Origin of the sequence: Halobium salinum (assembly GCF_026586625.1) — an archaeon.
Classification (GTDB): domain Archaea; phylum Halobacteriota; class Halobacteria; order Halobacteriales; family Haloferacaceae; genus Halobium; species Halobium salinum.
This window is the reverse complement of sequence record NZ_JAODIW010000006.1, coordinates 374,996-487,481: the sequence shown is the minus strand read 5'-3', so window position 1 is coordinate 487,481 and position 112,486 is coordinate 374,996. Positions and strand designations below refer to the sequence as shown.

The following is a 112,486-nucleotide window of genomic DNA, read 5'->3' as shown; positions in this document are numbered from 1 at the left end:
ACCGGCGAGGGACGGTCCGACCTCCGGCTCCGACCGAACCTCCGCGGAAACCTCCGGACGTACGCGCTGGCGTGGTGGGGGCCCGCCGTCCTGACCGTCGTCGGCGCCGGTGTCTACTTCCTCCTCTTCCCCGGTCGCTTCGACCCGACGCTGTCGACGCTCGCAGCCGCGCTGGAGACGGCGGCCGGCGTCGCGGTCGACCCGTGGCTCGTCGTCGCGGTGCAGGTGGGTCTCGCGCTCACCCTCGCACCGCTGCTCAACGCACTCTTCGCCTTCGGTGAGGAGTTCGGCTGGCGAGCGTACCTCCTACCGAAGCTTCGGCCCCTCGGGACGATTCGCGCGACGCTGCTCGTCGGCGTCGTCTGGGGGGTCTGGCACTGGCCGCTGATCGCCATGGGGTACAACTACGGGTTCGACTACCCCGGCGCGCCGGCCGTCGGGATGCTCGCCATGTGTTGGTTCACCGTCACGGCCGGCACCTTCCTCGCGTGGGTGACGCTCCGCGCCGACAGCGTCTGGCCCGCCGCGCTGGGTCACGGGGCCATCAACGCCGTCGCCGCCGTCGGCCTCCTGTTCGTCGCCGGCCCGCCGGACCTCCTCCTCGGACCGACCGCGCTCGGCCTCGTCGGGAGCCTCCCGTGGGCCGTCCTCGCCGGGTGGCTGCTGGTTCGGACGTCGGTGTTCGGCGAGTGAAGCGTCGACCCCGGCCCCCGGCGAGGAACGCCCGCTCGTCGCACACCGACTTCGACGACTCGGCTCTTGGACCCGCGCCGCGTGTCCAGCGGTAGGTCTCCGGCGCCCGGGGTCGACGTTTCCACACGCGCGAAGGATTGAAACGAGCCGGAACGGAATAGTAGTACCATCATGGTCCGTATCGGCGACCTAACAATCCTCGTGCCGGTCGACGTCTCGGAGGCGGAGCCGCCCGTCCTCGACGTTCTCGACCACCTCGGCGCCGTCGAGGTGGTCCTCCTCGGGTACTTTCCGGTCCCGGACCAGGCCGAGCCGGCACTGCTCAGGGACCAGTACGGCCCCGGGGCCGCGGACCGGCTGGACGCGGTCGCCGACGAACACGGCGGGCCCGTCGAGGTGTTGGTGTTCACGCACGACCGCGAGTCGACCATCGACCGCATCGCGGACGAGTACGACTGCGACGCGGTGCTGACGGCCGGCCGTTCGACGGTCGTCGACCGCGTCCTCGTCCCGCTTCGCGGGGACCTGAACCTCGACCGGATACTCGCGGTCGTCGCCGACCTGCTGCTGGCCGGCGACGAGACTGCCACCCTGTTCCACTCGGTCGCGGAGGACGCCGACCCGAGCCAGGGGGAACTCCTCCTCATGGGCGCCGTGGACCGCCTGGTCGAGCACGGCGTCGACCGGGAACGGGTCGACTGGCGGCTTTCGGAGAGCGGTGACCCGCGGACCGACATCGTCGAACTCGGAGCGGAGTACGACCTCGTCGTCCTCGGCGAGACCGAACCCTCCCTCCGCGAGCGCATCATGGGGGACGTCCTCTCGGATATCGTCGACGCCCTCGAAGTTCCGGCACTCGTCGTGAGGGACGTCGAGTGACCCCACGCGCGACGGGAACGGGGAGGGTGCGATGAGCGCCGAAGGCGGCGAACTCGAGCGGACGCTCGGCTTTCTCGAGGCGATGACGCTCGGCGGGGGGACGATGATAGGGGCGGGAATATTCATCCTTCCGGGCATCGCCGCCCAGACCGCCGGTCCCGCGAGTTCCATCGCCTACGCCATCGCCGGCTTCGTCGCGCTGCTCGCGGCGCTCTCGCTCTCCGAGTTGGCGACCGGGATGCCAATCGCGGGCGGAAGCTACCACTACGTCAATCGCGCGCTCGGCGGGCTGTTCGGGGCCGTCGTCGGCTGGGGCATGTGGACGGGGCTGATGTTCGCGAGCGCGTTCTACATGATCGGCTTCGGGCAGTACCTCGTCGAGCCGATTCCGTTCCTGGACGGGCGGGTCTTCATCGTCGGCCTCGGGCTCCTCGGACTGGTCCTGCTCCTCGGGGTCAACTACTACGGCACCGAGGAGTCGAGCGCCTTCCAGAACGTCACCATCGGGGTCGAGACCGCCATCGTCCTCGTCTTCGTCGCCGTCGGGGTGTTCTTCATCGACCCGGAGAACCTCGAACCGTTCGCTCCCTTCGGCCCCGGCGGCGTCGTCGCCACGACCGGCATCGTCTTCATCTCCTTTCTCGGATTCGAGATTATCGCCACCGTCGCAGGGGAAATCAAGAACCCCGGCCGAATCATCCCGCTGTCGATGATTCTCTCGGTGGTGCTGGTGACGATTCTCTACGTCCTCGTCATGCTCGTCAGCACCGGCGTGATTCCGTTCGAGTCGCTCGGTGACTCGCCGATTCCGGTCTCGGACGTGGCGGTCACCTACCTGGGTCCGGCGGGGGTGGTCGCCATCGTCTTCGCCGCCATCATCGCGGCGATATCGAGCTCGAACTCCTCGATACTCGCCGCCTCGCGGGTCATCTACGCCATGGGGAGGGACGGGGTCGTGACCGACTGGTTCAACGTGAGCCACCCTCGGTTCTACACGCCCCACCGGGCCATCGCGGCCACCGGGGGCGTGACGGCGCTGCTGATTCTCGTCGGCCTCGAAGTGGAGGCCATCATCGCACTACTCGCGGAGGCGGCGAGCTTCAGCTTCCTCGTCGCGTACTCGCTCGTCCACGTCTCGCTCGTCGTCTTCCGGCGGACCGACCCGGACGGGTACGACCCCTCCTTCGCACTCCCGCGGCCCGTCTACCCGGCCGTCCCGATACTGGGGGTGGGGCTGTCGCTCGTCGTCGTCTCGCAGATGGCGACGGTCGTCGTCGTCATCGGGACGGGCATCGTCGCCTTCGGGGTCGTCTGGTACGCGGTCTACGCCCGAGGGCGCGTCGTGAGCGAGGGGCTCCTCGCCGAAGCGATTCGTGGGACGCCAGCCGAGCCGTATCGCGTCGTCGTTCCGGTGGCGAACCCGGAGACACAGCGCGGGCTGCTCCGCCTGGCGGCGGCCAGCGCGCACGCCAACGAGGACCGGGGGACCCCCGAACTCGTCGCCGTCAACGTCACGCCGGTCGCACACCCCTCGCCGCTCCAGAACGTCGAGGCCGACCGCGCCGACCACCAGCGCGACCTCCTCGAGAACGCCCGAGACGTGGCGACCGAGATGGACGTCACCCTGCGGACCAGGGCGGTGGTCGCCCGCGACGTCGGCGAGGGGATTCTCGACGTACTCGAAGAGGAGGCGGCCGACGAGGTCATCCTCGGCTGGGACGGGACGCTCGGCCGCGACGACCACGTCTTCGGTGCGACGGTCGACCCGGTCGTCCGGCACGCTCACTGTGACATCTCGCTCGTGGACCTCAGAGACGAGGCCGTCGGGACGCCCGTGGCACTCGTCGCCCCCGGTCCCAACGCGCCGGTCGTCGCACACCAGGCGGTCGAGTTCGCGACCGTCGACGAGGCCGTTCCGACCTTGCTCAACGTCCAGCCTCCCCGTGGGGCGGGCGATTCGGACGCCGAGAATCGAGGACGAGCGGTCGTCGCCGACGTCGCCGAAGCGGCGGGACTCGACCCCGACGAGTACGAGGTCCAGGTCGTCGTCGCCGACGACGTCGGACAGGCGGTCGTCGAGGCCACCAGTCGGTACGACACCGTCTGCGTCGGTCTCTCGGGGCGGGTCGAGGGGCCCCGAATCCCCTTCGGGGACGTCACCGAACGGGTCGTACAGGACGTCCCGAGCAACGTCGCCCTGATACGCGGCTCGTGAGGGGACCCGGCGCTCCCGGTCGCGTCGGATAGGCGGTCAGCCCCCGGTAGCTGACGCAGTTCGGTCACCGGGACGACGCGTGTTCGGTCGAGGGAAGAACACGTCCGGCCCCGACGGTCACCGCGTGGCCCTATCGGTGGCGAGCCGTATCGGCAACGAGCCGTATCGGCGGCGAATCCGTGACGGAGGACCGGAAGAAACCGACCGACACGACCGACACGACCGACTCGGCGTCGGGGTCGGTCGAGCGTGTCCGCTCAGGCGCGCCGTTCGCGAATCTTCTCGCGGCCGGGCGCGACGAGTTCGTCGAGGTACTCCGCCAGCGCGTGCTTGGCGTCCTGCGGGTGGAGTTCGCCCGATTCGAGGTCGTCGGCGAGGGCGTCGTACTCGTCGTACTCCAGGTTGCCGCCGTACTTTTCGGGGCGCTCGACCACGACCTGTTCGAAGCGCGGGAACACGTGGTACTCGAAGATTTGGAGTACCGGGTTCTCGCGGTCGTTGCCCTCGTCGTCCGGTTCGGGGTCGCGGGTCGGCGGGCAGTACGCCGAGTTCACCTTCTCCTCGATATCTTCCGTCGAGTCCTCCATCGAGATGGTGACGCCCGCCGAGGAGGACATCTTCCCGACGCCGGAGCCGAGGTCGGCGATGAGCGGCGTGTGGAGGCAGGTCGGGGCGTCCTCGTCGATGCTCGGGAGGGTGTCCCGGGCGAGCATGTGTACCTTGCGCTGTTCCATCCCGCCCAGCGCGAGGTCCACGTCGAGGTAGACGATGTCGAGTGCCTGCATCAGGGGGTAGACGGCCTGTGAGACCCGCACCGTGTCGCCGCTCTTGATATCGGACATGGCGCGCTCGGCCCGCGAGAGCGAGGTGTTGAGTTCGAGGGCGTGCAGGTCGAGAATGTACTGCCGGTCGAACTCGAACTCCGAGCCGAGGACGAACTCGGTCCGCTCCTCGTCCAGCCCGTAGGCGACGAACTGCTCCTTCATGCGCTCGGCGGTGTCGGCTATCTCCTCGAACGTGCCTTTGTCGTTGAGGTAGGCGTGCACGTCCGCGAGGAGGACGGTCACCTCGAAGCCGGCCTCCTGGAGGTCGATGAGTTTCGTCGCCGTCAGCATGTGGCCGATGTGGAGGACGCCGGAGGGCTCGTAGCCGCAGTACACGCGCTTCCCCTCGGGGTCGTCGGCTAGCTCGCGTACTTCCTCCTCGGTGACCACCTCGGAGACGTTCCGGGTGATGCGGTCGTAGGCGTCCATGGGTTCTATCTCGCCGGTGGCGGCGATGCGGCATAGGGCTTCTGGATGTGTGGTGGTGGGTGTGGTGGTGTGCCCCGGCTCCTCGCACGGGACCTTGCGAGACACAGCACGACTTAATTTCACTACCGTTCGCTATGACACAGCTTCTAGAGACGTGCCGCGTATCTAGCAGAGCTTCCGAATGAGTCGCTAACAGTTATATGACATCTGACTAGATAGCATATGACCAAAAACAACAAATATGGAACTAATCAAGAGATGGGTCTCCGCATCAATCGCTGGAACTCTATCGATGCTAGTCGGGGGAGTCATCACCGTAGTTGGACTCTGGTACGTTGTAGTTCCCATTCTCATCGACATTTTCACACCCCCATCGCCGGGGCCGACGCCTGCTGGTGGCCATTCCGTATGGGCATTCGGATTGTTGATTATAGTGGTCGGAGCGGTGTTCTTGGTAATCGGGCTTCAACTAATCTACTACCGGGAATGAGAGACACGCTCTGTCTCTAGGAGCTGAGTCACCACATATTGGGATGAAAGAAAGGAGATCCTCACCACCGGTGAGAACCGGTCGCCTTCCGCCATCCCCTAACCGAGGACGGCGACCGCGGTCGGACGAACCGCCCGAGACGGCCCCACCGACGACCGGAACTAACCCGAGAACAACGAGTTGTGAACGGGTGCGTACTCCGACCCGCCCACGTCTTCGTCGTCCTCGGCCGTATCCGACACCGCCTTCCCCTCGACACCCTCGCTCAAGAAGTCCCGGAGCGGCGGCCCCACTCGCTCGGGCTCCACGAGGAACGCGTCGTGGCCGTGGTCCGAGTCGACGACGTGGTGCGCGACGGGCACCTCCGACTCCCGGAACGCCTCCGCGAGCGCCTCGGACTGCTCGGTCGTGAAGTGCCAGTCGCCGGTGAAGGAGAGCAACAGCGCCTCGCCCTCGAACGCCCCCAGCGCGGCGGCGTCGGACTCGTACCCCTCGGCGAGGTCGTAGTCGTCCATCGCCCGCGTCAGGTACAGATACGAGTTCGCGTCGAAGCGGTCGACGAACGACTCGGCCTGGTAGTCCAGATACGACTCCACGTCGCGGTACGGGAAGAACGCCGCCCCGGGGTCCGCGGGGAACAGCTCTCCGCCCGCCGACCCGCCCCGAACCGCCGAGCGCCGGCCGAACTTGTCCGCCATGGAGGCTTTCGAGAGGTACATCACGTGGCCCAGCTGGCGAGCCAGCCCGAGCCCCTGGTCCGGCCGGTCCTGCTCGTCGCCGTAGTAGTCGCCGCCGTTCCAGTTCGGGTCCGACGTGATGGCCCGACGCGCCACGGCGTCGATGCCGAGACACTGCGGGTCGAGGCGGGCGGCGGCGGCGACGGGCACGACCCGGCGCACGTCGTCGGGGTAGCGCTGGGCCCAGTCGAGGGCGTTCATCCCGCCGACGCTGCCGCCGACGACGGCGTGGAGTCGCCCGACCCCGAGGTCGTCGAGCAGGCGACGCTGGGCGCGCGTCCAGTCGCCGACGGTCACGGGCGGGAAGTCCGTGCCCCACGGCTCGCCGTCCGGCGCCTCGCTCGCGGGGCCGGACGTGCCGTAGCAGGAGCCGGGAACGTTCGCGCAGACGACGTAGTACTCGGTGGTGTCGACGGCCTTCCCCGGGCCGACGATGTCGTTCCACCACGCGCCGGCCTGCCCGGCGGGGTCGTGTGGGGCGTCGATGGTGTCGGCGTCGTCGGCGGCGCCACGGCCGCTCCGGTGGGTCGCGACGTTCTGGCTCCCGGTGAGCGCGTGACACACCAGAATCGCGTTGTCGCCGTCGAACTCGCCGTAGGCCTCGTAGGCGACCGCCAAGCTCGGCACGGACTCCCCGCAGTCGAAGCGGAACTCGCCGAGGTCGCGGACGTCGCGGTCGACCGCTACGCTCATTGGGTCACCTCCATCGGTCGCTCACCGTCCATCCGTCGCCCGTTCGATGCCCTGCTCCAAGTCGGCGACGATGTCCGCGGCGTCCTCGATGCCCACCGAGAGCCGGAGCATCGAGGGGTCGACGCCGGCGGCGCGCTGTTCCGCCTCGCTCAACTGGGCGTGGGTCGTCGACGCCGGGTGGATGACGAGGGTCTTCGCGTCCCCGATGTTCGCGAGGAAGGAGGCGAGTTCGACCGCCTCGCAGAGGCGCTTGGCGGCCTCGAACCCGTCTTCGAGTCCGAAGGTGACCATCCCGCCGAACCCGCCGTCGAGGTAGCGCGCGGCGTTGTCGTGGGTCGGGTGGTCCTCGAACCCCGGGTACGTCACCCACGCCACGTCGGGGTGTGCACGCAGGGCCTCGGCGACCTCGCGGGCGTTCTCGCAGTGTTTCTCCATCCGGATGGGGAGCGTCTCCAACCCCTGGAGGGTCTGCCAGGCGTCGAAGGGTGACTGCTGGTTGCCGAGCGACCGCACGGCACGGTGGCGGGCGGCCATGGTGAACGCCCGCTCCCCGAAGCGTTCGGCGAAGTCGACGCCGAAGGCGGGGTTCTCGCCCGACAGTTCGGGGTAGTCGGCGTCGGGGTGGTCCCACGGGAACGTCCCGCCGTCGACCAGAATGCCGCCGATGGTGGTGCCCGAGCCGTGAATCCACTTCGTCGTCGACTCCCAGACGATGTCGGCGCCGTGTTCGAGCGGTCGACAGAGTGCGGGCGTGCCGAACGTGTTGTCGACGACCAGCGGGACGGCGTGGTCGTGTGCGACTTCGGCGAGGCGTTCGAAGTCCGGCGTCTTCAGCGACGGGTTGGCGACCGTCTCGACGTGGACGAACGCCGTGTCGTCGTCGATGGCGTCGGCGTAGGCGTCGTAGTCGAGCGTCTCGACGACGCGCGTCTCGACGCCGCGCCGGGAGGCGGTCTTCGTGAAGTACGAGGAGGTGCCGCCGTACATGTCGGCGCTGGCGACGACGTTGTCGCCGGTCTCGGCCAGCAGGGTAGTCGCCGAGTCGATGGCGGCCATCCCCGAGGCGGTGGCGACGGCGCCGACCGCTCCTTCGAGGTCCGCGAGGCGGTCCTCCAGCACTCCGACCGTCGGATTGGAGATACGCGAGTACACGTCCCCCTCGGCGTCGAGGGCGTAGAGGTCGGCCGCGTGGTCGGCGTCCTCGAACACGTACGACGTGGTCTGATAGATGGGCGGGGCCAGCGCTCCCGTCTCGGGGTCCGGCCGCTGCCCGGTGTGGAGACTACGGGTCCGGAAACCGTCGTCGCTCATGTGTGAGGTGCATATAGCTGGAGATGCTTATAACCCGCAGTTACGGAAATCGTTGCGAGCGTCGCCGGACCCTCAACCCCTTCGTTTCGAGTGGAAATTCGCGTTTTCTTGAATGACTTGGTGTCGGCACCGGCTGCTCGGTCCGAGGCTCACTCACCGTCCCGACCGTCGGCGGGACCCACCCGCTGACCGCTCAGCGGTCGGGAGTCGGTGTCCATCGACTGCGGACTGATGCGTCCGGCCGGCACCTCGGGGCGCTCCGTCGGCCCGTCGGCCGCGACGACGCGGCGGGCCTGGCGGTGAACGCCCGCGAGGGCGGCGCTTACGACGAACGCCACCGCGGCGAGCACCGGGACGACGACCGGGAGGGGCCCGCCGAAGGCGCGGACGACGCCGAGGCCGAGCGCCACCGTCGCGCCGGCGACCAGTAGCGACGCGACCGTGACCGCGAACCCCGCCCGGCGGTTCGCGGCCGCGTTGTAGCGTATCCACTCCGCGTAGCCGCGGACGAGCGCCTCGGTCCGCTCCGCTCCCGAGAGGGCGAGCGCGCGCTCCAGCCCGTCGGCGTCGAGGCCGACGACCCGCGGGGTGGCCGCGTAGGCGGTCGTCGCCGTCAGCGCCGCGAGGAGGAGGGCGCCGACGCCGGTGGCGACGTAGGCGTTCGCCGCCCGCACGGTGGCCGGCCCCGACGCCAGCGAGAGCACGGCGGCGACGGCGCTCACGACCGCCGCCGTGAACTGGAGCAGGCGGAGCGCCTTCCGGTCGAGCGCCGCCAACGCGTCGAGCTGGGCGTCGAGCGTCGCCCGCGCCTCCCGGCGAAGCGAGGGCCCCTCGACCGACCCGTCCCCGACTCGTCCGCCGTCCGGCTCGCCGTCCGTGTCCATCGTCATCGAACGGTCCTCACGTCCCTCCCACGGGGCGCCTTCGGCTTAGTTCCCCCTCCGGTCGCGGGCTAATTCCACCTCCGCACCGCGGAAAACAGTTAACCCCCGCCGACCCGACCGTGCTACCATGGACCACATCCCCGACGAAGTGCGGGACGAACTGGAGGCGTACGACAACGTCGTCGGGACGGCACGGGGTCGAAAACAGGTGAACGGGCGGGACACCGGCGAGGAGGCGATAATCGTGCTCGTGAGCCGGAAGCTCCCCGACACCCAGCTGGACGAGACCCAGCGCCTGCCCCGGACCGTCGAGGTCGACGGCGAGACCGTGAAGATAGACGTGGAGGAGGTCGGCGACCCGCGGCCGCACGCGTCGGTCCGCCCGGCGGAGCCGGCGAAGCCCGACCGCAAGCGCGAGTGGCGCCCCGCCCCCGCCGGCGTCTCCTTCGGCCACCCCGAAATTACGGCCGGCACGCTCGGGAGCCCGCCGCTACGCGCCGACGAGGCCGGCGAGCCGGTCGTCCTGACGAACGCCCACGTCGCCGCCCCCATCGACGCCGCGAGCGAGGGCGACCCGATTCTCCAGCCGGGGCCGGCCGACGGAGGCACCGAGGAGGACCAGTTGGGGACGCTCGCCGACTACAGCCAGCCGACGGCGGGCGAACCCAACGAGACCGACAGCGCGCTCGTCGCGGTCGACCCCGAGCGGTACCGCGGCGACGTGCTCGGCGTCGGCACCCTCCAGGGGTGGACCGAGGGGACGATGGACGACGAGTACACGAAGAGCGGTCGGACGACCGGCGTCACGACCGGGAAGCTGAGAGGCACCGACGCCCGCGTGAAGGTGAACGGCTACCACGACGAGCCGACCCAGTTCGTCGGCCTCGACGTGTTCGGACCCATGAGCGCCGGCGGCGACAGCGGGAGCATAATCGGCGTCGAACGCGAGGACGGGCTGTACGGCACGGACCTGCTGTTCGCCGGCAGCGACCGGACGACGCTCGGTATCCCGATGGAGACGGTCCAAGAAGTCCACGGCGGACTGACGCCGCTCGACCCCGGCGAGACGGGCGGCGGAAGCGGGGGCGGCGGAGGGGGCAGTGGGGGTGGCGGCGACGACGGCAGTGGCGGTGACGGCGGTGACGGCGGTGACGGCGGCGAACCCGACCCCGACCGCTTCTTCCGCGCCCGCGTCGGCAACGCGCTCCGTCGGCGCTACGGCGAAGTCGTGCGCGCGGACGCCGCCGGCGTCGACTTCCGGGTCGAGACGTACCTCGCGACGCTGGTCGTCGCGACGGGGACGACCGGGGACGCCGCCCTCGACGCGGTCGGCCCGGTCGCCGCGGCCGCGGACCCCGAGGAGGTGCCGGTCGTCGTCTTCCCGACCGGGGAGGGGACCGACCGCCTGTCGTCGCTCGACGGGCGGGTACTCGCGGTCGACGTCGACGTCTGACGCGGACGGACGGCCGCGGTCCGGGGACTTTACACCCGACTCCGCCCAAGAGTCGCCAATGAGCGAGCAGGCCCCCGACACCGGGGCGGACGCGGAGCCGTCGTCGGACGACGACCCGGAGAACCCCTACCTGCGGGACCCGTCGACGGAGTTCGACCCTGCGGAGACGCTGTCGCGAGAGGACGCCGAGGCACAGGCCGAACTGCTCCGCGAGGCGGTCCGCGAACACGACCGGCGCTACTACGTCGAGAACGACCCGGTCGTCGCCGACCGGACTTACGACACGCTGTTCGCGCGCCTCGAGGAACTCGAATCGACGTTCGACCTCGACCGGACGGACTCCCCGACGGGGCGCGTCGGCGGCGAACCGCTGGACGAACTGGAGACCGTCGACCACGTCGCGCCGATGCTCTCCATCGACCAGAGCGGCGAGGTCGCGGACGTTCGGGCGTTCGACGAGCGCGTCCGCCGCGAGGTCGGCGACGAGTACGAGGTCGACTACGTCTGCGAGCCGAAGTTCGACGGGCTCTCGGTCGAGGTGGTCTACGAGGACGGGCGCTACACCCGCGCCGCGACCCGTGGGGACGGCGAGCGGGGCGACGACGTGACTCGGCAGGTGCGGACCATCGAGTCGATTCCGGAGCGGCTTCGCGGCGACCACCCCGACTTTCTCGCGGTCCGCGGCGAGGTGTTCATGCCCCGGGACGCCTTCCGCGAGCACAACCGCGAGCGCGTCGAGCGCGACGAGGAGCCGTTCGCCAACCCGCGAAACGCCGCCGCCGGGAGCCTCCGCCAACTGGACCCGGCGGTCGTCGCCGAGCGTCCGCTCGACTGTTTCTTCTACGACGTGCTCGGCGTCGGCGACGACTGGGACGACGCCGTCGACGCCACCGCCGACGCGGCGGAGACGAGCGAGTGGTTCGAGACCAATCTCGAGGAATACGAACGCCTGCGGGAGTGGGGACTCCAGACCGTCGACCTCGACGAGGTCGAACGCGTCGACGACGTCGACGGCGCCATCGCCTACCGCGACGACCTCATGGAACGTCGCGAGGGGTTGAACTTCGAAATCGACGGGACTGTCATCAAGGTGAACGACCGGGCGGCCTGCGCCGCGCTGGGGGTAACCTCTCGGCACGTCCGCTGGGCGTTCGCCTACAAGTTCCCCGCCCGGAGCGAGGTGACCCGCGTCACCGACATCGTCGTGCAGGTGGGTCGGACCGGTCGACTGACTCCAGTCGCCCTGCTCGACCCCGTCGATGTCGGGGGCGTGACCGTCTCCCGCGCGACGCTTCACAACCCGGAGGAGATAGCCAGACTGGGCGTCGCCGTCGGCGACACGGTCCGGGTGAAGCGCGCCGGCGACGTGATTCCGCAGGTCGCCGAGGTCGTCGAGAAGGGCGAGAGCCACGACCGCGAGGACGGCGAGGGCAGCGAGGACGGCCCGGACGGCCCCGAGAACGACCACTACGCGTTCCCCGAGCACTGCCCCGTCTGTGACAGTCCCGTCGAGCGCGACGGGCCGGTCGCGTTCTGTACCGGCGGACTCGCCTGCGACGCGCAACTGGAGCGGGCCATCGGCCACTACGCCACGCGTCGTGGCCTCGACATCGAGGGCCTCGGCGAGGAGCGCATCGAGCAACTCAGGGACGCGGGCCTGCTCGACTCCCTGCCCGCCCTCTACCGCCTCGGCCGCGAGGAACTCGCCGACCTCGAGGGGTGGGGCGAGACGAGCGCCGACAACCTCCTGCGGGAGGTCGAGGACGCCCGCGAACCGCCGCTCGGGGACTTCCTCTCCGCGCTGTCGATTCCCTCCGTGGGCTACTCCACCGCGAACAACCTCGCCCGCGAGTTCGAGCGAATCGAGGCGTTCCCCCTCGACGCCGACGCCGACTTCGACGCCTTCGAGGGGCGCCTGCAGACCGTACCCGACGTGGGGCCGACGGTCGCCCGAACGGTTCGGGAGTTCTTCGAGAGCGAGGAGAACCGCGCCGTGTTGAACGACCTCCTCGGCGAAGTCGACCCCCAGCCGGTCGACGTCGACGAAGGGACCGCCGACGCGCTCGACGGACTCACGTTCGTCTTCACCGGGTCGCTGTCGATGAGCCGAAGCGACGCCCAGGAGCTGGTTCGGAGCTACGGCGCCAACGCCACGGGGAGCGTCTCCGGCAACACGGACTACCTCGTCGTCGGCGAGAACCCCGGCCAGACGAAGCGCGACGACGCCGAGGCGAACGACGTGCCGGTAATCGACGAAGACGAGTTCAGGGAGCTACTGGAGGAGCGCGGCGTCGAGTACCCGGCGTAGCGGAGGTTGGACGGTGGCGGTAGTTTAGAGTCGCGGGTGCGGTGGCGGTGGCGGTCGTCGTCCAGCGTCGTCGACCGCGAGTGAGGGTCGGAGGCCCGAACGAGCGGCTCTTCTTTGGTCCAGCTTTCTTGTCGGGGGTCGAGCGCGCCGGAGGCGCGCGACGCCCCCGGCGAAGAAAGGTGGGTCTTAGAGGTCGGCCTGCTCGAACAGGAGCGCCCCGACGCCGACGGGGACGACCAGCCAGAACAGCAGGTAGACGACGACGAACGGGTCCGAGAAGTAAAGCGGGAGCGAGTCGCCGAACGCCTCGCCGATGCCCGGCGGACGGAAGATGAAGAAGCTGAACAGGTCGACCCGGGCGTCGACCGGGGTCACACCGGGAATCAGCGATGTGACGAGCGTCTTGTAGGAGGCGACGGGGTTGAGCAGCTTCAGGAACAGCTGGACGCGAATCTTCCCGGCCGGGTCGAGACCGAAGAGGTCCTTGATTCCGCCGGCGAGCTGGCCGGTGACCGGGCCCCAGAGGGTCGTCGACATGACGAAGACGGAGACGGCGGCGACGACCGCCTGACGGCTGGTGTTGGCGGCCGCCGAGATGCCGACCGCGATGCCGACGAAGACGACCGCGAGCAGCACCGTCAGGAGTGCGAAGCCGACGAACGTCCCGAGGGCGAACCCGTTCGCGGCGGGCAGGAGCACGACGCCGGCGATGAGGAAGCCGAGAAGCACGGGCAGCGCCATCACGCCGCTCCGGCCGAGCACCTTCCCGGCGACCACGTCGACGCGCGAGTGTGGCAACGAGAGCAGCAGTTTGAGCGTCCCCGACTCGCGCTCGCCGACGATGGCCGCGTACCCGACGACGATGGCGATGAGGGGGACGAGCAGGGCGGCGCCGTCCGACATGAACTGGACGAAGAGGACGACGATGCCGGCGTTCTGCTGGGCGGAGGCGTTCCCGCTCCCGAGGACGAATCGGAGCGCCGCGGAGCCGGCGAACATCGCGACGAACAGCGCCGAGAGTACCCAAATCCACCGGGAGCGGACGGCGTCCTGGAAGTCCTTCCGAGCGACGGCCCCCCAGCTCATGCCTCCACCTCCGACTCGTTCTCGGCGTCCCGCTCGTGGTCGGAGGCGTCCGTACTCTCGGACCGGCGGGGGCTCTCGACCCCGTTCTCCGTGTACGCGATGAAGAGGTCCTCGAGGGAGGCTTCGCGGGTCTCGAAGTCCGAGACCGAGGCGCCGTTGTCTTCGAGCGTCGAGATGACGCCCGTCTTCGCGTCGTCGTCGCAGGCGACGGTGACGGTGTTACCGTCGGCGCGTGCGGTGGAGACGCCCGGGAGCGCGCGGACGGCCTTGATGGCGTCCGCCGGGACGCCGTCTGTGGAGACGACGAGTGTCGCCTCGCCGCCGGCGGCCTCGCGGAGCCCCTCGACGGTGTCGGTGGCGACCATCTCGCCGTCGCGCATGATGCCGACGCGGTCGCAGATGGCCTCGACCTGCCCCAGCACGTGTGACGAGAAGAACACCGTCGCGCCGCGGTCGGCCTCGGTGCGGACGATTTCGCGCATCTCCTTCGCGCCCGCGGGGTCCAGCCCCGAGGAGGGTTCGTCGAGGATGAGCAGGTCGGGTTCGCCGACGAGGGCCATCCCGAGGGCGAGACGCTGGCGCATCCCCTTCGAGTAGCCCCCGGCCTTGCGGTCGGCGGCGTCGGCGATGCCGACCCGTTCGAGCATCGCGTCCGGGTCGAGGTCGACGCCCTTCGACTCGGCCGCGAACGCGACGTGCTGGCGGCCGGTGAGCCGCTCGTACACGTCGAACCCCTCCGGGAGGACGCCGGTGCGCTCGCGCACGGCGACGCTCTCGGCCTGCGCGTCGCGTCCGAGCACGCGCACCTCGCCCGACGTCGGCCGGACGAAGTCGAGGACCATGTTTATCGTCGTCGACTTCCCGGCGCCGTTGGGGCCGAGGAAGCCGAACACCTCGCCCTCCGACACCGTGAGGTCGAGCCCGTCGACGGCCGTGACGTCGCCGAACCGTTTGGTCACGCCCGACAGTTCGATGGCGGTCATGGGGTCCGGTAGCCCGGTCATGGAATAAAGGTGTTCGGACTCCGTCCGACGGGCGCGTGACGGCGGAGGCGACGGCGGCCGACGAGGCGCTCCGGCCGACGCCCGACGGAGCTTTTTCACCGCGGCGCTCGCACTCGGAGCGATGGACCAGCAGGGACTCGACTGCGCGCTCGTCCGCGGCGGTACCAGCAAGGGCGTCTTCGTGCGGCGGGACGCGCTCCCCGAGGACCCGAGGAGACGGGACGAGGCCCTCCTCGCCGTGTTCGGAAGTCCGGGGGCGAGACAGGTCGACGGCGTCGGCGGCGCCACGCCGACCACCTCCAAACTAGTGGTCGTCGGGCCGCCGGAACGCCCGGACGCGGACCTCTCGTACACGTTCGGGCAGGTCGGCATCGAGAAGGGGGAGATAGATTACGACGGCAACTGCGGAAACATGACCTCGGGCGTCGGCGCGTTCGCCGTCGACGACGGGCTGGTCGAGGTGGGTGAGAGCGCCGACCACGTCACCCTCCGCCTCCACAACACCAACACCGACGCCCTGCTCGACCAGCGCGTCCCCCTCGCGGGTGGCCGGGCGGCGACCCGCGGCGACTACGTCGTCCACGGCGTCCCCGGCACCGGCGCCCGCGTCGATACGAGCTTTCTCGACCCGGCGGGCGCAATGACCGGCGCGCTGTTTCCGCTCGGCGGGCCGACGACCGATGTCGGCGTCGGCGACGGTTCGGGCGTCGTCGCGGTCGACGCCGGCGGTCCCGACGACCCCGACGACCGGCACCCCGTCGAGGTCAGCGTCGTCGACGTGACCACGCCGGTCGTCTTCGTCCGAGCGCCCGCGCTGGGCGTGACGGCGACCGAGCACCCCGGGACGCTCGACGACGACGCCGAGTTCATGAAGCGGCTCCACCGCCTCCGCGGGCGGGTCGCGGCCGACCTCGGCTTCGTCGACGACCCCGCCGACGCCCTCGCCGAGTCGCCGAACTACCCCAAGCTGGCGGTCGTCGCGCCGCCGACGGGGTACGAGACGACCGACGGCGACCGGGTCCCGGGCGACGAGGTCGACCTCGTCGCCCGCGTCACCAGCCTCCCGACGATGCACCCGGTGTACGCGGTGACGAGCGCCGCCTGTACCGCCGCGGCGGCGCGGCTTCCGGGGACGGTGGTCCACGAGGTAGTCGAGGCGGGGAGCGCGGGTCGGGACGGAGACGGAAGGGGTGTCGACGGCGACGGCGTGACTATCGGCCACCCGCGGGGGACGATGACCGTCGGCGTCGACGTGGGTCGTGCCGGCGCACCAGAGCCGACAGTCCGCTCGGTGACGGTCGGGCGGACCCAGCGCCGGCTGATGGACGGCACCGCGTACTACCGTCTCTGAGTCGGTCGGTCACCGCCGGCCGACTCAAATCTCGTCGTCCGGGTCGTGCTCGCTCGCGACGCGCTCGACCTCCTCGGCGTATCGCTCCCGTTCCTCGGGGTCGTCGATGACTTCGAGGTTGTCGGGGTCGACGTCTTCCGCCGCGGTGACGGTCATCTTGTCGATGACCTGTGAGGCGAGCTCCTTGCGGAAGACGCCGTCGCCCTCGGGCGTGGCGTAGGTGAGGATGATGAGGTCGCGGTCGTTGTAGTCGCGCCCGACGAACCAGGTGCGGACGGTGTCGGTCTCGGCGTCGACGGCTTCGTCGCTCATGGACGTCGCTTCGGCGGCGATGGGTTAGAAAGCGACGGCTCGACGGGACGCGTCTGGGGTGTCCTACCGCGTTCGCTCGCCGCGCAGCGCGGCGACGTTCTCGGCGAGGGCGTCGACGGCGTCGCTCCCCTCGTCGGTGGCGTCGACGATTTCGCGGGTCGCCGCCTCGGTGCCGGCGGCGTGGTCGCGGACGGTCTCCAGCGTGGCGGTGAGTTCCTCGACGGTCGCGGCCTGGTCGTCGGTCGCGCGGGACACCTCGGCGACGCCGTCCGCGGCCTCGTCGATGGCGTCGGCGATCTCCTCGAAGGAGGTGAGCATCTCGCCGATCTGCTCGCCCGCGAGGTCGATGCGCTCGTGGGACTCGTCGGCGGCCGTGACCGTCTGTTGGGTCTGTGACTGCAGTTCCTCTATCTCCTGCGTGATCTGCTCGGTGTGGGCGCGCGTCTCGTCGGCGAGGTTCTTCACCTCGTCGGCGACGACCGCGAAGCCGCTCCCGGCCTCGCCGGCGCGGGCGGCCTCGATGTTCGCGTTCAGCGCGAGCAGGTTCGTCTGTTCTGCCACGTCGGAGATGACCTCCACGACGTCCTCAATGTCGTCCATGCGCTCGCCGAGGTCGGCGACGCTCCCCGCGAGGTCCTCGCCGATGTCGACGACGGCGTCGGTCGCCTCGCGGGCGTCGGCGCTCGCTTCGAGGCCCTCGGTAGTCGCGTCGCGGGCCTGCTCGGCCGCGGCGTCGACCTGGTCGGCCGTCGCGGCGACCTCCTCCATGTTCGCGCTGAACGTCTGCATCTCGTCGGTGCTCTCGTCGAGCAGAGCGTTCTGCTCGTCGACGTTGCGGGCGATGTCGTCGGCGGCCTCCGCGGTGCGGTCGACGGCCGCCGCGATGGTCCGGGTCTCGTCGTCCACGTCCGCGGCGAGGTCCTCGAACGCCGCGGCCATCTCGTTGAGTTCGTCGACGACGAGCAGGAGTCGGTCGTCGAGCGCCCGGTCGGAGGCGTCGAACGACGCTCGCGCTTCGAGGTGGCCGTCGGTGAGCGACTGGAGCGTCCGCTGGACCTCGGCCACGAGGTCCTCCACGTCGTCCGTGCGACAGACCTCCTCCGTGCGGTCCTGAATCGTCTGGATGACGGCGACGAACTCGTCGCCCTCGTACAGCGGCATGGCGGTGTGTGAGAGGTGGCGCTCGTCGCCGTGGCGGTCGACGTACACCTCCTTGTCGGCGTACAGGAGGAGTTCGGGGTCCTCGACGTCGAGACCGTACGCCTCGTCGGCGCGCTGCGGCGCGTCGAGCACCTTCTCGGCGAGCATCGGCGTGTCGCGGCCGTCGGGGTAGAACACCGTGCTGACCCGGTCACACCCGATTGCGGCGTCGTCGCCGGTGCCCGTGAGCTGTCCCAGGCTGTGGTTCCACGCGACGACGCTTCCCGACGTGTCGACGACGAAGACGGGCGACCCCATCCCGTCGATGAGCACGTCGTCGTCGATGTTGAGTTCGTCTTCGTCCGCGTCGCCCGCGACGTCCGCACCGGTCGCCGCGCCTTCGGACGCAGGGAAGTCGAACTCGCCGGTCCCGGCCCCGTCGCCGTCGACGGTGACCACGCCTCCGTCCGTCATCGACGGCGTCGATTCCGCGTCAGTTCCTCGCGCCGCACGTCCCGAGAGACGGTCGCGGACCCACCGGAGCGGCTCGAAACTCATTGTGCACGCTGCTTCCCGACCCTGCCTTAACCTTTCGCAGCAGGAATCAAATATGATAATCGAAGGCGCTCGGCACGGGGGACGACGCCGTCCCGCGGGGACGACACGTCAGTCTCAAGCCCGTCCGGCGGATAGGGCGGTCGATGGACGCGAGCGAGGTCCGCGAGCGCGCCGGGGAGTTGCCGCGGGAGCCGGGCGTCTACCAGTTTCTCGACGCCCGGCCCGGGACCGAGGACGCGACCGTGCTGTACGTCGGGAAGGCGGTCGACCTCCGCGACCGGGTGCGGTCGTACGCCGACCCGCGCGGCCAGCGCATCCGCCGGATGGTGGAGCGGGCGGTCGCCGTCGACTTCGCCGTCACCGACACCGAGACGCAGGCGCTGTTGCTGGAGGCGAACCTCATCAAGCGCCACCAGCCCCGCTACAACGTCCGCCTGAAGGACGACAAGTCCTACCCGCTCGTCCAACTCACGAACCACCCGGTTCCCCGCATCGAGGTGACGCGCGACCCGGAGGAGGCCGCGACGGTGTTCGGCCCCTACACGAGCAAGCGGGAGGTCGAGACCGTGGTGAAGGCCCTCCGCGAGACCTACGGCGTGCGGGGCTGTTCGGACCACAAGTACAGCGGCCGCGACCGGCCCTGTCTGGACTACGAGATGGGCCTCTGTACGGCGCCGTGCACCGGCGAAATCTCCGAGGAAGCCTACGCCGACGACGTGGCGTCCGTCGTTCGCTTCTTCGAGGGCGAGACGGGCGTGCTCGCCGACCCGCTGCGCCGGGGGATGGAGCAGGCCGCACAGGCCGAGGAGTTCGAGCGCGCCGCCAACCTCCGCGACCGACTGGAGACGGTCGAATCCTTCCACGGCGAGGGCGGGGAGGCCGTCTCCTCGCAGACCGACGAGCGCGCCGTCGACGTGCTCGGGGTCAGCGTCGAGGGCGACCGCGCCACCGTCGCCCGGCTCCACAGCGAGCGTGGCCAGCTCGTCGACCGCTCCCGCCACCGACTCGACGCGCCGGGGGAGGCCGAAGGTGCGACCGGCTCGGGCGAGGAGGCCGGAGGGGAGGTGCTCGCGGCGTTCGTCGCCCAGTACTACGCCGAGCGCGACCTCCCCGACGCCCTCCTCCTCTCGGAGCGCCCGGACGACCCCGAACTGGCGGCGTGGCTCGACGCCGAGGGCGTCTCCGTGCGCGTCCCGGGTGCCGGCCGCGAGGCGAAGCTCGTCGAACTCGCGCTGAAGAACGCCCGGCGTCGCGGCGGCGGCGACGACGAACTCGGTGCGCTCGCGCAGGCGCTGGGGCTCTCGCGCGTCGAGCGCATCGAGGGGTTCGACGTGAGCCACGCCCAGGGGAAGGCCGTGGTCGGCTCGGACGTGTGTTTCGTCGACGGCTCGGCGCGGAAGGCCGACTATCGAAGAAAGAAGCTGACCGAGCGCAACGACGACTACGCGAACATGCGCGAACTGATTCGGTGGCGGGCCGAGCGCGCGGTGGAGGGCCGCGACGACCGACCCGACCCGGACCTCCTGCTCATCGACGGCGGCGAGGGGCAACTCGGCGCGGCCCTCGACGCGCTCGACGAGACCGGCTGGGACGTGCCTGCGGTGGGCCTCGCGAAGGCGGAGGAACTCGTGATTACCGAGGACGGCGTGCGGAACTGGCCGAGCGACGCCCCGCATCTCCACGTGCTCCAGCGCGTGCGCGACGAGGCGCACCGGTTCGCGGTACAGTACCACCAGACGGTTCGCGACGAGGTGCGGACCGTCCTGGACGACGTGCCCGGCGTTGGCCCCGAGACGAGAAAGCGACTCCTGCGGCGGTTCGGGAGCGTCGAGAACGTCCGGACGGCGTCGGTGTCGGACCTGACGGACGTGGAGGGAATCGGCGAGAAGACGGCGGAGGCGCTCCTGGCGCGGCTCTGAACGAGGGACGATGTCGACGACTCGGCGTCGACGCCGCGCGTCGGAAAAGCGCCCGATGGGAACGGTCCCACCAGATGCCGGCCCATCGGGACTGGCATTCCGGTGCGGCCTGTTCCCAACGGCCGCAGGCGGAGTATGCCACCGAGAATGATAAACTACTCGTTCGCCGACAGACGCGTTACGCGAAGCCGAACGCCGACATGACGTTCGAGATGAGTCCCTTCGCGACGAGGGCGACGCCGACGAACGCGAGCGCGATGCCGAGCGCGACGATGGGCTGTTGCCAGGCGACGAGGCCGACGCCGAGGAGCACCAACACGAGCCCGCCGATTCCGGTCGCACCGAGCTTCTTGAGCATGTGCGACGCCACACGGAAGCGTCGGGTAAACCTGCCGCTTCCCGGCGAGGGCCGGTAGGTGGGGCGTCGCGGCGTCGGGGACTGCCGGCGCGCGCCCTCGGAGACCTGGTTTCCGTCCGCCAGAATCCGCTGTCGATAAAATCTTAAGCGCCGGGGCGGCCAACGTCTCCCCATGACGGAGAACGAGGGGCGACGTGACCTGCGCATGCCCGAGGACGGCGAGCTGTTCGCGGAGGTACTGGACATGCTCGGCGCCAACCGGGTGAAGGTGCGCTGTGCCGACGGGCAGGAGCGGACGGTCCGCATCCCCGGACGGATGCAGAAGCGCGTCTGGATTCGCGAGGGTGACCTCGTGCTCGTCGAGCCGTGGGACTGGCAGGACGAGAAGGGCGACATCACGTGGCGCTACGAGAAGTCCGAGGCCGACCAGCTCCGCGAGGAAGGCCACCTGCAGTAACGCCGGCGGTTCGATCGGCCGACCCGTTCCTGTCGTCGAGAGCGACACTCCGGTTCCGACGGCGAACGGGCGACGCTTTTCACGACCGAGTCCGTAGACGGTGACGAATGAGCGGCGAGCGCGGCGAGTACGAACTAGTGGACCCGGAGGAAGCGGAGAGCTTCGGCGACGAGTGGGAGGAGATCGACGTCACCGACACCGAGGCCGACCGCATCGCGCGCAAGCGCGACCGGGAGTTCACGGAGTTCAGAAAGCGCATCAAGGACGCCGACCAGTTCAAGGTCGAGCAGTCGGTGTTCGACGACGCCACCCTCGCCGCCCTCTACAAGCTGGTGCAGGACGGCCACGTCGAGGCGTTCGGCGGCCCCATCTCCACGGGGAAGGAGGCGAACGTCTACGAGGCGCTGGGCGCGGACGACCGCGACGTAGCCGTCAAAATCTACCGCATCAACTCCTCGAACTTCCGGCAGATGCGCGACTACCTCGAAGGCGACCCTCGGTTCGAGGGCATCGCCTCCGACAAGAAGGCGGTCGTGCTCGCGTGGACGAGAAAGGAGTACGCGAACCTCAAACGCGCCCGGAAAGCCGGCGTGCGCGTCCCGGAGCCAATCGCCGTCGAGCGCAACGTGCTCGTGATGGAGCTCGTCGGGCTGGTCGAGGACCGCGCCCGCCGCCTCGCGGAGGTGCAGGTGAACAACCCCGAGACGGCCTACGGGGTCGTCCGCGAGTACATGCGCCGGCTCTACGCGGCGGGGCTCATCCACGGCGACCTCTCGGAGTACAACCTCATCATCCACGACGGCGAACTCGTGGTTATCGACCTCGGTCAGGCCGTCACCGTCCACCACCCGAACGCCGGCGAGTTCCTCGACCGCGACTGCCGGAACGTCGCGAACTTCTTCTCTCGACAGGGGGTCGACACCGACGGCGACCGGCTCCGGGAGTACGTCACCGCCGTCGAGCCGGAGCCACAGGGCGAGCCACCCGAGCCCGACGGCGCCGACCCGGTGGACCGCGAGGAGTGACGACGCGGCGACAGGCAGATACGTCCGGCCGTCGAGAGGTCCCGCATGACCGAGGGGAGCAACGGGCCAGCGACGGGGCAGGGAGACGACGTCGAGACTGGAGCCGTCACCGTCGAGCGTCGCGAACCGGAGGAGACGTTCGCGCTGCTCGGCGACGAGACGCGCGTCGCCATCCTCCGGGCGCTCGACGAGGCCGACGAGGACGCGCTGACGTTCTCGCAGCTCCGCGAGCGGGTCGGCACCGCGGACTCGGGCCGGTTCAACTACCACCTGAAGAAGCTCGTCGGCTCGTTCGTCCGTCGGGGTGACGACGGGGACGGGTACACGCTCACCCTCGCCGGCCGGCGGGTCGTCGGGGCGCTCGTCGCGGGCACGTACACCGCCACCGTCTCCATCGACCCTATCCCGGTCGACGCTCCCTGTCCGAACTGCGACGGTCGACTCGTCCTCGACTACGCCGACGAACGCGTGCGAGTCCACTGCGCCGACTGCGGGGTGTTCAGAAACGAGTTCGCCTTCCCGCCAGGGACGCTCGGGCAGTTCGACCGCGAGGAACTGCCCGAGGCGGCCGACCGCTGGCTCCAGTCGACCTTCCAGCGCGTCATCGCCGGGTTCTGTACGAACTGTGGCGGGCGGGTGGACAGTCGGCTGGTCGCGGACTACCGCGGTGGCGACGGCGGCGAAGGGGGAGGGTCCGACGAGGGCACGGGCCACGACCGGGAGCCCGACACCCGTATCGTCTACGAGTGCCGGCAGTGCGACAGCGAGTCGAACGCCTCGCCGTTCATCGTCTCCCTCCGTCACCCGACGGGGGTCGCCTTCTTCCACGACCACGGCGTCGACGTGACGACGGCCCCGACGTGGGAGGCCTTCGGGCGCTTCGACGACTACGACGTCGATGTCGTGGCGACCGACCCGACGCGGGCGCGGGTCAGCGTCGACCTCGACGGCGAGCGCCTGACGGTCGACATCGACCCGGACGGGCGGGTCGAATCCAGCGAGCGCACCCACCTGTAACCGGCCGAACAGAACCGCCGTTCTGCCCGTCGTCGGACAGAACTGTCGTTCTGCAGACGCTTATCCCCGAAGCCGGCGGAGAGCGGGTATGTTCGCGCTCCTCCGCAATCGGGAGTTCGCCCGCCTGCTCGCCGGTAGGCTGGTGACCAACGCCGGGGACAGCCTCTACTACGTCGCCGCGATGTGGCTCGTCTACGACCTCAGCGGCTCGCCGTTCTACACCGGCGTCGCCGGCTTCCTCGTGCTCGCACCGCAGGCGCTCCAGTTTCTGACGGGGCCGCTGGTCGACCGTTGGCCGCTCCGGCGGACGCTGGTGTGGACGCAGGTCGCACAGGGCCTGCTCGTGCTCCTCATCCCGCTTGCGGCGTGGGTCGGCGCTCTGAGCCACTGGGTCGTCCTCGCGGTGATGCCGGTGGTGTCGATGCTGAACCAGTTCGTCTACCCGGCGCAGTCGGCGGCGCTCCCCCGCATCGTCGACGACGACGAACTCGTCGCCGCGAACTCGGCGTTCTCCTTCGCCTACCAGGGGGTCGACATGGCGTTCACCGCGGCCGGCGGCCTGCTGCTCGTCGCCGTCGGCGGCGTCGCGCTGTACTTGGTCGACTCGGTCACCTTCGCCGCGGCGGCGCTCCTGTTCGCGACGCTCCGGGTGCCGGGCAGGCGGGACGGGGACGCGGCCGGTTCCGGGATGGACGCCGGTGCAGCGACCGTGGACCCCGACGCGAGGACCGTGACTGCCGGCGCGACGGCCGTGGACGACGACGCGACGGCCGTGGCCGCCGACGGCGGCGAGAGCGTCGTCGTCGCCGACTCCGCGTTCCGGGCTTACCGTCGGGAACTCCGCGAAGGCGTCGACTACCTCCGCGGGACGGTCCTCCTGCCGATGATGGTGACGGGGCTCGTCGCCAACGGGACGCTCGGCGGCGTCACCGCCGCCCTCCCGGCGTACGCCGACTTGCTGGGCGGAGCCGAGACCTACGGCGTCCTGCTCGCGGCCATCTCCGCCGGCGTGCTGGTCGGGGCACTGCTCGCGACCCGGTTCGAGGGGTGGCCGCTGGGCCGGCTCTCCGTCGTCGGCTACGCGGCCGGCGCGACCTGCTGGCTCGGCGCGCTCGCCTCTCCGTGGTTTCCGGGGACGGTCGCGCTGCTCTTTCTCGCGTTCGTCCCCGTCGGCGTCACCAACGTCGTCTTCGGCGCGATGGTCCAGCGCCTCGTCCCCGACGACCTGCTCGGCCGCGTCAGCTCCGTCGGTGCGAGCGGCGGCACGCTGATGATGCCGGTCGGCGCGCTGACCGGCGGCTGGCTCGCCGCGACCGCCGGGGCGCTCCCGGTGATGGTCGTCGGCGCCGCCGGGATGGCGTTCATCGCGGTCTACGTCGTCGCCGTCCCGTCCCTCCGACGACTCCCCCGGGTGGCCGAGATGGAGACGCTGGAACGGGACGCTCCCTCGCCCGGCCGGTGACGGCGCCGAACCGGTCCGAGAGCGGACCAGTCGGATACACTCGAAAAAGAGCCATCAGCTTCGACGGCGACCGTTCGTGCATGGCAGACGTGACGGTCGCCGACTTCGAGACGAACCAGGCCGACGACGAATCCCTCCGCGTGACCGCGACGGTGAAAAACGACGGCGAGGCGGACGCGAGCGTCACCGTTCGCGCGCGGGTGACAGCCGGCAAGGGGAAGAACGAGGTGAAGGCCAAGCCCGAACAGCAGGTCGACATCGCCGCCGGCGGCACCGAGACGCTCACGTTCGAGTTCCCGGACGTGCCCTACGCGCGCTTCGAGCGCAACGGGAGCCTGAAGTTCAAGGTGCTGTGAGAGCGGTTCCGGGCCTCAGGACGCGACGAGGTACACTCCCGCCATCGTCAGCACGATACCGACACCCTTCGCGAGCGAGAACGGCTCGTCGAGGAACACGATTCCCAGGACGGAGGCACCGACGAGGAAGGAGCCGTAGATGGGCGTGACGACGCTCACCGGACCCTGAGACAGCGCGCGGTAGTACGCGAGGATGCCGACCGAGAGGAAGACCCCGGCCGCGACGGTGTAGACGAGCGGTCGCCCGGAGAGGTACTCGACGGCGTCGTCGCCGCGGACGACGGTGAGGGCGAGCGCGGAGCACGCGAGCATCGTGTTCGTGACGAGCGCGGTGACGTGACTCGGCATCTGTTTCGTCGCGAGGCTCGCGAGCGGGACGAACGCGGAGTAGCCGACGAGGGCGACGACCGCCCAGACGAGGTAGTTCATCGTGCACGGGTACGCCCCACGATGGGAAGGTCGGTTGTGCTACCTGCAGGAACCGCCGATTTCGCTTCTCGCGGGTCACGTACGCCCGGTCAGAGCGCGACGAGCGTCACGCCCGCCACCGCTAGCCCGGCGGCGGCGAGGCGGACGCCGAGGGCCTCCTCGCCCAGCAGGACGCCGCCGAGCAGCACCGCGACGACGGCCTGCGTGTTGATGATGGGCGAGGCGACGCTGGCCGGGACGGTACTGAACGCGAGCGAGGTGACGTGCTCGCCGGTCGCGACGAGCGCGCCCGCGACGAGGAACCTGGGGAGGTCCCGGCGGACGGGCCAGTCGGGCCACTCGCGGGCCGCGAGCGGCGCGAGGAGGAGGGCCACCGCGAGCAGGAGAAACGGGACCCAGACGCCAGTCGGGATGCCCAAGTCACCCAACGCGACGCGTTTGCCCACGTCGGAGACGGCGTAGGCGACCGCCGACAGGAGGGCGAGTTGTGCCGGGCGCGACGTGGCGGCCCGACGAATCGGGTCGAGTAGGTGGCCGGGTTCGTAGTTGGCGACGTAGACGGCGAGGGTGGCGACGACGACCCCCAGGACCTGTATCGGACGGAGGTGCGCGCCGAGCAGGGCGACCTCGATGGGGAGGACGAACACCGGGACGACCTTGTTTATCGGCGTGACGTACGACACCGCGCCGGCGTCGATGGCGCGGAGGAAGAGGACGAACGCGGCGCCGACGCCGACGACGGTGAGGAGAACCGCGCCGACGTCGGTCGCGGCGAAGGTCGTCGGGTCCGGCACCTCGGCCGGGTCGACGGTGGTGAGTGCGACCGGGAGGTACACCACGACCGCGGCGCAGTTGACGAGGACGGTGAACGGCGTCGCCGGGTAGTCGTCGAAGTAGCGTTTGAGCGCGAAAATGTAGACGCCCCAGACGAGGGCGGCGAGGAGGGCGTAGCCGATACCGGGGTCGAGGGGCACGGGTTCGAGTGGAGTCGGCGGGGAGAAGAACGGTTCGGAAACGGCGTGTTCGGGTCGGGGCCGGACCGCGGGAGCGGGCGTCGGTACTCGGGTCGTCGACAGTCGAGCGACCACCGGAGTCACTCGGACACCGCAGCGCCGCTACTTCAAGCCGCGAACGTACGTCTGGGTGTGGTCCGGAAAGACCTCCTCGACGGCGCGCTCCCCGTGACGCTCCGCGAGCACCGCACGGAGTTCCCCCTCGTAGTCGGCTTTCGGCACCGACTCGCTCGGGCCCGACTCCAGTTCGAACGACGCCTCCACGAGGCGGTCGACGGCGCCCCGACCGAACCCCGACAGCGGCGAGAGGTAGTCCACGCCGTGGCGGTCCTCGAGGCTCTGGGCCTGCGCCCGCGAGACGGAGGGGACCCGGTCGTCGCGGCGGGTGCCGTCGGCGACCGCCGTCACGTCGGCGTCCGCCGCGACGACCTCCAGGGCGTGTTCGTGGACCCGCTGGATGCCGTTACGGGGGTAGCCGTCCGAGCGCATCCGGTCTGCGGCCTCGGTGGCGACGTCGAGGTCGAGGTCGACGGTCTCGAAGGGGTAGCCCAGCGCGTCGGCAGCGTGTTCCGCGTGCTGCCAGTCGTCGGTGACGCCGAAGTGGGCGGTGACCAGCCGCACGTCGTAGAAGGAGTCGAGCAGCAGGGCGGCGAGGGAAGAGTCCTTCCCGCCGCTGTAGAGGAGGGCCAGCTCCATCTACCGGCGACGGATGTCGAAGCTCTTCGATTCGGGCTTCAGCTCCTGTAGCAGGCTCTTCATCTGCTCTTCGTCGATCTGTTCCTGGATGCGCCCGGACTGCGCGAGCGCGACGAGCTGGCGCTCGACTTGGTCGGCGAAGTCGGGTTTCGACATCTGGATGGCGTTGAGCCGCTGGCGGGCGTCGTCGGTGAGGTACTGCCGGAGCAGCGCCTCCTTCTGGGCCTCCTGCTGCTGGCGCGCCTGCTCCTGGGCCTCCTCGTTGCCCTGCCCTTCGGCCTGCTCCTGCAGTTCCTGCATCTTCTCCTCGCGGAGCTTCTCCAGTCGGTCGTCGTCGGGGTTGCCGCTCATAGTCGCTAGTTCCCGTTTCTGGAGGAAAACCGTTACGGACGCCGGAGTCCCGCGGCCGCGTCCTCGACGGGTCCGGCGGCCGACGCTCTCGCGACGCCTTACACCTGCTCGTGAACGGGGAACGCGAGCTCGACGGTCGCCTTGTACTCCGTGATTTCGCCGTCCTCGACCGTCGCAGTCCAGTCTTCGACCTCGATGCCGTGGATGTCGTCGACGCTCTCGGCCGCCTGCCGGACCGCCTCACGGGCCGCTTCCTCCCACGACTCGGTCGACGTGCCGAGCACTTTGATGATTTTGACTGCCGTCATGCGACCCCCGGGTACGTCGTGTAGGGAGATATACAGCACAGTCCGCCGACGGGACCGTCAGGCCGGCTGATGGCTCGGCCGGACGACGGCGGTCCGGTCCGTGGTCCGTCGTACCCGTCGCTCTCCCGTCGGCGTCCCGAAGAAGAACTCGGCCGCAGGTGGCTTTCAGGAACCGATTCAGGCGTAGCGCTCGAGCTCGGGGTTCTCCTCCGCGAGCTCGTCGAGCACGTCGCCGGCAAGTTCGTCGAGGAACTGCTGGCCCTCGCCGGTGATGCGGCGACCCTCACCCTTGGCGGTCTCGACGAACCCCTCCTCTTCGAGGTCCTGCAGGACGGTGCGGATGATCTTCTTCGCGCCCGTCTCGTTGCGCGACTTGGCGACGCGGTAGCGGTTGGTGCCGCGCTTCTTCCCGCCGTAGGCGACGGCGAGGCGCTCGACGCCGATGGGGCCCTTCGTGGCGACCTTCCGGAGGACGCTCGCCGCGCGGACGTAGTAGAAGTCGTCGTTCTGGGGCGGCAGCTCCTTGTTGGCGCCGGTCTTCGAGTACTGCACCCACTCCGGCTCCTCGATTCGACCCTCGAGCTCCGCGGCGGCGGCCTCGATGAGGTCCTCCGCCGGGACGTCGTAGAGAGTTACCATTGACGTTCGATTCCTCCGGCCGGACTTTAAGGCCATCGGATTACGCTCGGCTGCGGACGGTGAGAACGCTCATCACGGCGCCGCCGACCAGCACGGGCACCCAGTAGACGGCGCCGCGGTAGATGACCACCGCGGCGGTGGCGACCTCCAGTCCGATGACCGGCCCGGTCGCCAGCGCGAGCAACGTGACGAGCACCGTCTCGATGCCGCCCGCCCCACCCGGTAGCGGTGTGACACCCGCGATGGCGCCGATGGGCACGACGAACAGCGCGATGGAGAGGGGGATGGAGTGACCGATGGCGCGGAAGGCGAGCCACAGACCGACCATCTGGAGCCCCCAGCCGAGCGCCGAGAAGCCGAGCGACAGCGCCAGCCCGCGGCGGTTGGTGGCGACGCGCTCGATGGAACGGAAGAAGCCGGTGATGCGCTCCTCGACGACCGCCTCGCTGGGCGGGGTGGTCCGTGGGAGCTTGTCCGCGACCCAGCGGATGGCTGGAGTGAAACGCGCCACCGCCCGCTCTTCGAGGCCGTAGCGGTTCCGCCAGCCGTAGTAGACCAGCCCGGGGACGAGCAGCGCGAGCACGACGACGGCCGCGGCGGCGACCTCCAGCCGTCGGCCCAGCGTGGTCTCCGTGGCGAAGTAGCCGACGCCGACCAGCGCCAGCGAGATGGAGGGGACGAAGTTGAGCGTGTCCACGCTGGCGATGGCGGCGAGACCGGTCTCGTACTCCGCGTCGGCGACCCGGGAGATGAGCAGCGCAGTCACCGGCTCGCCGCCGGCCTGCCCGAAGGGGGTGACGTTGTTCGAGAACATCGCGCCCGCGAAGATGAGGAAGGCGCGGTGGGGCGGCACGTCGACGCCGAGGACGCCGAGGACGACTTTGAGCGCCATCGACCACGCCGCGAGCCAACAGACGGTGACGAAGACGACGAGGGCGACGACGCCGGTGTCGGCGCTCGACAGCGTCGCGACGAGGTCGTCGACGCCGACGAACGTAAAGAGGGCGCCGAAGACGAGGAAGGTCGCGAGGAAGCCCAGAACCGTGGTTCGGAGGCGACGCCCTGCCATGTCGACGCCGTCGGGCAGTGCGGGCTTGAAGGCACCGGAGTCGGTTTTGTGATATCGTATCCCTGGTGTGGACAGTTCCGGTCGAGTCGGGCACAGCCTCGGGTCGGCAACGGTCACCCAGCAAAGGGAGAACGCTCTCGGGTCGCAGGGTTCGCCGTGTGCGATTCCTTCGGTCGCGTGCTTGCGTCCCCGGCTTCCCCGAGACCGCTCGCCCTTTGCAAGTCGCTCACTGAGCGTAGCTCGGTGGCATCTCGCGGAGCGAAGCTCCGCGACGAGTCGTCGAAAACGCGCAGTGTTTTCGAGATCGCAGAAAACAAAGCTTTCTGCAGACCGCCAGGACAGCACCGCACAGCCCTCACACCGCTCCGACCTCGGAGTGCTCGTCACGAGGCCGAGAACGGTCCCTCACGCGAATCCGACGCGATGCGAGAGCGAAGCTCTCGCCCAGCAGTCGGCGGTTTCGCCGACGTAAGCACTGCAGGCGAGCGGAGCGAGCCGAGGAGCACAACGAGGCAGAACCGCCGAGTGTGCGGGAGCTTTCGAGAGTCACCAAAGTCACCGGAGTCATCGCGGCAACGACGAAGGCAGACGCCTCGTCCCCACAAACGAACCACACCGAAACCCGCGAACACACGACCTAAATACCGACCCGACCCAACGACACGCCAACCCATGACACTCGCGGACCGCATCGAGCGCTACCGAGCGATACTCGACGAGTGGCTCCGGGGGCTCTACCACGGGCTGTTCACCCACCCGGCGTACGAGAAGATAGAGAAGGAAGCGGAGGACCTCGAAGACGCCTTCATGCTCGCCTGTTTCCCCGACGCCTTCGGTATCCCCTCGCCGGTGTCGTACTACACCGCCGAACTCCTGCCGTACCTCGAAGACGAGTTCGAGGCGTGGGAGCGCCGGATGTGGGACCGCGGGACGCTCCTCGAACGCAAGGGCCAGCAGTACCACTTCTGACCGTGGCCGACACCTCACCAGAGACGGCCGAACGCGACCCGGACGCCGACACCGTTCCCAAGTTCGTCTTCTTCGGCGGGAAGGGCGGCGTCGGCAAGACCACCGTCTCCAGCGCCTACGCGCTGAAGTGCGCCCGCGCGGGTCTCAGGACCCTCGTCGTCTCCACGGACCCGGCCCACTCCACCTCCGACGTGTTCGACCAGGGGTTCTCCGATGAGCCCGCGCCGGTCGAGGGTATCGACGGCGTCGACAACCTCCACGCGATGGAGATAGACCCCGACGACGAGGTCGAGAACCACCTGATGGAGATAAAGCGCGCGATGGGCGACCAGGTGAGCGCCGCGATGGTGAACGAGATAGACCGACAGGTGGAGATGGCCCACCAGACCCCCGGCGCCTACGAGGCGGCGCTGTTCGACCGGTTCATCGAGGTGATGCGCGACTCGGAGGCGTACGACCGCGTCGTCTTCGACACCTCGCCGACTGGGGGAACCCTGCGGCTCCTGGCACTCCCCGAGTTCCTGGAGGGGTGGATAGACCGCCTCGTCCGCAAGCGCGAGCAGAGCGTGAAGCTGTTCGAACGCGCCGCCATCGGCAACAACGAGCCCCGGCGGATGCTGGAGGGCGACCCCATCCTCGCTCGCCTGCGAGGGCGGAAGGAGCGCTTCGAGTTCGCGGGCGAGACGTTGCGGGAGGAGGCCGCCTTCTTCCTCGTGGTCAACCCGGACGAGCTCTCGATTCGCGAGACGGGCCGAGCGGTCGAACGCTTGGACGAATACGGCCTCGACGTTCGTGGACTGGCCGTGAACAAGCTCACACCCGAACCGGACCCCGACGAGAACGGGCGCGGGGCGCGCTTCCTCCGGGACCGCGTCGCGACCGAGCGCGAGCGCCTAGCGACCCTCAGAGCGGATTTCGACTGTCCGGTCGTCGCCGAAATCGGCATCCGCGTCGAGGAGGTCAAGGGGAGCCTGCTCGACGACGTGGCGGACGAACTCGCGGTCGCCGTCGCCGCGGAGCCGCCCGAGACCTGAGCGGAAGGCGGCGAACGAGCGCGACCGGTTCGCGCGACAGTCGTGCGGGAGTCGTCCAACGTCCGGTGTGAAACCGTACTCGGGTCGCGGTAAGTTTATCCGCGGAACGGCCGCCACTCCCGCTCAGGGGTTCGTTTTCCGGCAAGTCGTGCGAACGCATACCGAACGTTTATTGTCGTTATTTTCGTGGTCGATAACGAGGTTTGGACACATGGTACAAGTCATCTGGCTGGTTATCGCGGTGCTGGCGCTGTTCAGCGTGGGGTACTTCGGCTACTCGCGCTATCTCTCCCGGTTCGTCGAACTCGACGAGTCGCGGACGACGCCGGCACACAAGTACGAGGACGGACAGGAGTACGTCCCGGCGAAGAAGCCGGTCCTGTTGGGGCATCACTACTCGAGCATCGCGGGCGGGGCACCCATCGTGGGGCCCATCACCGCGGCCGTGGTCTGGGGGTGGGTGCCGGCCGTCCTGTGGATAGCCATCGGCAACCCGCTGCTGGGCGCGGTCCACGACTTCGTCTCCCTCTCCGCGAGTCTCCGCCACGAGGGGAAGTCCATCGGCTACATCATCGGCCAGTACGTCGGGAAACGCGGCAAGAACATGCTGCTGTGGTTCGCGTTCCTGACCATCATCCTCGTCGTCGCGGTGTTTGCACTCGTCGTCGCCATCGTCTTCAACGCCTTCCCGCAGGCGGCGACAGCGTCGTTCATCTACATCGCGCTCGCGCTGGTGTTCGGGGTATACCTCTACCAGATGAACCTCCCGTTCATCCCGGGGACGGTGGCGTTCGTCGCCGCCGTCTTCGTCGGTGTCTACCTCGGCATCCAGTTCCCCTTCGCGCTGTTCCCGGCGGCGGAGGCCGGCACCTACCCGGCCGGTACGTTCGTGCTCTTCTCCGGGAGCGGGTCGTGGATTCCGGCGGCCGGGAGTCTCGGCGCCAACACGGCGGCGTGGGTCCCGGTCATCATGGTGTACGGCGCCGTCGCGAGCGCCCTCCCCGTCTGGATGTTGCTCCAGCCGCGTGACTACCTCTCGTCGTTCCTGCTGTACACCGGCGTCGGCGGCGCGCTGGTCGCCATCATCGTCGGCACGCTGCTCGGCACGGCGAGCCAGCCGCTCGTCGTCGCCGACAACATCCCGGCGTTCGCCGGTTTCTGGGGGACGACCGGCATCTCGCCGCTGTTCCCGCTTCTCTTCATCACTATCGCCTGCGGGACCATCAGCGGGTTCCACTCGCTGGTCTCCTCCGGGACGACGGCCAAACAGCTGAACAACGAGAGCGACGCCCGCCTCATCGGCTACGGCGGGATGCTCGGCGAGGGGCTGCTCGCCGTCGTCGCGCTGTCGACGGTCGCCATCGCCGGCGTCACCGTACAGGGCGGCGGCATCGGACAGGCGCTCCCGAACTTCGCCACCGGCGGCGGCATCATCCTCACGAGCCTCGGCGTCCCGACCGCGTTCGGCGCGCCGTTCATGGCGCTCGTACTCGTGAGCTTCCTGCTCACCTCGACGGACACCGCCGTCCGACTGGGTCGGTACATGCTGGAGGAGGTCGTCGGCACGCCCGAGAACGGCGTCGAGTCGTTCGCGGCGAGCCGCTGGGGGAACCCGCTCATCCAGACCATCCCCGCGTACGTGCTGGTCACCTCCGGCTCGTGGCTCACCCTGTGGCAGCTGTTCGGCGGCGCGAACCAGCTGCTCGCGGCGCTCGCGCTCCTGACGGCGACGGTGTGGCTCGCCAACTGGGACCGCAGCAAGCAGCTCATGAGCACCGGCGCGCCGATGGCCCTGATGGTCACCATCACCGTGCTCGGACTGCTGTGGCTCGCGGTCTACGACAACATCTACACGAAGTTCGTGCTGGGCGAGTGGGGCGAGGCCGGGGCGACGGTCGCCGCCCAACTATCGGCGGTCGTCCAAATCGTGCTCGCGCTGACGCTCATCGGCATCGCGCTGTCGCTCGTCTACATGGGCGTCACCAACATCACCGAGGTCCGCCGGGCGGGCGGGCAGGCGGTGGCCGACGGCGGCACGGCGTCGGACGAATCCGGCGACTGAACGCCGACACGACCACCCGCGGTTCTTTTCCGCGCCCGTACTGTGCCGAGTCGCCCCCCGGCGACGACAGCGGCGCGACGAGCGAGGGGGCGGGGAGCGCGTCGTCGCCGGCGCGGTCACTCCCAGAGGCGGCGGACGAACCGCTGGAAGAGACCCGGCGTGCCGCGGTCGACCGGCACCTCCCGCCACAGCGTGAACGCGTCGACCACGTCGGCCTCGGCGCTGGCGACGGCGTCGCCCGACCCGGTGCCGACCCCCTCGGGCGCGACGACCGCGAGGTTCACCCGGTAGTGGCCGTAGTAGCCGAACCGAAGGAGGGTGCGCTCGTCGAAGCCGGCGACGTACTCCCGCACGTCGTCGGGAATCCCGTCGGCGACGAGCACGAAGGTGAAGTCGGTGCCGAAGTGCTCCTCGGTGCGTTCGATCCACTCGCCCGCGAGGTCGTGAGCGAGGGAGACGAGCCGGTCGAGTTCGGCGACCGTGGCGGTGCCGACACGGCGGGCGAACAGATGCTCCCGGGACTCGTGGTTGGCGTAGTTGAGCGAGGGGTGCCAGAGCTGTTTCTGGCTCTCGACGAGCAGGCGCCCGTAGAGGTCGAAGCCCTCCCCTCGGACGCGGTAGTCCCGCTCGAGGTCGTAGCTGAACATCAGCCGGTCGCTCACGCGGTCGAGATACTCGTCGTCCCAGTCGGGGACTTCGGGGTACTCGACGTCGGTCGCGTCGGCGTCGGCGGCGGGAGCGGTGGCAGGCGGGTCGACGTCGGCCCCTCCGTCCGGACCGTCGTCCTCGACGATACGGTCGGCGACCGGGTCCTCGACGTCGGAGTCGCGTCCGCTCATCCCTGTGCCGGGTCGCCGCCGGTGGCCGCGTTCCCCTCCTCCCCCTCGCCGTCGGGCTCGTAGGGGTGGGCGTCGTCCGCGGCCGGCGGGGCACCGAGCGCGAGCAGGTCGACCGGCCCGTCGGCGTCCTCCGGGCAGTAGGCCCGCTGGGGGCTCCCGGGCTCGACCGCGAACAAGTCGTTCGCTCCGAGTTCGTACTCCTCGTCGGGAGTCTCGACGGTTAGGCGACCGGAGAGGACGTAGAACGCCTCCTCCTGTTCGTCGTGGTAGTGGTACGCGAGGGGAATCTGCTGGCCCGGCTTCGCGCCGAAGCGGTTGAGCGCGACGTTCGAGAGTCCCGCCGCGTCCGACAGCCGGCGCAGGTCACAGGGCCGGTCGTCGGTCGTCTCCACCCGGTCCGTGTCCACGAGACGGTATCCCATAGGGAAGGGAGAACGGCCCGCACGCAAAAACCCCTCGGGGTCGGGGCGGGCGCGACGGGCGGGCGCGCGAGCACCGACACGCCCTCCCGCGACCCAACGTTTAATCCGCACACTCCCCAACAGGGGTGTGAGAACAGCCCATGGGCGGAAAGACCACGGAACGATGCGGCCGGTGTGCGATGTCGACCGTCGTCGACGCGACGGCGAGCGAGGACGAGTCGGAGCGCGCCTCGCGCGACCCGTACGGCGGCGACCGCATCGAAATCGACGAGAGCGAGTTGCGTGCCGTCTCGCCGGCGGCGTGGTTCGAGGGTCTCGTCGGGAAACTGGACGACCTCGCGACCCGCCTCACCTACGGGAAGTAGCGGGCCGACGTCACGGAGGTCGTGACGGGAGCCGGACCTCCGGCCGGAGAAGCTTTTATCACCGACTCCCCTAAGCCACTCTGAACGCGATGGAAGAGAGCATCTCGGGGTTCAAGAAACGCGGCTCGTGGGGGGACGTCGTCGAACACGGCGAGCGCATCACCCGCGCACTGCACGAGGCCGGCGTGGAGGGGGAGGCGTTCGAGGACTGGGACGAGTGGCGCCCGAAAGCCCACGAGCGTCTCTCAGACGACGTGAACGAGAAGACGGCGAAGCAGGCGAGCGTGGGCGAGGGCGAGGGCGAGAAGGCGGGGAAGGGGCCCGACGAGGACCTCCAGACCGCCGGCGAGAAGCTCTCCGAGTCCTACGAGCGCGTCGAGGAGGGGGACAGCGAGGGCGCCATCGAGCGCTGGCAGGACTCCATAGACTACGTCGCCCGCGCGGCCGACTCGGCGGGTCGGAAAGCCCTCCGGAAGGTCGAAGACACCGTCTACCGGAAGGTGATGACCCAGCTCGCGCCGTACTACTTCGACAACGAACTCGTCTCCGCCAACATCCAGAAGACCGCCCGCGGCGAGGGCGAGCAGACGTTCATCTTCGAGGTGAACGTCAACGACGACGGGCTCAAAGACGAGGTGTCGCGCCGGCTCGGCGAGTACGAGGACGCCGTCGACCGCTGGCACGTCGACACCGAGAAGGAGACGGGGACGGCCGAGGCCGTCGAGGGCGTCGAACCCCCTGAACCGCCCGAGTCACCCGGCGAGTCCGGCCCGACCACGAACTGAGGCCGCGACTACCGCCAGCCGACCCGCCCCGACGGCTCTGTCCGAGTGAACAGGAATCCGACGCCACCGAGTGCCACGAGCGCCCACCCCACGACGAAGCCGGCGTCGTGGGCGGTCACGAGCGGGCTCGTGTACGACTCCGTCCCGTCCACGTCGAGGTAGTAGAGCGTCCCGCCACTGTCGAACAGGGACCGGCGAACCGGTTCGTGCGTCGTCAACGCCCCTTCACGGACCAGTCGCCGGATACGGGGGTCGGCGTCGTCGACGGACAGCGCGAGGTGGTCGTAGAAGACCCGACGCGGGACCTCCGTCGCCGTCAGCCGAATCGACCCGTCGCGGCGCTCGGTCGTGACCCGGTAAGTCCGGTAGCGGTCCGCTCCAATCTCGTCTTCGGCGGTCGCAGCGGCGACGAACTCGTGGTCGACGAGGTCGTCGAGCCGGCGTTCCTGCGACGACGATACCGTGTACGACCCGTTCAGCGCGGCTTCGAGCGCCTCGGTCTCGTCCGTCTCGTCCCCGGTGACGAGACCGGCGGTGGGGCCGTCGTCGCCTGACCGGTGTGTCAGATGGACCACGATAGCGGGGGTCGTTGGCGAGCCCTCGTCGAGCGGGTGTGCCTCGTAGGTGTACGTGTAGTCCGGTGTCGTCCGGTCGAGCGCCCACGAGCCGACGACGAGGGAGCTCCCGAGGAGGAGGACGAGAAGGGCCGTTCTCGCGTCGGACACGGGACTCAGTCGTTCCGGGACCGCTCGTACTCGACGACTTCCAGGCCCTCGGCGAGCGCCTCCCGACCGACTTCCGTCCACTCCGCCGTGTCCCACTCGGGGAACCGCGTGTCCCCGTCGGGCGACTTCGGCACCCGGGTGAGGAGCATCCCGTCGGCGCGGGGGAGGAACGCCTCGTACACCGTCGCGCCGCCGACGACGTAGACGGTGCCGCCGACGGGGTCGCCGCCGACGAGCCCCGCGGCGGCCTCGACCGCCGCCTCGACGCCATCGGCGACGACGACCCCGTCGGGCACGTCGCCGTCCGGTCCCGTCACTGACTCCGGGTTCCGAGTGAGCACGACCGAGGTGCGCTCGGGCAGCGGCCCGCCGATGTCGGCGACGATGGAGTCGTAGGTGCGCCGGCCCATCACGACCGGGTGGCCGGTCGTCGTCTCCTTGAAGTGCTGCAGGTCGGCGGGGTAGTGCCACGGCATCCCGCCGTCGTCGCCGATGACGCCGTTCTCGGCGACGGCGGCGACGAGGACGAACTCGACGCCCGGGGCGTCGCGGCCCGCGTCGTCCCGGCTCATTCCGCGACCTCGAAGGAGAGGCCGTCGTGGGACTCGTACCCCTTCAACTGGATGTCGTCGTACGTCAGCTCGTCGAGGGGGACGTCGGCGACGTCGACCTCGGGTCGGGGGAGCGGGTCGCGTCCGAGCTGGCGCACGAGGTTCGGCACGTGGTCGTACTCGGCGCCGTCGCCGCCGGGGGCCGCCTCCTCGACCCACCCGGCGACGGCCTCGTACTCCTCGCCCGTCTCGGCGTCGGCGATGCGCTGGCTCACGGCCGGGAGTTCGTCCGCGTACCACGCGCCGCGGTCGCCGGCGCCGCAGTAGACGTGGGCGTCGACGACGGTGTGGGCGAAGCGGCCGAGGTCGAAACCCGTACGCTGGGCGACGACTTTCGCGAGGAGCGCGTAGGCGGCGATGTTGAACGGGATACCGAGCGCCACGTCGCCGGAGCGCTGGGTGAGGTGAACGTTGAGGGTGCCGTCGCCCTGCACGTTGAAGACGAACGTGTAGTGACAGGGCGGGAGCGTCGACACCGCGGCGTTGGCGGGGTGCCAGGCGTTCACCACCATCCGCCGGGAGCGGGGGTTCTCGCGGAGCGTGTCCATGACGTAGGCAATCTGGTCGAAGGTGCGCTCGCCTTCGTTCATCCAGCGGTGGGTGTCGTCGGGCCAGGACTCCCCCTCCAGTCCCGAATCGGGGACGGGGAATCGCCGCCAGAAGCGGCCGTAGGCGGTGTCGAGGCGCCCCTCCTCGTCGGCCCACTCGTCCCAGATACCGGTCCGCTCGCGGAGGCTCCGGACGTGCTCCTCCCCGGAGAGATACCAGAGCAGTTCGTGAATCATCGAGTCCCAGCGGAACCCGTCCATCTGCTTGGTCGTCAACAGCGGGAACCCCTCGGCGAGGTCCACGTCGTAGAACTGGCCGAACGTGGCGACGGTGTCGACGCCGGTCCGGTTCGACTTGTGATGCCCCCTCGTCAGGGTGTCCGAGACGAGGTCGAGGTAGGCGTCCATGTCGGTCGATACTGGTAGCCGACTTATGGATTTGCCGAACCACGCCGCCGACGGAGGTACTTGGTCGCGCGACTCAACCCATCACCGCGTAACTGACACGGCCTCGCCGACTCGGCAAGGACTTAACACCCGGCGGTCGAACCGAACGGACGATGGCAGAACCGCTTCGGGCGAAGTCGGGGGAGCTGACGGCCGAGGAGATTCTCGACGCGCTCCGAGAGGGTCGACGGGTCGTCGTCCAGACGGAGATGCTCGGGTCCGTCCACGAAATCACCCTCCGCCACGACGGGACGACGTTCTACTGTGACACGCCCACGACGCTGCACAAGCACACGACCGAAGACGAGATGCGCACCTGTATCGTGAACATGGGGTACGGACGCGAGGAGTAGAGACGCGGTACCGACAGGCCGAGTAGGTGCGCCGGTCTTCGACGGTTCGACGGCCGTAGAAGGGGCCTGAGTGCCGAATTCGACAGGGAGAGGTGACGTCCCAATTTCTTTGGGCGTCGTGCCTATGCACGTTCCGTCCAAGACGACATACATGAGCACTGAGGAATACACGCTCACGCAGACCGCGCAGCCGACGACCGACGACCGCACGCTCGACTCGGAGACGCTCAGCGAAATCTTCGCTCGCGACCGCGCGCGCACCCTCGCGCACTCCCTGAAGGCCTGCGACAGACCCGTCGAGCTCGACGAGTTGGCGAGGGAGGTCGCGGCCGCCGAGACCGACACCGACGCCGCAGTGGTCGGCGCAGACCGTCACGAACGCACCCTCGTCTCCCTGTACGAGACCGAACTGCCGCCGATGGAGGAGGCCGGACTGGTCGACGTCACGCGCGAAGACGGCGTGGTCGTCGAGGCCGGCGACGCACTCGTGGAGCTCGACTGACGACCCCGTTCTTCCTCCCGTCGGATTCTCGACCCACCGAACTCGCCTCTCGAGCGACGGCTCCCCGGAGAGGTGGTTTTTAATCTCCACCGTCCCGAACGAAGCCCATGAGCGATTCCCCGGATATCGAGGAGCTCGTCGGTAACGAGGACCCGAGCTTCCAGCACGTCCTCGCCTGCGTGTTCGGCGTACAGGACCACGAGAGCCGTACTTACCTCGTCCTCCTCGACAACCCGGGGAGCACCGTCGCGGAGCTCGCCGAGACCCTCGACCGCGACCGCAGCAACGTGAATCGCTCGCTGTCGACGCTGCTCGACAAGGGGCTCGCGGAGCGTCGACGCCGGCTGCTCGACCCCGGCGGGTACGTCTATCAGTACACCGCGACGCCGCTCCCGGAGGCCAAGGAGATGCTCCACGCCGCCCTCGAGGAGTGGGTGGAGAACGTCCACGAAGCCATCGACGGGTTCGGCGACGGCGGGGACGGGGACTGACCGCGGGAGTCCCAGTCAGCGGAGGGCGAGCAGCCGCGCGTCGCCGTCGACGACGTAGACGGTGCCGTTCGCGAGCGCCGGCGAGGGTTGAAGTGTGAGACCGAGACCACGCCAGCCTGTGACCTGAGTGTCGCGCGTTCCGATCGAGGCGGCTGTGTGGTCCGCCGGGACGTGTCGCCGCCGAAGCTACGCGACGGACCACCTATTCGCCTCACCGACGGCCTGCTGGTCCAGTTGGGACCCACCCTACGGCTCGCCGCGGCAGTTCAACAGGTTCGGGTAGTCGACGACGAGCCCGTCGACGCCGGCGGCGGCCAGCCGCTGGGCTTCGTACCACGTCCTGACCGTGTAGACGTTGACCGCTCGACCCTCCTCGTGAGCGACGGCGAGGAGGTCCACCTCCCCCGACGGACCCTCGGTGGAGTACGAGTCGTCGAAGAAGGGCGTCCCCTCGACCATGTTGTACGGCGGGTGGACGGCCTCGGCGTCGTACTCGCGGGCGATGGCGAGTCCGTCCGCAATCGAGTCCCGGAGCAGCGGCGCGACCGGAATCGACGGGTCGGCTTCGCGAACGGTGGCCAACGCCGCCTCGTAGAACGAGGAGACGAGCACGTCGTGGTCGTAGCCGTCGAGGACGGAGAGTACCCGGTGGGTGAACGGCCGCCAGACCGCCGTCTGTGCCGACAGCGCGTCGTCCGAGAGCTTCTCGGCAAACCGGAGGTCGAGCGACCCGGGGTTCTTGAACTCGACGTTCACCGCCACCGCCTCGGGAAGCGCGTCCAGTACCTCGGTCAGTAGCGGGACGGTCTCACCACTCCGAAGCACCGTCGCCGAGGTGACGGCGTCGGTCGACCGCTCCCAGACGAGTCCGTCCGCGTCGGTGACTTCCCGCTCGCCGCCGTCGCGGCTCGACAGCCGGTTGTCGTGGAAGACGACCACGTCGCCGTCTGCGGTCGGCACCACGTCGACCTCGACCATGTCGGCGCCGGCGTCCGCCGCTCCCTCGACGGCCGCGACCGTGTTCTCCGGGTAGAGCCCGGCATATCCACGGTGAGCGACGGAGAGCGGTGCCTCACCTTCGTCACGGCGCCACGCGTCGGGGTGCGTCACGTCCGTCCCGTCGTCGTCGTCGCCCTTCGCTCTGTCGTCGCCCGCGCTCCCGACTCCCGCGAGAGGGGCCGTCGAGGCCACCGCTCCCGCGTCGGTTCCGAACTCCGCCGGTCGGTGTCGGACTGGGGCACGGCGAGCGAGAAGAATCACCCGCGGGTGGGGCGCGTTTGCACTTCGACACCCGAACCGAGCGGTAGTATCCGGGGCGGTCCCTCCCCGTCGGGACGGTCCACGAGAGGTGGGCCGACGGCATCGTCACCCCGAGCGGCCGAAGATACCGCCGCTGCTCCCGGCTCGTCACGCTCGCCGGAATCGACCGCCTTTTTCCCGCCCCAGCGCAACCCCCGCGCATGAGCATGGAACTCTCGACGGCCGCACCCGACGCGCCGGCGGTCGCCGACGACGGCGTCTGGCTGGCCTGCGTCGCCTGCGGCGAGACGTTCGCCCCCTTCGAGACGGTCCGGTACACCTGCGACGACTGCGACGGGCTCCTCGAGGCCCGATACGCCGAACCGCCGACGTGGGCGGAGTTCGAGGCGAGCGAGGTCGACCGCGGCGTCTGGCGCTACGCCGCCGCCCTCCCGTTCGAGATGGGTGTTTCACTCCCCGAAGGCGATACGCCGCTCCACGAGGTGCCGCGACTCGAATCCGAAATCGGCGTCTCCCGGCTCCGAATCAAGCACGAAGGGATGAACCCGACGGGGAGCTTCAAGGACCGCGGGATGACCGTCGGCGTCCGCGTCGCGAAGGAACTGGGGGTCGACCGCCTCGCCTGTGCCTCGACGGGGAACACGAGCGCGGCGCTCGCGGCCTACGGCGGGCGCGGCGGGATGGAGACGCTCGTCCTGCTCCCCGCGGGGAAGGTCGCCGCCGGGAAGGTCGCACAGGCGGCGCTCCACGGTGCGCGAATCCTCGAAGTCGACGGCAACTTCGACGCCTGCCTCGACATCGTGCAGGACCTGGCCGAGCGCGGCGAGGCGTACCTCCTCAACTCTCTCAACCCGTTCCGGCTGGAGGGCCAGAAGACCATCGGCTTCGAGATTCTGGAGCAGTTCCGCGACGAGGAGGGGCGATTCCCGGACCGCATCGTCCTCCCCGTCGGCAACGCGGGCAACACGGCGGCACTGTACAAGTGTTTCCGCGAACTCGTCCAGTCGGGGGCGCTCGACGAGGCGGACGTCCCGAAGCTCACGGGAGTACAGGCCGAGGGCGCCGCACCGATGGTCGAAGCCATCGAAAACGACGCCGACGAGGTGCGCCGCTGGGACGAGGTCGAGACCCGCGCGACGGCCATCCGCATCGGCAACCCCGTCAACGCGCCGAAAGCGCTACCCGGCATCCGTAACACCGGCGGCACCGCCGTCGCCGTCTCGGACGAGGAGATAACCGGCGCACAACGCGCCCTCGCCGCCGAGGGTGTCGGCGTCGAGCCCGCCTCCGCGGCGTCGGTGGCGGGGCTCCGGAAACTCCGGGACGAGGGCGTCGTCGACGACGACGAGGCTGTCGTCTGTCTGACCACGGGCCATCTCCTGAAGGACCCCGACGCGGCCGCGGCCGCCGGAAACGACCCCGAGTCCGTGCCGAACGACACCGACGCCGTGCTGGCGCACCTCGCCGGCGAGCGGTAACGCGGGGAGAGGGTGGGACGGCGGGCGTGTGCCGCCCGTCTGACTGATGCTTATGGGTATGGTAGTCGTTCGCACGAACGTGTCCTTGAACAGCCTGCCCACCGGTACCGTGAGCGAGTCCGGCGCCGACCGAACCCGACCGGTCGGTCGCCCGGGAGAGCGAGACCCGAATCCACGGACGGGGACCCCCGGTCCACCTTCGGCCGGGCGGCCACCGACCGAGGCGGTCGCGGAGCTTCGGGACACCGTCGACGCGCTTGAGCGTGAACTCGACAGACGGGAGGCCGAGAGGCAGGAGCTCGTCGACCGGTACGAGCGGCTACTCGCGATGCAGAAGCGGGACCGGTCTCAGGCTCGGGCGGGTAGCGAGGTGAAGCAGGCGCTCGGCGCTCGCGTGGTGGAACGCGTGAGAACGCTACTCGGTCGCTGAACGGCGACGTCGGGGCTACTCGACCGTGCCGTTCAGCGTGATGTACTTCGCCTCGATGAGACGGTCGTCCTCGAGGAGCTTCTGGAGGGTGTCCTCGGGCACCTCGTCGTCGAGGTTGTAGACGGTCAGGGCTTCACCGCCCGGGGCGGCCCGGCGGGCGTTGAACATCCCCGCGATGTTCACGTCGACCTCGCCGAGTACGGTGCCGATGAAGCCGATGACGCCCGGCTTGTCGTAGTTGCGGGCAACGAGCATGTGGCCGTGCGGGATGGCGTCGACGCGGTAGCCGTCGATGCGGACGATACGCGGGTCCTCGCCGGCGAACAGCGTCCCGCAGACGGCGAGGGAGTCCTCGCCGTCGCCGACGCGGACGGTGACGAGGCTCTGGAAGTCCTCGGCCTGCATCGTCTTGGTCTCGCTCACGTCGATGCCGCGCTCTTCCGCCATCCGCGGGGCGTTGACGGCGTTGACTTGCCACTCGAGCGGCGTGAACACGCCCTTCAGCGCGGAGGCGGTTATCAGGTCGACCCCCTCCTCGGCGATGTCACCTTCGTAGACGACCTCGATTTCGGAGACGCGACCGTCGAACAGCTGCGTGGCGATGCGACCCGCGGTCTCCGCGAGGCCGATGTACGGCTCGATGCGGGGGAACGCGCTCTCGTCCACGGAGGGCGCGTTGAGCGCGTTCATCACCGGCTCGCCGGCGAGCGCGGCGACGACCTGGTCGGCCGTGCTGGTGGCGACGTTCTCCTGTGCCGCCGAGGTGGAGGCGCCGAGGTGTGGCGTCACGACGACGTTCTCGACCGAGAGCAGCGGGTTGTCCGGCGACACGGGCTCCTCGGCGAACACGTCGACGGCGGCGCCGTCGAGGACGCCCTCTTCGACGGCCGTCGCGAGCGCCGCCTCGTCGACGACGCCCCCGCGGGCGCAGTTGACGAGGTAGCCGCCGCCCATCAGTTCGAGTTCGTCGGTCGATATCATCCCCTCCGTCTCCGGCGTCAGAGGCGTGTGGACAGTGAGGAAGTCCGCCTGCTCCATGCACTCGTCGAACTCGACGAGTTCGGCGCCGAGCTGGGTCGCGCGCTCCTCGCCGATGTACGGGTCGAAGGCGACGATGTCCATCCCCAACGAGTCGAACTTCTTCGCGACCTCCTGACCGACGCGGCCGAGGCCGACGACGCCGAGGGTCTTCCCGTTCACTTCGGTGCCGAGGTAGTCACCCTTCGCCCACTCGCCGTCCTTCAGGCGGACGTGGGCCTGCGGGATGGAGCGGGCGGCGGCGAACGCCATCGCGACGGTGTGCTCTGCGGCCGCGCGGACGTTCCCTTCGGGCGCGTTAGCGACGATGACGCCGTGGTCGGTGGCGGCCTCGATGTCGATGTTGTCGACGCCGATGCCGGCGCGCCCGACGATGACGAGCTCCTCGGCGGCCTCGAACAGCTCGGCCGACACGTCGGTGCCGGAGCGGACGATGAGCCCGTGAGCGTCGGAGACGGCGTCGAAGAGGTCGTCCCCCTCGACGTCGTAGGCGGTCACCACCTCGTGGCCGGCCTCCCGCAGTCGGTCGAGACCGGCGTCCGCGATGGGGTCCGTGACGAGTACCTTCATCTATCGGGTTACGTCCCACGCCCGGCCGTTAAGCGTTTCCTCGTCGGCGGAATTGGCACGTCACACCCCAACACACCGGCGGTACGGCGTCGAGCGTCCGTCCGCGAAGCGAACCCCTTTCACCCCGTGTGGCGACTCTCCGATTCGGATGTCAGACTCCCGGCGCGTCGTGCTCGCCGTCATCGTGAGCACGTTCTTCGTCGGCTTCGGCGGCGGCGTCGTCTTCCCCATCCTCCCGAACCTGGAGGCCGTCCTCGGCATCTCGCCGTTCGTCGTCGGCCTCATCCTGAGTGCGAACCGCTTCACCCGGCTGGTCGCCAACGCGCCCGCGGGGTCGCTCGTCGACCGGGTCGGGACGCGACGCCCCTTCGTCGCCGGCCTGGCTATCGAAGGCGTCGCGACGTTCGGGTACGTGTTCGCGCTCGGCGCCGCGGCGCCGGCGGTCTGGTTCCTCGCCGCACGGGTGGCGTGGGGCATCGGGAGCGCGCTCGTGTTCGCCACGGCGTACACCATCACCGCGGACGTCAGCACCGGCCCGGACCGCGGCACGAGCATGGGGCTCGTCAGGGCCGGCATCACGTTCGGCTTCCCCGCCGGCCTCTTCCTCGGCGGCGTCGTGAGCGACGCCTACAGCGTCGAGGCCGCGTTCACCGTGGCCGCCGCGTTCGCGCTCCTCGCGAGCGGCGTCGCGTATCTCACCGTCCCCGAGACGCACGTGGGCGTCGGCACCGACGGGAGCGGGGACCGAACGAACGAGACCGCCTCGCGGTCGGCGTTCGAGGTCGACCGGAGCGTTCCGGCGGTGACGGCCGGACTCGTCAACTTCGGACTGTACTTCTCCTACGTGGGCGTGCTGTTCGCGACGCTCGTGCTCCTGCTCGGCGACCGGGGGTTCTCGGTGCTCGGCTACGCCGCGCAGGGGACCTCCGGCGTACTGATGGCCGCGACCGTGCTGTCGGGGTCGGTGTTCATGCTCGTCGGCGGGAGCCTCAGCGACCGACTCGGGGCGCGGGTGCCGGTGCTGCTCGCCTTCCTCGGCGTCGCCTGTGTCGGCTTCCTGTTACTCGTCGTCGCCGAGACGCTGCCGACGTTCCTGTTGGGGTGTCTCTGCGTCGGCGGCGGACAGGGCGGCGTCGGCGGTCCGTTGATGGCGCTGCTGGCCGACCTCACCCCCGGCGACCGAATGGGTCGGGCGACGGGGACGACGAACCTCCTCGGCGACGTGGGCGGAGGGCTCGGGCCGCTCGTTTCCCTCCCGCTGGTCCAAGCCGTCGGGTTCGCCCCCGTGTACGCCGCCTGTGCCCTGATTCCGCTGCTCGCCGGCGGCGTGCTCGTCGCCGGCGTCTACCGTCACACCGGGTCGATGAGCCCGCGAACGGGGGCCGTCCGGGACGGCGGGCGCTGACGGTCGGTGTCGGCGGTGGCCGAGGGGGCCTACGCCACCCGGTCGCGGGTCCACGCGAACTGCTCGTCGAGGCGCTCCCGGCCGGCCGGCGTGAGCGCGTACCGCTCGTGGATGCCGTCGGGTTCCCGGTCGAGGAAGCCGTCGTCGACGAGCGCGTTCATCGCCCCGACGAACGTCTTCGGACGAACCGTCTCCTCGTACTTCTTCTCGACCTCGCGTTTCACCGCCCGACCGGTCGGGTCGTCGAGCCCCGCCACCGCGATACAGATGTCCCGCCGGAGGCCCGACTGGAGCCACTTCGTCATGTCCGGGGCGAGGGCCGGACGGCCTCTAACGGTGTCGTCTCGCGCCGGCGGACCGACCGAGGGGCGACCGGACGGCGACCGGCGAAGCGCAGGTGTTCGCGGGACCACCGGCTTCAAATCGCCGGCGCGCGAGCGGTCGGGTATGCGACTCGTCGCCTTCGACTTCGACGGCACGCTTTCGGACTCAGAGATGACGGTGCTCCTCGGGGAGCGCGAGGGCGTCGCCGACGAGATGGCCGACATCACCGAGCGCGCGATGAACGACGAGATCGGCTACGCCCAGAGCCTCCGCGAGCGGGCGTCGCTGCTCCGCAGTCTCGAGGAGGAAGAGGCCGAGGCCGCCTACGGCGCGGTCGAACTCCGCCCCGGCGCCGCCGACGTCATCCGCCGGCTTCGGGAGGCGGGCGTCCACGTCGCGGTCCTCACCGGAGGGTTCGAGCGGGGCGTCGAGCGCGCGCTCGAGAAGGAGGGCATCGAGGTCGACACGGTCGTCGCAAACCGGCTCCCGATTCGGGGCGGCCGGCTCACCGGCGACGTGGAGGGGCCGCTCGTCGAGGGGACGAAGGACACAGCACTGGAGGACCTCGCCGGCGACCTCGACGTTCGGATGGAGCGGACGGTCGCCGTCGGCGACGGCGCGAACGACCTCCCGATGCTGGAGGTCGCCGGGCTGGCGGTCGGCTTCGCCCCGAAACCGGCGGTCGAACCGGCCTGTGACACCGTCGTCGAGTCGATGGACGAACTCGCCGGCGTGTTCGAGGAGCGCGGAATCCTCTCCCGAAGCCGGTAGACGACCCGCGCCTACTTACAGCCGGTAGACGACCGCCTCGTAGGGGCGGAACTCGGCGCCGTCGGGGTCCGCGGGGGCGTCCTCGTAGTTGCCGACGACGACCTCGGCGCCCGTCGTGTCGACGGCCTCCGTCTCGAACGTCGCCGGCTCGTCGGACCAGTCGAGCACGACCAGTCGCCGCTCGTCGCCGAGCGTCCGCGTGTAGGCGAACAGCCGTTCGTGCTCGGGGAGGAGCAGTTCGTACTCGCCGTAGACGTACACCTCCTCCTCGTGTCGAAGCTCGATGAGCCGCCGGTAGTGGTGCCAAATCGAGTCCTCGTCGGCACGGGCGGCCGCGACGTTGATTTCCTCGGAATTGTCGGTGAGCGCGAGCCACGGCTCGCCGTCGGTGAACCCGGCGCCGTCGCTCCCCGTCCACTGCATCGGCGTGCGGGCGTGGTCCCGGCTCATGTAGTCGACGACGCCGCGTGCCTCCTCGTAGGAGTCGACGACTCCCGCCGCGAGCATCCCCTCGACGGCGCCGACCGTCATCGGGTCGTCCACGTCGTCGAGCGTCTCGAAGGCGGTGTTGGTCATACCGATTTCCTCGCCCTGGTAGACGAACGGCGTGCCGCGAGAGGTGAGCAGGAAGGTGGCGAGGAGCTTCGCGCTCTCCTCCCTGTAGGCCTCGTCGTCACCGAATCTCGAGACGATGCGGGGCTGGTCGTGGTTGCCGAGGTACAGCGCGTTCCACCCGTCCGCGCCGAGGCGGCCCTGCCAGCGGCTCGTGATGCGCTTCAGCTCCGGAAGGCTCCACTCCCCGAACCCCTCGGGGTCCCAGCGGCCGCGCGGGCCGGCGTCGAGTTCCATGTGTTGGAAGTGGAAAATCATGTCCAGCCCGTCGCCGTCCTCGCCGAGGTAGTCGCCGGCCATCTCGACCGTGGTGCCCGACATCTCGGCGACGGTCATGGCGTCGTAGTTCGCGAAGGTGCGGTCGTACAGCTCCCGCAGGAACTCGTGGATGCGCGGACCGTGGTCGAACCCTTCGAGGCCCACCGGCGGCCCCCCGTCGGGGTCGCCGTCGGGGAGGTCGGGAACCTTCGAGAGGTAGTTGATGGCGTCGAGGCGGAACCCGTCGATGCCCTTCTCCAGCCACCAGTTCACCATCTCGGCCACCTCCTCGCGGACGGTCGGGTTCTCCCAGTTGAGGTCGGGCTGTTTCTCGTCGAAGATGTGGAGGTACCACGCCTCCCGGACGTCGTCGTAGCTCCACGCGGACCCGCCCATGAAGGACTCCCAGTTGTTCGGCGGCGCCTCGCCGTCGGGTCCCTCAGTGCCGTCCCCGGTCGTCTCGCCCACCTCGGCCGGGCGCCCCTCGCGCCAGATATAGTAGTCCTCGTACCCCTCCTCTTTCCGGCGGGACTTCTCGAACCACTCGTGTTCGTCGCTGGTGTGGTTGACGACGAGGTCCATCACGAGCCGGATGTCGCGGGCGTGGAGCGCGTCGAGGAGTTCCTCCCAGTCGGCCATCGTGCCGAACTCCGAGGCGATGGAGCGGTAGTCGGCGATGTCGTACCCGTTGTCGGCGTTCGGCGACTCGTAGACCGGACAGAGCCACACGACGTCGACGCCGAGCGCGTCGAGGTAGTCCGCCTTCTCGGTGATTCCCGGGATGTCACCCACCCCGTCACCGTCGCTGTCGTTGAAACTTCGTGGGTAAATCTGGTAGACGACCGCCTCCTTCCACCACTCGCGGTCGGGGACGGTGTCGGTGGGTTCGGGTGGTGCCATGGTGCCTAAACAATTACTACGATAGTAGTACTTTCGACCGTCGGGGGTTCTTACCGAGTTCGGCGCGTCGGCGACGGTGGAGCAAAAGCGGCGTCGGTCCCGACCGGCGACCGGTTCGTTCGAGGGGTTCGAGGCGTTCGGACCGTCCGAGGCGCCGACCGGCCTACTGCCGGTACTCGGCGCCGACGACGCCCGGTTCCTCGCTGGTCTCGTCGAGTTTCTCGCGGGCGGCCTCGAAGTCCTCGGCGCGCACCTCGGTTCGCTCGTCGCGGATGGCGAACATCCCCGCCTCGGTGGTGAGCGAGTTGATGTCCGCGCCGGAGTACCCCTCCAGGTCGTCGGCGAGCGCGTCGAAGTCCACGTCGTCGGCGAGGTTCATCCCCTGCGTGTGGATTTCGAGGATGCGCCGGCGCCCCTCGACCTCGGGCTTGGGCACCTCGATGAGACGGTCGAAGCGGCCGGGCCGGAGGATGGCCTCGTCGAGCATGTCGAAGCGGTTGGTCGCGGCGATGATGCGGACGTCCTCACGGTCGTCGAAGCCGTCCATCTCCGAGAGCAGCTGCATCATCGTGCGCTGGACCTCGGCGTCGCCGGAGGTCTTCGAGTCGGTGCGCTTGGAGGCGACGGCGTCGATTTCGTCGATGAAGATGACCGCCGGAGCGCGCTCCTTCGCGAGGTCGAAGAGGTCGCGCACGAGCCGGGAGCCCTCGCCGATGAACTTCTGGACGAGTTCGGAGCCGGCCATCTTGATGAAGGTGGCGTCGGTCTCGTTGGCGACGGCCTTCGCGAGCATCGTCTTCCCGGTTCCGGGCGGCCCGTAGAGGAGCACGCCGGAGGGCGGCTCGACGCCGACTTCCTGGAAAATTTCGGGGTTGGCGAGCGGGTCCTCGACGGCCTCGCGCACCTCGCGCACCTGCTGGTCGATGCCCCCGATGTCGGCGTAGCCGACCTCCGGGGAGGCGTCGACCTCCATCGCCTGCGCCCGGGCGTCGGTCTCGTCGTCGAGCAGGGTCTGCACGGCGAAGGAGTCGTTGATGGCGACGCGGTCGCCCGCCTCGAGGTCCTCCTCCAGTCCGGGGGAGACCTCGGTGAGCACTTCCTGGTTGTTGCCGTGCTGCTTGACGACCACGCCGTCGTCGGTAAGCTCCTCGACGGTGGCGATGTACAGCGAGGAGGTTTTCAGCACTTCGTTGCGGCGCTTCAGGTGGTCGACCTCCTCGCGGAGGTCCTCCTGGCGGTCGGTGGCCTCGTTCAGCCGTTCGTCGAGCTCCTCGTTCACCGTGAGGATGCGCTCGAAGTGACGGCGCATGGCGTCGAGGCGCTCGGCGTCCGACATCTCGGGGTCGAGGTCGAGCCGCGGCCTGTCGGGAAGGGACGGGCTACGTGACATTCGCTGGTTCCCGATTTGGGATGCGAGTAAATGGGCCTTTGGGTAGGGAGAGGTCAGTGCGACGAACCGAGCGGTCGTTCGCAGTGAGTTCCTACGAGAGCAACGCCATCGGATTCTCGTAGGTCACCCGTCGAATCGTCTCCGGGTCGAGCCCGTGGCGGTAGAGGGCGAACAGCCACCGCTTCAGGTCGAACACGTCCCCGTCGAGCACGCCGGCCGCGTCGGTCTCCAGCAGGATACGGTCGGGACCGTACTCGGACACCGCGGCAGCCACGTCCGCGGGCGACACGTCGTGCAGCCACGGGTAGCTCACGGTGAACGAGAGGTTGCAATCGGTCTCCTCCATCACGTAGGGGACGACGCTCGCGTTGGCGTGAGACAGCACCACCTGCTCCTCCGGAAGCCCCGCCTCGTTCGCGAGTTCCACGTCGATTTCGACCGCGTCGCGCTTGACCGTCTCGCCGTCCAGCACCGGGTCGGACCCCAGACTCGTGTCCAGTTCGTACCGCGGTATCTGCCCCCGCTCGTACGCGGTGATGTCGAAGTCGCCGGGGTTCGAGGGCGTGTGGAGAATCGCCGGCAGGTCGTGCTCGGCCGCGATTTCGAGTTGGCGGCCGACCACGTGTCGCTGGTCGTCGAGGGACCATTGCTCGACGTGCTGGCCGGCGGTGATGCCGGTCTCGCCGACCGCCGCAACCTCGTCGAGTTCGCAGTACGCGGGCATCGCCTCCAGCGCCTCGTCGACGTCCGCGACGGGCGTTCCGGTGTGAACCCCCACGGCGAGCTTCGGGTCGAAGGCGTGTGAGCGCCCGATGGCGCCGACCCGGTTGAGCGCGTCGTCCCAGAGGTAGCGCACGTCCTCGGGCGCGACGGGCTTGTACGGCGTCCAGTAGTACCCCGCGGCGACCATCACCATCGCGTGACAGCCGGCGAGCGCGAACCGCTCCCGGTCGGTCCACGACAGCGTCTGGGCGTGGTTGTGGATATCGACCCACGGGAGCGTCGCCAACTCGGGTGGGAGCGCGTCGGAGTCGCCACCGTCGCCTGCCTCGCGGAACTCCGGGTCGATGGGGCGTCTCGTCGGGTAGCTGCGGTCCATGTCAGTCGGTCGCAGTCCGGAGGGAAGAAACCGCTTCCCGCGGAACCCCCGGCCGGTATCGTCGGGGGCACCGGAACGCGTCGGCTTCGGGCGCCGGTGTCGCCCCGAACGCGGACGCCGCGTCAAGTTTGAAGGCGCGTGCGACCGCATCACGAGGGGAGGATGTTGTCACACACCGTTCGGGGCGGCGGCGTCGAACTCCACGTGGCGGAGACTGGGAACCCCGACGGTCGGCCGGTCCTCTTCCTCCACGGCTACTCACAGAGCCACCGGTCGTGGACCCCGCAGTTCGACTCGGGCCTCGCCGACGAGTTCCGGCTCGTCGCGCCCGACCACCGCGGACACGGCCGCTCCGAGAAGCCCCGTGAAGGGTACGACCGTTCGGACCTGTGGGCCGCCGACGTGCGGGCGATTCTGGACGCGCTCGACCTCGACGACGTCGTCCTCGTCGGCTGGTCGTACGCCGGTCTCGTGGCTCTCGACTACCTCGACGCCCACGGCACTGACCGAGTCGCCGGCGTGAACCTCGTGGGCGCTATCTCGAAGATGGGCACCGAGGCGGCGACGGCGCTGCTGGGTTCGGCGTACGTCGACCTCCTCCCCCGACTCGGCTCCGACGACGCCGAGGAAAGCGTCGCCGCCCTCGTCGACTTCCTCCGATTGTGCGTCCACGGGGACCTGTCCGACGAGGACCGGTACGCGATGCTCGGCTACAACGTCGTCGTCCCGCCGCACGTCCGCCGGTCGCTTCGGAACCGGACCGTCGACCACGACGACACCCTCGCCGACCTCGACGTGCCGGTCCTGTTCACTCACGGCGAGCACGACGCGGTGGTCGACGTCGAGGCCGCCGAGGGCAACGCCGAACGGACGCCGGACGCCCGGCTGTCGACCTTCCCCGACGCGGGCCACACGCCGTTCTGGGATAATCCGGGGCGGTACAATCGGGAGCTTCGGGCGTTCGTCGAGTCGTTGTCGGGGTAGGGTGTCGCGTCCGACCGCCGCCGTCGGGACGAGTGTCACGAAACCCGCCGTCGCCCGAACAGTTACCGTCCAAACACCCGAATCCGACCTATGAGCGACAGCGAGCACGCCTTCGAGTTCGAGTTCTCGCCGGGGAAGATACGCTGCGAGCGGGGCGGAGTCGCCGGCGTCGGCGACGAACTCGCCCGCCGGGGGCTGGAGCGGGCGCTGGTCGTCTGCGGGTCGACGGTGGGGTCGACTCCCGAAGTCGTCGACCCGGTACGCGAGGGAGTCGGCGACCGACTGGTCGGCGTCTTCCCGGAGACGACGCCCGAGAAGTACCTCGGGACGGCGGTCGAGGGGGCGGAGCGGGCCGACGAGGAGAACGCGGACGCCCTCGTCGCGCTCGGCGGCGGGAGCAGTCTCGACACCGCGAAGGTCGTGAGCGCCCTGCGCTCACACGACGGTCCACCCGAGGCGGTCGCGTCCGACGCCATCGAGAACGGGTCGCTGTCGGTCGCTGAGGACGGGGAGCCGACGCCCATCGTGGCGGTGCCGACGACGCTCGCCGGGGCCGACCTCTCGACGGTCGCGGGCGTGACGCTGGCGATGGGACCCGAGGACGACCGCGACGGCGAGGCACCCGGCGGCGGCATCGCGGACCCGCGGCTGATGCCGACGGCGCTGTGCTACGACGCCGACCTGTTCGCGACCACCCCCGAGTCGGTGCTCACGGCGTCGGCGATGAACGGGTTCGACAAGGGGCTCGAAGCGCTCTACACCCGGAACGCGACGCCCATCACGGACGGCACGGCGACCCGCGGGCTTCGGCTCCTCCGGCACAGCCTCCCGGCGCTCGCCGATGGCCGGGGACGGGGTGCAGATGCGGATGGAGATGGGGCCGGCGCCGCGAACCCCGACGACCCGCTCGCGCAGGCGGTGACGGGCACGATTCTCGTCCAGTACGGTGTCTCCACGCCCGGCCAGTACAAGCTCTCCATCGTCCACGCCTTCGGCCACGGGCTCACCGAACACGCCGACGTACACCAGGGCCGCGCTCACGCCGCGGTCGTCCCGCACGTCCTCCGGTACCTCTTCGAGGGCGTCGACGCCCGCCGGGAACTGCTCGCGGAGGCGCTCGCGGTTCCGGCCGGCGGGAGCGAGGGGCGGGGAGCCTCCGACGAGGAACTCGCCGACGGCGTCGTCGACGCCGTCGTCGAGGTCCGGGACGGACTGGGCCTCCCCTCGCGGCTCCGTGACCTCGACGGCATCGAGAGAGACGACCTGCCGGAGGTCGCCGAGACGACCGCCGCGGACGGACTGATGGACACCGTTCCGGACGGGCTCGACCCGACGACCGACGACCTGCTCGCGGTGCTCGAGGCGGCGTGGTAGGGCGAAAGAAACGGGTGGGAGTCGGTGGGGGACCTCAGCGCGTGTTCAGGTCGGGGAGCATCGCGTCGATCTGTTCGACGTCCACGTCGAGCCAAGCGGGGACCTTCAGCTCCTCGCCGAACTCCTCGGGGCTCTGGTCGAGTTCGAACCCCGGCCCCATCGTCGCGTACTCGAAGACGGCACCGCCGGGCTCGGTGATGTATCGCGACTGGAAGTAGTCGCGGTCCTTCTTCGACGTGGTGATGTACCCGCTGTCGCGCAGGGTGTCGCTGAGTTCCTTCTGCTCCCACTCGTTCTCGACTTGGAACGCGACGTGCAGGTACGTCCCGACCCCCATCACGCCCTGCGGCGCGTTCGGTCGGATGAGCACGTCGACGACGCTGGCCTGCGGCGTCGACGACGGCGACTCGTAGCGGACGCGGTCGCCCGCCTGCGGGTGGTCGGCGCGGCCGACGCGCTCCCAGCCCATCGTCTCCAGCACGTCGAACGTGCCGGCGGGGTCGTTCGAGTGAATCGTCACGCCGTGCATCCCGCGGACCCCGTGCTCGGTCGGTACGTCGCCGCCGTCCCACGGCTCGATGTCGGACTCGCCGGTGACGAGTTCGTACGGCACGCCGTCGGGGTCGGTGAAGGAGACGGCCGTCTCGCCGAAGCGCTCCTCGGTCTCGTACTCGACGCCGTGGTCCTCGAACCGGGAGGTCCAGTAGTCGACCGACCCCTCGGGGATGACGAGCCCCGTCGAACTCATCTGGCCCTTCCCGACCAACCCCTCCTCCATCTCCATGTTGGTCATCGGGAAGTACGTGATGACGGTTCCCGGGGTCCCCATCTCGTCGCCGTAGTAGAGGTGGTAAATCTTCTCCGGAACGTCGAACCGGACGGTTCGCTTCACGAACCGAAGGCCGAGCACGTCCGTGAAGAAGTCGTAGTTCTCCTGTGGGTCGTCGGCGAACGCGGTTACGTGGTGAATACCGTTGACTGCTACCATGTGGATGCCTTACGGGGAACTAGCACACGATTATCATATACTTTCGTGTGGCGGCGACCTACCCGCCGCCGGGTGGCGAAAAGAACGGACCCGTGTCCACCGGTCGACGGTCGACGTGTCCGCCGGTCGACGGGCAAAGTGTGTCTACCGGTCAGCGGTCGAGGCGTGACTGGCAGTCGGCGGTCGGAGTCGACGCCGCGTCGACCCACCGTGGGGATCAGTTCAGTCCTTCGAGCTCGGCCATCTCGTCGACGTACTCGTCGTAGACGGAGAGGGCGTCCTGGATGGGTTCCGGCGAGGTCATGTCGACGCCGGCGGTCTCGAGCACCTCGATGGGGTAGGCGCGACCGCCCATGCGGAGCGCTTCGCGGTAGTCGGCCGCGGCCTCCTCACCCTCCTCGCGGATGCGTTCGACGATGGACGCCGCCGCGCTGATGCCCGTCGAGTACTGGTAGACGTAGTAGCTATAGTAGAAGTGCGGGATGCGCATCCACTCGCGGGCGATGTGGTCGTCGACCTCGGCGTTCGCGTAGAACTCCGCCTTGAGGTCGCCGTATATCTCGTCGAACGCGTCCGGCGTCAGGGCGCCGCCTTCCTCGGCCACCTGGTGAATCTGCAGTTCGAAGTCCGCGAACATCGTCTGGCGGTAGAGCGTGGAACGGACGCGCTCGAGGTACTGGTCGAGCACGTGCCGTTTGAGTTCGTCGTCGTCGACGTTCTCCAGCAGGTAGTGGGTGAGGAGGGTCTCGTTGACCGTCGAGGCCACCTCGGCGGTGAAGATGTCGTAGGAGGAGTACTGCCACGGCTGTTCCTCCTTCGACAGTTCGGAGTGCATCGAGTGGCCCAGTTCGTGGGCCAACGTGAACATCGACTCGATGTTGTCCTGGTAGTTCATCATGATGAACGGCTGAGTGTCGTAGGTGCCCGCCGAGAAGGCGCCCGAGCGCTTCCCCCGGTTCTCGTACACGTCGACCCAGCGACTCTCCAGGCCCTCGGCCATCCGCTGCTGGTACTCCTCGCCGAGCGGCGCGACGGCTTCCGTGACCCACTCGACGGCCTGCTCCCACTCGACCTCGGGCCCTTCGTCGCCCGTGACGGACATGTAGAGGTCCCACATCCGGAGTTCGTCGACGTCGAGCGCCTTGCGCTTCAGTTCTGCGTGCTTCTGGAGGCTGTCGAGGTTGTCGCGGACGGTTTCGAGGAGGTTGTCGTACACCTCGACGGGGACGTTCGGGCCGTCGAGTGCGGCCTCGCGGGCGGTGTCGTAGTTGCGGGCGCGTGCCAGCTTCACGTCCTTCTTCGTGCTGTTCTTCAGGGCGGCGCCGACCGAGTTGCGCACGTCGGCCCACTCGCCGTAGAACTGCTCGTACACCTCGCGGCGGAACTCCCGGTCCGTGTGCTTCTGGAGCTTCGTGAAGTTCCCCTGGGTTATCTCGACGGCGTCGCCGTCGGGTTTCTCGACCGTCGGGAACGTCATGTCCGCGTTCGCGAGCATGGAGTACACGTCGCTCGCGGCGCCGGTCACGTCCGAGAGGTCCGCGAGGAGCTCCTCGACCTCGGCGGAGCGGGTGTGAGGCTTCGACCGGAGCACGTCGTCGAAGTAGTGTTCGTACTCCGCGAGCGCGGGCTCCTCGTCGACGAACTCGTCGAGCTCCGCCTCGTCGAGCTCCTGCAGTTCGGGTTCGACGAAGCTCACCGCGCTGGAGGCCTGCGAGGAGAGGTTCTCGGCCTTCGCCGACAGCGCCTGGTACTCCTGGTCGCGGGTGTCCTCGGCGCTGCGCAGGCGGGCGTAGGAGACGACTTTCGACACCTCGCGCATCAGCTCCTCTTCGAGTTCGAGCAGTTCGAGCAGGGTCTCGGGGCTCTCGGTTACGCGGCCCTCGTACTGCTCGACCTCGCCCAGCCGGGATTCGACGGAGTCGAAGGCGGCCTCCCAGTCCTCGTCGCTCGCGTAGATGGACTCGAGGTCCCACTTGTACTCCTCCTCGATATCGCTTCGCTCGGGAACCGTACTCATACCGAAGCGCAGGCAGACCGTGCTGGTAAGTCTTGCCAAACCGGTCGACGGGAGCAGGATGTGAACCACGTCGGGACGACTGTCGCCGGCTCTCAGGACACCCTCGCGACCAACACGGTCGCACCTGGCGAGCGCCGCAGCGTCGTCCGCTCGACCGAGGCGAAGCCGGCGCCGCGGAGCCACCGCTCGACGGCGTCGACGGCGTGAACCCGCGCGCCGAGCGTGACGAGGTACGTCAGGTCGACGAAGGCGACGCCGGCGGCGGCGACGTTCGACAGCGGGAGGTCTTCGCCGGTGAGCGGGTTCCGCAGTTCGGGAACGCCGCCTTCGAACTGGTCGAGGACGACGAGCACGCCGCCGGGGGCGAGTACGGCCCGTGCGCGTTCGAACAGGTCGCGGGTCTCGGCGGCGTCGTGGGCGTGGACGACGTTGAACAGGAAGACGGCGTCGTAGCGGTCGTCGTCGGGGACGAGGTCGCCGAGGTCGTCCCGGCGGTAGTCGCCGCCGACGAGGTCCATCCGGCCGGCGAACCCGCCGGCGTCGACGGTCTCACGCGCTACGTCCAGGGCCGCCGGGAGGTCGAACACCGTCGCCCGGAGGTCGGGGTCGCGGCGTGCCAGTTCGAGCGCGTAGTGACCGTGGCCGCCGCCGAGGTCGAGGACGCGGGCACCCCGCGGGACCGGGACGGCGTCGAGGACCTCCGGTGCGGCGACGACGGCGGTCGCGCGAAAGCCCGACTGGACGAGTCGCCACGCGGCCTCGTCGTCCCCCAGGTAGTCGTACAGTGTCTCGGGCGGGTGCCCCTCGCCGACCGCGGCGGCGAAGACGGCGTCCCAGTACGGGAAGACGACGGCGTCCCACATCGTGAACCACGGACCGAGGTTCGACCCCTCGGCGTCGGTGAGCCAGCGCGTCGTCGCCGCCGCGTTCGCGTACCGCCCGTCGCGTTCGCGGAGGTAGCCCAGCGCGACGAGCAGGCCCGCCACTGCCTCGATGCCGCGCTCTCCGGTGGCGGTCTCGCGGGCGAGCCACGCGGCGCTCCGGGGGCCGCCGCGGAGCAGGTCGAAGAGACCGAGGTCGAGGGCGTACGCGACGGTTCGGAACCCGGCGGCCGCGAAGAGGTCGACGGCGACGCCCGGGCCCCGATTGAGGCGGAACAGCAGGAGGCGTTCGAGGGCGTTGGGGACGAGTGGCATCCCATTAGTGGAGGTGCGCTGACGCGATAAGGCCGCGCTCGGCGTGGCTGTGGTAGCGGGGCGACCCACCGGGCGCGAAGGTGGCGGCGACCGGCCGAACAGCCGGCAGGGTGTGACTTCGGAAGGGGCCGGGCGGTCACGGGCGCGAAGCGCCCGTGAGCTCGGGAGAGCTCCGCTCTCCCGGTGCTGGACGAAGCACGGCGAAGCAAGCACCGAATCGAGGGAGCGTCGCGACCGAGTGAGGCGCACAGCGAGCCGCGCGAGTCCAGAGTTCGGGGGCTTCCGTGGGCCCTCGAACTGTTCGTGCGAGTCGTATCCTCCCGATAGCCCCTCCGACTATGTCCTCAGGGTGCAACTCCGAATCCGTGAACTACGAGACGTTCGGCCGGGCGTGGACCGACGACCGACCCTGGAAACTCCTCACTGGACTCACCGCCCTCGAACACCGGATGGCGGGGAGCGAGGGCGAGGCCGCGGCGGCGGACCTCGTCGCCGACGCGCTCCGGGGTGCCGGCGTCGACGACGTGGAGCAGGCGCCCTTCGAGATGAACCGCTGGCGACGGGAGGAGACCGAGTTCGCGGTCGTCGAGCCCGACGAACGACCGTTCGACGCCATCGCGCTCCCGTACTCTCCCGCCGGAGCGGTGGAGGCGCCGCTCGTCGACGTCGGTCACGGGACGCCCGCGGAGGTCGACGAGGTGGACGTGGCGGGTCGCATCGCCGTGGCGAGCACGACGACTCCCGAGGGCGGACGGTTCGTCCACCGGATGGAGAAGTTCGGCCACGCCGTCGACGCCGGCGCGGTCGGGTTCGTCTTCGCGAACCACGTGGCCGGGCAGTTGCCGCCGACGGGCTCCCTGCGATTCAACGAGGAGGCGGCGGCGGTCGCCGTCGGCGTCAGCGAGGAGACCGGCGAGTGGCTCCGCGAGTACGCCGACCGCGGCGGCGCGGCGCGCATCGACGTGGACGCCGACACCCGGCCCGGGGAGAGCCAGAACGTGTACGGCCGGGTGGGGCCGGACACCGACGAGGAGGTGCTCCTGCTCGCCCACTACGACGCCCACGACATCGCCGAGGGAGCACTCGACAACGGCTGTGGCGTCGCCGTCGTCGTCGCCGCCGCTCGAATTCTGGCCGACTGCGACCTGCCGCTCGGCGTCCGAATCGGCCTCGTCGGCTGCGAGGAGGTCGGTCTCTTAGGGTCGGAGCAGATGGCCGATTCGACCGACCTCGACTCGGTTCGAGCCGTCGTCAACGTCGACGGCGCCGGCCGCTTCCGGAACCTCGTCGCGATGACCCACGCTTCCGAGGCGACCGCGGACACCGCCGAGTCGGTGTCGGCGGCGACGGGCCACCCGATAGAGGTACAGGAGAACCCACACCCCTTCAGCGACCAGTGGCCGTTCGTCAAGCGCGGCGTGCCGGCCCTGCAACTCCACTCCGACAGCGGCGAGCGCGGCCGCGGTTGGGGCCACACCGAGGCCGACACGCGGGACAAGGTCGACGTGCGGAACGTCCGCGAACACGCCATGCTGACCGCGCTGCTCGTAGCGGAGTTGGCCGGTGGGGAGGCGCCGCCGCGACTCGACGGCGAGGCGCTGGCGGAGCGATTCAGGGACCTCGACTTCGAGCGGGGGATGCGGGCGGCGGACCTGTGGCCCGAGGCGTGGGTGTAGTCCCTCAGTTCGCGCCGTTCGCGGCGTGGACCGCTCCCTCGGCGACGACCCAGAAGGCGCTGGCGAGACGCTCCGCGGCGACGTAGAGGACGGGCGCGACGGCGAGGAGGTACGCGAGCAGTCCGAGGACGGCGCCGGTGGAGTCGCCGACGCTGACCGCGACGTAACTTCCGAGCGCGCCGGCGAGCACGTTGCCGACGACGAGGAGGAGCAGGCCGACGAACAGCCGACTGCCGGCCTGCGAGACGAGGGCGTCTCTGTTCATAGGACCGACGAGAATCGATGAGGAATAAACCCGTCGGTCGGTGAGCACCCCGTCGTCGAACGGCACCGCCTCGTAGCTCGTACGCGCGTCTCACGCTTTGGCTACGACGTTCTTGCTACGAGCCGACTCCACCGCTCCCGACCGCTAGTGGGTCTCGGTATCCCCCTCGGCGGCGGGGGCTCCGTCTCGAATTCCCATCCGAATCGCGCCGGCGACGCGGCCGGCGACACGCCCCTCCACGTGGCGCTCGCCGAACGCCTCGCGGGCGCTCTCGGCCGCGTCCTCGTCGGCGGTGAAGTCGAGGTCGGGGTACGACACGTCGGTCAGGACGAGGGGTGTGGCTGGGGCGGCGGCGACGCCCTCCCGGCCGCGAATCGGTCCGTCCCCGAGCAGCGACTCGACGCGCGCGAGGTCGGCGTCGCCGGTGCCGACCGCCCGCGCGAGCGTGACGAGTCGGCGGACCAGCCCCCGAGGGAAGCCGTCGGCGGCGACGCGGACGGCGAGGAAGTCGCCCTCGCGGGTCGCCGACGCCTCGATTCGACGCTCCGTGAGGCGGTCGTCGGGGGTGAGACGGTCGAAGTCGTGCTCGCCGGAGAGGGCGTCGAGGGCGGCCCGGACGCGGTCGTCGTCGACGCCGCCCCCGACGCTGCCTCCGAGTTCGGGGTCGGCGCCGGCATCGTCGCTCGCGGGCGCGTAGAGATGGTAGACGTACTCGCGGCGGGTGGCGTCGTGGGTCGCGTGGAACTCCGCGGGTGCCTCGGCGCTCGCCCACGCCCGAATCTCGCCGGGAAGCCCGGAGTTGAACGCCCGCGGCGTCAGCCACTCCGGGGCGTCGAGCGCGACGGTCTGGGCGAGCGCGGAGACGCCGGCGTCGGTGCGTCCGGCGGCGGCGTAGCCGCTCGGGCGGTGGTCGTCGGGGTCGTGGACGCCCAGTCGGTCGAGGGTGTCGAAGAGGACGCCTTCGACGGTGGGCACGTCGGGCTGGCGCTGGAAGCCGTAGTACGGGCGGCCGTCGTAGGCGATACGGAAGGCCCGGCGCGACATCGACCGAGTGTCGGCCGGGAAGGGGCCTGAAAGCTCCGCTTTCGGCGCCGCCACTGGTTGCCCCTGGCTACCGGCCGTCTCGGACTACTGCTCGTCCTCGTCCTCGGCGTCGCGCGAACCCGGCCGCGTCCCCTGAACGACCATCACCGGGGCCGGCGAGGAGCGGAGGACGCGCTCGGTGACACTGCCGAGGACGAGTCGGTCGAGGCCGCGCCGGCCGTGGGTGCCCATCACCACGAGGTCGATTCCTTCCTGCTCGACGTAGCCGAGGATAGCCTTCGCGGGGGAGCCTCGGACCACGTCCTCGACGACCGGGACGCCGGCGGTCTCCCCCCGGTCGCGAACTGCGTCGACGGCGTGTTCTCCCTGTTCGCTGAGGGCGTCGATGACGAGGTCCGTGCGGGCGTCGAGTGAACTGTACATCGCGGTGTCGACGACGTACAGCGCGTGGACCGTCGCGTCGTACCGGCTCGCGAGGTCGAAGGCGTGGGCGAAGGCGGCCTCGGCCGCCTCGCTTCCGTCGGTGGGGACGAGAATCTGGTCGTACACGGCTCACTCCGGGGACCGGATGTTCGATTCCGGATGTCGGACGGTGACGACCGGGACGGGCGAGCGCCGGACGACGCGTTCGGTGGTGCTCCCGAGGACCATCCGGCCCAGCCCCGTCCGACCGTGGGTGCCCATCACCACGAGGTCGATTCCTTCCGCCTCGACGTAGTCGACGATCTCGTCCCGCGGCAAGCCGTGGACGAGGTCGGTCTCGACCGGGACGCCGGTCTCGCGGGCGCGGTCGGCGACGCGTTCGACCGCCGCACGACCCACCTCCTCGAACCCCTCGAGGACGACGCTCGTGTCGTGGGGGAGGTCGCCGAACGCGGCGGTGTCGACGACGTAGAGGACGTGCAGCGTCGCGTCGTAGCGTACGGCGAGGTCGATAGCGTGGTCGATGGCGGCCTCGGCGGACTCGCTCCCGTCGGTGGGGAGGAGGATATGCTCGTACATGTCCGAAGGCGGTACGCTCCGGACGACCATAGCGGTGGGGGTCGGTCAGGGGCGCGAGTGGAAACCGGGTCGGTTACGCCGGGGGTTCGTCGGTCGGTTCGGTGGCCTCCGTCGCCGCCGCCTCCGCTCCCTCGTCCGTCGACTCGGCGACGCGGACGACGAGGACCGGCACCGGTGCGGTTCGGAGGACGCGCTCGGTGACGCTCCCGAGGAGGAACCGGTCGAGTCCACGACGCCCGTGGGTGCCCATCACCACGAGGTCGGCTCCTTCGGCCGCGACGTAGTCGACGATGGCCTCGGCGGGGGAGCCGTCGACGATGGCCTTCCGGACGCGGACGCCGGCGGCCTCGGCGGCGTCGACGACCCGGTCGGTCACGGCGTCGCCCTCCGCCTCCAGCCCGCCGACGATGCGACTCGCGTCGAAGTCGACGGGGCCGAGGGCGTCCACGTCGACCACGTACAGCGCGTGGAGCCGGGCGTCGTAGCGCGTCGCCAGGTCGATGGCGTGCGCGACGGCGCGCTCGGACGGGCCGCTCCCGTCGGTGGGGACGACGATATCCTGGTACATGATAACACAGACGGGCGCTGGAGGAATAAGCGAGCCCCCCGGGACGTGGCGCTACGGGCGAGTTCCGTTACGCGTAGTCGTCGTACGTCGGCGCGTCACGGTCGCCCGGGAAGTCGTCCACGGGTGCGGTCGTCTGTTCGCCGGAGGCCATCTCCTTGACCGTCACCTCGTCGTTCTCCAAGTCCTGCTCGCCGACGATGACGACCGTCTCGGCGCCCACCGAGTCGGCGTACGACATCTGCGCGCCGAAGGAGCGCCCGGCTACGTCGGTCTCGACGACGTTCCCCGTCGCCCGGAGGTCGCGAGCGACGCGGGCGGCGACGGGGCGCGTATCGCCGACCTGGAGGACGTAGTAGTCGGTGACGAGTTCCTCCTCGGGCCAGACGCCGGCGCGCTGGAGCAGGAGCTGGAGCGGGGCGTGGCCCGGTGCGACGCCGACCGCGGGGGTCGGCTGGCCGCCGAAGGATTCGATGAGGTCGTCGTAGCGCCCGCCGCCGAAGACGGCCCGGGAGACCTCGCCGGTGGAGTCGAAGCACTCGAAGACCACGCCGGTGTAGTAGTCGAGGCCGCGGGCCGTCGTCAGGGAGAGCGAGCAGAACTCGCCCGCGCCGAAGTCCTCCGCCGCGTCGAGGACGTTCCGGAGGTTCTCCACGGCGGCGGCGAGGTCCTCGTCGCCGAACTCGGCGATGGCGTCGAGGTCGCCGGCGGCGATGAGGTCGTCGAACTGCTGGGCCTGCGAGTCGGTGAGCCCCGCCGATTCGAGCAGGCGCATGTACTCCGTCTCGTCGACCTTCGCGCGCTTGTCGACCGCGCGGATGGCGTTCCGGGCGTCCACGTCCGAATCGAACGCCGAGAGGAGGCCGCCGAGAATGTCGCGGTGGGAGACGCGGAACTCGAAGTCGTCGCCCGTGAGGCCGAGTTCGGTGAGCGCGTCGGCGGCGAAGGCGAGAATCTCGGCGTCGGCGGCGGGGTCCGAGGAGCCGAAGATGTCGACGTTGGTCTGGTAGAACTCGCGGAAGCGCCCCTGCTGGACCTGCTCGTAGCGCCAGAACGGGCGCGTCGACACCCACTTGATGGGCTTCGAGAGCTCCTGTTGCTTCGCGACGACCATCCGGGCGACGGTCGGCGTGAGTTCGGGGGTGAGCGCGACCTCGCGGCCGCCCTTGTCGGTGAAGGTGTACAGCTCGTCGACGATCTCCTCGCCGGATTTGTCGACGTACATCTGGGTGCGTTCGAGCGCCGGGGTGCCGACCTCGCGGAAGCCGTAGCGCGCGGCGACGCCCTCCATGGTGTCGATGACCTCGCGACGCGACCCCATCTCCTCGGGGTAGAAGTCGCGGAAGCCCTTGAGGCGGTCGTACATGGGTTTAGTTGAGTGAGTAGTTGTGTGGTGGGTCGCTTGAAGGCTGTCCTTTTCGTGCGTATCGCTTCGGTTGGAGGCGAGTTGGGGGACCGACAAGCCGATACCGGGACAGCGGCCCAGCAAAGCTCTCGCGCTCTCCCCGGTTCTGACTCGCTGTGCTCCTCACTCGCTTCGCTCGCTGCGGTGCTTGCTTCGCCAGCAACCGCGCGAGAGCGTTCGCCCTCTCCAAGTCCACCAGGCCAGCCCAGTACCGCCCGGCCTCACACCTCCCCAGCCTCCGGTGGCTGACACGGAGGTCAGTCGCGGTCCCTCGCGCGAACCGACAGTCCATGGAGGGGCTGTCGGCGCGCGCCGCCGCGGCTGCGTCCGCGGCGCATCCGTGCGAGGGATGAACGAGGAGCGTAGCGACCGAGTGAATCGGCTGGGGAGGGTGTGGCGGTGCTGTGGGTGGGGCTCCGAAAGGGGCCGCTCGCTCAGCGACGGCAGGCGTTCACGAGAGCAAAGCTCTCGTGAGCCCACGAGAAGCCGGAGGCTTCTCGGGACGACGTAAGCACCGCAACCCGAGCGAAGCGAGGGTGAGGAGCGCAACGAGCCTCCCGAGTTGAGCGAGCGGGGGCTTTCGAGAGCGTTGTACCCCGTATGTTTTCAGCTGCTTGCCGAGTGAATCAGCTTCCAGAGACGTGCCGCGAGTCTACGGTATATTCTAGTTGACACGAGTGTCACCCGGATCCTCAAACAAAGATATATTTTTGGGCAACATAGGCTCGTAAGCCCGCATTGGAACGCGGGCAGACGCCGGAATGCTACTGTCAGAGGCACAGAGGGCGTTCCCTCCCCCTCCTCTCTCTCGTTGGTTCGCCGAATACACGCTCTGAGTCTTGGAACTGAGTCAGTCTGACCAACGCTCGAAGAAAAGTACTTTGTTTCGACCGGACTCAACGTGACTCGGCTCCTGGACTCGTGCCGCGAGTTCAGCAAACAACACTATTTTGCTATCATTGCCCACTAAGCGGGTCTTCTGGGTCACGACCCAGTTTCGTTCAATACGCGTAGCTCTCGTCGGCAAGAGCGAGTTTCCCGTCGCCGGTTCGCGCGAGCGGTGCGTAGCGATCGGTTTCGATTCCGTCGAGATACGTCTCGAATTGTCCACGGAACTCGACCGGTGGCTCGTCCCACAAATCGACTGCAGCGTCAGCAAGCATCCTGTCGGTGACGGTTCCCCGGTTGGCACCGTGTGTGAGGCCATAGAACGCTGAAGCAGTCATCTCTCGCATGAGAATCCGGGAGTCGGCACAGTACATACACTCCTCAAAGGCGGACTGAAACTGGACGCCGCGTTCCCGGTGGCGATCACACTCGAATCGGTTGAGGTTGCCGATGCATCGCATCTCAACGTCGAACGGCGGCGTCTCCGTAATCTCGACGACGAAGTAGCCCCCGAACGTTTGCTCACCCGTTTCTCGGTGTGTGTACTGGAGGAATCCGGAGTTGAGGCGTCGACCTTTGTATCGGCCGAGATGGGTATTACCGCAGAGATGCGCCCGCCCATTGAAGTGGTCGAGCAACCGCCACGTCTCCATATGCGTGACGAGAATGACGTCGGACTCGACAGCCGCTGGTGAGTTCGTGAACCGCTGCCCGCCGACCCTGACGCAGCCTTCCTTGGGAATCCGCGTTCCGACCTGGAGATCGTACTCGAAATCGCCGAAGTAGTCTCGGTTGCCGTACACCCACACGAGGTCGTGCCGCGTCCGGTCGGCAATCCTCTCGAGATACGGCTCGACCTCCCGGAGTTGCCGTACGGCCGCCTGTCGGCCTTGGCGCACCGCATTGGTGAAATCACCGACGTGAACGGCGAAGTCGAATGTCTCCCCGTTTACGTCGTCGAGTAATCGCCGTAGTGATTCCGTGTCACCGTGGTGGTCCCCCATGACGAGTACTCGCTGAGACATGTCTAGAGAGCTCATGAATTCGGGACAAGGTCTTTTCGCTCGGTCTCGCACCGAACTGCGGCGAGGCACAACGCGGATGTCACGTCTCTCCGCCCCCTTTGACGCGAAACGCCTCCGGGATTTCCTACTCGTCCGAGTCACAACGAACACATCTGGAACGAACCATACACTGACACCGACCCACCGAGTACGAACCACACCGAAAATGCCCGACAACCCCCACTTCTACACCGTCCACGACGAGCACCCGGACCACGGCGGCTTCGAGGCCGTGTTCCGCGTCCACTCCGACGGGACGCGCTTCACCCTCGAACCCGGCCGGAGCACGTTCCCGACGACGAACAGCGGCCGCAGAGCCGAGTGCGTCGAACGGGCCGTAGAGGCCGTCCACGACGAGTTCGGCGAGGCCGTCACGGTCACGTACGACGAGGAGGACCTGTAACCGCGAGCGACCCGACCGAACCCGCGCCCGGTACACTTTCGACGCCCCACCGAGACCCCCAAAGCAAGAATGACCAGTATCGACGAGAAGCGCGTCTACGACGACAAGGGAACGAAGACCCAGGCAGTGGTCGCCACCGAGACCGGCGTCGTCGTCGTCGACGTCTCCGACGACCTCGTCGGCGGGTTCACCCTCGCGCACCGCTGCACCGCGCGGGACGTCGCGACCCACGAGGGCCACATCGCGGTCGCGACCGACGTGGACGTCCTCGAAGCGAGGCCGGGGGGTGACGTGGAGGCGGGCATCGAGTTCGAGAGCGCGGGGTACGGCCCGGCGGTCGACGTGGCCTACGACGCCGACGGGCGGCTGCTCGTCGCGGAGAAGGACGGGACGGTCGTGGCACGAAACGAATCCGACGCCGACGACGGCGACGCCGAGTGGGCCGAACTCGGCGACGCGGGCACCGTCCGGGAAATCGACGGACCGCTCGCCGCGACCGCCGACGGCGTCTACCGCGTCGGCGACGACGACCTCGAACACGTCGGGCTGGACGACGCCCGGGACGTGGCCGGCGCGGGCGGCGTGATTCCGCTGGCGGCGACGAGCGAAGGGCTGTTCAAACTCGGCAACGGCTGGATGGACCTGCTCGACGGGGAGTGCTACGCCGTCGCCGCCGCCGGCGACCGCGGGCTCGCGGCGGGGATGGAGATGCTGTACGCCGACGACGGCGACGGCGAGTGGACCGAACTCGACGACCTTCCCGTCGACGAACCGGTCGCCGACGTGGCCCTGTCGACCGAGGCGCGCTACGCGGTCACCGAGGCCGGAACCGTCCTCGTCGACGCCGGCGACGGCTGGCGCTCGCAGGCGCTGGGTCTGGAGGGCGTCGCGCGGTTGGCGGTGCGCTGAGTCGTCCGGAGACCGACGCCGGGACCGTCCCGTTCGGAAACCGGCGTCGGGACCGCCCCGAACTGCGCTACCGACCTCCGCGGGCGACCCGGACGGTAACTCGTTTAACCCGCGACGTAGTGCACTCGGGCATGATACTTCCGGGCTCCACGTCCCAGGCGCTCACGGCCGAGTTGGCCCGCGAGACCGGGGAACGACTCCTGCAACCGACCTTCCGGCGGTTCCCCGACGGCGAACTCATGGCCGCGGTCGACGAGGACGACGCGACCGCAGTCGAGGGCGAACGGGTCGTCGTCGTCGCCGCGACCCAGACGAGCGACGCGCACCTCGAACTGCTCCAGCTACAGGACGCCGCCCGCGAAGCCGGCGCGAGCGAAGTCGTCACCGTGATTCCGTACATGGGGTACGCCCGACAGGACCGGGCGTTCAAGCCCGGCCAGCCGGTGTCCGCCCGGGCGGTCGCTCGCGCGGTGTCGACCGGCACCGACCGTGCCGTCCTCGTCTCGCCGCACGAACCCGACGTCGGCGAGGCGTTCGACGTCCCCTGCGAGACGGTCGACGCCGCCGGCCGCCTCGCGGCGCCGCTCCCGGACCTGGGCGACCCGCTCTTTCTCTCGCCCGACGAGGGAGCCATCGAACTGGCGGCGACCGTCCGCGACACCTACGGCGCGGGCGAGACGGACTACTTCGTGAAGGAGCGCGACTACGACACCGGCGCGGTCTCCGTGGAACCGAACGACGCCCCCGTCGCGGACCGGGACGTGGTGCTCGTCGACGACATCGTCGCCACCGGGTCGACGATGAGCGAGTCCATCGCCGTCCTCCGCGAGCGCGGCGCGGACCGCGTCTTCGTCACCTGCGTCCACCCCCTACTCGCGGCGAGCGCCCGCACGAAACTGGAGGGCGCCGGCGTCGAGGCGATTTACGGTACCGACACCCTCGAGCGCGACGTGAGCGTGGTGAGCGCCGCACCCGTCGTCGCCGAGGCGCTCCGGGGCTCGGACTGAGTCGTGGCCGAGAACGCAGAGTCGGACGCCCCTCGCTTTCCCGACCCGGACGAGCGGCTCACCCTCGAACCGGACTGCACGCGCTGTCCGGCGCTCGTCGACTGCCGGAACCGGGTCTCGTGGGGGAACGGTCCGGCCTCGGGCGACCCGAGCGACGCCGACGTGCTCGTCGTCGGCGAGGCCCCCGGCGCCGGGAACCCCGAGGCCGACCGCTGGCAGGGCGGCAACTGGACCGGGATGGCCTACACCAGCCGACACTCGGGTCGGCGGATTCGTCGGACGATGGCCGAACTCGGCTACGAGAGTCGGACGTTCTACACGAACGCGGTGAAGTGTTTCCCCGCGGACGGGGAGGGCTCCAACCGGGAACCGACGGCCGAGGAGCGTGCGAACTGTCGGGGCCATCTCGAAGCCGAAATCGACGCCGTCGACCCCGAGGTCGTCGTCGCCACCGGGAAGCACGCGACTACGAGCCTCCTGTCCTTCGAGGACCGGACGCTCGACGGGTTCGTCGACTCCGTACTGGAGCCCATCGACCTGCCGTCGCTCGGAACGACGCTGTTGCCCGTCCTCCACCCCTCCTACCGGGACATCTGGGTGTCGCGGCTGGGGTACACGACCGAGGAGTACCTGGAGGCGATGGCCGCGGAGCTGCCCTGAAACCCCCGCCGACGGGACGAAGACGGCTCCACTCCGGACGACGAAACCGACCCTTTTTCGCCGGTCGGCCCGTCGGTCGAGTCGTGTTCGACCGATTCCGCGGGCGACCGGGCTCCGTTCGACTGGTCGGGACCGCACACGTCTCCCCTCGGAGCCGCGAGCGCGTCGTCGACGTCATCAGGGCCGAACAGCCGGACACCGTGGCCATCGAACTCGACGCCGACCGGTTCACCCGCCTCTGGCGCGACGACGGCTCCCGGCTCCGCGACCTGCTCGGGAGCGACCTCTCCCCGGCGGCCACGCTGTTGGCGCTGGTGTTCTCGGTCCGTCAGCGACGGCTGGCCCGGGAGATGGGGGTCGAACCGGGTGAGGCGGACATGCTCCCGGCGGCCCGCACCGGCCGCGAGGTCGGGGCGACCGTCACCCTCGTCGACTCGTCGTCGACGGACGCCTTCGACGAACTGACCGCACGGTGTCTCTCGACCGACGCGGTTCGGTCGCTGGTTCGCCGAGTCGGCGACGGCGAGACGCGAGCCGAGATGCGAGCGGCGATGGAGGAGATGGAAGAGCTCGACCGCACGTACGACCTCAGTTCCGGCTCCGTGGAAGCGCAGGTGGAGGCGTTGGAGACGATGCCGCTCGCGGACCTCGACCGTCTCGTCGACGCGACGGGGACGCTCCTGCCGACGGTCGCGAACGTGTTGCTCACCGAGCGAAACAGGTACATGGCGGGGCGACTCCACTGGCTCCGCGAGGAGGGCGAGGAGACGGTCGCCGTCGTCGGCCGGGCGCACGTCCCGGGCCTGCAGGCGCTCCTCGACGACCCCGACTCGATTCCGACCGAGCACGTCACCGAACCCCGTTCGGTTCGGTTCGTCGGCGGCTGACGCCCCACGTCTCACCGGGCACTGCCCGCTCTCCTCCCGATGCGGTCCCGTCTTCACTCCCCACCCGATTCCCGAGTCGTGACAATCGTCCCGGGGCTGACGGGTGTCGACCGCCTACGACTACTCGGAACATGTACGACCGAATCATGGTTGCGACCGATGGGAGCGAGGTCGCCGACGCGGCCGTCGACGCCGCCGTCGCGCTCGCGAAGCGGGTCGACGCCGACCTCCACGCGGTGCACGTCCTCGAACTGGGGGACCTGCCGCCGAGCGCCGAAGAGGGGGAGGTCGAGGAGCGAAGGCGACGGGGCGAGGAGGCGGTCGCGGCGGTCGGGGAGCGCGCGGAGGCGGCCGGGCTCGAACCGACCACCGCGCTGCTCGACGGGGGTGACCCGGTGCCGGTCCACCGGTCGCTGCTCGACTACGCCGACGAACACGGGGTGGACTGCATCGTGATGGGAACCCAGGGACACACCGGCTGGGAGCGCTTCGTGCTCGGGAGCGTGGCCGAGCGGACGCTCCGCGAATCGCCGGTTCCGGTGCTGACCGTACACGAGGATACGCCGTTCGGTCCCGCTCCGGCGGCGGGGTCGACCTGGGAGGGGTACCCCGGTGCGACGCTCGACCGCCTGCTGGTCCCGGTGGACGGGAGCGACGGGTCGGCGGCGGCCGTCGACCACGCCATCGACGTGGCGAACGCGACCGGCGCCGACCTCCACCTGCTGCACGTCGTCGACGTGAGCGTCGCGGCCACGGGGAACGCGGGCCTCGTCCTGAAACGCCTGGAGGAGGCCGGCGAGCGCGTCCTGGGCGAGGCCGTCGCCAAGGCGAAGGACGCCGGCCTCTCCGAGGACCGCGTCGGAACGAGCATCGTCCGAGGGGCGCCGTACCAGTCCATCGTCGACTACGCGAGCGACCACGAGGTCGACTGCATCGTGATGGGGACACACGGCCGGACCGGCCTCAAGCGGTACCTACTGGGGAGCGTGACGGAGCGCACCGTTCGCCTCGCCGACCGGCCTGTGCTCTCGGTGGGCGCCCCCCTCGACGGCGAGTAGTCGGGCGATGCCGGCTCTCGCCGGCGCACGCGCTCTCTGAGGTCTACGACCCCCGAGGCGCCCATACCTTCTTGCCGTCCGCACCCACACAGTCGAGCATGTCCGAGGACTGCATCTTCTGTCGAATCGTCGACGGTGACATTCCCGCCAGGGTCGTCCGCGAGACCGACACTACGCTCGCCTTCCTCGACGCGAACCCGCTCGCGCGCGGACACACGCTGGTCATCCCGAAGGCCCACCACGCCCGCCTCTCGGACCTCACGGAGGACGTGGCGGCCGACCTGTTCCGCGAGGTCCACGACCTCGTCCCCCGCATCGAGTCGGTCGTCGACGCGGACGCGACGACGGTCGGCATCAACGACGGCGAAGCCGCCGGACAGGAGGTTCCGCACGTCCACGCCCACGTCGTCCCCCGGTTCGACCGCGACGGCGGCGGCCCCATCCACGCCGTCGCCGGCGACCGACCGGAACTCACGGACGAGGAACTCGACGACCTGGCCGACGCGATATCGGACGTCGAGTAGCCGATTGCCCGCCCGACTCGACCCGCCCGACCTGGCCCGAACCGACCCGCCCGACCTGGCCCGAACCGACCCGCCCGACTCGACCCACGACTCGCCCGCAATTTCTATCCACGTTCGTCAAAGAATTTTAATCAGATGAGCGGCGCAACTCGGGTCGTGACCGAGTCGACGCCCACCAAGACCGACGAACCCGACGCCGACCAGTCGCGGCCGGCCGAACAGACGACTACCCAGACCGCCACGGCCACCGCCCTCGTCGGCACCGTCGGCGGCGCCGGGACGACGCGGACCGCCGTCGAACTCGCCGCGACCCTCGCCCGCGACGGCCACGAGGTCGCGGTCGTCGACGCCGCCTTCGCCACGCAGGGGCTCGCCGACTACGTGTCCGGTCGCATCGACCCCGACGCGACGACGCTGGTGACCGACCGAGCCGAAGCGCCGCTGTCGGCCGGGCTGGTCGACCTCGACCTCGACCTCGGCGAGACCGTCGCGGGCCGAGTCGCCTGCCTCCCGGCTCGCGCACCGTTCGAACGGCTCGCCCGGGCGAAGACGGAGTCGGCCGCTCGCGCCCTCGGCGACCGCATCGAGGCGGCGAGCGAGCGCTTCGACCACGTGCTCGTCGACACGCCGCCGGTGGCGTCGAACCAGGCGCTCGCGGCCGTGACGACCGCGGACCGCGTCGTCGCCGTGACGCCGGCGACCGGGCGGGGAGCCGACGGACGCGAGCGGACCCGTGACCGACTCGCCGACCTCGGCGTCGACCTCGACGCGACGGTCGCGGTCCAAGGGGTCGACGGCGCTCCGGAGGCCGACCCGGCGGACGCGGACGCGGTCGTCCCCGAGTCGACGGCCGCGGCGAACGGGGCGCCGAGGGCCGTCGACGACGACGCGTTCGCCGGGACGATGGCCGAGGTCGCCGCCGCGGCGCTCGGCGTCGAAGTCGGTCTCGACGTGGCGGAGGGGTCGCTCGTCGACGACGTGGGCGAGCGGGTCGGTGCGGTGCTGAACCGGTAGCGAAGGCGTCGGCGTCGACATCGAGGTTCACGACCAGGGTGTCGGCGCCCGAACTCGCCGATGCGGCGGACCGTCCAAATTATAACGATTGTTAGTTATAGTGAAGACGTTGCGGTGCGAACGTGGAGTCGGCTCCGACGCGTCACGCTCGGCCGGGCCTACCGACCGGTAGTTCGGGTCGACCCACTCGACTGTCGGGGTCACTGGAGGGAGCGACAATGGCAACCACATCCGTCGGAGGAGACGTCGAGGCGACCCGAGCGGACATCGAGGAGACGCTCGGGTTCGTCCCGGGGTTCTGGGAACTGAACGACGAGGACCTGGTCAACGAGTGGCCGAACTTCAAACGTCACGCGTTCGAGGAGACCGCCATCCCGCCGAAGTACAAGGAGCTCATCGGGCTGGCAATCGCGGCGAACATCAAGTGTCCCTACTGCCAGCACTTCCACAAGGAGGCCGCGAAGATGCACGGGGCGACCGACGAGGAGCTCAAGGAGGTCGCGTTCCTGGCGAGTTGGACGGCCCGGTACAGCGCCGTCATCCACGGGATGGACTACGACCTCGATACGTTCGAGGACGAGTTCGGCCGGATGGCCGAGCATCTCGAATCGCAGATGGGCGGCGACGACTGACCCTGCGTCTGTCGGCGGGCAGACGGAGGCCGTTTTTGTCGAGGTCGCCGCCGAGAGACGAAGACCGTTACCGAAGACTGCCGGGCGAGCTCATCGTCTCCCCGAGCGCGTCGCGCTTCGTCACCGACGCGTTGTGTTCGGGCGCGAGCGCCCCCTCGACCGCCTCCTCCAGTTCGGGGACCGACTCGTGGCTCTCGACGTAGGTGGCCAGCGCGAACTCGGCGGCGTCGGCGCCGGCGAGCGCGACCGCCTCGCTCCGGGGAAGCTCGCCGTCGAGCCAGTCACGGACGATTCTCCTGCCGGTGGGGCCGAGCGGCGACACGCCCGAGACGCCACAGCGGTGCAACACCTTCGAGGCGGTCATCGGGACGACCCCCGCCTCGCGTGCGGTCTCGCCCACGCTCGTCCCTGCCGTGTAGGTCTCGACGACGGTCGCCGCGGCCTCGGGCGTACAGGGGAGTGCCTCGGCGTGCGGGCGAACCCGCTCGACGAGCGCCTCCCCCGTGTCGTCGACGGTCGGGACGCCGCGGTCGACCTGTTCGGCCGTCACCTCGATTCCGGCGGCGATGTCGGACAGTCCCATCGAGGAAAGCTGACTCGTCACAGTACAAAAATGTAGGCGTCAGTTATCGAAATCGATACTATCCTCGGGGTGGAGCGTACCGGTCACCGGTACGTTCACGGCGCCAAAATCGGCTTCGTTGCGGCGTCGTGACCTCGTTTTAAATATGCGATCGGGCCGAAGTATCAGATGTGATGAGTCAGGCACGACCCGCCGCCGGCCGACCCGACAGCACCGACCGCCACAACTCCGACAACTCGAGCGGTTCCGACGACGCCGACAACGCCGCCCGTCCCGACGCCAACCGCCCCGACTGTCCCGAGTGTGGTGGGTCTTTCGCCGCCGACGGCGACGAGACGGTCTGTGTCGAGTGCGGGCTCGTCGTGGCCGAGGACCGCATCGACCACGGCCCCGAGTGGCGCTCCTTCGCCGACGACGACCGGAACCCCAAGCGCACCGGCGCGCCGCTGACCCGTTCCCGACACGACCGCGGCCTCTCCACCGAAATCGGCCGCTCGACGCGCCTGAAGGGTCGAAAACGACGACAGTTCGCGCGACTGCGCCGCCAGCACAACCGCGCCCGCATCTCCTCGAAGCGCGAGCGCAACCAGGTGTACGCCTTCACCGAGATTCGTCGGCTCGTCGGCGCGCTCTCCCTGCCCGAGCGCATCCGCGACCACGCCTGCTCGCTGTTCGAGTCCGCCCAGAACGAGGACCTCGTCCGCGGGCGCTCGCTGGAAGGGTTCGCCGCGGCCAGCGTCTACGCCGCTTGCCGGGTCGCCTCCGTCTCCCGGACGGTCGACGAGGTCGTCGACGCCGCCCGCGCCACCGAGGCCGAACAGTCCGCCGCCTACGACGCGCTCAATCGCGAGCTCGGACTCCCCGTCGGTCCCATCGACCCCGTCGAGTACGTTCCCCGATTCGCCACCGAACTGGACCTCGACAGCGGGGTCGAACGACGCGCCCGCGAACTCGTCGCCGAGGCGGAGGACCGAGGCATCGTCGCTGGCCGGAACCCGAGCGGCGTCGCCGCCGGCTGTCTGTACACCGCGGCCCGGGCGACGGGAGCCGACTGTACGCAGCGCGAGGCCGCCGACGTCGCCGGCGTCACGCCCGTCACGCTCCGGACGACGTACCAGAAGCTCCACGACTGAACGGCGGAGCCGCCGCGTTCTCGTCCCTTCCTTCCCGTCTTCGGACGCCGACGACACCGCCGGTCAGCGACAGCATTCGACCCGCGCGGCGAGCGACGCCAGCGCGTCGCCGGCCCGGCTCTCCGGAGCGACGTCGAGGACCGGCGCTCCCTCCGTGACGGACCGCCCGACCCGAGGGTCCGCGGGGACCACCTCGACCGGCGCGCCGAGCGCCTCGGCGACCGCCTCGGTCGGCGGCGACTCGACCGTCCGATTGAGCGCGACGGCGACGAGTCCGGCGTCGAGTTCGCAGGCCAGCGCCCGGGTGTGGAGCGCGTCCGCGAGCGCGAACGTCCTGGGCGCCGCGACGAGGACGCAGGCGTCGGCGACGGCCAGCGGGACGCCGGCGTCGGCGCGCATCCCCGCCGGACAGTCGAGCACGACGTCGCCGTACCGGCGGTCGACGGCCCGGACGACCCGCGCGAGCCCCGTCACGTCCGCCGCGCGGGCGCCGGCGAGCGACCGACCACAGGGGAGCAGTCGGACCGGGCCACCCTCACGGACGGCCTCCAGCGGGTCGGCTCGCCCGGCGAGCACGTCGTGAAGGTCCGGGCCGCGCCCGTCGCCGGCGGGCAGGTCCGCCATCCCGAGGTCGGCGTCGACGACGACCGCGTCGAGCGCCGCCGCGAGGTTGTACGCGACGGTCGACTTCCCCACGCCGCCCTTGCCGCCGGCGACCGCGAGTATCACGCCAGCCTCCGGAGCGCGTCGATGGGTACGTCGGTGGCGTCGGCTCTCGCCGCCAGCGCCTCGGCGCGCGTCGCGACCGCCCGGAGCGTCGCCGCGTCAGCCTCGGCGGCCCCGACAGCCGAGGCCGCCGCGTCCAACCCACCTGCCTCTTCGAGCGCCGCCGTGGCCGCCGGGACGCTCGGGTCGGTCAGCCGCTCGGCGAGGTCGACGCGCGCCTCGACCGCCCGGAGCCACGCGTCGACGGCGACGGGTGTAGCGTCGTCAGTGTCGGCGGCGCCATCTCCGCCTGCGGCGGGTTCTGTGTCGGCGTCGTCCCGAGTGCGAGAGTCGGTCAGCGGTGACGGCGTGGCCGCCGGAAGCACCGGAGGGGAGTCCGGGCTAGGCTCGTCGGCCCCCGGACCGGAGTCTCCTCTCCCGTCCGTACCGCCCGGGTTCTCGCCCTCGGCTCCGTTCTCGTTTTCGCTCCCGCTCCCGTCACTCCCTCTCTCGGTCGGGATGGCGTCGCGCGGCGGCCGTCCGGACCCGACCCGGCGGAGGGCGGCCGTCGCCGCGGCGTCGAGGTCGTCGAGACCGTGGCGGTCGGCGCTCGACGCGGTCCCGGCGCGTGCGTCGCCCGCAGGAGGGCTCGCCCCCGAACCGCGGTCTACCGGCCCGACGGCGCCGAGTTCGACCGGCGTCGACCCCTCGATTGGTGCGGGGCAGGCGTACCCGAGCGCGAGACGACCGTCGGCCGGGACGACCCCCTCGTACCCTTCGCGGGACCATCCCGGTTCGGGGACGCCCGCGGACCGCGGCGGCGACACCGGCCCGTCGAGTCGGTTCGAGACCTGGACGCGCTGCGGGACGGGCGTGTCGTTGTCTAACACGAGTGTGACGAGCGTGACACCGTCGCGGGCGTCGGTCTCCCAGTCGACGGTCACGGGGACGTCGGTCATGCGGGTGGTGGTCCCGTCCTCGGTGAAAAAGGACAGTACGCTACCGCGAGCTACAGCCAGACGACGGGAGTGTCGAGCCGGGTCGCCGCCTCGGCGGCGCTCCCGAAGCGCCGGTCGGGGCCGGCCACGACGACCGGTGCCCGGAGGTCGGCGACGCGAACCGCCGCGTACCAGCGGGTTCGTGCGTCGCCGACCGTTCCGGAGCCGTCGTCGCTACTGCTATCGTCGCAAGCGTCGTGTCCGGCTCCCTCGTCGCCCCCGTCGTGCCCGGTTCCCCCGTCGCCTCCGTCGTGTCCGGCTCCTCGTGGAACTCGTTCGAGCGCCCGCTCGAAGGGCTCACGCACGCGCTCCGCGAGCGACGCCCGGGCGGCACGTTCGAGGTTCGCCACCCGGTCTTCCAGTTCGAGACGGCGGTCGCGAGTCGCCCGGCGTTCCCGGACCACCTCCCGTGCCCGGTCGAGGGCCTGTTCGGCGGCGACGCGCTCGGTCTCGACTTCGGAGAGCCGCGCGGCGGCCTCGCGGCGGTCCGCCTCGACCGAAGCGAGGACGGCCTCGTCGGCGTCGCGTTCCCTGAGCGCGTTCAGTCGCCCGCGGAGCGCCGCCACCCGCTCGCGGAGCGCCGTCTCGCGGCTCCCGGCGTCGGCGACGCGACGACGGGCGGCGGGCAGGTCCGCGGACGGGGCGTCCTCGGCGTCGAGGTCGGCGGCGAGACCGCGGAGCGAGCGTCGGACCGCGGCCAGTTCCTCACGCTCGGGAGCGACCAGCCCCCGGGAGCGCGCCGCGGCCGCGAGCGATGCCCGGAGAGAGACGACGCCGTCCCCGACTCCGGGCGGGGACGCGAGCGTCGAGTGGCCCGGCCCGGGGTCGGGACAGTCGACGCTGATACCGGACGACTCCGCTCCCCGGACCGCGGCGACGACGGTCTTCGGGTCCACCGGCTGGTCGCGGAAGTCGACCGCGCGGCGACGCCCGATTCGGACGAGGATGTCTTCGTCGGCGGCGACGTCGTTGACTTCGGCGTCGTGGTTGAGTCCGGCGTCGTTACTCTCGGCGGCCACCGGCGGCGGACCGTCGGTATCCGGCGCAGTCACAGCTCCCGGTCGCGTAGGGTCTCCGGGGCGGGGTGGTCGGAGCCGGCGGCGAACTTCGCGTAGGGAGTGCTCGGGGAGTCCCGGGACTCGTACGCCGTCGCGGCTTCCCGCACCGAAGCGGGGACGCGTTCGAACTCGTTGAGCGGCTCGGTGCGTTCGAGTTGCACGTCGGCTCCGTGTTTCTCCCGGAGCCGGAGCGCGAGGAGGGCGCCGAACTCCGTCGACTCTACGAGGGCGGCACGACCGAACCGGCGGACGACGCTTCCCTCGTGGGTGCGACAGACGTTCCGGAGCGTCGTTCGGGCGGCGCGGGAGTAGGTGACGACCAGCAGCACGGGTTCCGCGTGAAACCGTTTCGAAAATAAATCTGTCGCCGAAGCGGCGTCCCCGCTCGGCCGCCGGCGGCGCCGACGCCCGCGTCGGTCAGCGGCTCCGGACGGACACGACGCCGTCCTCGTCGAGTTCGACGACCGCGTCGACGAGCGACGCGACGCTCTCGACGGTCCGCTCGTCGTGTGCGAGCGGGTTCATGTGGAAGTGTGCGAGCCCGCCGGCGGCGTACACGCGCCCGGTGACGACGTGGAGGAACTCGAAGGTCGTCTCGAGGTCGACGTACTGAACCAGCGCCGTCACGGAGTCGAAACAGACGACCGTGCGTCCCTCGGTGCTTCGCCAGCGGTGGAGGTACTCGTTGATGGCGATGCCCAACCCGGTGAGGTCGGTCGGGGTGGAGACCGCTCGGACCGGTGACGCGTGTCCGGTGGTCGACGCCCCTCCCCCGTTCGGTATCGAGCCCGTTCCGGCGTCGGCACCGCGCCCACCGCCGACCCCGGCCGCCGTCCCCGCCGACCGCGACGATTCGCCGACGCTGATGACGCCGACCTCGCCGTCGCGACCGCCCGCCTCCCGCCAGCGCCGGAACTGGGTGTCCGGGGAGTTGGTGTAGCTGACCCACAGGACGTTCTCCGCCGACCCGGTGCCGAGACCGAGGAGGCCACAGCAGGTCGACTCCTCGGCGTCGAGGAAGGACGGAGCGAGGAGGAGGACACTCGCGGCGTCCGCCGGTATATTCTCCGAGAGCGGTAGGTCGTGGACGTCTGACACACCAATCACCTGATACGTACTATCGGATGTACGCGGAGCCACGACTAAAGCGTTTGCACCGTCCCCACTCCGTGCAGACGGTCACCCGAGTCGTTCGACCTCGAACGCCACGCCGTCGGGCCGGGTGGGGGTCTCGTCGACCGCGTCCCCCTGTCTCTCGCTCTCGGCGAGTAACTCGAGAACACGGTCGTGTGCCGCCGGCGCCGACTCGGCGACGACGACGACGCCGGCGACGCGGTCGTCGCCGGCGGCGCGGTAGGCCGCGAGGTCGCCGTCCTCGCCCTCGAACTCCGTGGCGTAGGTGCGGAGGACGGCGAGCACCCGCCGTTCGGCGGTCGCGAGGTCGACCTCCCCTGACTCGAACTCTCGGAGCGCGTCCTCGACGTTGCGGAGGGCGGAGATACGGTCCATCGCCTACACCACTTTGTACTGGTCGGTCGCGGGGCTGTACACGTCGCCCTTGCGCCGGAGGTTGTCGAGTTCCTTGCTCACGCTGTCCTCGTCGATGCCCGACTCGGCGGCGAGGTCGACGATGGCGTCGATGGGGGCGCCGGGCTCCTCCTCGTACTCCCTGTCGACCTCCTTGATGATCTCCTTGATACCCTTGATGCGGTCGCGCTGGGACTTCGAGGTGCCCGTCTCGACCACGTCGGCGTCGAACTCGCCGGTCTCGGGGTCGACGCCGATGGCTTCGAGACAGGACCGGGTAATCTCGGTGGCGCGTTCCGCGTCCTGGCGTTCGACGGTGTCCGAGAGCCGAACCCGAGCGCTCGCCTCCGAGAGGCGCACGAGTGCCTCCAGCTGACGAGCCGTCACGGGAACGGGCGCGTCCTCGTCGAGCCCTTTCGAGCGCAGGTCGACGTAGAAGTCCCGAATCTGCTCCTTCGCCTCGTCGGTCATCGTCGGGAAGCAGTTGCGCTTCGAGTAGGCGATGTACTTCCGCAGGAGGTCCTTGTCGATGACGGGGGCGACCTCCTCGGTCACCTCGTCGACCTCCTCGGCGCTGAAGTTCGAGGTCGGGAGCTGGGTGCGCTGGGTGTTCAGCTCCCCGGCGTAGTTCGTCTTCAGGATGTGCTCGGCGAGCATGCTGTCGTGGTCCGGGTCCGGCTTGTCCGTCACCGTGAAGATGAGGTCGAACCGGGAGATGAGCGCCGGTTCGAGGTCTATCTGCTCGCCGATGGGTTCGTACTGGTCGAACCGTCCATACTTCGGGTTCGCCGCCCCGAGCAGCGAACAGCGGGACTTGAGTGTGGCGTTGATGCCGGCCTTGGAGACCGAAATCTTCTGCTGTTCGAGCGCCTCGTGCATCGCGGAGCGGTCCTCGGGACGCATCTTGTCCAACTCGTCGACCGCGGCGATACCCTTGTCGGCGAGGACGAGCGCGCCGGCTTCGAGCGACCACTGCTGGCCGTCGCCGAAGTCGTCGCGGACGGCGGCAGCGGTGAGACCCGCGGAGGAGGACCCTTTCCCGGAGGTGTACACCGACCTCGGGGCGACATTCTGTATGTATGAGATCATCTGGGAGTTGTGGGAGATGACGCCGCTCGAAACGTAGTTGTGCGTCCCCTCGACCTCGAGGTCGTACACCCAGTCGTACTCCGGCTCGACGGTCTCGATGGACTCGATTCGCTCCCACCCGACCGGGCCGTCGGCCAACGAACGAAGCGACGACACGTCTCGTGCAACCGCCGACTCGACGCCCCCGTCGGCGATGGCTGCCGAATCGTCGTCGAGTGCCGCTTCGAATGCAGTTACGACCGCCTCAAGGCTCTCTCGACTTGGGTTCCTGTCACCGCGCTCGTAGTGTTGATACGTCGACCGCGGGAGTCCGCACTCCGCCTGCGTGAGTCCGACTTCGTTTCGGATTCGACGGAGGTCGTTCCCGATGTTCGGGACGACATCGAGGTTCGTGTTCGACCGCACACCCTCGTACTGTGCTGCCGTGCGCCGCTTGCGCTCCGTGACGAAGCCGACACGGTCGACGTACGTTGCGAACTGCTCGCCGCCAATACGGAGACGGTAGCTGTCGTTCTGTCGTGGGTGGAGTTGTGTCGTGATACCGAGCGCGAGGAGCAGGCGCCGAACGTCCTCCAGCAGGTCGCGACTCATCGACGCGACCGAAATCTCACGCTGGGTTTCGGAGACGTGAGCTTCCCCTTCGATGTACGCTCGGAGGAAGGAGACCGTTGTTTCCTCGGTGGAGCGCATAATCGCTTCGGGCACTCGCTGTTCGGCCGAAGTCTCCAACATGGCTGGTTCGAGGGTCGTCAAGAAACTGACGAACTCACCCGAACCACAGACGATTTCACGAGCGTCCTTTCCGTCGTGGGGAGCGCGCTCGAAGTAGTTCAGCCCGAGTCGCTCGAAACCGCGAGCGACTTCGTCCAGAATCTCTCGGTCGTTGTTCGTCACCGAGACGAAGCCGGTGTTGTCGGAGCGCTGCTCGACGTACCCTTCGGCGACAATGTACCCGACGAGGCGGGCGAGCCACGGTGTCCACTCGTCCGGAAGGTCGAGTCGGACTGCGTTCGCCGACTTCGACCGCCGGTAGTTCACCTCGAGGCGGTCGTCGCCAGCGACGGGGAGACGTCGGGGCGTCGCGACGAAATCACCCTCTCTCAGGTCGTCGGCGATGACCGGGGAGAACCGACCACCGGACTGGACGAACAGTGGGTGCGACGGCGTAACCTCCAGTTCGTGACCGGTCGACGTTCGAATGCGGTACATCGTCTCGGGGGCCTCGCGCTTCCAGACTTTGGTCGCACGCTGAGGGGCGAGTGAGCCGTCAGTCTGAAGCGATGGCACGTCGAAGTCGACGTCGTCCCAGACGCCGTCGTCGATGGGTTTCGGGTCGTTCAAGTTCGACTCGACAAGGTCTCGAATCCGGGGTTCGCTCCCGTCTGCGAGCGTGATACGCGTGTCGCCTCTGACGCATTTCCCGGTACCAGGATCCCCTATCAGCAGCATGTGGAGGTCGCCCCGAATCCGCGAGCCGTCCGGGAGGTGTTTCGTCACGCCCGAGAACAGCTGGAGGAGCATCGCGAGCTTCTCCTCCTCGTAGCCGTAGATGGCGGGTGCGATGGAACCGACCATCTCCTCGTAGATGCTCTCGTGGTTCGAGAGCTCGATGATCTCCTTTTTGTCCTCGTCGGTGATGTCCATGTCCTCGAACTCCTCGTCCTCGATGGCGATGGACACCCCGTCCATGTAGAGGTCGAAGATGGCGGACTTCTCCTGGCCGTTCGTCACCTGCTCGATGTGAAGGACGCCGACGACGGTGACGTGGTCCCCCGCCGTGACCTTCCCGGTGATGTCGTCCTCAACGTTGATGTCGATGGACTGTGGCGTCTCGCCGCCGCGGAGCCCCTCGGGGGACTCCTGTACCCGGAGCTTCTGGGAGTCGATGAACTCGGACTGGTCGAAGTTCACCCGGAAGGGACCCTGGCGCTCACAGCCCTGGCACTCGTGGGGCTCCTGGAACGCGCCGTCGGACTGGGGGATGTACGTCATCGTGCCGCAGCGCTGGCACTCGAAGGCGGCCTCGGTCACCTTGGGGCGCACGTCGGTCGCCTTGCGGACGATGCCCTGCACGCTGACGAGCGTGCCGACGTGGTTGTCGTGGACCCGGATACCGCGGATGTCGATGTGCTCCGGGAGGTTGCGCAGGCGGACGTGGGCCTGACCGAGGCTCACGTCGGCCGGGAGGTCGTAGAGCCGGAGGGCCTCCTCGGCGTACTCCTGGAGCTGTTCGGGCTGCGAGCGGTAGTCCTCCGCGAGGTCGGGGTCGAACGTGTAGAGGTCGTTGTAGTCGACGTAGAGCGAACGTTGTTCGTTGGGGTAGTTTTGGGCGAGCGTCCCGATTCGGTCCCGGTAGTAGTTCCGATAGAACTGGATGAACCGGTCGGTGAGCTCCTGATTCCCGGCCTGAGCCATTGCGATGAGCTTAGTGCCTCCTCGTGTAAGAACTGTCGCCTCGGACCGAAAGTGAACGCGAGGGGGAGAGAGGGCAGAGAACGAAACAGGCGGGCCAGACGGGTCAGAACCGCTGGCTGGCGGTGACTTCTCGCGGACTCGGCGGGCGGAACGCCGCCGAGGGGCCGGCGTCGAGACCGGACTCGGCACCCGCCTCGATAGCCGCCACGCGGTCGCGGTCGAATCGGACCACGTCACGCCCCGAGTCGTGGGTCAGGACACCGCGCGAGTCGAACCGCGGGAGGATTTCGAAGTGCAGGGCGTTCGCCACCGCGCGACGGTGGTCCGCCGGGTCGCGGTCGCCACGGTACTCGCGGCGCAGGACCTCGTTGACGAGCGCGTCGAACGCGACCGTCGACCCGTCGGCGTCGGCCAGCACCGCGACGACGTGCCGCGGGCGCTCGTCGGTCGGGGCGGTCACGGGGGCTTCGGTGGTGCTCATATCAGTTCTCATGAATGGAAGGTACATAGCCTGGGGAGGCCGTTGGGAACTGTTGCAGACTGTTTCACGCCGATAATGGTCTGAATTACGGAGTTTTCGTTCTGAGCAGAGAGACAGAATGCCCGGTCGAGTCGGCGTCGACCGAAGCGCAAGGCAGCGACACGGCTCGACAGTACCCGAGCGACCATCCGAAACGCGCTCACGGACCGCCCTGAGCTCTACGGGTTGGCTCGGCAGGGGGACTCAACGAGGGGCGGCAACGACGGCGAGAACCGAGCCGATATTGACACCGAACCACCCGTTGGAGCGGGATGTCGGTATTCTTAGACACAGAGTGTGGGTGTGTCAGTACCCGACTGTCGATCGACCCGGGTACCCCTTCGAGGTAAGATCCCACGTATTGATCAGTCTATTCCGGATTAGTAGTGTCACTGCTCAATTTCTTCGCTACTGCATTAATAAGATAGATTGCTGAGACGAGTCCTAAGGATGGAGGATACGCACGTTCGTTGAGATGCTCAATCAATTTCTGAGACATATTGAGTGGTCTATCCCCTGTAAACACGTCATCGATGGATTCGAAATGGGCACCCTCAGATATGATTGGAACTGCATCTATACTGATGAATTGATCGGTAGCTGGCCCCCAATCAACGTCTTCATCGACAAGAACAATTGTAACCAGATCGGGTTTCCCCAGCCGTTCGATCCTGCGTGTGACACCAAGCACACAGATTTCAATGATATTATCAGCTCCGATACCGGTTTCATCTTCAACGATATCTTCGATTTCAGTCCGGAGTCCCTCGGTACGAACGGTCTCGTAATCAAATGATCCACTGAATGACAAATGCTTACTATTACCTTCAACTGCGACCGTCTTACCACGGACTGAAAGTAAGATCTTGCCGTCAGTAGTGACAACGAGGCCTCCGCCGCCGAAGTGGTTTGAGAATGGGGATTCTGACAGAGGGATCGTTTCTCCATCCGTATCGAAAAGGAGTGGAGCCGTTAGCTTTCGGATAGGTGCGGGACTTTGGGGAGGATAGTCAGGACAAAAATTCGTCAAGAAGCTCCGATAGTACGTCGTCTTGGAATATACGAACCCCTTGTCGTCAAACCCATCGAGACGCATTTTTTCTTCATTTTTGCGTCCCTCTTGGAGGAACATCTCACGGATATCCTCCTCATACGGTTCAAGCAGCGATTGCAATCGGGTTGGGACCTCATAGAGACCACCGTTATCTGCTTCAGGCTGGTCCGAGTCAACGACCTGTGTACAAGAATATCCACTTACTGAACGCAGTTTTTCAGGTACGTATTCAACCGCGAGTGGGACTTCGGGTCGTATCCCCGGTCTGAAAACGCGCCCAATCGGGTCTGGAAGCGTGGCAATAATCGTTTCTGTGAGCGGATGGGTTGATCTACCTTTCCACGCGGCGATCTCGTCCAAACGGATGAAGTCGGGATGAACAGATCGATTGTTGTCGTAGATATTTTCGTATGACTCGAGAATGCGCGGGGTGGACTCGATTCGTCTACGTTCGACCGTTCGAACATAAGGCCGAATCACGTCGAGCGAAAAATAAACACCTACAACACCACCGATAACTCCTGCAAGGAGATTAATCGAAAGTGGAGTGAGGATACTGGGCACGAACCACCAGATGAGGCCGTATACAGCGGTTAGTAACACCGCGAGCAGCATCCACACACGAAAGGTCGGTTCTTCGCGTATTGCGAATACCTGTTTCGTGCTATTTGCAAATCGGCGAAGGACTGCCTGAATAACAGATATAATCGGAACCATTAATACCCAGAATTGTGCCATAGATGATAAGACAGCCAAGCCGGCATAAAAAGGCATCTATGATTGTGATCACAAGCGTAGGTACTACGAATCGATGATGCACAGCGTAGAGATTGATTGCGAACACTCCACAGCAGTAAGCGATGATGGATGGGGCGCCAACGAGGATATCGTGACGATACAGTCAGAGAGCGCGTGGGTATTGGATGGAGCTACAGGACTTGGTGATATTAACTGTACTCCCTGTGAGAGTGATGGACAATGGTACGTTACACAGTTCAATGAATACCTCAAGAATCACATTAGGGACACGGATTCCTCGCTTGAGGGTATCGTCAATGACGGTATCCGTGACACCGCTCAGCGATTCGCTCGCTTCAAACAGGCTCGTGAGCTTGACGATGCCCATCTACCGTCCGCAACATGTGCCATCTGTCGGATCGAGAATGGCGTACTGGATGTGTTCGTGTTAGGTGATTGCTCAATTCTTATCGGCCGCAATAACGAGCTGTTCGGTCGCGTTTATGACTCCCGGATTGATCCGCTTGATGCGGACGTCGCACACCAGATGCAAACCCTCGTCCAGGAGGAGGGGCTCTCTGTCTCCGAAGCGAGAATGGAGTGTCTCCCTCTTCTTCGAGCAAACCGGCGGAAAAAGAACAAACCAGGTGGATACTGGGCCCTTGGGATGGAGCCGGCAGCGAGCGCTCAAGGATTAACTCGTCGGTATACTCTTGAAGAGAGAGACGTCATTTATGGAATGACGGACGGGTTCAGCGCGCTTGTCGACACCTATGACCAGTTCATGTCTTGGGAGGCTGCTCTCGGATTTTTAGAACAATCAGGGCTTGAGGAGGGAGTAGAGAAAATACGACAAGCCGAGAAGGATGATCCAAAATGCCTCATGTATCCCCGAACGAAACCAGCAGATGACTCAACCGCGTTCCGGGCACCACTGATGCCGGGTGTGGAGTAACTTAGGATGACTGACAGCGAGCACAGTGAGTATTCTGTTACCGCATTTGGTGCGTCATCCGGTACCAACACAGAAGATACATCAGCGATTCAGGCAGCAATCGATCAGTGTGGAGATCTCGGCGGCGGAACAGTAGTTTTTCCGCCTGGCGAGTATGTTACCGCACCGGTGTTTCTAAGGGACAATATTACCGTTAGAATCGAAGCGGGAGCTACGGTCCTCGGGTCGCTTGATATTGCTGATTACCCCGCCACCGATGGACGGTGGGAAGGGTATGAAAGAGAAGTGTATGCTTCCCTATTCACTGGCCATGATCTATCGAATGTCGCAATCACCGGCCGTGGAACGATTGACGCACGTGGCCAACCATGGTGGAAAGCGTACGAAGATGCTTCCGCGTCACATACACTCGGTCGAGACAATCCCTATCCGGCCGGACTTCAGTTAGAGTACCCACGCCCCCGTATTGTTAACCTCTATTCGTGCGAAAATGTGCTTATAGAGGGAGTAACAATCAGAAATTCGCCTGCCTGGACACTCCATTTCGTCTACTGTGAGGGGGTCACGGTTCGAGATGCTACGATAATCAACCCGTTTGACACGCCGAATACGGATGGCATCAACCCAGACTCATCTCGCAACATCTCGATTTATGATTGTGACATTTCGGTCGGAGACGACTGCATCGCGCTTAAGTCTGGCTGTGATGAGCAAGGGCGAAAGATCGGTGAGCCATGTGAAAACGTCACTATCTCCAACTGCAGGATGACTGGTGGTTACTGTGGCCTCGCTATCGGAAGCGAGACGGCAGGTGATATTCGAAACGTTACACTCTCAAATTGTATTTTTAACCGACTCCTTTCTGGTGTTCGAATTAAAAGCAAACAGGGTCGAGGCGGAATCGTCGAAAACATCAATGTGGCCTCAACGATATTCAGCCAGATATCTCAGAACGCAGTTGAGCTAACTATGTTCTTTGGGGGAGATGACCCCGCCAAGCCCGTTGACTCAGATGGGACCCCCACGTTCGATAATTTTAGCTTTTCCGACCTCATCGTTGACACAGTTGAGCATCTTATCAAAGTTGACGGCTTACCTGACAGCCCGATTCGTCGGATCTCGTTCTCGGGGATTAGAGGCAAAGATATTGGATCACCTGGGACCATCGAACGAGCCATAGACGTCCGCATAATGGCGGAACTGGATAATATTGAGGATTTGGCCGTCTCCGAAAGTGAGAACGTGCGGGTCGTTTGATCGAACTGTAATAAACCGGCGGGAGAGTTCCACTTCGAATCAATGTCGGCCGTCCGCCGGTGTCGGTCTGACTCTGAGGTGAATAATCGCCTGAGGTTCCCTTGATAGCGTCTCCGCAGCCTTGATTCGACACTTTTCATACGTTAATAGAGGCTGGGGCGTCACCTACGGATCAGACGATCTGGGAAAACTGTATAACGCATCACAGTCGATCGTGTTCTGGAGTGGCTCAGTAGTTAGAGTTATACCGCATGTGAAACGCTGCGATGCTTAACAGTCGGCTACAATTATTCAGTACTATACTAAGCGTAGCTTTCCAACTGTTTCTAATTGTGACGGAAGTAATAGAAAATGGCTGCTGTGTGCTAAAACGATATTCATGCATCAGGGAATGACCTCACCATCGGTTGTTGCGCCTGATCTGACAACTGAACCGCCCGAGCAATGTAGAGTGCCACCGTCGAATGCTATTAGGGGACACCCGCACCGATCGCTGTAGCTACCGCTGTTTGAACCGCGGCGTCTCGGTCCGCAAGGGGGGTCAGTCGGTCGCCCCGTCCCCCTCACGACCTCCATCTGGGGCAGCGACACCCCCGTTCGAAACGGTCGTGGATGGCCTCCCAGCCGGTCGGGCGTACGAGTCGTCGCGACTACCGAAGTCCCACGTATAATACGTCTCCATACGGGCGAGTTCGGCAACCTCGTCGTCGGTGAGGTCGTCGAGGCTGACGGTCGCTAACTCGACGTCGCCGTGCTCGCTCACTCGGTGGAGCCCGTCAGCATGCCAGACGAACGCGCGGCCGTCGTCAGGCGCCCGCTGACGCGTCAGGATCCCGCGGTCGACGAACGATGCGAGGACGTGTTGAACCTGCCGTGTCCCGACGTCGACCGCCTCGTGAGCGACGATGTCAGCCGTTCGCGGCGCGTCCAACTCTTTGAGCGCGGCGAGGACTTGTTGCTCCCCCTCGCTGCGTGTCGAGAGGGCCCGGCCCTCGCCCGCAATGGGGGCCCAGTCGGGGAGCGTGTTCGTGTGGACGTAGACGACCGCACCGTCACCGTCACGACCGAAGCGCATCGCTGCCTGAAACGTCTCGTGTTCGCGCATGTGGGTCAGGATCTCGTCACTGACGTCGCCGTAGCTGAGGCCTGTTCCCCGTTGCGTGGGGTCGGATCGATCGACCGCGTCGACGGTGACGTGGTCGTACGCTGCCCAGCGCTGGACGAAGCGGTCGCCGTAGTGCTGTGACCCAACGACCACCCCGACGCGCGCATCGGCGAACTGGTTCGAGCCGAGAACGTTGCCGTAGTGGGCTCGTGCGCCGACTTGATCGGTAAGCCCTGCGGCAGCGTACTCCTGTTCGGCGGTTGCGGTCGTGATGAGCGCTGGTTCCTGGCCGTGTTCTGCGGCGACGGCGTCGAGGAGGGCGTCGTCGCGCTCGACGTTGACGTACTCGGCGGTGTTGTACGTCTTGACGTAGTCAGTCGTTCGGACGACCTGCAGGCCGAGCGCGTCCCGAATGTACGCCTGCCGCTCGTCGTCGCCCGACAAGACGGGTCGGTGGGTCGGTTTACGCCCCAGCGCTCGGTCCCACATCCGTTGGGTTGGCGTTCCATCGAGCGCGACGACACTCCGTGCGTATCGAAGATTGGGTGGGCACAGCACCCGAACCTCGCCCGCCTCGCGATCGTGGAGGCCCACCCGTCGCTCGCCTAGCGCCGCGCGTTCGAGGCCGTTGCCGAGGTCGTCACTACGCAGCAGCGTCAAAACGGCCAGCGGCGCGGCCGCGTGCCCGCCGTCGTAGAACGCCTGCTCGCCGTCCTGCTCCACGTCGCTGGGCGCAGGTAGGGCTGCCAGCGCCTCCGTCCGTCGTGCCTCGTCGCTCCGGCCCTCCAGCAGGTCGGTAAAGCTCTCGAACGGCACCTCTGGGCGAGACTGCAGGTAGGTCGTCACAACCCATTCACGGTCCGACAGCACCGTCTCGTAGGCGCCGGGGAACTCGTCGACGACGACAGCTCGACCCTGGACGACCGACCCGACGTGCGCGTGGCTGTAGTGGCCGATGAGTACGTCGTACTCGTCGGGATCAATCGCCCGCCAACGCGCCGAGTACGGACAGGACTGGCCCTCGTATTGCTGGCAGCCGAGGGGCTCACCGGTCTCGAGTTCGGCGTAGGCGTGGATGTCGCGCGGCGACGCACTCCGCTCGTACCACGTCCACACCTGGTCGGCAGCCGCCTCACCGTACTCCCCGGCAGCTGTGAGACACTCGCTGAACGCCGGGAGGGTCGTATGCGACAACCCGTGATCCTCACACCATGCCCCCAGTTGCTCGTACTGCTCCTTGCGTCCGCGGCCGGTCAGGAACGTAATGGGCACGTCCGACTCCGCCGTACCCCACGCCGGGACAAACGCGCGGTAGTCACCTGATGTGCTCGCCGAGTCGTTCCATCGGTGGACGACGGTGTCCTCCGCGACGCACCGGGCGTCGATGCGGTCGAGCGCGGCGAACACGTTGCGAATATCGTCGGTGGTCTCGTCAGCGGCGGTCACAGACGGTTCGTACTCGGTGGCGTCGAATGCGTCGAACTCGTGCGCGGCGTTCTCGCCGGGCATCGGGAGCTGATCGTGCTCGTCGAGGAGCGCGCGAAGCTCGTCGTCGTCCCACTCGGCAATGTCGGTCGGCGTTCCAGGAACGTGCTCGCCGGTGAGCACGCACACGTGTTTGCCGGTGTAGATCTCGATCTCGGGAATCTCGTCGTTCGCTCCCCACGGCTCGCTATCGATCGCGAACGTCGCTTGCGTGAGCCCCGCTGGGAGTGTCCCGCGGTAGTTCGCGTGACTGCCGCTCCCGGATGTCGAGATGTCGGTGTACGTCGCGCCGAGTCGCTGGAGGATGTCGATAAACGCCGGATGAACAGCGCCCGTCTCTGGGCAGCGGACATCGTCGCCATCGACGAATCCGTACGGGTCCTCGGCCTGCTGGAGGAAGACACGCCCCTCGAGATGCGGGTCGTCCTCGGCGATGGCGATAGTATCGCCATCGACGCAGTTCTCCGTAAGCCCCCACTTCCAGCGCGCGTCCTCGTCCGGATCCGCCTCTGGGTGATCTCGATCGGCCCACGGAGCGAACAGCTGCTTGCTGCTCTGCCCGGCGCGCCCCACCCATTGCTCTCGTTCGTGGAGTTCGGCGGCCAGACACCGCATTCGGGACTTGTGAAGTCAGCAGTCGCGTACGGCTCGGTCGACGTGTCTATTGGTGCGTCCGCTGTAGTCGTCTCCTCCCTACCTGGCGCGGTGTGTGTATGTTCGTGTGTGACGGTCTGGAGATGCTGCGTGCAGAGAGTCCCGTCTCTTGCGGGTTCAACTGCTTCTCGCTCACACGACGGGAGCGTACACTGTCGAGCAGGCGGGACGCCCCCCGTCACGGGTAGCACCTCCGGTCGTCTGCCCGGGCTGGACACGCCTAGTCCTCATCGAGAATGAACCCCCCGCAGAAGTCGCAGATGGGGAGCTCGATCTCGATGATTTTGCTCACCGCGACCACCCCTCGCGATGGAGATCACATTCCCCCGTCTATGTGGCGCAGAAGCGCTAAAGCGCTTAAATACGGATGGGACCGCCCGGATTTGAACCGGGGTCACGGGCACCCAAGGCCCGAAGTATACCAGGCTAACCCACGGTCCCGCGCTTCGGACTTGCGCCGACCCACTCAAAACGGTTTCGTTCGGTCGGGCGTACGCGACGGCGACTCACGGGGTCAGTGGCCAGAAGTAGGCGATGCCGAGCGTCGTCACGACCGCGAAGATGGCCTGCAACGGCCCGCCGACGCGGAGATAGTCGGTGAACCGGTAGCCGCCGGGACCGTAGACGAACAGGTTGGTCTGGTAGCCGACGGGCGTCATGAACGCCGTCGACGCCGCGAACGTCACCGCGAGGACGAACGAGAACGCGTTCGCGCCGAGGTTCACTGCCGCGTCGACGGCGACGGGCACCATCAACACGACGCTCGCGTTGTTGCTGATGACGTTCGTCAGGAGTGCGGTGGCGACGTAGAACACCCCGAGCACGGCGAGCAACGGGAGGAAGTCCGCGGTGGCGACGATGCCGTCAGCGAGCAGTTGGGCCGCGCCCGTGTTCTCCATCGCGATGCCGAGCGGGATGACGCCCGCGAGCAGGAAGATGACGTCCCACTGCACCGAGTCGTACACCTCCGTGGGTTTGAGACAGCCGGTGAGCACCATCGCCAGCGCGCCGGCGATGGCCGAGACGACGATGGGGAGCACGTCGACCGCGGCGAGGCCGACGACCGCGGCGATGATACCCAGCGCGACCGGGATGCGCTCCTTCCGGAAGTCGCGGCGCTCGATGCGCTGGGCGACGATGAAGTCCCGGTTGGCGTCGAGACGCTCGACGCTCTCGATGGTCGCCTGGACGAGGAGGGTGTCGCCGACGCGGAGCGGGACGCGGTCCATCCGCCGGCGGATGAGCTCCCCGCCGCGACGCAGGGCGAGCACGGTGGCGTCGTAGCGCTGTCGAAAGCTCGCGGAGACCAGCGACTCGCCGACCAGCGCCGAGCCGGGAGCGACGACGACCTCGACGAGGTTCTGACCCCCTTCGGCGACTTCGAGCTCCGACTCGTCGACGGTCACCGGCACGAGGTCCAACCCCTCCGCGTCGAGCAGCTCGAGCAGCGTGTCGCGGTCGGTCCGGATGGTGAACACGTCGCCGGCCTGTATCTGCTTCGGGCCGAGCGGTTCGAGGAACGTCTCCTCGCCCCGGATGAGCTGGAGGAGGTCCACGTCGAACTCCGTCTCGACGAGCGCGCGCTGGACCTGCTGGCCCAGGAGCGGCGAGTCCTCGCGGACGACCACCTCGGTGAGGTACTCCCCCATCTCGAACTCCTCGGTGAGGTCCGTCCGGGGCTTGATGCGCTCGGGCGTGAGGTAGCGCCCGACGGTGAGGAGGTACGCGATGCCGACGACCATCACCACGAGTCCCAACTGCGTGAACTCGAACATCGAGAACGCGCCGACGCCCAAGCGTTCGGAGAGCTGGGAGGCGAGGATGTTCGTCGACGTGCCGATGAGCGTGAGCATCCCGCCGAACATCGAGGCGTACGACAGGGGGAGCAGGAGCTTCGAGGGCGACGTTCGCCCCCGCTCGGCGAGGTCGGTCACCATCGGCAGGAGGATGGCGACCGCGGCGGTGTTGTTGATGAACCCCGAGATGGGGGCGACGACGCCGACGGTCGCGCTCAGTTGACGGGTCTCGTCGCCCTGCGTGAACTCGGCGATCTTCGCCCCGAGAATCTGGACGAGCCCGGTTCGCTGGACCCCGTCGCTCAGGATGAACATCGCGAGCACCGTCAGCGTCGCCGTGCTGGCGAACCCCGACAGCGCCTGTCCGGGGAAGTCGCCGACACCGGTGCCGAACAGGTCGATGGGCCCGGGGAGGATACCGTAGCTCGCGAGCGTCCCCGACACCCCCTGTACCAGCATGAGTGTCACGAGGATGCCGAGAGCGGTGATGTCCGCCGGCACCGGCTCCCACGCGAAGAACACCAGCGCGAGGAAGACGACAGCGAAGACGACGACGATACCCGGCGTGAGCGCAACCACACCCGGGAGACGACCCGACCCGGCAAAAGGGTAGGGGAAGCGACGCGACTCCGTCCCGTGGCGACGTGCGGGCGCCGACGCGGCGCAGAACCCGGCCGCGAACCGACGGCGACACACGGCCACCACGCCTCCGTTCGACCGGCCCGCGTGTGCCGCGAGTCCGTCGACGGCGTCGGATGCAGCCGCCGGAGCCTTTCGTTCGATTCTCACGCTCGGGTAAACTTATCAGGCGACCGCCCGATTCGCGAGTGTATGTCACGCTCCGCCCTCCACGCGGTCGCGCTGGCGGCCCTCCTGCTCACCGCCGGCTGTGGCGGCCTGTTCGGCGACGCCGGACCGAGTCCCGGGGCAGACGACCCCACTACCAGCGGTACCGTCGAAACGACCACCGGGACGACGTCGAACGCGACCGTGTCCGACGCGGGAGCGACCACGGCCGACGAGTCGGGCCGTCTGCCGCCGGGCGTGACCGAGCGCAGCGTCGAGGAGCCGCTGGCGCTGTCGAACGCCCATGCCCGGTCACTGTCGAACGCCTCGTACACGGTCGACGCAACGTGGACGGTTCGCTCGGCCGGCGACGAGTCGCCGAGCGCCGTGGTCTACCGCTCCAGCAACGCGGGCAGAATCGTCAACGAGAGCCGGTACAACCTCTCTTTCGCCGTCTCCGGGAGCGAGGCTGACGCCTACTGGATGGGGTCGGCGTCGACGTCGTTCTACGCCGACGGCGAGCGCGTCGTCCAGCGAACGACGAGGAACGGAACCACGTCGTACGGCCTCGTGACCGACCCGGCGGGAGAGACGGACGTCGCCAGTCCCGGACAGCTCTCCGGCTGGGACCCGACTGCGAACGACCGACTCTACAGCGTCTTCAGCGCCGTCGACACGATGCTCGTCGGAACGGAGACAGAGGCGAGCGGGGACGAGACGCTCGCCCGTATCGAGGGGTCGGGCGTCACGAACCCCGACCTGCTCGCCGGGAACCCGAACGTCACCGACCCGCGGAACGCCACGCTGTCGGCGACGGTCGGTTCAGAGGGTCGGGTCCGGAGCCTCCGCGTCGCCTACGACGCGACGTGGGCGGGCGGCCAGCGCGACGGCGAGCCGGTTCGGGTCGAGTGGACGCTCGACTACAGCGATTACGGGGAGACCACCGTCGACCGGCCGGCGTGGTACGACCGGGCGGTGGATGCCGGGGCCGTCTACGGGGACGGTGGGCGGAACGGAAGCGGCGAGAACGCCAGCGCGACGACGACGACAACGCGCCCGGTGAACGTGACGGCGACCGCGACCGAGACGGGGGAGTAGCCGCGGCCCGTTACATCACATCTCCTCGTCGGCCAGTTCCATCTCCGCGACGATTTCGTACGGCGCCAGCCCGGTCCGAATCCCGTCCAGAATCCTGAAGGCGTCCTTCGGCGAGAGGAAGTGACGGGTGACGGCCCGGCCGAGCGGCGTCGGCTCGAACCCGTCGATGAACTGCCACTCCAGCAGGCGGGCGACCGCGCGCCGGGTGTCTATCTCGCCGAGCATCCGGTCGTTGAGCACCTTCGCGCGCTTACCGGCGACGGTGACGTTCGCGAGCGTCTCCTCGGCGGCCGCGGCCTCGTCGTAGTGGGAGGTGACGTCCTCCATCTCCCCCTTCAGGAGTTTGAACGCCACCTCGTCCTCGGTCATCTCCATCGAGCCGTGATAGGAGCAGTCGGGTTCGACGAGCATGTAGACGGTCCCCTTGTCGTGGTAGTCGGGGCGGCCCGCACGGCCGAGCATCTGGGAGAACTCCTGCACCGAGAGCCACTCGATACCCATGGCGAGCGAGTCGAAGACGACCTGCGAGGCGGGGAAGTCGACCCCAGCGGCGAGGGCGGCGGTGGTGACGACCGCGGCCAGGTCCTGGTTGCCGAACCGGCGCTCGACCTGCTTTCGCTTCCCGTAGTCGAGGCCGGCGTGGTACGGGGCCGCGTCGTACTCCAACTTGCGGGAAATCTGGTGACAGCGTCGCCGGGAGTTGGTGAAGATGATGGTCTGGCCGCGGTACCCCTTCGAGGACTTCGTGTCGAAGGCGCGCTTGACCAGTTTGTTCTCGATACGCATCTTCTCCTGGCCGTCGGCGAAGGTGAGGTGGCGCTCGATGGGGACCGGCCGCTCCTCGAACTCGATGAGCGTCGCGCGGAGACGCTTCGCAAGCCACTCCGGATTCCCCACCGTGGCGGAGAGGTACACCCACTGCGCGCCCGTGTAGTTCGGATTGGAGCCGGACTCCGCGCGCTGTTCACAGTAGTGTTTGAGCCGCGATATCATCCCGTCGAGGCGGTGGCCCCGTTCGTCCTCCTTCAGCGTGTGGACCTCGTCGATGACGACGGTACCGACGTCGCCCAAATCGCGACCCGTCCGGAGCGCGTGGTCGATGCCCTCGTAGGTGCCGACGATGACGTCCGCGCCGGGGTCGAAGCGCTGGCCGCTGTCGTTGATGCGCGAGGCGCCGACGCGGAGGGTCACGTCCACGAGGTCGCCGTAGCGCTCCTCGAAATCCTCGTGTTTCTGGTTCGCGAGGGCGACGAGCGGGACGAGAAAGAGGAGTTTGCCCTTGCCTTCGAGCGCGCGGTTCACGCCGGCGAGTTCGCCGACGAGCGTCTTCCCGGTCGCCGTGGCGCTCACCACGAGCTGGTCGTCGCCGTCGAACAGACCGTTCCTGACCGAGAGGGACTGGACCGGGAGGAGGGTGTCGAAACGGTCCTCCGTGAGCCCTTGGAGGTCCGGGTGGAGGTCCAACTCGGCGGTCTCGACGGCGTTCACGTCGTCGACCGTCGCCGAAATCTCGTCGAACTTCGTCAGGTCCGGGTCGAGGTTCCCCTGGAGGAGGTTCGTGATGCGGTCTAAGTCCTGCACTTCGAGCAACAGCTCTTCGAGGCGCTCCTGTGCCGCGCCGGTGAGGCCGCCGTTGCCGGCGAAGGAGAGTTCGCGTTCCAGCTCCCGGACCGCGCAGTCCTGACAGATGTAGTCGCGGTCGGCCTTGATGGCGGTGTCGTCGGTGATGGGCGAGTAGCGCCCGGCACCGGCGCAGTACCGACAGGTGCGGACGACCAGTGCTTCGAGCTGGTAGCCGTCGAGCATCTCCTGGAGTTCGGTGCGGCCCGGCCGAGAGGTCTGCTGGGAGATGCGGATGCGGGAGGCGCGGCGGGCGAGTTCGACGAACAGGTCCGGGTCTCGCGGGTCCTCGGTGGAGTCGCGTTTGACGCGGAACTTGCCGGGGCGGGGGCCCGCGGAGGTGTCCTTGAGTTCGAGGACCCCGCGGAAGACGCGGTCGCCACCCTTGTTCGCGACGACGGTGTAGCGGTCGCCCACCTCGTGGAGAAAGAGGGTGTCGACCTGTGCGACCTGCTGAGACACGGTTGAATCTACTCTCTTGGTACGAGGATGGGGTATTTCAGGGATTCGTCTCTATACGTTGTGTGGTGACTCGTGGCAGTTTTCGGTTGGTGAGTGGTACCGCGGATTCGTCGTCACGGTGACCTTCGAAAGCGCCCGGCCACTTTCGGAGCCCCACCCGACCGTCCGCACAGCCCTCGTACCTCCCCAGCCTCCGAGCGCCGACACGGAGGTCGGCCGCGGTCCCCTGGCGCGACGGGCCGCGACACGAGGTCGCGGCGGCGCGCGCCGAGCGCCGTTCATCGGCGCGAGCAGTCGTGCGAGGGGCGACTGAGCGACCGGAGGGAGCGAAGGAGTCGGCTGGGGAGGGCGAGGCGCGGTTGCGGTGCTGGCCTGGCGGACTTGCAAAGGGCGAGAGCGTAAGAGGTTTGCTGGGTCACGGAATCGGCGGTGCCGGCGGGAACACTACGTCTTCGGGCACCGTCACACTCACCGAACAACAAGAATCGACCCGCAACCTTTTGCCCGAGGCCGCGATAGCGAGGCGTAACACGCATGGGTACGGAAGGGGGAGCCGCGTCCGAGTCCGAGACGGAAGCCGAGCGCACAGACGAATCCTCGGACGCGAACCGCGAACTCACCGACATCAAGGGTGTCGGCGAGAAGACCGCCGAGTCCCTCGCCGCGCTCGGCGACGCCCGCGAGGCCCTCGAGACGGGCGACGTAGCCCGTCTCGCCCGCGCCCCGGGCATCACCGAGGGCCGAGCCGCGGCCATCGCCCGCGCCGCCGTCCGCGACCGCCACGGCGACGACGGCTCCTTCCTCGCCACCGACCGCGCGCGCGAAATCTACCGCGACGCGCTCGCGCTCCTCCAGTCCCGCACCCGCACCGACTACGCCGCGAAGCGCCTCGAAACACTGTTTCCGACCGCCTCGGCGGACAGAATCGAGGAGGTCCGCGAGTTCGCCGCAGGGGCGATGGAGCGCGACCCCGACCCTGCGGTCCTCGGCGCACTGGACGGCGTCTCACCCCTCGACTCCCCCTCGGTCGGCCGGGTCCGCGAGCGCTGTCTCGCCACCGCCGACGCCGAGGTGTACGCCGAGGCGAAGCAGGCGATTCCCGAACTCTCCGTCGAAGTCGTGGAGGACAACCGCGACGTGGCCGAACTCGCGCGCTCGTACTCCACCGTCGTCGTCCTCGACGAGGAGTTCGCCGGCCTCGACGTGGAGGGGGACGTGCAGGTCGTCCCCGACGCGCTCGAACGGCCGGGCGAAGTCGTCCCCGAGCGCCTGCTCGCCTTCTTCGCCGGCAACCGCGAGCGCCTGCTCGCCGCCCTCGACGTCCACGAGGCCGCCGGGATGGAACCGGCCTGCGACCCCGAGGCGCTCCGGGACGCCCTCTCCCGTGTCGACGACGACGGCACCGTCCTCGGCGACGACGAACTCGACCGTCTCGCCGCGGCCGCCGACGACGTGGACGCCGCCGCCTCGACCGCCGAGTCCGCCGCCAACGACCACCTTCGGGACGCCATCCGCGAGCGCGACGTGACCATCGAAGGCACCGACTTCCTCTCGCTGGTTGAGCAGGGTGCCCGCGTCGACTCCCTGCTCTCCCGCGAGCTCTCGGACGACTACGACGAGGCCCTCACAACCGCCCGCGAGCACGTCGTCGACACGCTCGACCTGAAGCCCGAGGAGGCCGACCTCGCCGAGCGCACCTTCGGCGGCGAGCCAACGTTCCCGGTCGAGCGAAACGGGGAGGCCGTCTCCCGTCTGCGCACGGAACTCGTGGCCGCTCGCGACCGCCGCGCCGCCCGCCTGAAGAGCGAACTCGCCGCCGACCTGCTCGACCTCCGGGAGCCGGTCGAGGACCTCGTCCGCGACGCGCTCGAACTCGACGTGGAACTCGCGATTTCGCGCTTCGCCCGCGACTTCGACTGCGTCCTCCCGGAGTTCCTCGACGGCGACGACGCCGGCTTCACCATCGAGGGCGGGCGCTCACCCCTCCTCGACGTCGACTTCGACGAAGTCGACCCCGTCGACTACTCCGTCTCGGGGGTCACCCTCCTCTCCGGGGTGAACTCCGGCGGGAAGACATCTACCCTCGACCTCGTCGGCCTCGTCGTCGTCCTCGCCCAGATGGGGCTCCCCGTCCCCGCCGAGCGCGTCGAACTGCGCCGCTTCGAGGAACTCCACTACTACGCCAAATCGCAGGGGACGCTCGACGCCGGCGCCTTCGAGGCCACCCTCCGGGACTTCGCGGCGCTCACCGAGGGCGCGGGCAACCGCCTCGTACTCGTCGACGAACTTGAGTCCATCACGGAGCCGGGTGCGTCGGCGAAAATCATCGCCGGCATCCTCGAAGAACTCGACGGCCAGGGCGCGACGGCGGTGTTCGTCTCCCACCTCGCGGGGGGTATTAGGGAGGCCGCCGACGTCGACGTCGCTGTCGACGGCATCGAAGCGGTGGGGCTCGAAGACGGCGAGTTGCAGGTGAACCGCTCGCCCGTGAAGGACCACCTCGCGCGCTCGACCCCGGAGCTCATCGTCGAGAAGCTGGCGGGGGAGTCGAACGGGTCGGGCGGTGGCTCCAAGAGCGGGGCCGACGACGGCGACGGACGGGTCGGCTTCTACGACCGCCTGCTCGGGAAGTTCTGAGCGAGGCGGTGGGGGAGACGGGGTCGGCGGGTGGGAGTCGACGGACGGGCAGGTGGGGGTCGGTGAGCCGCGGACAAGGGCGGTGAGCCGCCGTCACGACGACTGTGCCCCGAACCGACCGCGAACCGCCCCGAGCCCGCGCCACAGCGCGACGCCGGCGGCGAACCCGACCGTCCCGACGACGAGTGCGGCGAGAGAGAACACCACGAACGCCGTGGGCTGGAAGAGGTACTCGACCTGCCCGGCGAGCGACCGAGACGAGAGCCCGAAGAGCGCCCAGTCGGCGTGGAACCCGTACAGCGGCGCGAGGACGGCGAGCCAGCCGAACGTCAGCCCGCCACCACGGTACCCGACGAGCCCCGCCGTGACGAAACCGACGAGCGTCGCGTGCCACGGGAGGAACACCACCCCGCCGGAGACGGCGAAGGCGCCGGCGACGTAGGCGACGAACGTCAGGACGCCGACCGCGGCCGCGAGGAGGGCGTCGAGTCGACGACCGAACCGGTCCTCGACGGGTCCGAGGAGGACGGCTCTGGCGGTGGAGCGCGAGCGCGCGGAAGGGACCATGCGAACACGTCTCCGTCCCGTCACAAGTAGGTTCGGACGGCGTCGGTGGTGTCGCCGAACTCACCGCCGCGACAGCGCCACCAGCACCGCCGGGCCGAGGACGACCGCGACGCCGGCGACGACCCACGGGCCGGGCGAGGCGAACAGGAGCCCGAATCCGGCGACGGCGACGCCGAGAAGCGCCCCGAGTCCGACCAGCAGGCGGGCGGCCCGCGGACGGGGACGAAGCCCCCGCGTCGTCGCGTAGATGCCGCCGGCGAGAAAGACGAGCAGGGCGTCGAGCGCGGCGACGAGGACGACCGTCGTCCCGGCCGCGCCGTCGTAGAACGCGCTGGCGACGACGAGAGCGAACGCGAGCAGCGCGGCCGCGACGAGCGTTGTCAGTACGGCGACCTTCCCCGGCGGGAACCCGTACCGGCGCCGCCCGTAGGCGACGTGGTACGCCGTCGCCGCGAACGCGACGACGAGCGCGAGAAACAGCGCGACGAAGAAGCGGAGCGGAATCGCCTCCGCCGACCCCACGTCGAGCGCCAGCGCGAGCAGGGTGAGCCCCGCGAGTCCGAGCCCTCCCTTCAGGACGATTCCCGGCGGGAGCACCCCCGTCGGGTCCTCGGAGTGGTAGACGGCGTAGACGAAGAGGGGGAGCGACACCGCCAGCGCGAGGAACGTCGTGGTGACGGGGTCGTCGGTGAGAGCGAGCCCGCTGCCGAGCACGGCGAGACCGAGGAAGGCCCCGAGCACGAGGGCGAGCTCGGGAGCGCGTTCTGCCATACCCGAGGCTTCGACGCGGCGGGCTAAGGGGTTGTGTTTCGTCATGACGCGAATCGGCAAAAGAGCGGTCAGCCGAGGACGTAGTCGAGGGCCGGGTAGCGCTCGACCAGGGGCTCGCCGTCGACCTGGTACCGCTCGACGAGTGCGTCGAGGCCGAGGATGCGGCCCGCGCCGAACGCCGCGAGGGCGAGGAAGACGAGCAGGTACGCGAAGTCGCCGTTGATGAGGCCGTGCTCGACGCTCCAGTTCCCGAAGTAGAACAGGAACATCATGAGGGCGCCGAAGAACGCCGCCAGCCGGGTCAGCAGGCCGACCAGCAGGCCGAGGCCGATGGCGACCTGGCCGAACGGGACGGCGACGTCGACGAACGCGACGAACCAGGGGGTCGACCCCATCCAGGTGTACAGCCCGAGGAGCGGGCTGGCCTCGTTGACGCCGTACAGCAGGTACCCCTGCGCGCTGAACGGCTCGGGACCGAGAAGCTTCGACAGGCCCGCGTTGAGGAACGCGACCCCCATCATGAGACGTAGCGCGAGGACGAACCACGCGCTGAGGCTGTGGGCGCGTCCGGTGACGGTCAGTCCGCCGAGGCGGCTCTCGAACGTGTTGGGTGCGTTGATGCTCATTGTCTTCACCTTACGAGTGGACGAACGGCGGGAGACCGCGTATAAAGGGGGGCTGATTCCACGGGAGTGAGAACGGCAGGGGACCGGCCCTCACTCGGGAATCCGTGCCGGCTCGAACTCGTGTAGACCGAAGTACGTCAGCAACACCGCGCCGAACCCGACCCCCACGAGGGCGAACTGGACCAGCGCGCCTAGGACCGGAACGGTGCCGAGCAGTTCGAGCGCGAGCAGGAACACGGCGGCCCCGAGTGCGGAGGCCGCGTCGACACGCTCGACCGGGAGCCGGCGTCCGAGGAGGTAGCCGTACACCGCGAAGCTGTAGCCGAGCACCACGACCAGCCCGGCGAGTCCGAGGACGCTCACCGGGAGGAGAATCAGCGTGAACGCCATGTAGACGAACAGCACGAGCAGCGTCGCGCCGGCCAACAGGCCGACGACGCCGCTGACGAGACCGTGGTTGACGACCGAGTCGCCGACCGTCGCGAGCGCCCGGGGACGGCGGCGGCTCAACCACGCGGTCAGCGCGGCCAGTGCGAGCGCCTGCGCCGCGAGGAAGCCGTAGCGGACGGCCGGCGACCGACCCGCCGGCGTCGGTTCGACCCGTCGCAGGTCGCCGACCGTGGCGCCGTCGGCAACGGTGGCCCCGCCGGCGACGGCGTCGAGCCGTCCCGTGACGACGGCCCCGTCTGTCACCGAGGCGGTCCCGGAGAGCACCGTCACGTCGCCCCTGACGCGTCCGTCGACGACTAACGCACCGCCGATGACGTACAGTTGCCCCTCGACGGTCGTCCCGGCCGGGACCGTGACCTCCCCGCCCCCGACGACGAGCGCGTCGTCGACCGCGGTGACCGGGTGCGTCCCCTCGAACACGACCTCCATCCGCTCTACGTCCCCGCCGCTCGCGGAGAGCAGCAACAGGACGACGACGAGCAACGGGATAATCTCGGTCGAGACCGTCACGGCGACCCCTCCCGGCCCGTTCGGGCCACCTGCACCGTTCGGCGGGCGTACAGCGCGACCGCGAGCCCGAAGACGAGCAGCAACGCGAGCGCCTGGACGAGGTTGAGGTGGGTGAGCAACGGGACGGCCGCCCCGTCGAGGTACAGCGCGGCGGCGGTGCTACAGAACGTCGCGAGCCAGCCGGCCATCCCGACGCCGACGGCGGTTCGGGTGCCGACCGTCTCCGCCGTGGAGAGGTCCGGCCACAGCGCGAAGTTCAGCGTCGTGTAGACACTCACCGTGAGCGAGTAGAACGCCGGGTTGAGCACCGACCCCGAGCCGACGCCCGACGCCGGAAGCCACGCGGCGAGACGGAGGTCGGACGTGTAGAACACGTAGGTGACGCTGAAGAGGGCGAACACCCACAGGAACAGCCACTCCAGGTCGAAGTTGACGTAGAGAACGCCCGCGACGACCGCGCCGACGACGTGGGCGGCGGCGATGAGCAGTCGCGTCTCCATCGACGGCGACTGCCACGCGGTGAGGATGAGCGCCGGCGTCTCGATGATGCGGAGAAAGCCGAGGCTGTCGACGAAGAATACGCCGAACATGAGCATGACGGGGGCCAGAAACCCGACGCTACGGGTCTCGACGGGTGACTCGCGACAGAACCGCCCGGTGCCGTGCCGTCGGTGCCGACCCGAGAGGTCGTCAAGGAGCCGCTCGACCGGTCGGACGCGGCCCGAGACCAACAGTCCGAGGACGAGTACGCCCGGTACCATCGCGACCACCATGAGCCGACTAAACGCGTCGATGGACCACTCGACCGGGTAGGCGTTCGCCGCGCCGTAGGTTATCGCGGTGATGACCGCGGCGACCGGGCCACGGTCGGGGACCGGCACGCAGTCGATGGCCAGACTGAACGACGCCGGGAACCCGACGCCGAGGGCGACCGATGCGGCGAGAATCCACGCAGCGAAGGCCGGCACGGTCCGGACGGTCGGCGCGGCCAGCGTCAACGCCAGTTGAACGACGACGACGAGAAAGAGAACGCGCAGTTTCGCCCGGAGGTTCGTGCTCCAACCGCGTCGGTCCATCAGGACGCCGAATCCGACCGCGACGACGAACGTGAGCAGCGCGAGCACCGCCATCCAGACGGAGACGGCCGCCCGCGACATGCCGACGAGGCGGACCCCGAGGTCGATGAGGCCGAGTTGGACGAACGTGACGTTGTAGTAGTAGCCGGCAGTCATCAGCGCGACGAACAGCAGGAGACCGAATGCGGCCCCCCAGTCGCGTCGTTGCAGGTGGTCGTACGGGGTCATCGTCTCCTCCGCGAGGTCCCGCCGCCGGGGGATATCCCGTTGCGCGCCGGGACGGCACTCCACGGTGCGGTCGCCTTCACGGTACGTGTTACCTTCACAATACGCGTGGCCTTCACAGTATGCGTCGCCTTCACGGTGCGTGTCACCGAGTCGTATCGGCTCGACCCGGTCGGGGTCTTTCCCCGACTGCGGCGTCCCGTCATCGCTTTACGCGCCTCGCGTCTACCACGGCCCATGCGAATCGAGTACGACCGGGACACCTGCATCGGGATGTTCCAGTGTGTCGACGAGTGGGAGGCGTTCGAGAAGAACCTGGACGACGGGAAGGCCGACCTCGTCGGCGCCGAGGAGCGCGAGGAGGGCGTGTTCGTCCTCGAAGTACCCGAGGGCGAGGAGTTCGAGGCGGAGTTCGCCGCGCGGACCTGCCCCGTCGACGCCATCCGGTTGTACGACGACGACGGCGAGCAGGTCGTCTGATACCGTCGGCTGTACCCGTTCGGAGCGTCTCGACACCCCGAGGTGCTGGGGAATTCCACGAACGAACGGCCGACAGCGTGAGGGGCCCTCTCCGAGTCGGTCCGGCCGACGCGTGGCGGACACGACGGTCCCAGCGACGCGTGGCGACCGCGCCAAGCCCTCGCGTGGCAGTAACCGTTATGTGGGTCCATAGGGATACAACGGACCGAGGCCCAACCATGTCATCCCCTCACCTCCCCAGCGGACCCTCGGAGAAGCGCCTGGCCGAGTGGGCGACCGTCATCGGCGGCAACGTCCCGGAAGCCGACAGGACACGGGACGCACCCGACGGCACCGACAGCGCCTCGTGACCGCCCGCGCGGTCGTCCGATTACGGCGTCCGAGCACCGCTTCTCGCCCCTCTCGGAGCGCCGGTCGTCCTCCACGTTCACTTTCACCGCGCTCTGCGAACCCTTAACCGAGGGGCCGCCTAACCCGACGCAAATGGCGGCCACGCAGGACGTCGCGTACGTCGACCACCCGCTACTCGTCCCCGAGTTCATCGAGCGCCGGCTCTACCAGATTCGCCTCGCCGGCGCGGCCCGCGACAACCACACCCTCGTCTGTCTCCCGACCGGCCTCGGCAAGACGACGGTGAGCCTGCTCGTCACGGCCGAGCGCCTCCACGAGGTCGGCGGCAAGTCGCTCTTTCTCGCCCCGACCAAACCCCTGGTGCAGCAGCACGCCGAGTTCTACCGCGAGGCGCTCTCGATTCCGGACGAGGAGATAGTGGTGTTCACCGGCGAGGTGAGCCCGGACGACCGCGCCGAACTGTGGGAGTCCGCCCGAATCGTCATCGCCACGCCCCAGGTCGTCGAGAACGACCTCGTCGGCAACCGCGTCTCCCTGCGGGACGTGACCCACCTCACCTTCGACGAGTGCCACCGCGCCACCGGCGACTACGCCTACGTGTACATCGCGGAGCGCTACCACGAGGACGCCACCGACCCGCTCGTCACGGGGATGTCCGCCTCCCCCGGCGGCGAGGAGGAGGCCATCCTGGACGTATGTGAGAACCTCGGCCTCCGCGAAGTGGAGGTGATGACCGAGGAGGACGCCGACGTGGAGGAGTACACCCACGACACCGAAGTCAGGTGGGAGCGCATCGACCTCCCCGACGAGATTCTCGAGATTCGCGACGCGCTCAACGACGTCATCACCGACCGCCTGGAGAAACTGAAGCAGTTGGGCGTGACGCGGACGACGAACCCCGACGTCTCCCAGAAACAGCTCAACGGGATGCGCGCGGAGCTCCAGAAGATGATGAACAACGACCAGTCGAAGGGGTACAAGGGGATGTCCACCCACGCCGAGGTGATGAAGCTCCGGCGGGCCGTCGAACTGGTCGAGACGCAGTCCGTTGAGTCGGTCCGCCGGTACTTCGAGCGCCAGCGAAACGCCGCGCGCTCCTCCGGCGCCTCCAAGGCCAGCCAGCGCCTCGTCGCCGAACCGAAGGTCAGGAAGGCGATGAACATGGCCGAATCCTTCGACACGCTCCACCCGAAGTTCTCGAAGACGCGCATCCTGCTCGCCGAGACGCTGGGCATCAACGAGGGCGAGCGCGTCATCGTGTTCACGGAGTCCCGCGACACCGCCGAGGCGCTCGTCGACTTCCTCTCGCAGTCGTTCTCGGTCCACAAGTTCGTCGGCCAGGGTGACAAGGAGGGCTCCGACGGGATGACGCAGAAGCAACAGCAGGAGACCCTCGACGCCTTCCGCAACGGGGAGTTCGAGGTGTTGGTGTCGACTTCCGTCGCCGAAGAGGGGCTCGACGTGCCCGAGGTCGACCTCGTCCTCTTCTACGAGCCGGTGCCGACGGCCATCCGTTCCATCCAGCGCAAAGGTCGGACCGGGCGACAGGACGAAGGGAAGGTCGTCGTCCTGCTCGCGGAGGACACCCGCGACGAGGCGTACTTCTGGATATCCCGCCGCCGGGAGAAGGAGATGGAGAAGGAGCTTCGGAAGCTGAAGGGCGTCGCCGCGGAGATGGAAGAGGAACTCGACGACTCCCAGCGTAGTCTGGGTGACTACGGGGGCGGCGGGGACGGCGACGGCGACGGTGCGGAGAGCGGCGAAACGCGCGACGCACGGCTCGAAGGCGCGCTCGAAGACTACGGTGAGGAGACGGAGGACACCGAGGACGACGCGGCCGACGCGGCCGCGAGCGACGATGGACCCGACGCCGAGACCGACGCCGACGACGGCGCCGAAATCGGCGACGGCGACGAGGAACCCGAAGGCGTGGTCGCGACCGCCGGCGTCGACTCGGTCGCAGACGGTGACGACGGCGACGAGAACGAGGAACTCGTCGAAATCGTCGTCGACCAGCGCGAGATGGACGCGAACATCGCGAAGGAGCTCTCGCGGCGCGAGGGCGTTCGGACGCGGCTGGAGACGCTCGCCGTCGGCGACTACGTCCTCTCGGACCGCGTGGCCGTCGAGCGCAAGTCCGTCGCCGACTTCGTCGACACGCTCGTCGGCGGCGACCGCTCGCTGTTCGAGCAGGTGCGGGACCTCTCGCGACACTACGCCCGGCCGGTCGTGATACTCGAGGGTGAGGGGTTGTACGAGGAGCGCAACGTCCACCCCAACGCCGTCCGTGGAGCCATCGCAAGCCTCGCCGTCGACTACGGCGTGAGCGTCCTGCGAAGCGAGAGCGAGGCCGACACGACCGAACTGCTCGAAGTCATCGCCTCCCGCGAGCAGACCACCCGAGACCGCGAGGTGAGCGTCCACGGCGAGAAGTCCTCGAAGACCCTCGGCGAGCAACAGGAGTACGTCGTCGGCGCAATCGCCGACATCGGTCCCGTCACCGCGCGGGCGCTCTTAGAAGAGTTCGGGAGCGTCGAGGCGGTGATGACCGCCCGGAAGGAGGACCTACTGGAGGTTCGGGGCGTCGGCGAGGTGACCGCCGAGCGCATCAGGGAAGTCGTCGGCGGCGACTACTGACCACGGCTCACCGAGCGGTCGGCGCGGCCGACGGCAGCGTCGTCGTTCGGGGGGAGCCGAGAGCGCCGACCGCGGCGGCGACGCCGGTCCGCTCCGACGCCGACTCGACCGCTCCCGACCCCGGCGTCGTCTCCTGGTAGCTCTGGAAACGCACGCGGACCGTGACGGGTCGCGTGGCGTCCTCGGCGATGGCTCCCTGGAGCGCCGCCGAGAGGTCGGGGTACTCGGTGCCGGCAGCGCGACCGACGACGACCGTCACCGTGTCCGGCTCGGCGGGCGCGACGAGGCGCGCCTCGTAGTCGGTCTGTACGTCGACGAGTTCGAGCGACGCGTAGGGCTCCTCCGTGAGCACCTCGTCGACGTTCTGGTTGACCGTCTCGACGAGGACGAAGTACTGGTACGTGCTCACCAGCGAGCCGACGAGCAGGACGAGGACGACGGCACCGAGGGCGGCGTACGCGACGGTGCCGACGTCGAACCGGAGATAGTCCCGGAGCCGAGCCGAGGCGGGCGACCGGTAGCCGAACAGGGTGAGGGCGACGAACGCCGAGACGTTGATGAGCAGGATGTTCATCAGGAGGAGGACGACCGCACCCAGCGCGAGCATCGGCTTCACCCAGACGACGCCGAGACCGACGGCCGACCCGGCGGGGACGATGGCCGCCGCGACCGCGACGCCTGCGAGCGACACCGAGAGGTCCGTCGCGAGCGCGAGCGCCCCCGCCGCTCCGGCGAAGACCGCGATGACGAAGGTGAGGACGATGGGGATGGAGAAGGCGCTCACCTGCGAGATGTTCTCGATGGCGAGGCGGGTGGGGACGAGGCGGCCGTACCGGAACACGAACGCCGCCGCGGTCGCGCTCGTCACGACGACGACCAGCCCGACGAGCTGTGACCGGAGGCTGTCGAGGACCGACTCGTAATCCCCGATGACGACGCCGACGCTCGCCGAGAGCGCGGAGCCGGCGAACGGGGAGATGACCATCGCGCCGACGATGACGATGGCCGAGTTGAGGATGAGTCCGGCGGCGGCGACGATGGCACTCAGCGCCGCGAAGGTGACGAACATCGGCCGGCTGGGCGTCACCTCCCGGGCGTTCGTCCGCAGCGTCGCGTGTGAGAGGCCGACCTCGTCGTCCGGGCCCTGCGTGTACTGGCTCTCGAGTTCGTCCAGCGAGGGGGTCGTCGCCGACTGGATGTCCGTGATGACGGTGAAGGCGTCCTCGTGGAGCCCCTCCGACTGGAGGCGGTCGAGCACCTTCTCGACCGCTCCGTCGGGTAGCGGGAAGTAGACGATGACCGCGTCGCTGTCGCCGCCCTCGTCGGCGACGACGTGCTCGATGTTCTCCTCATCGAGCGTCTCGAGGACGCGCTCCCGCGCCTCCTTGGAAACGCGTGTCTGTACGAGGCGCATACGCCACGTTCTCACACCCGCCGAATGAAGGCGGTGGCCGTCCGTGGACCGGGAGTGGCTGCTGAAGGGAGTCGAGCGCCCGCCGCGGGAGCCACGACACATATCACGCCGGCCGGTGAAGCGGAGTGCTATGGAGTTGTTAGAGCCGCTCAGGGAGCGGCCGACGACGAGCGACGCGCTGCTCTCGACGGGGCGGACGCTGAGCCTCCTCGTCCTGCTCGTGCTGCTCGCGTGGGGGACGGGCCAGCCCTTCCTCTTTCCGAGCCTCGGACCGTCCGCGTACGCGCTGGCGGTAACGCCGTCGGCGGCGACGAGCAGGTGGCAGCGCGCCGTCGGCGGCCACCTGTTCGGCGTGCTCGCCGGACTCCTCGCCTACCACACCATCGCACCGGGGCTGTCTGTGACTGACATCCCGCCGGCGCTGTCGATGCCGGGGCTGCAGCTCGTCGGCTCCGGCTTCGTCGCCGTCGGACTGACGACCGTCGCGATGCTCCGAACCGACCTCCGGCACGCCCCCGCGTGTGCGACCACGCTCATCGTCGGCCTGGGGCTGCTCACTAGCCTGTGGGAGGCGGGCATCATCATGTTCGCCATCTGCGTGCTCGCCGTCGCCGACCACCTCATCCCGACGACCGGGGTCGACGAGCCGCCGCAGTAGGTCGTGGCTGGGACGACGGAACCGTCCGGCGCCACTCCTCGACGGCGTGCGCCGCTGAACCGACGGCGAGGGAAGTCGCCTCCGACCGGAGGACGGCCTCGGCGGCGAGAATCACCGGACGACCTGCGGGGAGCGGAGACCGGGGCGGGCGAGGATGGGGGGTCTACCGTCTGAGTGCCGCGAGCGTCTCCGCGGCCTCGCGAGCGGCGGTCAGGAGTTCGGTCGCGCGCCGGGGGTCGTCTGCGCGCTCCGCCGCCGCGGAGTAGCGGGTCACGACACGTCGGAGCGAAGCCCGTGCGGCGTCGAGGTCGTCGCCGGCCCCCGACGGCGCGGCGTCGGACGCCGGAGCGTGGTCGGGGACGGTGGTACCGTTCGGCGCGGACGAGTCCGCGTCGGCCGGGTCCGCCCGCCCCGCGTTCTGTGGGTGGGGTGCGGACGCCACCTCCCCGTTGGCGCTCGCGGACCGGGGCGACGCGGGCCGGGAGTCGGCGGTGTTGGTAGCGTCGGCGGCGTCGGCGGCGTCGGTGGGGGACCCGGCAGCCTCGTCGGGGGTCGCCGTCGTCGCCGACGCGGCCTCGGCGTCGGTGGTGGCCCCTGCGTTCCCGGCGTCGCCTGCGCTCTCGCCCTGCTGTGCCGCCTCGGCGGCCTCGGCGTTCACCTGCGCGTTCTGGCAGGTGGGGCAGAACTCCTGGCCCTGGTAGCGGAAGATGGGGTCGCCGCAGGCGTTGCAGTGGCTGTTCGTCATCGTCGCGCCCTTGAGGAGGAGTTCGGACATGCGCTGGGTGGACTTTCGCTTCTCCTCGTCGCGCGCGAACTTCTCTCGGAGTTTCTCCCGCTCGGCCTCCTTGTCGAAGTCGCTCATGCCCGAGAGATGGGCGTTCGACGTGAAAAAGGGGACGGAGCGGAGGAGGGTCGCCGAGGGCCGACCGCCGGCGACTCACTCGTCGAGCGGGACCCCGTGGTGCTCGTAGAACGTCTCCGGCGAGTCGGGGATGCGCTCGAAGGGGCCGAAGTCTCGCTCGTGGTGGCGGATTATCTGTTCGACGATCCAGGCGGAGAACGTCTCGTCGAAACACCACTGACCCTCCGGGCACGGAACCTCGAAGCGCTCGTCGGTCGCGAAGGCGACGTAGACGTGGTAGAATCCGAGGATGACGTCGGCGAACTCGCGGGCCTTCGACCCGCTCTCGACGCGCTTCTCGGCCAGTTCGTCGCGGCCCTCGTCGGTGAGTTCGAAGTACTTCCGGTCGGGCTCGTCCTCGCGCTCGATGCGCCGGGCCCACTCTTTCTCCTCGAACTTGTAGAGGATGGGGTACACCGAGCCGTAGGAGGGCTCCCAGTGGCCGCCGCTCAGCGCCTCGATCTCCTTGAGAATCTCGTAGCCGTAGCGAGGCTTCTCGTCCAGCAGTTCGAGGACGAGATACGAGATAAGCCCCTTCGGCGGGCCGCTTTTCCGCATCACGTCTGACTGCGGCGGGACCGCGGGAAAGCGTTGTGATGCGTCCGCGTCGCCGACGGAGACACGCGAGACAGGAGGGCATCACGTCGACCGTTCTCCCCACCGACCGTCCCTCATGTCGACCCGTCACCCAGCGCCGTGTTCACCCCTGCTGATGAGCGTCGACGTCGACGTCCTTCGGCTCGCCGCCTCTGACGGCCTGTCCGTAGTTCAGGAGTGCGACGAACACGGCCCCGCCGACGACGTTGCCGAGCGTCGTCCAGCCGAGGAAGTGGGCGTACTCGGCGACGGTCACCCCCTGTCCGAGAAACAGCGCCGCGAGCACCTCGGTGGAGCCGAGCAGACAGTGATGAAACGGGCCGAAGCCGATGCCGGCGGTGATGACCCAGACGAAGAGGAACTGTGCCACGGTGTTGCGGGCGGCGGCGATGAGCCACGTCACCATCCCCATGAGCCAGCCGGCGACGACGCCGCTGAGGAGCACCGTGAGGGAGCCGAGCCCGACGAGCTTCCCGGCGAGCGACCCGACGGCGGCCGGGTCGACGACTCCCATCGCCGGGCCGACGACCGCCATCAGCGCCGCGAACGCCGCACAGCCGACGAGGTTGGAGCCGAACACGACGCCCCACAATCGGCCGAGGTCGGCGAGGCTCCCCCGCCCGTCGAGCAGCGGGAGGATGCCCATCGTGGTGTGCGCGGTGAACAGTTCGGTCTGGCCCAGGACGACGAGGACGAACCCGATGGCCGACGCGTTCGCCAGCACGACGTGTTCGACGAGTCCCGACTCGAAGCCGCCGGCGAACGTCAGCGCCATCGCCATGAACAGCGCGCCGAAACTCACGTTGAGCCCGGCCGAGAACCCCGAGAGGGCAAGCCCCGAGGTCGGCCGGTCGAACTCCCGGAGCGCGCTCTCCATCTCCGTCTCCAGGATGCTCGTATAGGCCAAGGTCTCGCTGGGGTCGCTCTCCTGGGACACACACCGACTCGTCACGGAACTGTGATGAGTGTGCGGGCCGGTAGCAGACGACGGAGCGGCCGACCGCCGACGGCGTCGACGCCGGACGAACCGACGGGACAACGCAAGCCCCTTGACCGGCCCACGCCAAGCGGTTCGCATGGTCGAACCTCCGCAGACCGACGAGGGGTGGTACGCGCTGCACGACTTCCGGCGGGTCGACTGGGACGCGTGGCGCGACGCCCCCGAGCGGGAACGCGCACGGGCCGTCGAAGAGGGTACCGCGTTCCTCCAGTCACACGAGGCCGTCGCCGACGCCGAGGAGGGCGCCACCGCCGTCTTCTCGATTCTCGGGCACAAGGCCGACGTCCTCGTCCTCCACTTCCGGCCGACGCTCGACGCCCTCTCGGCGGCCGAACGGCGCTTCGAGGGGACCGCACTCGCCGGCTTCACCGAGCGGGCGGACTCCTACGTCTCCGTCACCGAGGTGTCGGGGTACGTCTCCGACGACTACTTTGAGGGGAACGAGGAGGAGCTGGACGAGGGACTCCGTCGATACATCGAGGGGAAGCTCGAACCCGACATCCCCGACGACGAGTACGTCTCCTTCTACCCGATGAGCAAGCGCCGCGGCGAGGAGCACAACTGGTACGACCTCTCCTTCGAGGAGCGCGCCGACCTAATGTCCGGTCACGGCGAGGTGGGCCGGGAGTTCGCCGGGCGCATCAAACAGGTCATCGCCTCCTCCGTCGGCTTCGACGACTTCGAGTGGGGGGTCACCCTGTTCGGCGCCGACCCCGCCGATATCAAGGACATCGTCTACGAGATGCGCTTCGACGAGGCCTCCTCGAAGTACGGCGAGTTCGGCGAGTTCTACGTCGGCCGACGCTTCCCGCCGACGGACCTCGGCGCGTACCTCGCCGGCGAGCCGGTGCCGACGGGCGAACACAGTGCGAACGAGGCGAGTCCGAGCCCGCACGGCGAGGCGGCACACGCACACGGCGAGCACGCCGCCCACGGCGAAGGCGGGCACGCCCACGACGACGCCGCGGGCCACCCACACGGCGGGGGCCACGGCGAGGACGGCGACGGTGACGACGACGGCGGACACCACGAGCACGGCGACGGTGACGGCGGCGCCGACGAGGACATCCGCGGCGAACTCGCGGACCTCGACATCTACGCCGGGAAACCCCACGGCGAGGACGTGTACGCCACCGTTCTCTACTCGGAGGCCAACCCCGACGCGCTCTGGGAGGAGGTCGAGGGGCTCCGGGGCAACTTCGAACACTACGGCTCGCACGTGAAGACGGCCGTCTACGAGGGACGAGCGACCGACCGAGCCGCCGTCGTCAGCATCTGGGAGACGGCGAGCGCCGCCGACACCGCCGCCGGCTTCCTCTCCGAACTCCCCGACATCGTCTCCCGCGCCGGCGAGGAGTCGGGCTTCGGGACGATGGGGATGTTCTACACCGTCAAGCCCGAGCACCAGGGCGACTTCGTCGAGAAGTTCGACGTCGTCGGCGAACTCCTCGAGGACATGGAGGGTCACCACGAGACCGACCTGATGGTGAACCGTGAGGACGAGAACGACATGTTCATCGCCAGCCAGTGGCGCTCGAAGGAGGACGCGATGGGCTTCTTCCGCTCGGACGCCTTCCGTGACACCGTCTCGTGGGGCCGGGACGTGCTCGCGGACCGCCCGCGGCACGTCTTCCTCGCGTAGGTCGTCGAACCACGAGTGAGGGTCGGGCCGAACGGACGGCCTTTCTGATCCGCGTTTTTCGAGGAAGGGGTCGCGAGCGTCAGCGATCGACCAAGGGAGACGGGTTTCTGCTGTGCGGTTCCCGCGAGTTTCCTGAACCGCGAGCGAGGGCGAAGCCCGAGCGAGCGGCCTTTTTCATCGACCTTTTTCG

The 112,486-nt window shown here is 68.6% G+C and carries 105 protein-coding genes and 1 tRNA gene (1 of these 106 only partly in view); 46 read left to right on the top strand and 60 right to left on the bottom strand.

Annotated elements, in window-relative coordinates; genetic code table 11:
* From N5095_RS05790 to N5095_RS05780, 3 genes are all read left to right on the top strand, one after another.
* A protein-coding gene (locus tag N5095_RS05790) for a CPBP family intramembrane glutamic endopeptidase (RefSeq protein ID WP_267621795.1) crosses the window boundary here: on the top strand, positions 1-693 show its 3' portion. Its footprint begins 252 nt before the window's first position; only the last 693 of its 945 coding nucleotides appear in the window; the start codon falls outside the window, past its left edge; it ends in the stop codon at positions 691-693.
* Between the two features lie 171 nt (positions 694-864).
* Positions 865-1,572, top strand: coding sequence for a universal stress protein (locus tag N5095_RS05785; RefSeq protein ID WP_267621794.1), 708 nt, complete (start codon positions 865-867; stop codon positions 1,570-1,572).
* A gap of 31 nt (positions 1,573-1,603) precedes the next feature.
* On the top strand, positions 1,604-3,787 hold the full coding sequence (locus N5095_RS05780; protein WP_267621793.1) for an amino acid permease: 2,184 nt from the start codon (positions 1,604-1,606) through the stop codon (positions 3,785-3,787).
* Positions 3,788-4,044: 257 nt separating this feature from the next.
* On the opposite strand, the gene N5095_RS05775 is transcribed toward N5095_RS05780, so the two are convergent.
* The 4 genes from N5095_RS05775 to N5095_RS05760 all read right to left on the bottom strand — a co-directional run bounded on the left by N5095_RS05775 (position 4,045) and on the right by N5095_RS05760 (position 9,161).
* Complete coding sequence (locus tag N5095_RS05775; RefSeq protein ID WP_267621792.1) at positions 4,045-5,040, bottom strand: tyrosine--tRNA ligase; 996 nt, start codon at positions 5,038-5,040, stop codon at positions 4,045-4,047.
* A gap of 651 nt (positions 5,041-5,691) precedes the next feature.
* Positions 5,692-6,960 carry a homoserine O-acetyltransferase MetX gene (metX, locus tag N5095_RS05770; RefSeq protein ID WP_267621790.1) on the bottom strand — a complete coding sequence of 423 codons (1,269 nt, stop codon included), beginning with the start codon at positions 6,958-6,960 and terminating at the stop codon, positions 5,692-5,694.
* A gap of 21 nt (positions 6,961-6,981) precedes the next feature.
* Entirely contained in the window at positions 6,982-8,271 is a 1,290-nt protein-coding gene (locus N5095_RS05765) for an O-acetylhomoserine aminocarboxypropyltransferase/cysteine synthase family protein (RefSeq protein WP_267621789.1), read from the bottom strand.
* A gap of 149 nt (positions 8,272-8,420) precedes the next feature.
* The gene (locus N5095_RS05760) at positions 8,421-9,161 is read right to left on the bottom strand and encodes a hypothetical protein (protein WP_267621788.1); all 741 of its coding nucleotides are present in this window, start codon (positions 9,159-9,161) and stop codon (positions 8,421-8,423) included.
* 121 nt (positions 9,162-9,282) lie between these two features.
* Here N5095_RS05760 and N5095_RS05755 point away from each other — a divergent pair, with 121 nt between their 5' ends.
* Positions 9,283-10,608 carry a chymotrypsin family serine protease gene (locus N5095_RS05755; protein WP_267621787.1) on the top strand — a complete coding sequence of 442 codons (1,326 nt, stop codon included), beginning with the start codon at positions 9,283-9,285 and terminating at the stop codon, positions 10,606-10,608.
* Positions 10,609-10,666: 58 nt separating this feature from the next.
* Positions 10,667-12,916, top strand: coding sequence for an NAD-dependent DNA ligase LigA (gene ligA / locus N5095_RS05750; RefSeq protein ID WP_267621786.1), 2,250 nt, complete (start codon positions 10,667-10,669; stop codon positions 12,914-12,916).
* Between the two features lie 186 nt (positions 12,917-13,102).
* On the opposite strand, the gene N5095_RS05745 is transcribed toward ligA, so the two are convergent.
* Both N5095_RS05745 and N5095_RS05740 read right to left on the bottom strand, forming a co-directional pair.
* Positions 13,103-14,002, bottom strand: coding sequence for an ABC transporter permease (locus tag N5095_RS05745; protein WP_267621785.1), 900 nt, complete (start codon positions 14,000-14,002; stop codon positions 13,103-13,105).
* The gene (locus tag N5095_RS05740) at positions 13,999-14,985 is read right to left on the bottom strand and encodes an ABC transporter ATP-binding protein (RefSeq protein ID WP_267621784.1); all 987 of its coding nucleotides are present in this window, start codon (positions 14,983-14,985) and stop codon (positions 13,999-14,001) included. Before N5095_RS05740 ends, N5095_RS05745 begins: the two co-directional genes overlap by 4 nt.
* A gap of 142 nt (positions 14,986-15,127) precedes the next feature.
* Here N5095_RS05740 and N5095_RS05735 point away from each other — a divergent pair, with 142 nt between their 5' ends.
* The gene (locus N5095_RS05735; protein ID WP_267621783.1) at positions 15,128-16,357 is read left to right on the top strand and encodes a PrpF domain-containing protein; all 1,230 of its coding nucleotides are present in this window, start codon (positions 15,128-15,130) and stop codon (positions 16,355-16,357) included.
* Positions 16,358-16,381: 24 nt separating this feature from the next.
* Here N5095_RS05735 and N5095_RS05730 read toward each other — a convergent pair whose 3' ends face one another.
* Positions 16,382-16,669 carry a DUF7967 family protein gene (locus N5095_RS05730; RefSeq protein ID WP_267621782.1) on the bottom strand — a complete coding sequence of 96 codons (288 nt, stop codon included), beginning with the start codon at positions 16,667-16,669 and terminating at the stop codon, positions 16,382-16,384.
* 63 nt (positions 16,670-16,732) lie between these two features.
* Positions 16,733-18,367 (bottom strand): methyl-accepting chemotaxis protein, encoded by a 1,635-nt coding sequence (locus N5095_RS05725; protein WP_267621781.1) that lies wholly within the window; start codon positions 18,365-18,367, stop codon positions 16,733-16,735.
* A gap of 143 nt (positions 18,368-18,510) precedes the next feature.
* Here N5095_RS05725 and N5095_RS05720 point away from each other — a divergent pair, with 143 nt between their 5' ends.
* Positions 18,511-20,286 (top strand): excinuclease ABC subunit C, encoded by a 1,776-nt coding sequence (locus tag N5095_RS05720; RefSeq protein ID WP_267621780.1) that lies wholly within the window; start codon positions 18,511-18,513, stop codon positions 20,284-20,286.
* A 178-nt stretch (positions 20,287-20,464) separates the two neighbouring features.
* On the opposite strand, the gene N5095_RS05715 is transcribed toward N5095_RS05720, so the two are convergent.
* A complete protein-coding gene (locus N5095_RS05715; protein ID WP_267621779.1) occupies positions 20,465-20,644 on the bottom strand; it encodes a DUF7470 family protein in 180 nt (59 codons plus the stop codon).
* Positions 20,645-20,816: 172 nt separating this feature from the next.
* Between N5095_RS05715 and eif1A the strand changes: the two genes are divergently transcribed.
* The 5 genes from eif1A to N5095_RS05690 all read left to right on the top strand — a co-directional run bounded on the left by eif1A (position 20,817) and on the right by N5095_RS05690 (position 24,961).
* A complete protein-coding gene (gene eif1A, locus N5095_RS05710; RefSeq protein WP_267621778.1) occupies positions 20,817-21,101 on the top strand; it encodes a translation initiation factor eIF-1A in 285 nt (94 codons plus the stop codon).
* Positions 21,102-21,208: 107 nt separating this feature from the next.
* Entirely contained in the window at positions 21,209-22,126 is a 918-nt protein-coding gene (rio1, locus tag N5095_RS05705; protein WP_267621777.1) for a serine/threonine-protein kinase Rio1, read from the top strand.
* Positions 22,127-22,171: 45 nt separating this feature from the next.
* A complete protein-coding gene (locus N5095_RS05700; protein ID WP_267621776.1) occupies positions 22,172-23,143 on the top strand; it encodes a winged helix-turn-helix domain-containing protein in 972 nt (323 codons plus the stop codon).
* Between the two features lie 88 nt (positions 23,144-23,231).
* On the top strand, positions 23,232-24,605 hold the full coding sequence (locus N5095_RS05695; RefSeq protein ID WP_267621775.1) for an MFS transporter: 1,374 nt from the start codon (positions 23,232-23,234) through the stop codon (positions 24,603-24,605).
* An 80-nt stretch (positions 24,606-24,685) separates the two neighbouring features.
* Positions 24,686-24,961, top strand: coding sequence for a hypothetical protein (locus N5095_RS05690; RefSeq protein ID WP_267621774.1), 276 nt, complete (start codon positions 24,686-24,688; stop codon positions 24,959-24,961).
* A 15-nt stretch (positions 24,962-24,976) separates the two neighbouring features.
* Here the strand turns inward: N5095_RS05690 and N5095_RS05685 are convergent, their stop codons facing one another.
* From N5095_RS05685 to N5095_RS05655, 7 genes are all read right to left on the bottom strand, one after another.
* Entirely contained in the window at positions 24,977-25,390 is a 414-nt protein-coding gene (locus N5095_RS05685) for an EamA family transporter (RefSeq protein ID WP_267621773.1), read from the bottom strand.
* Positions 25,391-25,479: 89 nt separating this feature from the next.
* The gene (locus N5095_RS05680; protein ID WP_267621772.1) at positions 25,480-26,364 is read right to left on the bottom strand and encodes an EamA family transporter; all 885 of its coding nucleotides are present in this window, start codon (positions 26,362-26,364) and stop codon (positions 25,480-25,482) included.
* A 141-nt stretch (positions 26,365-26,505) separates the two neighbouring features.
* Complete coding sequence (locus N5095_RS05675) at positions 26,506-27,099, bottom strand: DUF7411 family protein (protein WP_267621771.1); 594 nt, start codon at positions 27,097-27,099, stop codon at positions 26,506-26,508.
* Positions 27,100-27,450: a DNA-binding protein gene (locus N5095_RS05670; RefSeq protein WP_267621770.1), complete on the bottom strand. Its 351-nt coding sequence runs from the start codon at positions 27,448-27,450 to the stop codon at positions 27,100-27,102.
* A 98-nt stretch (positions 27,451-27,548) separates the two neighbouring features.
* Positions 27,549-27,758: a dodecin family protein gene (locus N5095_RS05665; RefSeq protein WP_267621769.1), complete on the bottom strand. Its 210-nt coding sequence runs from the start codon at positions 27,756-27,758 to the stop codon at positions 27,549-27,551.
* A 177-nt stretch (positions 27,759-27,935) separates the two neighbouring features.
* Positions 27,936-28,397 carry a 30S ribosomal protein S19e gene (locus N5095_RS05660; RefSeq protein ID WP_267621768.1) on the bottom strand — a complete coding sequence of 154 codons (462 nt, stop codon included), beginning with the start codon at positions 28,395-28,397 and terminating at the stop codon, positions 27,936-27,938.
* Between the two features lie 40 nt (positions 28,398-28,437).
* On the bottom strand, positions 28,438-29,466 hold the full coding sequence (locus N5095_RS05655; RefSeq protein WP_267621767.1) for a lysylphosphatidylglycerol synthase transmembrane domain-containing protein: 1,029 nt from the start codon (positions 29,464-29,466) through the stop codon (positions 28,438-28,440).
* 672 nt (positions 29,467-30,138) lie between these two features.
* Here N5095_RS05655 and N5095_RS05650 point away from each other — a divergent pair.
* The 3 genes from N5095_RS05650 (at position 30,139) to N5095_RS05640 (ending at position 33,531) form a co-directional block, all read left to right on the top strand.
* Entirely contained in the window at positions 30,139-30,435 is a 297-nt protein-coding gene (locus N5095_RS05650; protein WP_267621766.1) for a DUF7990 family protein, read from the top strand.
* A gap of 2 nt (positions 30,436-30,437) precedes the next feature.
* Positions 30,438-31,469, top strand: coding sequence for an ArsA family ATPase (locus N5095_RS05645; RefSeq protein WP_267621765.1), 1,032 nt, complete (start codon positions 30,438-30,440; stop codon positions 31,467-31,469).
* Between the two features lie 211 nt (positions 31,470-31,680).
* Positions 31,681-33,531 (top strand): carbon starvation CstA family protein, encoded by a 1,851-nt coding sequence (locus N5095_RS05640; protein ID WP_267621764.1) that lies wholly within the window; start codon positions 31,681-31,683, stop codon positions 33,529-33,531.
* Between the two features lie 116 nt (positions 33,532-33,647).
* Here the strand turns inward: N5095_RS05640 and N5095_RS05635 are convergent, their stop codons facing one another.
* A complete protein-coding gene (locus N5095_RS05635) occupies positions 33,648-34,370 on the bottom strand; it encodes a DUF8052 family protein (RefSeq protein ID WP_267621763.1) in 723 nt (240 codons plus the stop codon).
* On the bottom strand, positions 34,367-34,792 hold the full coding sequence (locus tag N5095_RS05630) for a cupin domain-containing protein (protein WP_267621762.1): 426 nt from the start codon (positions 34,790-34,792) through the stop codon (positions 34,367-34,369). Before N5095_RS05630 ends, N5095_RS05635 begins: the two co-directional genes overlap by 4 nt.
* A 140-nt stretch (positions 34,793-34,932) precedes the next feature.
* Between N5095_RS05630 and N5095_RS05625 the strand changes: the two genes are divergently transcribed.
* Both N5095_RS05625 and N5095_RS05620 read left to right on the top strand, forming a co-directional pair.
* A complete protein-coding gene (locus N5095_RS05625; protein WP_267621761.1) occupies positions 34,933-35,157 on the top strand; it encodes a DUF8007 family protein in 225 nt (74 codons plus the stop codon).
* An 89-nt stretch (positions 35,158-35,246) separates the two neighbouring features.
* The gene (locus N5095_RS05620) at positions 35,247-35,942 is read left to right on the top strand and encodes a DUF5828 family protein (RefSeq protein ID WP_267621760.1); all 696 of its coding nucleotides are present in this window, start codon (positions 35,247-35,249) and stop codon (positions 35,940-35,942) included.
* Positions 35,943-35,950: 8 nt separating this feature from the next.
* On the opposite strand, the gene N5095_RS05615 is transcribed toward N5095_RS05620, so the two are convergent.
* Genes N5095_RS05615 through thyA form a run of 3 tightly spaced genes read right to left on the bottom strand, consistent with a single transcriptional unit; the run spans position 35,951 to position 38,234 of the window.
* Positions 35,951-36,667 (bottom strand): DUF8127 domain-containing protein, encoded by a 717-nt coding sequence (locus tag N5095_RS05615; RefSeq protein ID WP_267621759.1) that lies wholly within the window; start codon positions 36,665-36,667, stop codon positions 35,951-35,953.
* Between the two features lie 5 nt (positions 36,668-36,672).
* The gene (locus N5095_RS05610) at positions 36,673-37,239 is read right to left on the bottom strand and encodes a dihydrofolate reductase (RefSeq protein WP_267621758.1); all 567 of its coding nucleotides are present in this window, start codon (positions 37,237-37,239) and stop codon (positions 36,673-36,675) included.
* Positions 37,236-38,234 (bottom strand): thymidylate synthase, encoded by a 999-nt coding sequence (thyA, locus tag N5095_RS05605; RefSeq protein WP_267621757.1) that lies wholly within the window; start codon positions 38,232-38,234, stop codon positions 37,236-37,238. Before thyA ends, N5095_RS05610 begins: the two co-directional genes overlap by 4 nt.
* A gap of 152 nt (positions 38,235-38,386) precedes the next feature.
* On the opposite strand from thyA, the gene N5095_RS05600 reads away from it, so the two are divergent.
* The 3 genes from N5095_RS05600 to N5095_RS05590 all read left to right on the top strand — a co-directional run bounded on the left by N5095_RS05600 (position 38,387) and on the right by N5095_RS05590 (position 39,619).
* The gene (locus N5095_RS05600) at positions 38,387-38,626 is read left to right on the top strand and encodes a DUF8001 family protein (protein ID WP_267621756.1); all 240 of its coding nucleotides are present in this window, start codon (positions 38,387-38,389) and stop codon (positions 38,624-38,626) included.
* Positions 38,627-38,777: 151 nt separating this feature from the next.
* On the top strand, positions 38,778-39,128 hold the full coding sequence (locus tag N5095_RS05595) for a DUF7344 domain-containing protein (protein WP_267621755.1): 351 nt from the start codon (positions 38,778-38,780) through the stop codon (positions 39,126-39,128).
* A gap of 107 nt (positions 39,129-39,235) precedes the next feature.
* Positions 39,236-39,619 (top strand): helix-turn-helix domain-containing protein, encoded by a 384-nt coding sequence (locus N5095_RS05590; RefSeq protein WP_267621754.1) that lies wholly within the window; start codon positions 39,236-39,238, stop codon positions 39,617-39,619.
* Positions 39,620-39,865: 246 nt separating this feature from the next.
* Here the strand turns inward: N5095_RS05590 and N5095_RS05585 are convergent, their stop codons facing one another.
* A complete protein-coding gene (locus tag N5095_RS05585) occupies positions 39,866-40,810 on the bottom strand; it encodes a glycerophosphodiester phosphodiesterase (protein ID WP_267621753.1) in 945 nt (314 codons plus the stop codon).
* Positions 40,811-41,079: 269 nt separating this feature from the next.
* On the opposite strand from N5095_RS05585, the gene thrC reads away from it, so the two are divergent.
* Together thrC and N5095_RS05575 are read left to right on the top strand one after the other, a co-directional pair.
* Entirely contained in the window at positions 41,080-42,357 is a 1,278-nt protein-coding gene (gene thrC / locus N5095_RS05580) for a threonine synthase (RefSeq protein WP_267621752.1), read from the top strand.
* A gap of 79 nt (positions 42,358-42,436) precedes the next feature.
* Entirely contained in the window at positions 42,437-42,787 is a 351-nt protein-coding gene (locus tag N5095_RS05575; protein ID WP_267621751.1) for a hypothetical protein, read from the top strand.
* Between the two features lie 15 nt (positions 42,788-42,802).
* On the opposite strand, the gene serA is transcribed toward N5095_RS05575, so the two are convergent.
* Positions 42,803-44,395, bottom strand: coding sequence for a phosphoglycerate dehydrogenase (gene serA / locus N5095_RS05570; protein ID WP_267621750.1), 1,593 nt, complete (start codon positions 44,393-44,395; stop codon positions 42,803-42,805).
* A gap of 148 nt (positions 44,396-44,543) precedes the next feature.
* Between serA and N5095_RS05565 the strand changes: the two genes are divergently transcribed.
* A complete protein-coding gene (locus N5095_RS05565; RefSeq protein WP_267621749.1) occupies positions 44,544-45,800 on the top strand; it encodes an MFS transporter in 1,257 nt (418 codons plus the stop codon).
* Between the two features lie 29 nt (positions 45,801-45,829).
* Here N5095_RS05565 and N5095_RS05560 read toward each other — a convergent pair whose 3' ends face one another.
* Complete coding sequence (locus N5095_RS05560) at positions 45,830-46,105, bottom strand: hypothetical protein (RefSeq protein ID WP_267621748.1); 276 nt, start codon at positions 46,103-46,105, stop codon at positions 45,830-45,832.
* A gap of 142 nt (positions 46,106-46,247) precedes the next feature.
* Here N5095_RS05560 and serB point away from each other — a divergent pair, with 142 nt between their 5' ends.
* Complete coding sequence (gene serB, locus N5095_RS05555; protein WP_267621747.1) at positions 46,248-46,895, top strand: phosphoserine phosphatase SerB; 648 nt, start codon at positions 46,248-46,250, stop codon at positions 46,893-46,895.
* A gap of 15 nt (positions 46,896-46,910) precedes the next feature.
* Here serB and N5095_RS05550 read toward each other — a convergent pair whose 3' ends face one another.
* The 3 genes from N5095_RS05550 to N5095_RS05540 form a co-directional block, all read right to left on the bottom strand.
* A complete protein-coding gene (locus N5095_RS05550; protein WP_267621746.1) occupies positions 46,911-48,665 on the bottom strand; it encodes a glycoside hydrolase family 13 protein in 1,755 nt (584 codons plus the stop codon).
* 163 nt (positions 48,666-48,828) lie between these two features.
* Complete coding sequence (gene pan2, locus N5095_RS05545) at positions 48,829-50,055, bottom strand: proteasome-activating nucleotidase Pan2 (protein WP_267621745.1); 1,227 nt, start codon at positions 50,053-50,055, stop codon at positions 48,829-48,831.
* Positions 50,056-50,146: 91 nt separating this feature from the next.
* On the bottom strand, positions 50,147-51,154 hold the full coding sequence (locus N5095_RS05540; protein WP_267621744.1) for a TatD family hydrolase: 1,008 nt from the start codon (positions 51,152-51,154) through the stop codon (positions 50,147-50,149).
* A 162-nt stretch (positions 51,155-51,316) separates the two neighbouring features.
* Between N5095_RS05540 and N5095_RS05535 the strand changes: the two genes are divergently transcribed.
* Together N5095_RS05535 and N5095_RS05530 are read left to right on the top strand one after the other, a co-directional pair.
* Positions 51,317-52,138 (top strand): alpha/beta fold hydrolase, encoded by an 822-nt coding sequence (locus N5095_RS05535; protein WP_267621743.1) that lies wholly within the window; start codon positions 51,317-51,319, stop codon positions 52,136-52,138.
* Between the two features lie 90 nt (positions 52,139-52,228).
* Positions 52,229-53,512, top strand: a complete 1,284-nt coding sequence (locus N5095_RS05530; RefSeq protein ID WP_267621742.1) for an iron-containing alcohol dehydrogenase family protein — start codon at positions 52,229-52,231, stop codon at positions 53,510-53,512.
* A 34-nt stretch (positions 53,513-53,546) separates the two neighbouring features.
* Here the strand turns inward: N5095_RS05530 and N5095_RS05525 are convergent, their stop codons facing one another.
* The 3 genes from N5095_RS05525 to N5095_RS05515 form a co-directional block, all read right to left on the bottom strand.
* Positions 53,547-54,500: a VOC family protein gene (locus N5095_RS05525; protein ID WP_267621741.1), complete on the bottom strand. Its 954-nt coding sequence runs from the start codon at positions 54,498-54,500 to the stop codon at positions 53,547-53,549.
* Positions 54,501-54,717: 217 nt separating this feature from the next.
* A complete protein-coding gene (gene pepF / locus N5095_RS05520; protein ID WP_267621740.1) occupies positions 54,718-56,517 on the bottom strand; it encodes an oligoendopeptidase F in 1,800 nt (599 codons plus the stop codon).
* Between the two features lie 92 nt (positions 56,518-56,609).
* Entirely contained in the window at positions 56,610-57,713 is a 1,104-nt protein-coding gene (locus N5095_RS05515) for a class I SAM-dependent methyltransferase (protein ID WP_267621739.1), read from the bottom strand.
* 338 nt (positions 57,714-58,051) lie between these two features.
* Here N5095_RS05515 and N5095_RS05510 point away from each other — a divergent pair, with 338 nt between their 5' ends.
* Positions 58,052-59,389 carry a M28 family metallopeptidase gene (locus tag N5095_RS05510; protein WP_267621738.1) on the top strand — a complete coding sequence of 446 codons (1,338 nt, stop codon included), beginning with the start codon at positions 58,052-58,054 and terminating at the stop codon, positions 59,387-59,389.
* A 4-nt stretch (positions 59,390-59,393) separates the two neighbouring features.
* Here N5095_RS05510 and N5095_RS05505 read toward each other — a convergent pair whose 3' ends face one another.
* The 7 genes from N5095_RS05505 to N5095_RS05475 form a co-directional block, all read right to left on the bottom strand.
* Complete coding sequence (locus N5095_RS05505; RefSeq protein WP_267621737.1) at positions 59,394-59,654, bottom strand: hypothetical protein; 261 nt, start codon at positions 59,652-59,654, stop codon at positions 59,394-59,396.
* A 144-nt stretch (positions 59,655-59,798) separates the two neighbouring features.
* Positions 59,799-60,698, bottom strand: a complete 900-nt coding sequence (gene truA / locus N5095_RS05500; protein WP_267621735.1) for a tRNA pseudouridine(38-40) synthase TruA — start codon at positions 60,696-60,698, stop codon at positions 59,799-59,801.
* 84 nt (positions 60,699-60,782) lie between these two features.
* Positions 60,783-61,247 (bottom strand): universal stress protein, encoded by a 465-nt coding sequence (locus tag N5095_RS05495; protein WP_267621734.1) that lies wholly within the window; start codon positions 61,245-61,247, stop codon positions 60,783-60,785.
* A 3-nt stretch (positions 61,248-61,250) separates the two neighbouring features.
* Positions 61,251-61,700, bottom strand: coding sequence for a universal stress protein (locus tag N5095_RS05490; protein WP_267621733.1), 450 nt, complete (start codon positions 61,698-61,700; stop codon positions 61,251-61,253).
* Between the two features lie 73 nt (positions 61,701-61,773).
* Positions 61,774-62,268 (bottom strand): universal stress protein, encoded by a 495-nt coding sequence (locus N5095_RS05485; protein WP_267621732.1) that lies wholly within the window; start codon positions 62,266-62,268, stop codon positions 61,774-61,776.
* A gap of 67 nt (positions 62,269-62,335) precedes the next feature.
* On the bottom strand, positions 62,336-63,631 hold the full coding sequence (gene hisS, locus N5095_RS05480) for a histidine--tRNA ligase (protein ID WP_267621731.1): 1,296 nt from the start codon (positions 63,629-63,631) through the stop codon (positions 62,336-62,338).
* 1,040 nt (positions 63,632-64,671) lie between these two features.
* Positions 64,672-65,562, bottom strand: coding sequence for a metallophosphoesterase (locus N5095_RS05475; RefSeq protein WP_267621730.1), 891 nt, complete (start codon positions 65,560-65,562; stop codon positions 64,672-64,674).
* A 226-nt stretch (positions 65,563-65,788) separates the two neighbouring features.
* Between N5095_RS05475 and N5095_RS05470 the strand changes: the two genes are divergently transcribed.
* The 9 genes from N5095_RS05470 to N5095_RS05430 all read left to right on the top strand — a co-directional run bounded on the left by N5095_RS05470 (position 65,789) and on the right by N5095_RS05430 (position 72,716).
* Positions 65,789-66,025 carry a hypothetical protein gene (locus tag N5095_RS05470; protein ID WP_267621729.1) on the top strand — a complete coding sequence of 79 codons (237 nt, stop codon included), beginning with the start codon at positions 65,789-65,791 and terminating at the stop codon, positions 66,023-66,025.
* A 69-nt stretch (positions 66,026-66,094) separates the two neighbouring features.
* Positions 66,095-66,934, top strand: coding sequence for an HVO_0234 family beta-propeller protein (locus N5095_RS05465; RefSeq protein WP_267621728.1), 840 nt, complete (start codon positions 66,095-66,097; stop codon positions 66,932-66,934).
* Between the two features lie 131 nt (positions 66,935-67,065).
* Positions 67,066-67,941 carry a ribose-phosphate diphosphokinase gene (prs, locus tag N5095_RS05460; protein ID WP_267621727.1) on the top strand — a complete coding sequence of 292 codons (876 nt, stop codon included), beginning with the start codon at positions 67,066-67,068 and terminating at the stop codon, positions 67,939-67,941.
* A 3-nt stretch (positions 67,942-67,944) separates the two neighbouring features.
* Positions 67,945-68,601 carry a uracil-DNA glycosylase gene (locus tag N5095_RS05455; RefSeq protein ID WP_267621726.1) on the top strand — a complete coding sequence of 219 codons (657 nt, stop codon included), beginning with the start codon at positions 67,945-67,947 and terminating at the stop codon, positions 68,599-68,601.
* Between the two features lie 83 nt (positions 68,602-68,684).
* Positions 68,685-69,488 (top strand): TraB domain-containing protein, encoded by an 804-nt coding sequence (locus N5095_RS05450; RefSeq protein ID WP_267621724.1) that lies wholly within the window; start codon positions 68,685-68,687, stop codon positions 69,486-69,488.
* Between the two features lie 131 nt (positions 69,489-69,619).
* Entirely contained in the window at positions 69,620-70,546 is a 927-nt protein-coding gene (locus tag N5095_RS05445; RefSeq protein ID WP_267621723.1) for a universal stress protein, read from the top strand.
* A 98-nt stretch (positions 70,547-70,644) separates the two neighbouring features.
* The gene (locus N5095_RS05440) at positions 70,645-71,070 is read left to right on the top strand and encodes an HIT family protein (RefSeq protein WP_267621722.1); all 426 of its coding nucleotides are present in this window, start codon (positions 70,645-70,647) and stop codon (positions 71,068-71,070) included.
* Between the two features lie 135 nt (positions 71,071-71,205).
* Positions 71,206-72,084 (top strand): AAA family ATPase, encoded by an 879-nt coding sequence (locus N5095_RS05435; protein WP_267621721.1) that lies wholly within the window; start codon positions 71,206-71,208, stop codon positions 72,082-72,084.
* A gap of 218 nt (positions 72,085-72,302) precedes the next feature.
* Positions 72,303-72,716 (top strand): carboxymuconolactone decarboxylase family protein, encoded by a 414-nt coding sequence (locus tag N5095_RS05430; protein ID WP_267621720.1) that lies wholly within the window; start codon positions 72,303-72,305, stop codon positions 72,714-72,716.
* A gap of 67 nt (positions 72,717-72,783) precedes the next feature.
* On the opposite strand, the gene N5095_RS05425 is transcribed toward N5095_RS05430, so the two are convergent.
* Positions 72,784-73,299: a DUF7858 family protein gene (locus tag N5095_RS05425; RefSeq protein WP_267621719.1), complete on the bottom strand. Its 516-nt coding sequence runs from the start codon at positions 73,297-73,299 to the stop codon at positions 72,784-72,786.
* 173 nt (positions 73,300-73,472) lie between these two features.
* Here N5095_RS05425 and N5095_RS05420 point away from each other — a divergent pair, with 173 nt between their 5' ends.
* Entirely contained in the window at positions 73,473-74,432 is a 960-nt protein-coding gene (locus tag N5095_RS05420) for a transcription initiation factor IIB (protein WP_267621718.1), read from the top strand.
* A 63-nt stretch (positions 74,433-74,495) separates the two neighbouring features.
* Here N5095_RS05420 and N5095_RS05415 read toward each other — a convergent pair whose 3' ends face one another.
* From N5095_RS05415 to N5095_RS05375, 9 genes are all read right to left on the bottom strand, one after another.
* Positions 74,496-75,161: a MinD/ParA family ATP-binding protein gene (locus N5095_RS05415; RefSeq protein WP_267621717.1), complete on the bottom strand. Its 666-nt coding sequence runs from the start codon at positions 75,159-75,161 to the stop codon at positions 74,496-74,498.
* Positions 75,158-76,096, bottom strand: coding sequence for a DUF7857 domain-containing protein (locus tag N5095_RS05410; RefSeq protein ID WP_267621716.1), 939 nt, complete (start codon positions 76,094-76,096; stop codon positions 75,158-75,160). The genes N5095_RS05415 and N5095_RS05410 overlap by 4 nt, the downstream gene beginning before the upstream one ends.
* A gap of 50 nt (positions 76,097-76,146) precedes the next feature.
* A complete protein-coding gene (locus tag N5095_RS05405; RefSeq protein WP_267621714.1) occupies positions 76,147-77,187 on the bottom strand; it encodes a DUF7856 family protein in 1,041 nt (346 codons plus the stop codon).
* A complete protein-coding gene (locus N5095_RS05400) occupies positions 77,184-77,522 on the bottom strand; it encodes a DUF7855 family protein (protein ID WP_267621713.1) in 339 nt (112 codons plus the stop codon). The genes N5095_RS05405 and N5095_RS05400 overlap by 4 nt, the downstream gene beginning before the upstream one ends.
* Positions 77,523-77,610: 88 nt before the next feature.
* Positions 77,611-78,291 carry a DUF7504 family protein gene (locus N5095_RS05395; RefSeq protein ID WP_267621712.1) on the bottom strand — a complete coding sequence of 227 codons (681 nt, stop codon included), beginning with the start codon at positions 78,289-78,291 and terminating at the stop codon, positions 77,611-77,613.
* 81 nt (positions 78,292-78,372) lie between these two features.
* A complete protein-coding gene (locus N5095_RS05390) occupies positions 78,373-78,702 on the bottom strand; it encodes a DUF7854 family protein (RefSeq protein WP_267621711.1) in 330 nt (109 codons plus the stop codon).
* A gap of 3 nt (positions 78,703-78,705) precedes the next feature.
* Positions 78,706-82,224: an LAGLIDADG family homing endonuclease gene (locus tag N5095_RS05385; RefSeq protein ID WP_267621710.1), complete on the bottom strand. Its 3,519-nt coding sequence runs from the start codon at positions 82,222-82,224 to the stop codon at positions 78,706-78,708.
* Positions 82,225-82,327: 103 nt separating this feature from the next.
* Entirely contained in the window at positions 82,328-82,705 is a 378-nt protein-coding gene (locus tag N5095_RS05380; RefSeq protein WP_267621709.1) for a DUF7344 domain-containing protein, read from the bottom strand.
* 409 nt (positions 82,706-83,114) lie between these two features.
* Positions 83,115-84,536 (bottom strand): hypothetical protein, encoded by a 1,422-nt coding sequence (locus N5095_RS05375; protein WP_267621708.1) that lies wholly within the window; start codon positions 84,534-84,536, stop codon positions 83,115-83,117.
* A 73-nt stretch (positions 84,537-84,609) separates the two neighbouring features.
* Between N5095_RS05375 and N5095_RS05370 the strand changes: the two genes are divergently transcribed.
* Both N5095_RS05370 and N5095_RS05365 read left to right on the top strand, forming a co-directional pair.
* Positions 84,610-85,491 carry a protein phosphatase 2C domain-containing protein gene (locus N5095_RS05370; protein ID WP_267621707.1) on the top strand — a complete coding sequence of 294 codons (882 nt, stop codon included), beginning with the start codon at positions 84,610-84,612 and terminating at the stop codon, positions 85,489-85,491.
* A 6-nt stretch (positions 85,492-85,497) separates the two neighbouring features.
* A complete protein-coding gene (locus N5095_RS05365) occupies positions 85,498-86,748 on the top strand; it encodes a glycoside hydrolase family 28 protein (RefSeq protein WP_267621706.1) in 1,251 nt (416 codons plus the stop codon).
* A 541-nt stretch (positions 86,749-87,289) separates the two neighbouring features.
* Here N5095_RS05365 and N5095_RS05360 read toward each other — a convergent pair.
* From N5095_RS05360 to N5095_RS05350, 3 genes are all read right to left on the bottom strand, one after another.
* Positions 87,290-89,953, bottom strand: coding sequence for a MarR family winged helix-turn-helix transcriptional regulator (locus N5095_RS05360; protein WP_267621705.1), 2,664 nt, complete (start codon positions 89,951-89,953; stop codon positions 87,290-87,292).
* 407 nt (positions 89,954-90,360) lie between these two features.
* Positions 90,361-90,433, bottom strand: a tRNA-Pro gene (locus N5095_RS05355).
* Positions 90,434-90,498: 65 nt separating this feature from the next.
* The gene (locus N5095_RS05350; protein WP_267621704.1) at positions 90,499-92,367 is read right to left on the bottom strand and encodes an SLC13 family permease; all 1,869 of its coding nucleotides are present in this window, start codon (positions 92,365-92,367) and stop codon (positions 90,499-90,501) included.
* A gap of 252 nt (positions 92,368-92,619) precedes the next feature.
* Here N5095_RS05350 and N5095_RS05345 point away from each other — a divergent pair, with 252 nt between their 5' ends.
* Positions 92,620-93,672 (top strand): hypothetical protein, encoded by a 1,053-nt coding sequence (locus tag N5095_RS05345; RefSeq protein ID WP_267621703.1) that lies wholly within the window; start codon positions 92,620-92,622, stop codon positions 93,670-93,672.
* A gap of 15 nt (positions 93,673-93,687) precedes the next feature.
* Here the strand turns inward: N5095_RS05345 and N5095_RS05340 are convergent, their stop codons facing one another.
* Positions 93,688-95,754 (bottom strand): DEAD/DEAH box helicase, encoded by a 2,067-nt coding sequence (locus tag N5095_RS05340; RefSeq protein WP_267621702.1) that lies wholly within the window; start codon positions 95,752-95,754, stop codon positions 93,688-93,690.
* Between the two features lie 534 nt (positions 95,755-96,288).
* On the opposite strand from N5095_RS05340, the gene N5095_RS05335 reads away from it, so the two are divergent.
* Entirely contained in the window at positions 96,289-98,391 is a 2,103-nt protein-coding gene (locus N5095_RS05335; RefSeq protein ID WP_267621701.1) for a MutS-related protein, read from the top strand.
* 93 nt (positions 98,392-98,484) lie between these two features.
* Here the strand turns inward: N5095_RS05335 and N5095_RS05330 are convergent, their stop codons facing one another.
* The 5 genes from N5095_RS05330 to N5095_RS05310 form a co-directional block, all read right to left on the bottom strand.
* Positions 98,485-98,958 carry a hypothetical protein gene (locus N5095_RS05330; RefSeq protein WP_267621700.1) on the bottom strand — a complete coding sequence of 158 codons (474 nt, stop codon included), beginning with the start codon at positions 98,956-98,958 and terminating at the stop codon, positions 98,485-98,487.
* 60 nt (positions 98,959-99,018) lie between these two features.
* A complete protein-coding gene (locus N5095_RS05325; RefSeq protein ID WP_267621699.1) occupies positions 99,019-99,729 on the bottom strand; it encodes a hypothetical protein in 711 nt (236 codons plus the stop codon).
* Between the two features lie 68 nt (positions 99,730-99,797).
* Positions 99,798-100,355 (bottom strand): DoxX family protein, encoded by a 558-nt coding sequence (locus N5095_RS05320; RefSeq protein WP_267621698.1) that lies wholly within the window; start codon positions 100,353-100,355, stop codon positions 99,798-99,800.
* Positions 100,356-100,445: 90 nt separating this feature from the next.
* Complete coding sequence (locus N5095_RS05315; protein ID WP_267621697.1) at positions 100,446-101,315, bottom strand: bactofilin family protein; 870 nt, start codon at positions 101,313-101,315, stop codon at positions 100,446-100,448.
* Positions 101,312-102,619, bottom strand: coding sequence for an MFS transporter (locus N5095_RS05310; protein WP_267621696.1), 1,308 nt, complete (start codon positions 102,617-102,619; stop codon positions 101,312-101,314). The genes N5095_RS05315 and N5095_RS05310 overlap by 4 nt, the downstream gene beginning before the upstream one ends.
* A 234-nt stretch (positions 102,620-102,853) precedes the next feature.
* Here N5095_RS05310 and N5095_RS05305 point away from each other — a divergent pair, with 234 nt between their 5' ends.
* The 3 genes from N5095_RS05305 (at position 102,854) to N5095_RS05295 (ending at position 106,084) form a co-directional block, all read left to right on the top strand.
* Entirely contained in the window at positions 102,854-103,096 is a 243-nt protein-coding gene (locus tag N5095_RS05305; protein WP_267621695.1) for a ferredoxin, read from the top strand.
* Positions 103,097-103,314: 218 nt separating this feature from the next.
* Positions 103,315-103,446 carry a hypothetical protein gene (locus N5095_RS05300; RefSeq protein ID WP_267621694.1) on the top strand — a complete coding sequence of 44 codons (132 nt, stop codon included), beginning with the start codon at positions 103,315-103,317 and terminating at the stop codon, positions 103,444-103,446.
* A gap of 133 nt (positions 103,447-103,579) precedes the next feature.
* Positions 103,580-106,084 carry a DEAD/DEAH box helicase gene (locus N5095_RS05295; protein WP_267621693.1) on the top strand — a complete coding sequence of 835 codons (2,505 nt, stop codon included), beginning with the start codon at positions 103,580-103,582 and terminating at the stop codon, positions 106,082-106,084.
* A gap of 7 nt (positions 106,085-106,091) precedes the next feature.
* Here the strand turns inward: N5095_RS05295 and N5095_RS05290 are convergent, their stop codons facing one another.
* On the bottom strand, positions 106,092-107,498 hold the full coding sequence (locus N5095_RS05290) for a TIGR00341 family protein (RefSeq protein WP_267621692.1): 1,407 nt from the start codon (positions 107,496-107,498) through the stop codon (positions 106,092-106,094).
* Between the two features lie 130 nt (positions 107,499-107,628).
* Between N5095_RS05290 and N5095_RS05285 the strand changes: the two genes are divergently transcribed.
* Entirely contained in the window at positions 107,629-108,156 is a 528-nt protein-coding gene (locus N5095_RS05285; protein WP_267621691.1) for an HPP family protein, read from the top strand.
* Between the two features lie 163 nt (positions 108,157-108,319).
* Here the strand turns inward: N5095_RS05285 and N5095_RS05280 are convergent, their stop codons facing one another.
* The 3 genes from N5095_RS05280 to N5095_RS05270 all read right to left on the bottom strand — a co-directional run bounded on the left by N5095_RS05280 (position 108,320) and on the right by N5095_RS05270 (position 110,531).
* A complete protein-coding gene (locus tag N5095_RS05280) occupies positions 108,320-109,018 on the bottom strand; it encodes an Sjogren's syndrome/scleroderma autoantigen 1 family protein (protein ID WP_267621690.1) in 699 nt (232 codons plus the stop codon).
* 75 nt (positions 109,019-109,093) lie between these two features.
* Positions 109,094-109,615, bottom strand: coding sequence for a PadR family transcriptional regulator (locus tag N5095_RS05275; RefSeq protein WP_267621689.1), 522 nt, complete (start codon positions 109,613-109,615; stop codon positions 109,094-109,096).
* Between the two features lie 142 nt (positions 109,616-109,757).
* Entirely contained in the window at positions 109,758-110,531 is a 774-nt protein-coding gene (locus N5095_RS05270; protein ID WP_303651584.1) for a formate/nitrite transporter family protein, read from the bottom strand.
* A gap of 199 nt (positions 110,532-110,730) precedes the next feature.
* On the opposite strand from N5095_RS05270, the gene N5095_RS05265 reads away from it, so the two are divergent.
* Positions 110,731-112,296 carry a heme-binding protein gene (locus N5095_RS05265; protein WP_267621687.1) on the top strand — a complete coding sequence of 522 codons (1,566 nt, stop codon included), beginning with the start codon at positions 110,731-110,733 and terminating at the stop codon, positions 112,294-112,296.
* The last annotated feature ends 190 nt before the right edge of the window (positions 112,297-112,486 follow it).

Excerpts from the sequence above, each read along its gene's own strand:
- N5095_RS05785 (WP_267621794.1), top strand. The coding sequence starts at position 865 with ATGGTCCGTATCGGCGACCTAACAATCCTCGTGCCGGTCGACGTCTCG.
- N5095_RS05780 (WP_267621793.1), top strand. The coding sequence starts at position 1,604 with ATGAGCGCCGAAGGCGGCGAACTCGAGCGGACGCTCGGCTTTCTCGAG.
- N5095_RS05775 (WP_267621792.1), bottom strand. The coding sequence starts at position 5,040 with ATGGACGCCTACGACCGCATCACCCGGAACGTCTCCGAGGTGGTCACC.
- metX (WP_267621790.1), bottom strand. The coding sequence starts at position 6,960 with ATGAGCGTAGCGGTCGACCGCGACGTCCGCGACCTCGGCGAGTTCCGC.
- N5095_RS05765 (WP_267621789.1), bottom strand. The coding sequence starts at position 8,271 with ATGAGCGACGACGGTTTCCGGACCCGTAGTCTCCACACCGGGCAGCGG.
- N5095_RS05760 (WP_267621788.1), bottom strand. The coding sequence starts at position 9,161 with ATGACGATGGACACGGACGGCGAGCCGGACGGCGGACGAGTCGGGGAC.
- N5095_RS05755 (WP_267621787.1), top strand. The coding sequence starts at position 9,283 with ATGGACCACATCCCCGACGAAGTGCGGGACGAACTGGAGGCGTACGAC.
- ligA (WP_267621786.1), top strand. The coding sequence starts at position 10,667 with ATGAGCGAGCAGGCCCCCGACACCGGGGCGGACGCGGAGCCGTCGTCG.
- N5095_RS05745 (WP_267621785.1), bottom strand. The coding sequence starts at position 14,002 with ATGAGCTGGGGGGCCGTCGCTCGGAAGGACTTCCAGGACGCCGTCCGC.
- N5095_RS05740 (WP_267621784.1), bottom strand. The coding sequence starts at position 14,985 with ATGACCGCCATCGAACTGTCGGGCGTGACCAAACGGTTCGGCGACGTC.
- N5095_RS05735 (WP_267621783.1), top strand. The coding sequence starts at position 15,128 with ATGGACCAGCAGGGACTCGACTGCGCGCTCGTCCGCGGCGGTACCAGC.
- N5095_RS05730 (WP_267621782.1), bottom strand. The coding sequence starts at position 16,669 with ATGAGCGACGAAGCCGTCGACGCCGAGACCGACACCGTCCGCACCTGG.
- N5095_RS05725 (WP_267621781.1), bottom strand. The coding sequence starts at position 18,367 with ATGAGTTTCGAGCCGCTCCGGTGGGTCCGCGACCGTCTCTCGGGACGT.
- N5095_RS05720 (WP_267621780.1), top strand. The coding sequence starts at position 18,511 with ATGGACGCGAGCGAGGTCCGCGAGCGCGCCGGGGAGTTGCCGCGGGAG.
- N5095_RS05715 (WP_267621779.1), bottom strand. The coding sequence starts at position 20,644 with ATGCTCAAGAAGCTCGGTGCGACCGGAATCGGCGGGCTCGTGTTGGTG.
- eif1A (WP_267621778.1), top strand. The coding sequence starts at position 20,817 with ATGACGGAGAACGAGGGGCGACGTGACCTGCGCATGCCCGAGGACGGC.
- rio1 (WP_267621777.1), top strand. The coding sequence starts at position 21,209 with ATGAGCGGCGAGCGCGGCGAGTACGAACTAGTGGACCCGGAGGAAGCG.
- N5095_RS05700 (WP_267621776.1), top strand. The coding sequence starts at position 22,172 with ATGACCGAGGGGAGCAACGGGCCAGCGACGGGGCAGGGAGACGACGTC.
- N5095_RS05695 (WP_267621775.1), top strand. The coding sequence starts at position 23,232 with ATGTTCGCGCTCCTCCGCAATCGGGAGTTCGCCCGCCTGCTCGCCGGT.
- N5095_RS05690 (WP_267621774.1), top strand. The coding sequence starts at position 24,686 with ATGGCAGACGTGACGGTCGCCGACTTCGAGACGAACCAGGCCGACGAC.
- N5095_RS05685 (WP_267621773.1), bottom strand. The coding sequence starts at position 25,390 with ATGAACTACCTCGTCTGGGCGGTCGTCGCCCTCGTCGGCTACTCCGCG.
- N5095_RS05675 (WP_267621771.1), bottom strand. The coding sequence starts at position 27,099 with ATGGAGCTGGCCCTCCTCTACAGCGGCGGGAAGGACTCTTCCCTCGCC.
- N5095_RS05670 (WP_267621770.1), bottom strand. The coding sequence starts at position 27,450 with ATGAGCGGCAACCCCGACGACGACCGACTGGAGAAGCTCCGCGAGGAG.
- N5095_RS05665 (WP_267621769.1), bottom strand. The coding sequence starts at position 27,758 with ATGACGGCAGTCAAAATCATCAAAGTGCTCGGCACGTCGACCGAGTCG.
- N5095_RS05660 (WP_267621768.1), bottom strand. The coding sequence starts at position 28,397 with ATGGTAACTCTCTACGACGTCCCGGCGGAGGACCTCATCGAGGCCGCC.
- N5095_RS05655 (WP_267621767.1), bottom strand. The coding sequence starts at position 29,466 with ATGGCAGGGCGTCGCCTCCGAACCACGGTTCTGGGCTTCCTCGCGACC.
- N5095_RS05650 (WP_267621766.1), top strand. The coding sequence starts at position 30,139 with ATGACACTCGCGGACCGCATCGAGCGCTACCGAGCGATACTCGACGAG.
- N5095_RS05640 (WP_267621764.1), top strand. The coding sequence starts at position 31,681 with ATGGTACAAGTCATCTGGCTGGTTATCGCGGTGCTGGCGCTGTTCAGC.
- N5095_RS05635 (WP_267621763.1), bottom strand. The coding sequence starts at position 34,370 with ATGAGCGGACGCGACTCCGACGTCGAGGACCCGGTCGCCGACCGTATC.
- N5095_RS05630 (WP_267621762.1), bottom strand. The coding sequence starts at position 34,792 with ATGGGATACCGTCTCGTGGACACGGACCGGGTGGAGACGACCGACGAC.
- N5095_RS05625 (WP_267621761.1), top strand. The coding sequence starts at position 34,933 with ATGGGCGGAAAGACCACGGAACGATGCGGCCGGTGTGCGATGTCGACC.
- N5095_RS05620 (WP_267621760.1), top strand. The coding sequence starts at position 35,247 with ATGGAAGAGAGCATCTCGGGGTTCAAGAAACGCGGCTCGTGGGGGGAC.
- N5095_RS05610 (WP_267621758.1), bottom strand. The coding sequence starts at position 37,239 with ATGAGCCGGGACGACGCGGGCCGCGACGCCCCGGGCGTCGAGTTCGTC.
- thyA (WP_267621757.1), bottom strand. The coding sequence starts at position 38,234 with ATGGACGCCTACCTCGACCTCGTCTCGGACACCCTGACGAGGGGGCAT.
- N5095_RS05600 (WP_267621756.1), top strand. The coding sequence starts at position 38,387 with ATGGCAGAACCGCTTCGGGCGAAGTCGGGGGAGCTGACGGCCGAGGAG.
- N5095_RS05595 (WP_267621755.1), top strand. The coding sequence starts at position 38,778 with ATGAGCACTGAGGAATACACGCTCACGCAGACCGCGCAGCCGACGACC.
- N5095_RS05590 (WP_267621754.1), top strand. The coding sequence starts at position 39,236 with ATGAGCGATTCCCCGGATATCGAGGAGCTCGTCGGTAACGAGGACCCG.
- thrC (WP_267621752.1), top strand. The coding sequence starts at position 41,080 with ATGAGCATGGAACTCTCGACGGCCGCACCCGACGCGCCGGCGGTCGCC.
- serA (WP_267621750.1), bottom strand. The coding sequence starts at position 44,395 with ATGAAGGTACTCGTCACGGACCCCATCGCGGACGCCGGTCTCGACCGA.
- N5095_RS05565 (WP_267621749.1), top strand. The coding sequence starts at position 44,544 with ATGTCAGACTCCCGGCGCGTCGTGCTCGCCGTCATCGTGAGCACGTTC.
- N5095_RS05560 (WP_267621748.1), bottom strand. The coding sequence starts at position 46,105 with ATGACGAAGTGGCTCCAGTCGGGCCTCCGGCGGGACATCTGTATCGCG.
- serB (WP_267621747.1), top strand. The coding sequence starts at position 46,248 with ATGCGACTCGTCGCCTTCGACTTCGACGGCACGCTTTCGGACTCAGAG.
- N5095_RS05550 (WP_267621746.1), bottom strand. The coding sequence starts at position 48,665 with ATGGCACCACCCGAACCCACCGACACCGTCCCCGACCGCGAGTGGTGG.
- pan2 (WP_267621745.1), bottom strand. The coding sequence starts at position 50,055 with ATGTCACGTAGCCCGTCCCTTCCCGACAGGCCGCGGCTCGACCTCGAC.
- N5095_RS05540 (WP_267621744.1), bottom strand. The coding sequence starts at position 51,154 with ATGGACCGCAGCTACCCGACGAGACGCCCCATCGACCCGGAGTTCCGC.
- N5095_RS05535 (WP_267621743.1), top strand. The coding sequence starts at position 51,317 with ATGTTGTCACACACCGTTCGGGGCGGCGGCGTCGAACTCCACGTGGCG.
- N5095_RS05530 (WP_267621742.1), top strand. The coding sequence starts at position 52,229 with ATGAGCGACAGCGAGCACGCCTTCGAGTTCGAGTTCTCGCCGGGGAAG.
- N5095_RS05525 (WP_267621741.1), bottom strand. The coding sequence starts at position 54,500 with ATGGTAGCAGTCAACGGTATTCACCACGTAACCGCGTTCGCCGACGAC.
- pepF (WP_267621740.1), bottom strand. The coding sequence starts at position 56,517 with ATGAGTACGGTTCCCGAGCGAAGCGATATCGAGGAGGAGTACAAGTGG.
- N5095_RS05515 (WP_267621739.1), bottom strand. The coding sequence starts at position 57,713 with ATGCCACTCGTCCCCAACGCCCTCGAACGCCTCCTGCTGTTCCGCCTC.
- N5095_RS05510 (WP_267621738.1), top strand. The coding sequence starts at position 58,052 with ATGTCCTCAGGGTGCAACTCCGAATCCGTGAACTACGAGACGTTCGGC.
- N5095_RS05505 (WP_267621737.1), bottom strand. The coding sequence starts at position 59,654 with ATGAACAGAGACGCCCTCGTCTCGCAGGCCGGCAGTCGGCTGTTCGTC.
- truA (WP_267621735.1), bottom strand. The coding sequence starts at position 60,698 with ATGTCGCGCCGGGCCTTCCGTATCGCCTACGACGGCCGCCCGTACTAC.
- N5095_RS05490 (WP_267621733.1), bottom strand. The coding sequence starts at position 61,700 with ATGTACGAGCATATCCTCCTCCCCACCGACGGGAGCGAGTCCGCCGAG.
- N5095_RS05485 (WP_267621732.1), bottom strand. The coding sequence starts at position 62,268 with ATGTACCAGGATATCGTCGTCCCCACCGACGGGAGCGGCCCGTCCGAG.
- hisS (WP_267621731.1), bottom strand. The coding sequence starts at position 63,631 with ATGTACGACCGCCTCAAGGGCTTCCGCGACTTCTACCCCGAGGAGATG.
- N5095_RS05475 (WP_267621730.1), bottom strand. The coding sequence starts at position 65,562 with ATGGGGGACCACCACGGTGACACGGAATCACTACGGCGATTACTCGAC.
- N5095_RS05470 (WP_267621729.1), top strand. The coding sequence starts at position 65,789 with ATGCCCGACAACCCCCACTTCTACACCGTCCACGACGAGCACCCGGAC.
- N5095_RS05465 (WP_267621728.1), top strand. The coding sequence starts at position 66,095 with ATGACCAGTATCGACGAGAAGCGCGTCTACGACGACAAGGGAACGAAG.
- prs (WP_267621727.1), top strand. The coding sequence starts at position 67,066 with ATGATACTTCCGGGCTCCACGTCCCAGGCGCTCACGGCCGAGTTGGCC.
- N5095_RS05445 (WP_267621723.1), top strand. The coding sequence starts at position 69,620 with ATGTACGACCGAATCATGGTTGCGACCGATGGGAGCGAGGTCGCCGAC.
- N5095_RS05440 (WP_267621722.1), top strand. The coding sequence starts at position 70,645 with ATGTCCGAGGACTGCATCTTCTGTCGAATCGTCGACGGTGACATTCCC.
- N5095_RS05435 (WP_267621721.1), top strand. The coding sequence starts at position 71,206 with ATGAGCGGCGCAACTCGGGTCGTGACCGAGTCGACGCCCACCAAGACC.
- N5095_RS05430 (WP_267621720.1), top strand. The coding sequence starts at position 72,303 with ATGGCAACCACATCCGTCGGAGGAGACGTCGAGGCGACCCGAGCGGAC.
- N5095_RS05425 (WP_267621719.1), bottom strand. The coding sequence starts at position 73,299 with ATGGGACTGTCCGACATCGCCGCCGGAATCGAGGTGACGGCCGAACAG.
- N5095_RS05420 (WP_267621718.1), top strand. The coding sequence starts at position 73,473 with ATGAGTCAGGCACGACCCGCCGCCGGCCGACCCGACAGCACCGACCGC.
- N5095_RS05410 (WP_267621716.1), bottom strand. The coding sequence starts at position 76,096 with ATGACCGACGTCCCCGTGACCGTCGACTGGGAGACCGACGCCCGCGAC.
- N5095_RS05390 (WP_267621711.1), bottom strand. The coding sequence starts at position 78,702 with ATGGACCGTATCTCCGCCCTCCGCAACGTCGAGGACGCGCTCCGAGAG.
- N5095_RS05385 (WP_267621710.1), bottom strand. The coding sequence starts at position 82,224 with ATGGCTCAGGCCGGGAATCAGGAGCTCACCGACCGGTTCATCCAGTTC.
- N5095_RS05380 (WP_267621709.1), bottom strand. The coding sequence starts at position 82,705 with ATGAGCACCACCGAAGCCCCCGTGACCGCCCCGACCGACGAGCGCCCG.
- N5095_RS05375 (WP_267621708.1), bottom strand. The coding sequence starts at position 84,536 with ATGGCACAATTCTGGGTATTAATGGTTCCGATTATATCTGTTATTCAG.
- N5095_RS05370 (WP_267621707.1), top strand. The coding sequence starts at position 84,610 with ATGATGCACAGCGTAGAGATTGATTGCGAACACTCCACAGCAGTAAGC.
- N5095_RS05365 (WP_267621706.1), top strand. The coding sequence starts at position 85,498 with ATGACTGACAGCGAGCACAGTGAGTATTCTGTTACCGCATTTGGTGCG.
- N5095_RS05360 (WP_267621705.1), bottom strand. The coding sequence starts at position 89,953 with ATGCGGTGTCTGGCCGCCGAACTCCACGAACGAGAGCAATGGGTGGGG.
- N5095_RS05345 (WP_267621703.1), top strand. The coding sequence starts at position 92,620 with ATGTCACGCTCCGCCCTCCACGCGGTCGCGCTGGCGGCCCTCCTGCTC.
- N5095_RS05335 (WP_267621701.1), top strand. The coding sequence starts at position 96,289 with ATGGGTACGGAAGGGGGAGCCGCGTCCGAGTCCGAGACGGAAGCCGAG.
- N5095_RS05330 (WP_267621700.1), bottom strand. The coding sequence starts at position 98,958 with ATGGTCCCTTCCGCGCGCTCGCGCTCCACCGCCAGAGCCGTCCTCCTC.
- N5095_RS05325 (WP_267621699.1), bottom strand. The coding sequence starts at position 99,729 with ATGGCAGAACGCGCTCCCGAGCTCGCCCTCGTGCTCGGGGCCTTCCTC.
- N5095_RS05320 (WP_267621698.1), bottom strand. The coding sequence starts at position 100,355 with ATGAGCATCAACGCACCCAACACGTTCGAGAGCCGCCTCGGCGGACTG.
- N5095_RS05310 (WP_267621696.1), bottom strand. The coding sequence starts at position 102,619 with ATGACCCCGTACGACCACCTGCAACGACGCGACTGGGGGGCCGCATTC.
- N5095_RS05305 (WP_267621695.1), top strand. The coding sequence starts at position 102,854 with ATGCGAATCGAGTACGACCGGGACACCTGCATCGGGATGTTCCAGTGT.
- N5095_RS05300 (WP_267621694.1), top strand. The coding sequence starts at position 103,315 with ATGTCATCCCCTCACCTCCCCAGCGGACCCTCGGAGAAGCGCCTGGCC.
- N5095_RS05295 (WP_267621693.1), top strand. The coding sequence starts at position 103,580 with ATGGCGGCCACGCAGGACGTCGCGTACGTCGACCACCCGCTACTCGTC.
- N5095_RS05290 (WP_267621692.1), bottom strand. The coding sequence starts at position 107,498 with ATGCGCCTCGTACAGACACGCGTTTCCAAGGAGGCGCGGGAGCGCGTC.
- N5095_RS05285 (WP_267621691.1), top strand. The coding sequence starts at position 107,629 with ATGGAGTTGTTAGAGCCGCTCAGGGAGCGGCCGACGACGAGCGACGCG.
- N5095_RS05280 (WP_267621690.1), bottom strand. The coding sequence starts at position 109,018 with ATGAGCGACTTCGACAAGGAGGCCGAGCGGGAGAAACTCCGAGAGAAG.
- N5095_RS05275 (WP_267621689.1), bottom strand. The coding sequence starts at position 109,615 with ATGCGGAAAAGCGGCCCGCCGAAGGGGCTTATCTCGTATCTCGTCCTC.
- N5095_RS05270 (WP_303651584.1), bottom strand. The coding sequence starts at position 110,531 with ATGGAGAGCGCGCTCCGGGAGTTCGACCGGCCGACCTCGGGGCTTGCC.
- N5095_RS05265 (WP_267621687.1), top strand. The coding sequence starts at position 110,731 with ATGGTCGAACCTCCGCAGACCGACGAGGGGTGGTACGCGCTGCACGAC.